Genomic DNA, 112327 nt, shown 5'->3' on the forward strand with positions numbered 1-112327 from the left:
AACTCCGGTGACATCAACGCGCGCGATCCGCTGGTCGAGATGGCCAAGAAGTTCGGCCTCGGTACCCCGACCGGGATCGATCTGCCCGGTGAGGTGAGCGGCCGGATCGCGGACCGCAAGTGGAAGAAGCAGTACTACGACTCGCAGAAGGACTACTACTGCAAGCTCGCCGCCAGCCCTCCGGCCGGTACGTCGGCGTTCCTCAAGCAGTTCTCTCGCGAATTCTGCGTCGACGGTTACCGGTACCGCGCCGGTGACGCGGTGAACTTCTCGATCGGCCAGGGCGATACGACGATCACGCCGCTGCAGTTGGCGGTCGTCTACTCGGCCCTGTCGAACGGCGGCACGTTGTACGAGCCACGTGTCGTCGAGTCGTGGCGAGGCGCCAACGGCAAGAACCACGTGATCAAGCCGTCCGTGAAGGCCAAGCTGCCGGTCTCGGCGAACAACCTGCGCTATATCGACAAGGGGCTCAAGGAAACCGCCCGCAGCGGTACCGCGGCGTGGAAGTTCGCGGGGTTCCCGCTCGACACGATCCCGATCCGGGCCAAGACCGGTACCGCCGAGGTCTTCGGCAAACAGACCACGTCGTGGATGGCGTCGTACACCGATCGCTATGCCGTGGTGATGATGCTGAGCCAGGCCGGAACCGGTTCGGGTGCCGGTGGTGAAGCGGTCCGCAAGATCTACGAGACGCTGTACGACATCAAGCCCGCACCCCCGGCCACCGATCCCAAGAAGCCCCAGTAATGGCGACGCTGAGCCCGATCCGGACCAGGCCGCGCGCCGACCGGCGATCGACCGTCTGGCAAGTGGACTGGATCCTCGTGCTGGGCGTGGTCGCACTGTCGGCAATCGGCGCGCTGCTGATCTGGTCCGCGACCCACAACCGCGAGTCGCTGACCGAAGGCAACCCGCACTTCTTCCTGCTCCGGCACGCGATGAACTTCGCCATCGGCCTGATCCTCGCGGTCGGCGCCGCGGTCACCGATCCGCGCCGGCTCCGGCTGCTCGCCCCGGTCCTGTACGCCGCCGCGATCGTGGGACTGATCCTTGTCCTGGTGCCCGGAGTGGGCGCGGTCATCAACGGCTCGCGGTCCTGGATCCAGCTGCCGTGGATGTCGATCCAGCCCAGCGAGTTCGCGAAGCTCGCGGTGATCGTCGGGATGTCGCTGCTGATCGCGGAGAAGGGTGAGACCGACCGGAACGAGACAGCCCGCACGATCGACGTCGCCCAAGCGATCGCCGTCGCCGCGATCCCGGTGCTGCTGGTGATGCTGCAGCCCGACCTGGGCACGGTGATGGTGCTCGGCTCGATCGTGTTCGGGATCATCGCGGTCTCCGGCGTCCCGAAACGCTGGATGCTCGGTCTCGTCACGGCCGGCGTGGTGATCGCGGCACTCGCGATCAAGCTGCAGATCTTGAAGACGTACCAGCTCGATCGCTTCACCTCGTTCGCGAATCCCGAGGGTGACCTGCAAGGCACCGGCTACAACGTGAACCAGGCGCGGATCGCGATCGGCAACGGTGGGGTGTTCGGCCAAGGCCTGTTCCACGGCGGCCAGACGCAGAACGCGTTCGTTCCCGAGCAGCACACCGACTTCGTCTTCACCGTGGCCGGTGAGGAGCTCGGCCTGATCGGCGCCGGCGCGATCATCGTGCTGTTCGCGCTGATCCTGTTCCGCGGGTTGCGGATCGCGATCAACGCCCGCGACGCGTTCGGCCGCTTGGTCGCCACCGGGGTGGTGTGCTGGTTCGCCTTCCAGGCCTTCGAGAACATCGGGATGACGCTCGGAATCATGCCGGTCACCGGGTTGCCGCTGCCATTCGTCTCCTACGGCGGTTCGTCGATGTTCGCCGGTCTGCTCGCGGTCGGGCTGCTGCAGAACATCCACCTGCGCTCGCACAGTTTCTGATCCGGTACGCTGCTGCCTGCTCGGCCCCCGCCCACGGGACACTAGGAATTCCATGACCAGGTTCGTGTCGTCCTCCCTCGCGCTCGCCGCTGCTCTCACGTTCACGCTGACCGCGTGTGGTGGGGGCGACGACAAGGGCTCCGCCCCTCCGACCCCGGCTCCGTCGGTACCTTCGACGCCGACCTCCACGCCGCCCGAGGCCGTCCACGCGACGACCGACCCGGCGACCGGACTGGTCGTGCGCACCGAAGCGGACCTGACCAAGGCGCTGCTCGAGCTGTCCGACCTACCGGCCGGGTTCTCCCGGGAGGACGAGGAACCGGATGACGGCTCGAAGCCGTTCTCGACCCCGAGCAGCCGCTGCAAGACCCTGGTCAAATACCTGAACGCCACCGAGGCGCCGGGCTCGAAGGCCACTGTCAGCCGCTCGTTCTCCGGCGGTCAGGAAGGGCCCTACATCGACTTCGGCTTCGACGCCCTGGGCTCGGTCGAGAAGGTCGCGAGCCTGCGCGAGAAGTACGCCGACGCGGTCGCGTCCTGCCCGAAGATCAGCCTGCGCGCCGAGGGCGAGGGCAGCACGACGATGCAGGTCGACGAGCTCACCGCCCCGAAGTACGGCACCGAGCCGTTCGCGTTCCGGCTGATGGGTGTCAGCGGTCCCAAGCGTGGTCTCGAGTTCACCGCCCTGATCACCGGCGTGAACGACGTGGTCCTGTCGGTCAGCGTGCTGGCCGGTGACGAGACCGTGCTGGAGGCCGCCGCCGAGGCTGCCGCGACCAAGGCGCAGGCGGTGCTCAAACCGGCCACGTGACCCAGGTCACCGGCCCCGCTGTCACGCCGTACCGGGTTGCCTTGTCAAACAGGTATGGAACAACGCAGCGACATGATGAAGGCCATGCCGGCCGGTGTGAAGGCCGTGTACGGCGTCGAGACCTACGTACAGAGCGTTCTGGACCACACGCTGCTGCACCTGATCAAGGTGCGCGCCTCGTTGCTCAACGGCTGTGGTTTCTGCATGGACATGCACACCAAGGACGCGCTCAAGGAAGGCGAGACCACGCAGCGCCTGTTCGGGCTGGCGGCCTGGCGCGAGGTCCCGTTCTACGACGAGACCGAGCGGGCCGCGCTCGCCCTGACCGACGCGGTCACCAAGCTGGGTGACCACGGTGTCCCGGACGACGTCTGGGCCGACGCGGTCAAGCACTTCGGTGAAGAGGGCACGCTGAACGTGATCCTTGCCATCGGCACCATCAACCTCTGGAACCGCCTCGCGATCACCACCCACGCACAGCCTGCCGTCAGCGCCTGACGAGCCGCGCCGTCACCCGGGGCTCAGGGAGTGGCGGCGCCGGTCAGTCCCGGCGCGGGATCCATTGGCCGATGCCGTGCCGGGACTCGACCATCAGTTTGCGGCGGACGTTCTCCAGGTGCTTCTCGACCGTCCGCACCGAACAGACTCGGCGACGCGCGATCTGCGCATCGCTGAGTCCCTCAGCCGCCAGCCGCGCAACGTCTTGCTCGGTGGCCGTCAGGCCGGCCCAAGCGCTCGTCTCGTCGACAACGTCAAGAGCAGGATCGCCAGGATCCTCAGATGCGGCGAGCGCGGCGATGTCGTCGTACGTGAGTGCATGGGCGGCCCTGAAGGTCTCCTCGAAAACCGCAGGGCCCAGTACGCCGATGGCAACCCGCTCAGCCTCGAGATTCGCATCGCGGAATGGCGGCAGCACGGAGATGGCGACCCGATACCGCTCGCGGAGCCGGGCCGCGCCGCCGAGCGCTCTGGCGACTCGGATCGCAGTAGCCCGATCAGGTGTCGCGCTTTGCTTGATGGTCGCTGTTGCGGCCCAGGCGACCAGGTGCGTGAGGTACATCAAGCCCCAGTGATCGCCTGGTTCCTTCTTGGGTCGGGGGATCGGCGGCAGGCTGTTCGGGTCGCCATGCCAGATGACGGCGAGGCCGCAGACCAGGAGTGCCCACGCGAACGCCCACTCCGCACCGGCAGCCGTGGTGTCGGCGGCGTACCGGCCGGTGAGTTCCTGAGCCTCCTCGGCCGTCCCGTACCAGTCGGCCGCCATCCCGGCGAACAGGAGCGCCATCGCGCGCTCGCCTTGGTACCGCGGCCCGGCTTTCTCGAAAGCGGTCACCGAATCACGCAGTACGGCGATCGACTCTGCTTTGCCTTCTGCGAAGAATGCGTAGAGCCCTTCGAGTAGTGCGACCAGCCCGGCCGCTACGTCGTCGTCCGGGACCGGCCCGGTCCGGCTGAGCTCGAGCATCTCGTCCGCGGTGTCGAGATCGCCCTGGGCGAGTGCGGTCACTCCTGCCAGCGTTACGGCCCACAGTCGCAGCGCTGGGGTTCCAGCAGCCGGCAGACCGTTGCGGAGCCACTCGATCGTCTCGCCGGAGTTTCCCACGTAGAACTGCAGCCGCAGCCTGGCCAGGTTCACGGCGAGCTCCAGCCCGGCCCGACCTTCGCCCGGCGTCACCGCGCTCCAGGCGATGGCAGCGCGGAGGTTGGGCAGGTCTGTGTGAGCCCGCTGCAGATAGCTCACCTCGCGAGCGCTGTACCAGCCCGCTGCGGCTTCGCGAGTCAGGACGCGAAAGTACTCGCGGTGCCGACGACACTGCGCGGCGGGATCGGCCAGCTGCGCATAGCCGTACTGACGCAACGTCTCGAGCATGCGGTAGCGCGTCGTACCGTCGCTGCGGTCGGCCGTCACGATCGACTTGCCGACCAGCTCGGTGAGGACCTGCAGTACGTCGTCCGTCGGGAGATCGGCGTCTGAGCCCACGGCCTCTGCAGCGGCCAGGTCCCAGCCGCTCTCGAAGACCGACAGCCGGGCCCAGAGTGCGCGCTCGGTCTCGCTGCACAGCCTGTAGCTCCACTCCACGGCCGCACGGATGCTGTGGTGCATCGGATGCGCACCATGGCGCGGGCCGCCGGTCAGCAACCGGAAGCGGTCGCCGTCCAGCCGACCGAGGATCTCGCTGACCGACTGACTGCGGAGCCCGGCCGCGGCCAGCTCGATCGCCAGCGGCAGCCCATCGAGCCGGCTGCACAACTGCGCGGCCGCATCGTCCTCGGCGGCCTGGATGACGACGCCAACCGCCTGCGCACGCTCCTTGAACAGCTCCAGCGCCTCAGCTCGCCACAGCGGCGGTACATCGAAGAGCTCCTCGCCCGCACACCCCAGCCCCTCACGACTGGTGGCCAGGATCTGCACGCTCCCACCGGCCCCGAGCACCGCACTGACCAGCGCACCCACCGCAGCCACCACGTGCTCGCAGTTGTCGAGCACCAGCACCACGGGCCCGCCGCGCTCCAGCTCGGCCAGGTGGTCCAGGATCATCAGCCGGGCCGAGTGCTCCGTCACGATCTCGACCCCGAGCGCCTCCGCCACGGCCCGCTCAACCGCCGCCTCGTCAGCACCATCCGGTACGCCGGTCAGCGTGCACCAGCGGACCTGAGCCTTCCGCCCGGTCCGGCCTAGCGCTCGCACCAGCCGCCCGGCCAGGCGGGTCTTGCCCACACCACCCGGCCCCACCAGCGTCAGCAGCCGAGCGCCTTCCAGCCGGATCAGCCCGGCCCGGATCACCTCCGCGCGCCCCACGAACGAGGTGAGCTCAACCGGCGTACTGGTCGGATCGTTCGAGGCCCCCACCCGTCGGTTGTACACGCCACGCGGGTCAGAACTACGTACTGCGACTACGTAGTACTACGGTCGACGAATACCGGTCTGTACCGGCATTCTTGACGTCAGCGGCCAACGAGAGGGAGCCACACGTGCGGTGCACCGAACGCCCAGTCAGTCACCCGACCTCGGCTGACTCTGCCCGCACGCCCACCGCGCCGCCCTCCGACCAGCCCCGCCAGGCACCACAGGTCAGCACTCCCGCCCCAGACGAACGAGGCCTGATCGTGGCCTGCGCCTGGTAATAGCTGAAGAGTGTGAGCCCAGCTCGCGATGCCGTGGCGGCCACGCGACCGAGGGCTCGCGGCCAGTGGTGTCCGGGTCGGGCGCCTGACGAGGGGAGCCGGTGGCGCGGGCGTCGGCACGCCCGCCCCACCGGCAGGCCGCCGCACTGGCCTGCTTCCTGCGGCCGACCGGTGTCGACAGCTGTACCTGGTGAGGCGTTGCAACAACCTGCAGATTTGTCCGGCGAGTGATCCGGCCGCCCGTCGCGAACCCGGGGCGGGATAGGCTCAGGCAACCGCCTCGATCGACAGACCGCCCCGCCTGTCTGTAGGCGGTTTTGATGTGGATCGAGTGAGGAGAGAAGTAGCTGTGAGGCGACGTACGCGGGCGACCAGCAAGACCATGCTGGGGGCACTGCTGCGATTTCTGGCCGACGTAGACGTTCGTGTCCGGAAAGTGCAATGACAATCTGCCGGTGAATACTGGGTCGCATGCGACTCAACTATGTGGAGACAGGTCCCTCGGAAGCACCTGTGGTGCTGATGGGCTCGTCACTCGGTGCGGCGCACACGATGTGGGCGCCGCAACTCGAGTCCTTGTCCGGGCGGTTCCGGGTGATCACGTTCGACCATCGGGGACACGGCGGCTCCGACGCGCCGAAGGGCCCGTACACGATCGACGACCTCGGCGGCGACGTGGTCGAGTTGCTCGACACGCTGGAGATCGAACAGGCGTCGTACGTCGGGATCTCGCTCGGCGGCGCGGTCGGCCTCTGGCTGGCGCAGAACGCGCCTGACCGGTTCCACCGATTTGCCCTGTTCTGCCCGCCGTCCAACCTGGCCGCGAATCCGCAGCCGTGGCTCGACCGCGCCGCCCAGGTCCGGGCCGAGGGCACCCAGGCGATCACCGAGCCGACGCTCGGCCGCTGGTTCCTCCCGGAGTTCACCGACATCGACCCGGTGCGCCAGATGCTCCTCAATACCTCCGACGAGGGGTACGCCGCCTGCTGCGAGGCGCTCGCCGACCTGAACCTGGTCCCGCGACTCGGCGAGATCAGCGCCCCGGTCCTCCTCGTCACCACCGACTCCGACACCTCTGTCCCGCCGGAGACCGTCGTACCGCTGGCCGGCCAGATCCCCGGCGCCCACCTCGAGGTCATCGAGAACGCCGCCCACCTGGTCACCTACTCCCACCCGGACGTCGTCAACCCCCTCCTCCTGACCCATCTCAGCTAGTTCGATTCAGAAGTAAGGCGGTCCCGGGGCTAATCTGGTAGGTGCTTCGTCCTCGACCGGAAGTGCCTGATGACTGTCGAATCGCTGTTCCCGCGCCTGGAGGCGCTGCTGCCGAGCGTGCAGAAGCCGATCCAGTACGTCGGAGGTGAGCTCAACTCGGTCAGTAAGGACTGGGACGCGGCGAGTGTGCGCTGGGCGCTGATGTACCCGGACGCGTACGAGGTCGGACTGCCGAACCAGGGCGTTCAGATCCTGTACGAAGTGCTGAACGAGCGTGAGCACCTGCTCGCCGAGCGGACGTACTCGGTCTGGCCGGACATGGAAGCGGTGATGCGGGAGCACCAGATCCCGCAGTTCACGCTGGACAGCCACCGGCCGGTGCGGGCCTTCGACGTCTTCGGGCTGTCGTTCTCGACCGAGCTCGGGTACACGAACATGCTGACCGCGCTCGACCTGGCCGGCATCCCGCTGTACGCCGTGGACCGGACCGACGCGGACCCGATCGTGCTCGCGGGTGGGCACGCGGCGTTCAACCCGGAGCCGATCGCGGACTTCATCGACGCGGCGGTGCTCGGGGACGGCGAGGAGATCGTGCTGGCCATCTCGGAGGTGATCCGGGAGTGGAAGGACGAGGGCAGCCCGGGTGGCCGCGACGAGGTGCTGCTGCGGCTGGCGAAGTCCGGTGGCGTCTACATCCCGAAGTTCTTCAGCGTCGACTACCTGCCGGACGGGCGGATCCAGCGCGTCGTACCGAACCGGACCGGCGTACCGTTCCGGACCGCGAAGCACACGGTGATGGACCTGGACGCGTGGCCGTACCCGAAGAAGCCGCTGGTGCCGCTGGCCGAGACCGTGCACGAGCGGTTCTCGGTGGAGATATTCCGCGGCTGCACGCGCGGCTGCCGGTTCTGCCAGGCCGGGATGATCACCCGGCCGGTGCGTGAGCGCAGCATCACGACGATCGGGGACATGGTCGAGAACGGGCTGAAGAAGACCGGTTTCGAGGAAGTTGGGCTGCTTAGTCTCTCGTCGGCCGACCACAGTGAGATCGCCGAGGTGGCGAAGGGACTGGGCGACCGGTACGAGGGCGGCAACGTGTCGCTGTCGTTGCCCTCGACAAGGGTCGACGCCTTCAACATCACGCTGGCCAACGAGTTCTCCCGGAATGGCCGGCGCAGCGGTCTGACGTTCGCCCCCGAGGGCGGGTCGGACCGGATGCGCAAGGTGATCAACAAGATGGTCTCCGAGGAAGACCTGATCCGCACGGTCGCGGCGGCGTACAGCCACGGCTGGCGGCAGGTGAAGCTGTACTTCATGTGCGGTCTGCCGACCGAGACCGACGAGGACGTCTTGGCGATCGCCGACCTGGCCAAGCGGGTGATCGCGACGGGTCGCGAGGTGTCCGGGCGCAACGACGTGCGCTGCACGGTGTCGATCGGTGGTTTCGTACCGAAGCCGCACACGCCGTTCCAGTGGGCGTCGCAGCTCGGGGTCGAGGAGACCGACGCCCGGCTGGCGAAGCTGAACGCGGCGATTCGCTCCGACAAGAAGTATGCGAAGGCGATCGGCTTCCGGTACCACGACGGCAAGCCCGGGATCATCGAAGGTCTGCTGTCTCGCGGCGACCGCCGCGTCGGCCGGATCATCGAGGCCGTGTGGCGCGACGGCGGCCGGTTCGATGGGTGGAGCGAGCACTTCTCGTACGAGCGCTGGATCTCCAGCACCGAGAAGGCACTGGCGGACGAGCCGGTCGATCTGGCTTGGTACACGACGCGAGAGCGCGAGTACGCCGAAGTCCTGCCCTGGGATCACCTGGATTCGGGGCTGGACCGCGACTGGCTGTGGGAGGACTGGCAGGACGCGCTCGAGGAGGACGGCGCGATCGAGGTCGAGGACTGCCGCTGGACCCCGTGCTTCGACTGCGGCGTCTGCCCGCAGATGAACACCGAGATCCAGATCGGCCCCACCGGCAAAAAACTCCTCCCCCTCTCCGTCGTCTAACCCCGCCCCGCCCCCGGCCCCCGCCCCGCCCCCGGCCCTCGCCTCGCCCCCCGGCCCTCGCCTCGCCCCGCCCCGCCTTCGCCTCGCCCCCGCCTTGCCTCGCCGAAATTTGACCGGATATCCCGTCAATGTGCTGGTTCTCCCCTCAAAATATGAGGGGAGAAGGGTGAAGCTCCGCGGATATCCCCTGAAATGTTTCTCGGGGGGATGGTGGGTGGGGTGGTCGGGTTAGGGGGTGAGCAGCAGGCTGATTGTGCGGTTGCGGGCTTGGCCGGGGAACAGTGGCCGGGCTTGATCGCCTGATGCGAGGGTGAGGCGGGTCAGCTCGAGGTCACCCGCTCGTGCGAGTTGTTGCGCGGCCACGCGCGCCCGGGCGAGCGCCGTACCGGAGCCGCCGGTTGTTTCACCACCCGGTACGGCGACCGATTGGCCGACGACTGTGATCCCGGGGACCCGCTGGAGCTTCGGGGCCAGCCGGGTCAGCAACTCCACACCGCCGTCGGCGAAGGTGGTCCCGGAGGTGAACAGACCGCGGTCGAACACCACCCGCACGGCACCGGGTTCCCGCCGTACTGTCACCCCAGGCATTGCCACGGTTGCAGCGATCGCATCCAGCCGGGCCGCAGCAGCCTTCTCGGCAGCAATCCGCCGATTCAGCTCATCCAGTTGCTCGGTGGGCGTCACCGTGACAGTCCGCGGTGCGACCGACGGCTCCACCCGAGGTCCCGCCACCACAGGCTCAGGCCGACTAACCGCCAACGCGGTTCCGGTGGTGATTCCGCCAATCACGAGGATCGCGACGGCGGCCGCCGCGACGGGGCGTACTACTGGGCGCTGCCGAACCCGCCCAGCCAGCACCTTCTGCGCCAGCGCGCGCCCGTCAAGCACCTGCTGCGCGAGGGGATGCCCGGCCAGCGCCTGATGCGCCGAGGCACGCCCGTCGGGCAGTTGCTCCAGGACATGCCCGGCCGAGGCCCCCACCTCCACCCCCGTCCCGGGGTGAAGGTGGGGTGATTGGTGTCCCGCAGTGGCGGAGGGGCTGAGCGCACCCGGGGTGTTGGTGGGGTCGGGCGTGCCCGCGGTGTTGGTAGGGCTTAGCGTCCCCGGGGTGTTGGTGGGGCTGAGCTCGGCCGCGGTTTCGGCTGGGTCCAGCGTGGCCCAGGTGGTGTCGGCTTCTTGCCAGTGGCCGAGTTGGGCTAGTACGCGGGCGCGTAGGTCGACGGCTTCGGCGGACTGGAGGTTGGTCAGCAGTTGGAGGGCTTGGGGGAGGTTGCCTTGGCGGGCGGTGTGGGCTGCTGTGGCTACTGCTAGCTGTTCGGGGTTCATGAGCGGACCAGGCCTACGACTGTGTTCTGCTGGGACTGGGGGAGGAGGCGGACGAGTTGCTGGCAGATGACCATCAGGCCGGCTTCGTCGCCTCGGGCTGCTGCGGAGCGGCCGGCGGCGATGAGGCGGCGGGCTTCGGCGGCGGGGCGCATGGAGGAGGTGTCCAGGGCTAGTTGGTTGAAGAGGCGGATGACGAAGCCGGGTTGGCGTCGTTCGAGACCGATCAGGAATGAGACGACCTGTTCGGTTTCGCGTTCGATCGATCGGATGTCCTTTCGATCGATCGCGTCCTGGGCTCGGGTGCGGAGGTCGGCTAGTTCGGCGCGGTCGGTGGGGCGGCCGACTCGCTCGACGAGTTCTTCGGCTTCGGCGAGGACTTCGCGGAGTTCGCGTTCCTTGGCTGGGCGTTGGGCGGCCTCGTCGATGTCGTCCAGTTGCGCCTGCACCTCGCGCAACCGCTCCTCTGCGGTCACGGCCGCGCCGGCATCAGCAGACGCCGCGCGCACCTGTTCGCGGGCGGTCGCGAGCGTTCCCTCCTCATGCAATCGCGCCAACCGCTGCTCGACCTCCGGACTCGTCGCGGCTGTCCGTTGCGCGTCGGCGATCCGCCGCTCTACCTCGGCCAATTCGTCAGCCAGTACGTCGGCATCCGGCGTCAGCACGTCATCGAGATCGATCTCCGCCTCGAACTGAGCCTGGATCAGCGGTACGTCGGCCACCACCGTCACCAGGTTCGATTCGTCCACCTCGAAGGTGACCTCGACCTCGGTTCCGGCGGGCAGGTCGATCCGGATGTCGACCGGCCGGATCTGCAGCATCCCGACCTGCCGGTTCCGATCGGCCCGCGCCCGTTCGCCTTGCACCACAGGAATCCGAACCATCGCTGAAGGGTCGGACCGGTTGAACGCATGGGACGTCCGGAAGATCTCCCGCACCCGCGTCGGCACCGCCGTCCCCTTCCGCACCAGCGGCGAGAACTTCTGATCCGCCAAAGCGATCCCGAGCGAATGCGTCAACCGCGCACCGCCGAACTCCACCTCCCGATGCGTGATCCCGAACGAACCACCCGCCAACGGCAGTGGCGCCCCATTCCCGTCGTACAGCTCGGTGGTGAACCGCGAAGTCCGGTGCTCATCGAGCTCGACCTCGGTGGCGAACGCGCCGACGCGGTTCACCGTGACTCGCCCGGTCCGGAACGGCGGCCGGCCCTCGGGGTTCGCGATCACCACGCTGTGTCCCGACCAGTCGACCTCACCCGACGGCCCGCTCAACCGCCCGGCGACGGTCGGCCGAGTCGTCGTCGACGAAGGCTCGTAGGCGAGCTCCACGCCGTACTCACCGACTGCCCGCACCACCGACTCCGACGCCGGCCGCCGCATCGTCCCCGCGAAGATCGCCGCACCCCGAGCCACCACAGTGGTCGGATCGATCCGCGTGTCCAGCTCGATCTGCAGTCCATGAGCCGGATCGCTCAACAGCTCGCGGAGCCCCGGCGCCAACGTCGCCCCGCCAACCAACAACAGCCGATCGATCTTCGAGGCCCCCAGCCCGCTCTCGACCAACGCCTCCCGGCACAGGTTGACCGCTCGCGCCCAGTACGGCATCGCTACCGAGTCCAGCGCCTCCTTGGTCAGCGTGAACTCGAACGTCTCCTCCGACCCATCGACCACCAGCTCGAGCAGGAGATCGGTCCGATCACGACCGGACAGCTGGATCTTCGCCTGCTCGGCGGCTTGCTTCAGCCGGCCGAAGTTCCCCCGCCAGATCGGGTTGTCCCGACGGAAGTCCTTCAGCCCGAGATCACGCGCAGCGGCCGGAGCGAGCAATCGCTCAACGACTGCCCAATCGATCAGCTTGCCGCCCAAATATGGATCACCTGCGTGATTGAGCACCCGCAGATCGCCGTCCCGCTTGCTCACCACGGCCGCGTCGAACGTGCCGCCGCCGAAGTCGAACACCATCCAGTACGCGCGTTCGTCCGCATCGTCGAAGCCGTACGCGAACGCGGCCGCGGTCGGCTCCTGCAGCAGTGGCACCGATCCGGTGAACCCGGCCAGTCGCGCGGCCTCCAGCGTCGCCTTGTTCTGGTTCAGCGCGAACGCCGCCGGAACCGTGATCACCACCGACTCCGGCGCAGCACCGGCGTACCGGGCGGCGTCGGCGCGCAGCGTCTTCAGCACCTCGGCCGACAGTTGTGGCGCGCTCAGCGTCACCCCGGCCTTCCCGAACGTCCGGCTCGCGTCCGCCAGCCCCATCTCGAGTTTGAACTCGATCGCGACGTTCTCCGGATCCGTCTCGGCCCGGTGCCGCGCCCGGCGGCCGACCCAGACCGTGTCCGCCTTCGGCAGCCAGACCGCGGACGGCGTGATGTCGGACTGGTCGTCGTTGTTCTTCAGGATCCGTACGTCGTCGTCACCGGCGACCGCCAGCGCGCTGTTCGTGGTCCCCAGGTCGATCCCGAAATCGATCGTGTCACGCATAGCCTTCGCCCACCTTGGTCGATTGATCAGCGGTTGGTCGAGCGACGATCACTTCGCCGCGCTGGATCTGCTGGTCGTGGTAGTAGACCGACGGGCGCACGGTCTCGACGATCGTCTCCTCGGTCACGCCCGGATCGTCTTGGTACACGAGGACATCGAGCGCCCGGCCCGCGTTGAACGCCGTACCGTCGTGTTCCTGTACGACGAGCCCGGCCGCGGCCAGCGCCTCCGCGCAGGTGCGCAGGTAGCGGCCGGTCTGCCGGTTCTCGGCCGAGCGCCCGGCCTGGGTCAGCTTCCGCTGCGCCCGCCAGAGACTCGTCGCCGCCTCGGCCAGAGACCTGGTGTCTTCTTCCGGAGCCTCCGAAGGTGATCGATCGAGCGAAGATGATCGATCGAGCAAGGTGATCAACTCGGTCAGCTCCCGGCACTGCTCCTCGCTGAACATCGGTTCCGCGATCCGGATCTCGCGATGCTGCAACCACTGCCGGAACCAGGCCCTCACCAGATCACTCCTCTTCGCCACCGCGCCACGTCCAGCCAGTACTGCAAACGCAGCTCCGGCGACAGCACGAACGCCTCTTCCATCAACTCCACCGCTCGCTCCAACGCCCCGGCTCCCGCCGCTTCCACTGCACCCGAAGCCAGCTCCTGCGCGCGTTCGGACGGTGACTTCGTCGTACGACGCCATGCCGTCAACTGCTCGGTCAGCTCCACCGCGGACGCGGTCCGATCGCGGGGAACCGGTGCGAGCGCGGCAAGCAGGATTCGATCCAGCTCCTCGTCGATCCGCGGATCGAACTCACTCGGTGGATGCAGCGGACGCGTGTATCGGGTCTGCGACCAGGTGGTGAGATCGGTGCCGTCGTCGTACGGGAGCAGGCCGGTCAGCAGCAGATATCCGATCACACCGATCGACCACACATCGGACGCGGTCGAGTAGCCGAAGTCCCGCAGTACTTCCGGCGCCATGAACACATACGTGCCCTGCGCACTGGCCAGCAGCGTGACTGGGTTAGCGCCCCGCGCCAGACCGAAATCGGAGATCCGGATCCGCAACCGCTCCTCGTCGTACCCGTACATGACATTGGCGAGCGTCAGGTCGCGATGCAGGATTGGCGGTGTGCGGTCGTGCGCCGCGGCCAGGCCGGAGGCGAGCTGCTCGATCACCTGTACGGCGAGCTCGATCGGAAGCGACGGGCGGTACGCATCGGCCAACTGCTGCAGTGTGCCGCCGGAGACGTACTCCATGGTGAAGTACCCGCGCTGACCCTCGCAGGTCAGGACGACGCCGGCATCGAAGAGCCGAACGATGTTGGGATGCCCGAGCGTCGACAGCAGCCGCGCCTCTTCCAGCAGCTCATCGGTTCCTTCGAGTGAAGTCACCTCACGGAACACCTTCATCGCCTGCAGCCCGAGGTGCTCGTGCCGCACCCGGTACACCTCGCCGAACGCACCCGCCCCGAGCCGCCGGTCCACGACCAGCGCTTCCCCCACCCGATCCCCGGGCGCCAGCAACGCCGTCACGAGAAGGCCTTGATCAGGAGGAAGATTCCGAGGGCAACGAGGACGAGGATGCCGATGGCGCAACCACACCCTTCGGCGTCCCATTGCTGCGGCGCGTTCTGCCGGTGGGCAGCGTTCTGCGCGCGGAAGCTGCCTTGGCTCTTGAGTTGCTGAGCCGCTGCGCGGTTGGCGGCGATCTTGCCGCGCGTCTCGTCGCTGCCCGCGTACCCCTCGGCTTCGTCGAACAGGAACGTGATGCGCGGGTCGTGCACCCAGCCGTCGTTCGCGATGCCGACGGCGCCGTTGTGGTAGACCAGCGCGATGTCATCGCGCAGTGTCAGCGTCCGCTGGTGTTCTTCGGACGGCAGGAACACCTGCAACCGACGGAACATCGGCAGCACGCTCCGGCCCAGCTCGTTGATCACCGAGTCCACCTGATGTGGACCCTGCTGCAGTCTGCGCAGCAGTGCGACGGTGGCGTCCTCGGCTCGCTCGTACTGCGTTCGCATCGCTTCGAGAAGCCGGCGCTGCCGTGAATCACCGCCGACCGGCCAGCGCTCGAGGATCTTCGCCACTTGAGCGGGGTAATCGCTGGTGGTCGCCAGGTCGAGCAGGGGACCGGTCAGAGTCGCAGGTAACTCGCCACGGATCTGGTCGATCGCACCGGCCGCCAGTTGCCAGTCGTCGAGGGTGAGGACGCGATCGCGCAGATGCTGCCAGAACTGTGGGTGCGCCATCGCCTCGGTCCACCGCACCCCGGCGGCATTCCACCAGTTCAAGAGACCGATCCGGTGGTCGGGCGACGGATCGGGCGGCCGGATGAGCAGCTCGATGGCATACGCGTGCGCGTAGACCGCCTCGTCATGCGCTTGGTGCACAGGGACATCGCAACCACAGTCGCCGTTCGGCCGGCCCCACTCGCCGAACACCTCGTCGACGAGTCGCCGCCGCGGATCACCGAGCAGTCGGTCGAACGCGAGCCGCAGTTCGTCCGGATCTGTCGATCCGCTGGTCTCCAGGTCGGCTCCGGCCTCCAGTACGGCGGTCACATGCTGCTGGCGACGTCGCGTCGTACGGCGGTCCACTCCGGTCGACAGACCGGTGATGTGGAAGGCGTTGCGCTGGTACAGATCGCGGTTGGCGATCTCGCGCAGCGCGGTCACAACGGCATCGGTCACTCGAGAATCGTCGCGACCGGCGACCGTCCGTGGTGGTGGTTGACCTCAAGCTGACACGGGGCCCGCGGGACAACGGGCCCCGGCCAACGTCAGCTGCAGCCCTGGTTCACGTCCGGGGTCGTCTCGGTCTGGTCCTGCCAGAAGGCGACGGCCTTCCAGTAGCCGCAGTCGGTGCCCGGCCCGAACCAGGCGCCACCACCGGAGTACGCCATCGTCTCGTCGAACTTGGTGAACGGCCCGCTCGCGCTGTCCGCCCGGTGCAGTTCGACCCTGACCTCGGTGACGCTGGTCGAACATCCGTCCAGCGAGACGCCGACGTACAGCATGTTGGCGCTCGAGTAGACGCCCTTCCCGATGTGCAGGTCGCAGGCCTGCGTGCCGGCGGTGCTCGCCTGTGCCGGCACCGCGATCCCCGCGACCGCCGCCGCCGTCGCGGCGGCCATGACCAGAAGCTTCTTCATCCCCAGTCCCTCCGGTTATCAAGTAACAGAAGATCAGCAGATTAGGTCATTTGGTAACAGAGGTCGAGCCTTTCGACGCGGTCGGAATGATCTGCAGGTTGTCGAAGACCGCAGTACCGGTCTTGCCGTTGCCGCCGTTCGCCGCCGTCATGAAGAAGCCGACGTCCTGGGTCGGCTTCGTGCCGGGCGCGGCGACGACACCGACGTGGGTCCAGTTCACGCCGTCGGACGAGCAGTCGCCGGTGAACCCGGCCGGCCCGCGGTGCAGCCGGATCCACGCCGGCGCAACGATCCCAGGCGCCGTACGGACGGTGTCGAAGCGGCCGTCGCCGTTCTCGTCGGAGCTGAGCACACAGCCATTGGCCGGAGTGACCGCCAGGTTGACGACGCCGAAGTTGTCCGGGCCGATCGCGTTGCGAACCAGCAGCCCGGCCCGCGCCCACGGTCCGGTGTCGTCCTGCCGGACCACCTTGGCGGACACCAGGTTCTCGTGCCGCAGTGCCGCTTGCCGGTAGACCATCCCGAACTCCTCGGTCTGCAGCCAGAGGTCGGACCCACCACCGGTGATCGCGACCTGACTACCACGCTGCGCGAAGGTCGAGTAGTTCGACGAGAACGTCCGGTACGACGCGTCTGGTGCCGCCCCGGTCACCAGACCGGCCCCACCGGTCACAGTCCCGGTCTTGCTGCCATAGGTAACGGAAGCGGTCACACCGACGAGCCCAGTCAGTGCTGCGGGGTCAGGTGCGGTCACTCGCCAGCGTGCGGTGAACGTCTCGTCCGGCGCCAGTTCATCGACCGACACCGCAGTCAGCGGTTCGGCGTGCACACCAGCCGGTGTCTGCACGGAGAGGTCAACACCGGCGCTGGCGGCGAAGCCGTTCGTGTTGCGCAGTACGGCGGTAAGTGTGCTGGAGCCGTTAGGAGCAACGGTGACCGGGTCAGCAGTGACGTCGAGCCTGGCCAGCCCAGAGTTCTCGGCGAGAAGCGAGTACAGCTCGGAGGCGACGGTGTACGTGTCGCCGACCGGACTGGTCGGGAGAACGTTGCGCTGGCGCGACCACTGCTCACCGTTGGCGTACCAGTCGATCGGCTGCGCCAGCTTGCCCTGCTGCAGCGCAGTCTCCAGACCAGTCAGGAACAGACGCCACCGGGGCAGGTAGAAGTCACCAATCAGACCGCCCAGCAGCCGCCGCGTGTAGTTGCCCAGGTGCGCTTCAGTCGGCCGCTCGCCCCACGTGGTCATCAGAGTGCGCGTGTCGTACTCCAGTACGGCGGCCTCCGCGTCGTTGGCGGCCATAGCGCGGGCATCGGCGACTAGCGTGCCGAACAGCGTGTCCTGATGAGTCGCGAGCAGCTTCTCCAGCCGACCCAGCAGATCGAGCCACTGAGCGTTCAGCCGCCGCAGACTCGCCAGGTCCTTGGCACGGTACGCCGCCGCGATCTGTGGCAGCAGGTCGCGACTGTGGTTGTCCAGGACCTGCCGACCGACATCAACCAGGTCGTACCGGTACGCACTGCTCGCCCGAGCTGCCGGTGCGACCTGCAGCAAGTCGGCGAACGCCTGGTCGAAGGTCGCGACCGGGTAGTTCAGGGGATCGGTGCGGATCTCGAGCTGGGGCCGGTGGGCCAGGTACCCGGTGCCTTCCTTGGCCGTCCAGAAGCTCGGCGTGCTGTACGCCGTCTCGCTCAGCCGCTTCCAGGCCGCCTGGGCGTGCACGTCGTCAACGCCGTACCGCGCACGTGCGTACGAGGCGAACCACTCGTCCAGATCGACCGGACCGTCCTGCCATGGCAGCTCCATGAAGAACTCGAGCGCAACAGGGTTGTTCTCGATCGCCTCCGGCATCAGCGCGATCCCGTTCAACCGACTGCCATTCTTCGTCCGCCACTCGTGGAACTTGGTGTTCCAGGTACCGAGCGCCGCGCTCATGTTGGTGTGACCGCCGAAGTTCCAGATCGTTCCGAACGCGTACGGCGTCTCCTGGAAGTCGGCCTCGCGGTTCGTGATCTCGTCGCCCTCGCTCATGCCGTCCAGCACCAGCATCTTGCCGCGGTCGACCGCGGACAGAGTCTCGGGCAGCGGGTTCCCGATCCAGCCCAGGATCGCCCACTGCGCGTCCGGATGGGCCTCGTTCAGAGCGACCTGAACCGCGCGCGAGGCCGCACCGACCGGGACCGGGCCGGCCGTTCCCCCCTCGTGCAACAGGTCCATCTTGTAGAGGCCCGTTTCGCCGAAGAGCTCATTCTGTACGTCGTAGAAGGTCGACGCGACCTCCCTGAACACGGAAGTCGTCGGGTCGAGCCAGTCCGGCCGCTCAAGTCCGTCCACCCACGTTCCTTGCGGCACCGTCCGGACACCGCCGTTGCGGGCGGAGAAGTCGGGCGGGACCGTTCCGAAGTACCCAGGGAAGACCGGCGTGATGCCGAGTGAGCGCATCCGGTCGGCGACCTGGCGACCCAGTGCGACCCGGCGGTCGAGCAGTTCGGTCGAGATGGGTGAGTTGAAGCAGCACATGTTCTGCATCAGCCACCACGGCTGGTGCGCCGGCTGCGGAATCCAGTCCCGGATCTCGAGATCGGAGTACCCGAAGCGCTGGAACGTCTCGCGGTACACGGCGTCCTGACCGACGTACAGCAAGGCTTCGTTGACGCCGTTGAGCGCAAGGACATCGAGGTGCCGCTCCCACTCCTGCCAGGACTGGTACGGACCGGTGTAGCCCTCGTTGGTGTCGTTCAGAGCGAAGCGGTGCTCGACTGTCGACGTCCGCTCGATGGGAGCCGTGGGCAACGGAAGCGTCGCGGGGAGCTGACTGCCCATGATCGAGACGTCGGCGTGGGCGACCTCTTTGAGGTACCGGTTGAAGCCGGTGAGCAGAGCGGGCGAGCTGTTGGCGCTGACCTCGATGCGCCCATCTGCGGCGTCCACGTGGAACCACTCAGCGTCTTCGTCCGGCTGCAGACGCAGCGAGACCTGATCGGCACGCGCCTTGCCGACGACCCGTTCGAGCAACGCCCGTACGGCGGGTGGTCCGTCGTCCGCCGCCTGTGCCGGCTGGGTGGTGAGGGCGGTCGTCAGCAGAGCGGCCACCACGAGCAGGGCGGCGAACGGGCGTCTCATGCGGTCGATTGTCAGCGCCGGTGTGACCCGTGGGTATCGTTTCGATCAGGCTTGTAGCGAAGCAGTACGGATAGACCAACGGCAGCTTACGGTTGGGTATGCGCAGAGAGACGTCGGTCCCGTTCGAGACCCGCGGTCACCGCGGGCTGATCTCGGTGCGTGTCATTCCGAACGACGACCCCTGGGCCTCCGGTCACCAGCTCGTCGTCCCCGACCTGGACGCCGAGGCCTTCCGCGGCTTCCCGATCTGTACGGCGGCGCTGCGGTACCACGGGCAAGGCGTCCAGGCGATCATGGGCTGGATCCAGGTGGTCACCAACGGCGGTTCGGCCACGGTCGACCTGGTGCCGAACCTGTCGAGCGTCGACCCCTTCTCCAGCTACGGCTATCTGCCGACCTTCTTCGACGCGCCGGCCAACCCCGACCACCCGGATGGGACCTGGCGGGCCGACACCTTTCTGGTCGTCGTACCGGATGTCATCCGCTCGCGCGTGGTGGAGCCGATCGCGGCGTTCTCCTGGGGCTACGAGCTCTACTCAGGGCGGCCCGAGTTGCTCGACGTCGGCGCCTTGCCGGCAAAGGGCTGGGCGGGGCATCGCGAGCTGCTGGAGGCCGGTCATCCGGCCTGGACCTTCGTCTAGCTGACGAAGATGTCGATGCGGTTCGGCCCCCAGGCAACGATCGAGCCGGCCGGGCGCGGACGGATCGTGACGGGCTCCAGCCAGCCGGCGAGCGCGGCCGTGTTCATCCGGAGGATCTCTGCGGCGAGCGGCCAGTGGAGGAAGTTGAGGGTGTCGTTCGCGGAGTGGATGTGACTGTTCGCGCTGTCGCTGCCTTCGATGGTGAGGACCGCGGGGATCCCGGCGTTGATGAACGGCACGTGATCGCTCGCGAACGGGTTCAGCGAGGTCTCCACGGTGAGACCCGTGTACGTCGCGGCTGCGGTCGCGAGGTCGTCGACCAGGCTCGACGAGAGCTGGTGGCCTTCCAGCAGGACAGTCGGGTTGGCGCTGTTCTTGCTGGCGATCATGTCCAGATTGAGCACCGCGCGGATCCGGGCCCGCTCGGCCGGCGGCAGCGCGGCGACGTACTGCTTGCTGCCGTAAAGCCCTTCCTCCTCACCGCCGAAGAGGATCAACCTGATGTCGTGCTGCCAGTTCCGGGTCGCGAGCACGCGGCCGAGTTCGAGTACGCCGGCCGACCCGCTCGCGTTGTCGTCAGCACCAGGCGCGGGTGCGCTCGCGCCGCCGGCCAGGTTGATCGAATCAAGGTGAGCGGTCACCAGTACGACGCCGCCACCGGAGCCGGCGCGGTCGCCGATCAGGTTCTGCGACGGCTTCGTGCCGACGGTGATCGGCTGCCGCCGCGTTTGGTAGCCGAGGGCAACCATTCGCTGCTCGGCATAGTCCACTGCCGCGACGAACGACGTACTGTGCGAGTGCCGCGTCGGCAGACTCGCAAACCACGTGACATCGGCCTGGTACGACGCCGGTGTCAACTCCGCGAGGAGTCCCGCAACCGCCGGATCGACCCGCGACTCAAAGGGACCGGCGACTGCGACGACGGAACCAGGCTGCAGGGTCTCGACCCGCCAGCAGTGGTTCGATCGCCGCCGCGGCTTGTCCGCCGCCGAGATCACCAGATGCCGCCCACGATCGAGCACCGGCTTCACGTCCGGGAACGCATCCTGAAAACTCCGTCCCACCTGGGTTACCAGCAACAAGCCGGGCGCCGTCCGTGAACCCCGGCCGACGTGTTCACCCCACACGACACTCCGCTCGCCGAACCGCGCCACCTGCACGTCATGCCGCAGTACGCCGCCATGCTTCGGCCCCTGCTCGTCCGTTGGCGCCAGGTCGGCGGTGGGGATGACGCGGTATCGAACGGGCATGACTATTCCTCCCAGCGGATTTCCAGGCGATCAGGCGTTGCGGTGATGATGCGGCCGTTGGTGACGCGGCCGTCGGCGGTCCAGCGGCCGGCCGGACGTTCCTCCGGGGCGTCGCCGCGGCCGATGGCGACCTCGAGCAGGGTGCCGTCCGGGCGGAACTGCACCCCCCGCCGGCCGCGGGCCGGCGGGAAGGCGTAGTCGTCGCGCCGGTAGACGGTGACTCCGTCGTGGTCCTCCTCGAAGGAGTGCGTCCACCGGCCGGGCAGATGCGTGGTCAGCTCAGCACCACCTGTCCGAGTGCGGGCTCCTTCGGCATCGTCGACGGGATGGTGACCTTGAAGTCCGAGATCGTGCCGCCGAGTGCTTCGTAGCCGTCGATGGACGGTCCCCAGGCGGTTCCGTTCCACCACTTGTGGTAGAGCTGTTTGTCCGTGCCGGTGACGAACACGTCCAGCCGGTTCGGACCCCACGAGACCACGCGCGGCTCGTCGGTGCAGATGCCGCCCTGGTACTCCCAGCCGGACCAGGTCGAGCCGTCCCACCACTGGTGGTACAGCGCCGAATCCGTGCCGAGCACGAAGACGTCGAGCCGGTTCGCGTCCCACGAGACGACGGTCGGCGCCGTCGTACAGATGCCGCCGAGCGATTCCCAACCCGACCACGCCGTTCCGTCGAAGTACTTGTGGTACAAGGCGGAATCGGTCCCGATGACGAACAGGTCAAGCCGGTTCGGGCCCCAGGCAACAGCCCGTGGTGGCGAAGCGCAGACGCCACCAAGGGACTCCCAACCCGACCACGCCGTACCGTCCCACCACTGGTGGTACGTCGCGTTGTCGGTACCGAGCACGAACACGTCCAACCGGTTGGGGCCCCAGGCAACTACCTCGGGCGGGCTCATGCAGATCCCACCGAGGTATTCGTAGCCGTCGACCGACGGTCCCCAGGCGGTCCCGTCCCACCACTTGTGATAGAGCGCACGGTCGGTCCCGAGTACGAACGCGTCCAGCCGGTTCGGTCCCCAGGTCGCCAGTCGCGGTGGGCTCATGCAGACGCCGCCGAGGTACTCCCAGCCGGACCAGCCGGCACCGGCGTACCACTGGTGATAGAGCGCGTGATCCGTCCCCAGGACGAACGCGTCGAGCCGGTTCGGCGCCCAGGACGCAACCTCGGGCGCGCTCATGCAGATGCCACCCAGCGATTCGTAGCCGGTGACGGACGGTCCCCACGCGGCCCCGTCCCACCACTTGTGATACATCGCCGAGTCGGTCCCGAGCACGAACGTGTCGAGCCGGTCCGAGCCCCACGACACCACCGAGCCGGCCGGTTCCGGCATCCCTGATCCAGGGCCGGGCACGGGCACGGGCAGCGTCGTCCGGACCGTGTCCAGGCAGGCCTCCATCCGCGCGGCCTGGTCATGGGTGAACATCACCATGCCGCGGTCGTCGGTGTAGTCCATGTAGTTGACGAACAGGTCGCCGTTCGGCCCGTTGCTGCAGGACAGCTTCGGGAACGTCGGTACGCCGAAGTTCGGCCCACCGGCGTTCGGGGTGTCGGCGCATTCGTCGGTGCCGCTGCAACCGGTGCCGTCATCGCCCCAGATGTGGAACAGGTTGAGGTAGTGGCCGATCTCGTGGGTCGTCGTCCGGCCGAGGTCGAACGGCGCCGCCGCCGTACCGTTGGTGCCGAACCCGGAGTGCAGGATCACCACGCCGTCGGTGTTAGCCGGCCCACCCGGGAACTGTGCGTACCCGAGCAGCCCGCCACCGAGCTGGCCGACCCAGATGTTCAGGTAGCGGTCGGTCGGCCACGGGTCGATGCCGCCGGTCGCTGTCGCCTTGATCCGATCGTCCGTCGAGAACGACGAGCTGGTCGTCGGGGTCCGGGTGATCCCGTTGGTCGGGTTGCCGGCCGGGTCCTCGGTCGCCAGGAAGAACTCGATCCGGGAGTCCGCGACCAGCGGCGTGAACGGCGCCGGCACGAACCCGATATCGCCGTTGGTGGCCCGGAAGTCGTGGTTGAGGACGTCGATCTGGCTCTCGATCTGGGCCTGCGAGATGTTCTGCGCAGCCGTCTTGTACACCACATGCACCACACACGGGATCCGCACGACACCGCTGAACCGTTGCTGGCGGGCCACGTACTGCGTTGTCGCGTTCTCCAGTGCCGACCGCGCGGCGGCGTACTCGGGTGAGGTGGTCAGCAACCGCCGGTGCACGTCCATCACACCGCACTGCCGCCGTGCCGGATACTCCGTGCTGCTCATACCAGCGCCGTCCGACGTACCACCGCCACTCATCTTCGGGCTCCCGCCCGCCGCACTACTCATCGCGTCACCACCAGGTGCCGCGTTCATTCCCGCAGCGCCCCCGGTCGCGCTGCTCATCCCCGTGCCCGGCGTGCCGTTCGCCGACGCTCTCCCGTTGGCCTTCCTCGGCATGTCCTTCCCCCTAACGCGAGGGCACGTGAAGCAGGCCGGCCTGCGCCGAACCGTTGAGTAAACACCCCCAGCACACCCCACAGCCGAGAACGGATCGTCCCGCTCTCTCCCGCCGAACAGTCGGCCCCCAAGTCACTGCTCTGCTTTCACCATCCTCCGATCACGTCGCGCACACAACCCCTTACGAGACTAGGAATTCCCAGTTCGTCCGCTGCGCGACCGGACGAAAGCCGAGCTTGTTGTTGACCGCGATCATCGGTGTGTTCTCCGGTGCGTTCCAGGTGTGCAGTACGGCGGGTCGCGCGACACCTTCTTGCAAAGCGCGAAGATTCGGCGCCTTCACCGCAAGCCCAAGTCCGTTGCCACGATGGGATCGCCGGACATACGTGTCGTACTGACTCAACCGGTTCGGTGTCTCCGGCGTACCGCCCATCTGCGTGTACGCCGCGAGTTCGCCGCTGGCGACGTGTACGGCGGCTGTGGCATACGTGAACCGTCCTTGAGCAATGCGCCGCGCTTCCGCATCGCGAATCAGCTCGGGCGTCCAGTGCACGATTTCCGTTGTCCGTTCACCGGCCGGAACATCCTCACTCATTCCGGTCTGCAGATCAGCGAATTGTTTGATCCATTCGTCCGGTGTGTGCTCACGCCATTGCACAATCTCGTACCCGGCAACGGGTTTCTCCGCAATGACGATCGGAAGTTCGAGCACTTGATGCAATTCCGCATGCTTGCGAACAAAGCCGTTCGCCCGAGCGAACGCCGTACCGGCGCTGTCACCTGACACCGGATCACCAGTCAGGTCCGAGCCGCTCAGCACGCGGCGACCTGCTGCGCGAGCCCGCTGTACGGCGACCTCCAGCAACCGCGATCCGACGCCGCGTCGGCGGTGATCGGCCGCGACCGCGATCTCCACGTCGACCGTGTCCGTGGTCCCCACCAACCACCAGTCGAACCAGGCAACCCCGACCCACTTGCCGTCGACCACCGCACCGATTCCGTCGGCCCGCAGGTCGGCATGGCCCCTCGCCATCAGCACTCGGGCTTCCTCGAGCCCCATCCCCACGGGGAACTCCAGTTCCTGCCGGACGCCGTACTTCACCTCGTAGAACCGCCGGAACGTCTCGACATCCCGGCCGTCCACCGCCACGATCTCCATCAGTTGTCCGCCTTGAAGTCGTCGAGGAGTCCGTTGATGTAGGGGTGTTCGCCGGGCGTGGGATCGGGGCGTCGGGTGCGGTAGTAGGGGATGGCGATCATCGACAGCGAGAGGGCCCAACCGCGGGCGCGCGTCCAGGTGGTCTGGTCCACCTCCAGCGCTTCGCGGAACGCCCGGCGGGCGTCGCCCTCGAACAGCCACCACGCAGGCATCACATCGGCAGCCGGGTCGGCGGCGCGCGCCGTACCCCAGTCGATCACCGCGGAGAGCTTGCCGTTGGCAACCAGAATGTTGCCCTCCATGAGGTCGCCGTGGACCCAGACCGGCGGGCCGGTGTAGGTGTCCGCGGCCAGCGAGGCATCCCAGGCGGCGAGAACCAGCTCGGTGTCGAACTCGTCGCGCAGTTGGTCAAGCGCTTCGCGGAACATTGCGTCGCGAGGCTTCAACGGCGTACCGCGACTGAAGGGGTCGTCGCTGGGCGGGACCGGTGCACCGGTGGTGTCGATCTTTTGCAGTGCGCGAACGAAGGCGGCCAGGTCTTGCGCGGTCGTGATCGGGTCGGCGAGCCGGTCCAGGTCGAGGGGTTCGCCTTCGAGCCAGCGATAGACGCCCCATGTGAAGGGATAACCGGCACCCGGTACGCCGATCGCCAGCGGCTCGGGGACCGCGAGCGGGAGGTGCGGTGCCAGCCGCGGGAGCCAGCTCACGTCCTTCTCCGCCTGCCCCTGCATCCGCTCGGTCCGGGGGAGTCGAGCCACCAGGTCGGTGCCGACCCGGAAAGCCACATGATCCGTGCCCGACGACGCGACCACCTCGACCTGCGCGCCGGCCCACTGCGGAAACTGCTCGGCGAGGAGCCGCTCCACCAGCGGCTCGTCGATCTCGACTTCGTCATCATGCAGCTTCGCGACCATAGTCCGGGAGCCTCACACCGGGCCTGCCACCGGTCAATCGACTTTCCGTGGTCGAGGTCTAGGTTGGGTCGCATGCGAGCCATCACTGTCCGGGACCGCGAGACCGTCGAGCTGACCCTGACCGACGTCCCGTACCCCCACTCAGCCGAGAACGACGTCATCGTCGAGGTCCACGCCGCAGGCTTCACCCGCGGCGAACTCACCTGGCCCGGCACCTGGACAGACCGCGCCGGCCGCGACCGAACGCCTAGTATCCCCGGCCACGAGGTGTCGGGGGTGGTCGCCGAACTCGGCTACGGAACCACAGGTCTGACAGTCGGTCAGCGAGTCTTCGGTCTGACGGACTGGACCCGCGACGGTTCACTAGCCGACTACGCAGCCGTCGAAGCCCGCAACCTCGCGCCCCTCCCCGCCGACATCGACCACGTAACCGCCGCCGCCCTCCCCATCTCCGGCCTAACCGCCTGGCAAGCCCTCTTCGACCACGCCCACCTGGAAGCCGGCCAGACCGTCCTGATCCACGGCGTCGGCGGCGCCGTCGGCTCCATCGCCGCCCAGCTGGCCCACGAGGCAGGCGCCTATGTAATCGGCACCGGCCGCACAAACCCCCAGTCCGCTGCCGTCGATAAGTTCGTCACGCTGGAAGGCGACAACCTGGAACGGGTCGGCCAGGTCGACGTCGTGCTCGACGTCCTCGGCGGGGAGATCCGCGACCGCTCCACTGCCCTGGTCCGCCCCGGCGGCACCCTGGTCACCATCCCCGACCCACCCACGATCCAGCCGCAGGGCGCCCGCGCCGTCTTCTTCGTCGTCGAGCCGAATCGCACCCAGCTGACACAACTAGCCGACCGCCTCCGCCACGGCATTGTGAAACCCCTGGTCACGAAGGTCCGCCCCCTGACCGAGACCGCAGAAGCCTTCACCGACCGAGGCCGAACCATCATCCACCTGAAACCCTGACCCGGACCTCCACCACCCGCCAACCCAGTGATCACCGGATCCCCCACGCCTGAGCCCACCCCACGAACCTCACTCACACGGTGCCCCGGGTCCGCCCGACCCCCAATGCCAGCTAAGGCTCGCCTCTGCGGTGTCGGAGGCTGCGTTGATCGGTAACTTCGGGGCGCTATTCGCGAAAAAAGTACCGTCCAACGCATCACCGCGCTGCACGCATGAAGAGGCGGCGCGGTTTGGTGAGGTGCGAGGTGGCTTGGCGCAGCGAGGCGCGGTCTGGTGAGGTGCGGGGTGGCACGGCGCGGCTTGGTGAGGTGCGGGGTGGCGCGGCGCGGCTTGGTGAGGTGCGGGGTGGTTTGGTGGGGCGCAATTTGGCGCGGCGCGGTTGGTTGATGAGGCCCGGGGTGGCTTGGTGAGGTGCGGGGTGGTGAGGCGCGGCGCAATTTGGCGCGGCGCGGGTGGTTGGTGAGGCCGGGGTGGTTGGTGAGGTGCGGGGTGGTCCAGCTACCAGCAGGCAGTCGGGCCCGGAGGGCTTCACGGGCAGCGGCCAGTGCCTCTTCCCGCACCGCAACCACAGCCCGGCAACCCCAAGCGACGTGGAGCCGCGGTCACCGACCGCACCATCACCCCAGCCACCGCGGCGCCCAGCCACCCTGTCTTTTTAGTCGGCCGGGAGCGGCGATCAGCCACAGCGCACGCCCCCGGCCGAGTCCTTTCGGACCTGTACCCCGGACTCGACCACCAAAGGCGGCCGACAAAGCAAGAGGGCGGGCCAAGCGGGTGGCTGGGCCAGATGGCGAGGCCCGGCGACCGCGGCTCCACGCCGTCTAGGGCTGACGGGCTGTGGCCGAGGTGCGTGAGGCTCGGGCTCTTAGTCGGAGGATCTTCGGGTCCAGGCGCCGATTTCGTTCCGACCAACGCGCCAGACACCCCCCCGACGACCCGAGAACGCGGGCCGGCAATCACCTTGAGACTCCACCAACCATCGACACCCCACCGAAATGGTCGAACCGTGCTCAAGGTCGCCCCGACCAGCTCACCTTGAGCACCCCTCAACCACCGTCCGATCGCGCACATGGTTGACCCGTGCACAACGTCGTACCGGCTCGTGGAGAGCGCCCTTAACAAACCGGCCTTGCCGGACCTCCCAACATCCATCCGACGCGCACCGCCCGCACCCTCGTTACCCACCGCCTGCCCGTACCTGCGCGTCGCCCACGGGAGCGGCGGCGGTTGCGAATGAAAGTTCGGCGGAAGGCTGTCAAAGGGAAGCGGCGGTAGCCGCGTGAAGGGGGGGGCGCAGGGGCGAAGCACGCGACGTAGGAGCGCGCGTGTCCCGCAGCGAGGGTGCTCACCACCTCCCCCGACCGACGGTCAACCAGCGGCCGGAAGAACTAGTGGTGCGGTCGCAGAGCTCGGTTTGCGGCGGGTTCGGCGATCTCGGCGCGGAACGGGTGGGCCGGATAGACACCCAGCAGGCGGACCTCGACCGAGAAGAAGGCCAGTTCCTCCATCGCCAGCGCGACGTTCGGGTCTTCCGGGTGACCTTCGATGTCGGCGTAGAACTGGGTGGCGAAGAACATGCCGCCGAGCTGGTACGACTCCAGCTTGGTCATGTTCACGCTGTTGGTAGCAAACCCACCAAGAGCCTTATACAGAGCCGCCGACACGTTCCGTACCCGGTACACGAAGCTCGTCACGATCGGCCCCGACCCGACCGGCGGTACGACGGGTTCGCGCGCCAGCACGAGGAATCGGGTCGTGTTGTGGTGCTCGTCCTCGACATCCGAGGCCAACGTCTCGAGCCCGTACAACCCAGCCGCAGCACGCGGCGACAACGCGGCCACCGACGGATCGGCAAGCTCAGCTACCTCACGCGCCGACCCCGCGGTGTCATCGGCAACGACAGTCGACCACCCGTGCTCACGGATGATCTTGCGACATTGCCCGAGCGCGTGCACGTGGCTGCGTACAGTCCGGATCTGGTCGATCGTCGTACCGGGCACGGCGAGCAGCTGGAAGTGGATCGGCAGGAAGTACTCGCCGATGATGTGCAGCCCGGACTCCGGGAGCAGGTGATGGATGTCGGCGACCCGGCCGGCGATCGAGTTGTCGATGGGGATCATCGCCAGCCCGGCGCGGCCGCTGCTCACCGCCTCGAGGGCGTCCTCGAACGTCGTACAGGGCAGTTGCTCGCGGTCCGGAAACATGTCGGAGCACGCCATCGCCGAGTTGGCTCCGGGTTCACCTTGGTACGCGATCGGTCCGTCCACGGTACCCAGACTAGACCCGGGCCATCTCAAACCTCGGATCAGGTGTCCGTCTTGCGGACCTTCTTGGGAGCGCCGGTGGTCGCCCGGCCCTCGAGGGCCTTGGCCTTGGTGGCGTACATGTCGAGGTACTCCTGGCCGGACAGTTCCATGATCTTGTACATGATCTCGTCGGTGACGGCGCGCAGGATGAGCCGATCGCTCTCCATCCCCTCGTACCGCGAGAAGTCCAGCGGCTCACCGAATTTGACCGTCGGGGAGGCGAACGACGCCACCACCTTGCCGGGCGGCGCGACCACGTCGGTGCCGATCACCCCGCACGGGATCACCGGGACCTTCGCCTCGAGCGCCAGCCGGGCGACGCCGGTCCGGCCCTTGTACAGGCGGCCGTCGTGCGAGCGGGTGCCTTCGGGGTAGATGCCGAACAGGTCGCCGCGCTCGAGCACCTTCATCCCGGCCCGCATCGCGCCCTCGGACGCCGAACCGCCGGAGCGGTCGATCGGCACCTGGCCGGTGCCCTTGAAGAACCCGCGTTGGAAGCGGCCCTTGATGCCGGCCCCGGTGAAGTAGTCGGACTTTGCGACGAACGTCACCCGGCGCCGCAGCGCGAGCGGCATGAAGATCCAGTCCGCGTACGAGAGGTGGTTGCTGGCGATGATCGCCGCACCCTCGGTCGGGACGTTCTCGATGCCTTCCACGATCGGCCGGAAGAGCCGTTTGACCGGCGGGCCGACCAGGACGTTCCGGAGCACCCAGTAGATGCCCTTGCCGTCACCGTCCGCCGCCGCGTCCACCACCGGATCCACCCTGCGGTCGGGCCGTGGCGACTGCGCCGGTTCCGTCATCGATGTCCTCTCCTCACTGTTCCCCGAACCCACATGATGCCGTACGACGGCCCGCGACGGGAGCAAAGACCGGGGTGGTGGGGCGGGGAAGGAATCAAATTCAGCCACGCGGCAGGATCTGTCGCACGAGCGCGGACGTTCGTAAGCTGCTCACGGCAGTGTCCGCCCGGGCCAGGGGAGTGGGAATGCGCACCAGAGCGTTGGCAGCCGTCGGCGGGGTTCTTGCGGCGGTTTTGGTAGGCGGTACGACGGCTAGCGCCGAACCCGAGGCAGCTCCGGAGGCCAAGGTGGTCCCGCTCCAGGTGACCGGCCCGGCGGCGTCCCGGTTCAACCTGATCGTGATGGGTGACGGCTACACCGCCACCGATCTGCCGAAGTTCCGTGAGCAGGTCGACAAGCACCTGAACGTGCTCTGGAGCATCGAACCGTTCAAGTCGTACCGCAACTACGTCAACGTGTACGCCGTCGAGATCGCCTCACCGCAAAGTGGCGTCGACTGCGATCCGAACCTCACCTCGCCCAAGGTGGACACCCCGCTCAACATGGGCTTCTGGGGCGGCTGCAACCCGAACAGCGTCCAGCGCCTGCTGACCGTCAGTTCGACCGCGGCGATCTCGTACGCCGACCTGGTCCCCGGTACCACGACGAGCAACCGCCAGATTCTTGCCATCGGCAACAGCGACACGTACGGCGGAGCCGGCGGCACGTATGCGACGGCATCCGGCGGCAATGCGTTGTCCGCCCTGATCACCCCGCACGAACTCGGTCACTCGCTCGGCGGCCTGCAGGACGAGTACGACTACTACGCTCGCGGCGACCGCGGAGCGCCGTACGAGGGTTCGGAGCCGTCGTCGATCCACCACTCGCTGCTGACCGAGCAGCAGATGCGGGACCAGCAGCAGAAGTGGTTCCGCTGGCTGGGGGAGCCGTCGGAATCCGGCGGCACGATCGGGCGCTACGAGGGCGGCATGTACTCCGGCTCCGGCGTCTGGCGGCCGAGTCGGCACTCGATGATGAAGACGCTGGGCTACTACTTCGACCAGATCTCGCGGGAGCGGATGACGCAGCGGATCTCGTCTCGTGCGAACCTGTTCCAGACCAGTACCCCAACTGGTCAGGTGGCCGCGGACCAGGTCGTCTGGCTGCAGACCTTGCACCCGAGCAGTCACGAGCTCGACGTCACCTGGACCCTCGACAGCCAGACCCTGGCGACCGGCAACCGGCGGGCGATCGACCTGGCCACGCTCGACCTCGTACCCGGTCTGCACACGCTCACCGCCAAGATCGTCGACCCCACCGAGTTCGTCCGCGATCCCGCCGTACGGCCGACCGCGTCCCGGACCTGGACGGTCAACACCACCCTGACTGCGCAGTACACGACCGAACAGGCGACGACCACCCCGGTCGCCTTCACCGGATCCACCGCCACGGATCACCCGGTGAACGCGGAAGAGGTCGTGTACGCCGAGACCACGCAGTCGGACACCGATCAGCCCGCGATCGCCTGGAAGCTGGACGGGCAGCCGGCCGACAACCCCGGCAACGACCGTGACTTCGACCTCGGCGAGCTCGGTCTGACCGGCCGCCATACCCTCACTGCGACCGCCGGTTCGGAGACCCTGACCTGGGAGGTCGACGGGGTCGAACCGAAGGTCACCTCGACGATGTCCAAGCCGCTTGTCACGGTCCAGAAGCCGACCGGGCCGGAGTACATCTACAACGACGCCTTCACGATGAAGTTGGCCGCGAACGACGACAGCACGGGCTACGTCGTACCGGAGTTCCGCGTCGACGGCGACGGCTGGTTCAACTACTTCGGCTGGCCGACCGACGCGTTCGCGCCGTTCAAGTTCACCGCCGAAGGGACCGCGATCGACCAACTCGTCTACGGCAAACTCGGCGTACCGCGGGTGGTCCCGTGGGACGACGTCCCGCCGGGCTACGGGCGGCACCAGGTCGAGTACCGCGCCATCGATGCCTCCGGCAACATCGGTACGGCGCGCCGGTTCGCGGTCACGTTGTTGCGCCCGGCCCCGACCTGTACGACGACGATCACCGGGACCCACAACGGCCCACTGGCCTTGCGATCCGGGGTCACCTGCTTGACCGGGGCAACCGTCAATGGCCCGATCCAGATCGCCGCCGGTGCCTCGCTGGTCGCCACCGATGCCCGAATCTCCGGCCCGGTCAACGCCTCCAAGGCAGCTGACGTCCACCTCCTCCGTACGTCGGTGCGCGGACCAGTCTCGTTGTCCGGAACCACCCGCAGCGCGGCCCTTGTCGGCAGCACGATCAGCGGCCCGGTCTCGGTCGGTACGGCGACCACCGGCGAGCCGGTCGCGCTGGCCGGCAACACGATCAACGGTCCGCTGTCCTGCGCCGGCAACACCGTCGCCCCGACCAACTTGGAAGCCCCGAACCAGGTGTCCGGGCCCCGATCCGGTCAGTGCGCCGGCCTCTGAGCCACCCAGACATCAACCTGAGTTTTCGCGACATGTCGGTGACAGGTCCGCTGCCATAACTTTCTCAGTACGGCGGGACGAAGCCCGCCGTACTGGGAGGAGCAACATGAACGGACTGCGGGTGGCGGCGCTGATGGCGGCCACGATCACGACCGGAATGATGGCCGGGGTCTACTGGGCGTACGGGATGGCCTTCATGCCCGGGCTGGCCAAGGTCGACGACAAAACCTTCGTCGGAGCGTTCCAGGCGGCCGACCGGGCGATCATCAACCCGGTCTTCCTCGGCATCGGCTTTGTCGGGACCCTGCTGTTCACCGCGCTGGCCGGCCTGGTCAGCCTCAAGGAGAAGGCGCTCCCGTGGATCGCGGCCGCCTTCGTCCTCTACCTGATCACGATGATCCTCACGATCGCGGTCAACGTCCCCCTGAACGACGCCCTCAAGGCAGCCGGCGATCCGAACACGATCGACGTCACGGCCGCCCGAGAAGCCTTCAACGAGGCCCGCTGGCGCACCTTCAACAACGTCCGCATCGTCCTCGACCTGGCCGCCTTCACCCTCCTCGCCTGGGCCCTCTACCTCACCGGCAAATCGGCCGCCCAGCCGGGGTAAGCGCTTCCCGAGGTGGTGGGCATCCTCCGAAGAACAGGACGTATACGCCGATCCGGCGCCGAAACCGGCCGCGCTGAGCGTGGCGGAGGCAGCCAGTGGGGCTATACGTCCTGTCGATCGGCGGATGGCTGACACAATGCGGGGGTGGCACCTGTTCAAGCTCCGCCGTCGCAGCAGCTCCCCGCGGTCCAGAAACTCCGGATCCGGTTCGCCAAGCGGGGGCGGCTGCGATTCACCTCACACCGCGACTTCCAGCGGGCGTTCGAGCGCGCCGTCCGGCGCGCCGAGCTCCCGGTGGCCTTCTCGCACGGTTTCAGCCCGCACCCGAAGATCTCGTACGCCGGGGCCGCGCCCACCGGGGCCGCCTCCGAGGCCGAGTACTTGGAGATCTCGCTCACACATGAGCGGGACGCCGAGCAGGTCCGGGCCGCGCTGGACGAGGCCCTCCCGCCAGGGCTGGACGTCCTCGAGGTGGTAGTCGCCGGACCGGGTGCGCTGGCCGAGCGGCTGGAGGTCAGTGAGTGGCGGATCGCGTTGCCGGGGGTGGATCCGGAGCCGGCCGCGGCGGCGGTCGAGGCGTTCCTCGCCCGGACCGAAATCACGGTCGAGCGCATGACCAAACGGGGGCTTCGCTCGTTCGACTGTCGGGACGCCGTTCTCCGACTCACCGTCGGTGATGAACCGGGGTCGGTTGAGACATGTGCGATACTGCAAGTGGTGTTACGGCACGGAACCCCGGCCGTGAGACCCGACGACGTTCTCGCCGGCTTGCTCGATGTAGCGACGCTCGCGGTGACGGGCCCGGCTCTTCTGACCAGGCTCGCCCAGGGCCCGCTGATCGCGGCGACCGGCACAGTGGACGATCCGCTCGCTCGTGACCGCGACGCCACCCAGGCGACCGCGACCGGCCAGGCAGATCCCCACCAGACGCATACCGCGGAGGGCGACGCCGCCGCTCCCTCTGTGCCCTGAAGTACCGGCGGAGCGGATCCAGCAGGCTTCCGTCGCCCCGGCTCAACGGCCAGGAGCGGCGAACCGTGACCGCCAGGCAGCAGCACCGGACCCGTGACAGGGGTGGCCGGAGGCGCCGCCGGGCTTGAGGAGACCGCACCACATGCTCGACAACGAGCCGACCACCGAGGCAGCTGAGGTTGCCGGTACCCGTTCCACCGCCAAGAAGACGGTGAAGAAGACCGCGGCGAAGAAGGCCGCCACCACGCGCAAGCGGGTGGCCAAGTCCGCCGAGGTTCCGACCCAGTCCGACGACGTGGCCGCCGACCCGGCCCCGCGGACCGCGAAGAAGGCCGTCGCCAAGAAGGCCGCCGCGAAGAAGGCCCCGGCCAAGAAGGCCGCCGCCGAAACCCCGGTCAAGCGCACCGCCACCAAGCGCGCCGCCAAGAAGACCGCCGAGCCCGTCGCCGACGAGACCCCGGCCAAGAAGACCCCCGCGCGCAAGCGCACCACCAAGAAGGCCGCCACCACCCTGGTAGCCACCGACACCCCCCTCACCGACGGCCCCGTAGCCGACGCCGAGCAGACCGGTACGCCGGACGCCGCGCCGGCCCGCCGTACCCGCTCCCGCCGTGGCGCCGCGCAGACCGCCGATGCCGCCGCGACTGCCGACGCAGCCACGGGCACCTCGGCCGAGGCTGCGACCGCCCCCGCCCGCCCGACCACCTTCACCGGCAGCTCCCACGTCGTGGCCCGCTCGGCCGACACCACCGCCGACACGGCAGGCACCGCCGCAGGCGACTCCGACACCGCAGCGGAATCCGGCTCCGGCCGCACCGCCACCAAGCGCACTTCGCGGCGCCGCGGCGCTCAGCCCACCGCTGACGCGCCCGCCGCATCCGAGGCGGCCCCGCTGTTCCCGACGGCCGAGGACACCGCGGCCGCGGACGACGCACCCGCCGACGAGACCAGCACCGGCACGCGCCGCACCCGTCGGCGGGCTCCGGCTGCTGCTGCCGTGCTGTTCCAGGCCCCCACGGTGCCGAGCACCGCGCCGGCCGGGCAGACGAAGACCGCGCCGGCCGGACAGGCGCGTACCGCGTCGGCCGGGCAGGCGCAGGCGGAGACTCCGGCGCAGGCTGGGGCGACTAGCCCGGTTGAGGCGACCGAGCCGGCTCCGACTACCCGTTCGCGGAGCCGTCGCGGCGCCAAGAACACCCAGACCGAGGTCGCAGAGGTCGCGGCCGAGCCGATCGTCGAGGCCGCTGAGCCGGGTGACGACGAGCAGCCGACCACGTCGCGTCGTCGGCGGAGTCGTCGTGGGCAGGCGCGCGAGGAAGTTGTCGAGCCCGTCGAGGAGCTCGAGGACGACGAAGAGGCCGAGGACGAGACGGCCGAGGCTGACGAGACCGACGCCGACCAGACTGACGACGTACAGGCTGAGGATGGCGACGAGGACGAGTCCGGTGAGGGCACCCGCCGCCGGCGTCGCCGTCGTGGTGGTCGTCGTCGCCGCAAGACCGGTGACGCTGACGACAGCGCCGACGAGCAGGACGAGAACGAGCAGGAGTCCGACGACGCGGAAGCTTCGGCTGACGACGAGCAGGATGGTTCTGCTGACGACGGTGAGGACGGCGGCAGCTCGTCGCGGCGCCGCCGGCGTCGCCGTCGCCGTAAGGGCGAAGAGGGCACCAGCGCGGCCGACGACCCGGACGAGACCGTCGTGCGGGTGCGTGAGCCGCGGAGCAAGAACACGGCCAACGAGGTCACCGCGATCGAGGGTTCGACCCGGCTGGAGGCGAAGAAGCAGCGCCGCCGTGAGGGTCGCGCCGCCGGTCGCCGCCGCGCGCCGATCGTGACCGAGGCCGAGTTCCTGGCCCGGCGTGAGTCGGTCGAGCGGACGATGGTGATCCGGTCCCGTGAGGACCTGACCCAGATCGCGGTCTCCGAGGACAACGTCCTGGTCGAGCACTACGTCGCTCAGGCCGAGCACACCTCGCTGATCGGCAACGTGTACCTCGGTCGCGTGCAGAACGTGCTGCCCAGCATGGAGGCAGCCTTCATCGACATCGGCAAGGGCCGCAACGCGGTTCTGTACGCCGGTGAGGTCGACTGGGCCACGCTCGGCGGGGCCAACGGTCCGCGCAAGATCGAGCAGGTGCTGAAGTCCGGTCAGTCGGTCCTGGTCCAGGTGACCAAGGACCCGATCGGTCACAAGGGCGCCCGGCTGACCAACCAGATCAGCCTGCCCGGCCGGTACGTCGTCTATGTCCCGCGCGGCGGCAACGGCGGTATCAGCCGCAAGCTCCCCGACACCGAGCGGAACCGGCTCAAGACGATCCTGAAGGACATCGTCCCCGACGAGGCCGGCGTGATCGTCCGGACCGCGGCCGAGGGCGCGTCCGAGGAGGAGCTGACCGCGGATGTCAGCCGCCTGCAGGCGGTCTGGGCCGAGATCGACAAGAAGTCGAAGAACGGCCAGGCCCCGCAGATGCTGTCGGCCGAGCCCGACCTGCTGATCCGCGTGGTGCGTGACCTGTTCACCGAGGACTTCACGAAGCTGGTCATCTCCGGCGGGGATGCAGTCGACGAGGTGCGCGAGTACGTCGCCGGCGTCGCGCCGCATCTGGCCGACCGGGTCGAGAAGTGGACCGGAGACAGTGATGTCTTCGCGAACTTCCGCATCGACGAGCAGATCAAGAAGGCGCTGGACCGCAAGGTCTGGCTGCCCTCGGGTGGTTCGCTGATCATCGACCGGACCGAGGCGATGACCGTCGTCGACGTCAACACCGGCAAGTTCACCGGCTCCGGGGGCAACCTCGAGGAGACGGTCACCAAGAACAACCTGGAGGCGGCCGAGGAGATCGTCCGCCAGCTCCGGCTGCGCGACATCGGCGGCATCATCGTGATCGACTTCATCGACATGGTGCTGGAGTCGAACCGGGATCTGGTCCTGCGTCGCCTGGTCGAGTGCCTGGGCCGCGACCGGACCAAGCACCAGGTCGCCGAGGTCACCTCGCTCGGCCTGGTCCAGATGACCCGGAAGCGGATCGGTACCGGTCTGCTCGAGGCGTTCAGCGAGAACTGCGACCACTGCGGTGGCCGCGGCCTGATCCTGCACGACGAGCCGAAGGAGTCCCGCCGTCGCGACGGTGGCCGGGGCAACGCGGGCGGTGGCAACGGTGGCGGCAACGGCCCGGAGCAGAGCAAGCCGGCTGCCCAGGCCGACGAGACCGGCCGGAAGAGCTCCCGTCGTCGTCGCGGCAAGGGCCGCTCCGACGAGGAGGGCGCCGAGGCGGAGACCGCTCAGCAGCACGCGGACGCCGCTCAGCGACTGGCCCAGATCGCCGCCGCATCCGCCAAGAAGGACGCCGAGGAGCCGACCAACGGAACCCCGGAGCCGACCGGCTACCCGGTGACTGCCCAGGCGGACGAGCCCGTGAGCCCGGAAGCGACCGGGTTCCCGACGGCCGACGTACCGGCGGACGAGGCGGAAGCCGCGCAGAACGGCACCAAGAGCACGCGACGCCGGCGCAGCAGCCGGAGCCGCGGTAAGGCGGCCAGCGAGACTCCGGAGACGCCTGCGGAGTTGGTCTCGGCCGGTCAGTAACCCGATTTCCAGGATGCTGCGACCTCGTAGTATCCTGGACCTTCGGTGCGCTCCAGGCGCGCCGACTTGTGTGTTGTGAGTGTGTTACTGGGGCACTGCCCACGGTGACGGACCAGCACACTTCGTACAGAACTTCCGATCCAGCAGAGAGTGAGATCCACGGTGTACGCGATCGTGCGCAGTGGCGGCACCCAGCAGAAGGTCGCCGTCGGCGATGTCATCGAGATCGACAGCCTTACGGACAAGGCGGGCGACACCGTCGTCCTGCCGGCAGTCCTGGTCGTCGATGGCGACACCGTGACGACCGATGCGGCGGCGCTGGCCAAGGTTGCCGTGTCGGCTGAGGTTCTCGGCCGCACCAAGGGCCCCAAGATCCACATCCTGAAGTACAAGAACAAGACCGGTTACCGCAAGCGCCAGGGGCACCGTCAGCACTACACCCAGGTCAAGGTCACCGCGATCGACGCGAAGAAGTGAGCTGATTAGAAAATGGCACACAAAAAGGGAGCGGCCTCGACCCGCAACGGTCGTGACTCCAACGCGCAGCGCCTCGGCGTGAAGCGGTACGGCGGCCAGCTGGTCAACGCCGGCGAGATCATCGTTCGGCAGCGCGGCACGCACTTCCACCCGGGCAACCTGGTGGGCCGCGGCGGCGACGACACGCTGTTCGCGCTCGCCGAGGGCAAGGTGGAGTTCGGCACCCGGCGCGGTCGCCGCGTCGTCAACATCGTCCCGGCCCCGGCGGAGTAACACCGCCACCCGGGTTTTGTCACAGCTCTTTCAGGAGGGCGGGTCGCGGAATACCGCGGACCCGCCCTTTTGCTGTCTTAAGCACTACCTACAGGAAGTTGAGAAGCACCGATGGCAATCCCCAGCTTTGTCGACCGCGTGACGGTGCATGTCACCGCGGGCCGCGGCGGACACGGATGTGCCTCGGTGCACCGGGAGAAGTTCAAGCCCCTCGGCGGTCCGGACGGCGGCAACGGTGGTGACGGCGGCAGCGTGATCCTGCGTGTCGACCCCGACACCACCACGCTCGTCGACTACCACCGCTCCAGCCACCGCACCGCGACGAACGGTGCCCAGGGCAAGGGTGACCACCAGGCCGGCAGCAACGGCGACAGCGTCGTACTGCCCGTCCCGGATGGCACAGTCATCAGTACGGCGGATGGCGAGGTGCTCGCCGATCTCGTCGGGCCCGGCGCCGAATTCGTTGCAGCGCAAGGCGGCAAGGGTGGTCTCGGCAACGCGGCCCTGGCCAGCAGCTCCCGCAAGGCGCCTGGTTTCGCCCTGCTCGGTGAGGACGGCGAGGAGCGTCAGCTCGTCCTCGAGCTCAAGGTCGTCGCGGACATCGGCCTCGTCGGTTTCCCGAGTGCGGGCAAGTCGTCGCTGATCGCGTCGATCAGCCGCGCCCGGCCGAAGATCGCCGACTACCCCTTCACCACCCTGATTCCGAACCTCGGGGTCGTCGTCGCGGGCGAGACCACCTTCACGGTGGCCGACGTACCGGGTCTGATCGAGGGGGCCAGCGAGGGTCGTGGGCTCGGGCACGACTTCCTGCGGCACGTCGAGCGGTGTGCGGCACTCGTGCATGTGATCGACTGCGCGACGTACGAGCCGGGCCGGGACCCGCTCAGCGACCTCGACACGATCGAGGCCGAGCTGACCGCGCACGGCGGGCTCGAGGACCGGCCGCGACTCGTTGCCCTGAACAAGATCGACGTACCGGATGCGCGCGAGATCGCGGAGATGGTGCAGGCCGAGCTGGAGGAGCGCGGGCTGCGGGTGTTCCCGATCTCGACCGCTTCGCACGAAGGCCTGGAGGCCTTGAAGTTCGCGATGGCCGAGATCGTCGTCAAGCGTCGCGCGGAGCAGGAGAAGCCCGACAACACCCGGATCATCATCCGGCCGCAGGTGCAGGGCGGGCCCGAGTTCAAGGTCAAGAAGCTGCCGGAGGACGGCGGCTGGCTGGTCCAGGGTGACAAGCCCGAGCGCTGGGTCAAGCAGACCGACTTCACGAACCCGGAGGCCGTCGGGTACCTGGCCGACCGGCTGAACCGGCTCGGCGTCGAGAAGACGCTGCTGGAGAAGGGCGCGATGGCCGGCGACGGGGTCGTCATCGGCGACGGCCCGAACGCGGTCATGTTCGACTTCGCTCCCGACGTCCAGGCCGGTGCCGAGCTGCTGTCCCGGCGTGGCGAGGACCAGCGGCTGGAGGAGGACCGGCCCGCGGCGCAGCGGCGCCGGCGCAAGGACGAGGAGTATCACGCGCTCCGATCGGGCGAGGCCAAGTCCGACCTGTCGGAGTACGGGCACGGCTGGGTCGAGGACGAGGTCGACCTGTCCCCGGCCGAGGCCAAGCGAGCTGCGGAGAAGGCGGAGAAGCTGGCGCGCAAGGAAGCACGCGAGCTCGCTCTGCAGAAGGAACTCGACCAGAACGGTTGAACCTGATGGACCTACGCGCGGAGGCCGTCGCGGCCACGCGAATCGTCGTGAAGGTCGGCTCGTCGTCGCTGACGCAGCGCGGCCGGATCGACCTGGACCGGCTCCGGCCGCTCGTCGACGCCATCGCGGCGCGCCGGGCGACCGGGACCGAGGTCGTACTCGTCTCGTCCGGGGCGATCGCGGCCGGGCTGGCGCCGATGGGGTTGCGTTCGCGACCGCGTGACCTGGCGACGCAGCAGGCGGCGGCCTCGGTCGGGCAGGGCGAGCTGATGGCTCGCTACAGCGACGCGTTCGCCGCGCACAACCTGCGCGTCGGCCAGGTGCTGCTGACCGTCGACGACGTGACCCGGCGCAGCCACTACCGCAACGCGTACCGGACATTCGCCCGCCTGCTGGAGCTGGGCGTCGTACCGATCGTGAACGAGAACGACACGGTCGCCACCACCGAGATCCGCTTCGGCGACAACGACCGCCTGGCCGCGCTCACCAGCCACCTCGTGCACGCCGACCTGTTGCTGCTGCTGTCCGACGTCGACGGCCTGTACGACGGCGATCCGCGCAAACCCGGTACGACGATGGTCACCGAGGTCCGCGGTGCCGCCGACCTCGAGCCGCTCGCGATTGGCAAGAGCGGCTCGTCCGGTGTCGGTACCGGCGGCATGCAGACGAAGGTGGAGGCGGCCGCGATCGCCACCGAGGCCGGGATCCCCGTCGTACTGACGTCGGCAGCGTTGGTTGCGGATGCCTTGCAGGGCAAGCGAGTCGGCACGCTCTTCCACCCGACCGGCCGCCGCCAGAAGACCCGCCTCCTCTGGCTAGCCCACGCCACGTCAGGCGTCGGAATCCTGCACCTCGACGAGGGCGCCGTCCAAGCCGTCACCGCCCGCCGCAAATCCCTCCTACCGGCCGGCATCACCGCCGTCGAAGGCACCTTCGCCGCCGGCGACCCGGTCGATCTCGTGTCACCCACCGGCGTGGTGGTGGCCCGCGGCCTGGTCAACTTCGACGCCGCCGAGCTCCCTGGTCTTCTAGGCCGCACCACCCACGACCTGGCCCGCGAACTAGGCGCGGCGTACGAACGCGAAGTCGTCCACCGCGATGACATGGTGCTGCTGTGAAGAAGGTCGCCTGGGGCCTACTAGGTGCCTGGATCATCCACGACCTGGAAGAACTAGCCACCATGCCGGGCTGGTCGCAGCAGCCTGGTCTACCCAAAGTCGTTCGTACGTCGAAGGCCGAGGCGGCGACGGCGATCGGGCTGACTGGATTGGCGATGGCTGCGGCGTCGGCTGCTGGTGCTGCCAGTGGTGGGCGGAGCAAGTTCTTCCAGGCTTCGCTGCTGGGCTTCGGGCTGCACGCGGGCACGCATATCGCTCAGTCGGTCGCGCTCCGGCGCTACACGCCCGGTCTGGTGACGACGCCGCTCGTGGTCATTCCGTACTCCGTCTGGGCCTGGCGACGGTTGAAGCGGTCCGGGGTGCCGATCGCGCCGTCGGATCCGCGGCTGAATCTCGCGCTGGCGGCGGTGGTCCCGTTGTCTCACGCGATCGCACGGTTGCCGCGGTTGCGCCGGCGCAGCCTACGATGAACACGTGAGCGAGATCATCGAACTGGCCCGGCGGGCACGGGAGGCGTCGTACGCGTTGGCGGAAGCCTCGCGGGCGACCAAGGATGCGGCACTGCACGCGATGGCGGCGGCGCTGCGGTCGCATACTGACGAGATCGTCGCGGCGAACGCGGTCGATGTCGCGGCAGCACGCGAGGCCGGTACGCCGGAGTCCACGGTCGACCGGTTGGCGCTCGATGCCGGTCGTGTCGACGGGATGGCTGCGGGGCTGGAGCAGTTGGCCGGGCTGACCGATCCAGTCGGTGAGGTGGTGCGCGGATACACGCTGCCGAACGGGCTCGAGTTGCGCCAGGTCCGCGTCCCCTTCGGCGTCGTCGGGATCATCTACGAGGCCCGGCCGAACGTGACGGCCGACGCCGCCGGCATCTGCCTGAAGTCGGGTAACGCGGTGCTGCTGCGCGGTTCCTCGTCCGCAGCCGCGTCCAATGTCGCGATCATCGACGTACTGCGGGATGCCGCGACATCCGTGGGGTTGCCGGCCGACGTGGTGCAGGGCGTTCCGACCGATCGAGCCGCGGTCAAGGAGCTCATGCAGGCGCGCGGGCTGGTCGACGTACTGATTCCGCGCGGTGGTGCCGGTCTGATCCAGACCGTGGTCAGCGAGTCGACCGTGCCGGTGATCGAGACGGGCGTCGGCAACTGCCACGTGTACGTCGACGCCGACGCGGATCTCGGCCTCGCGCTGGAGATCCTGCTGAACTCGAAGACCCAGCGCCCGAGCGTCTGCAACGCCGCCGAGTCGCTGCTGGTGCACGCGTCGGTGGCTGACGACTTCTTGGCGCTCGCCCTTCCCGCGTTGGCAGCTGCAGGTGTGACAGTCCACGGCGATCCGACGGTGGTTGCTGCGGGCAACGACATTGTCGCGGCGACGGACGAGGACTACGGGACCGAGTACAACTCACTCGACCTGTCGGCCGCGGTGGTCGATTCGCTGGAGAGCGCCGTACAGCACATCCGCCGCTACAGTTCCGGGCACACCGACGCGATCATCACCCGCTCGCAGTCGGCCGCCCGCCGCTTCGTACAGGCGGTCGACTCGGCGGCAGTCGTGGTCAACGCCAGCACCCGGTTCACCGACGGCGGCGAGTTCGGCTTCGGCGCCGAGATCGGCATCTCCACCCAGAAGCTGCACGCCCGAGGCCCGATGGGCCTCCCCGAGATGACCTCGACCAAGTACGTCGTCACCGGCGAAGGTCAAACCCGAAACTGATCCACCCGCACGACAGGCGGCTCGGCGCTCAACACCGCCAGAGCCGCCAGATGGCCGGCGTCGACCTCTGTCGGCCCGCCGACCGCGACGTCCACGAGCTGCGCCGGCCCGACCCGATCGTCCCACCTCACCACAGCTGCTACTCGATCGGGCCCGCTCACCACCACACTCTGCAGCCCGGCAATCCCTTCCCCGGTCGCCTTGAGCAGTGCCTCCTTGCGCGTCCAATACGTGGCGAACGCTCTCGGCTTGTCGTGCGCCCGAGCCAACTCAGCCAACTCGTCGGGCGCGAGACTCATCCGCGCGACCCCGTCAACGTCCTGAGCAGCATCGATCCGCTCCACGTCGAGCCCGACCGGCGCCGTACCGATCGCCAACCCGACCCACTCCCCGGAATGCGTGACCGACAACTCAACCCCCTCGGCCCGCACCTTCCCGTGCGGCTTCCCGCAATCCCGACAAGTCCGATCCAGTACGACGTTTGCCGGGGGCAACGACATCCGGGCCCCGAGCAACCGTCGTACCATCGTCACCCCCAGCAGGAACCGCGCCTTGTCTGCATCCCGCAAATAGCGCGCATACCGCTCCCGCTCAACCGAGTTCAGATCCGCGAGGAACTCGGGACGGGCCTGATCGACCCGCGCCCACCACACCTCGACCTCGTTCACGCGGTCGCCAGCGCCCACTCGACCGCCTCCGCAATATCCGTCACCGGGTACTTCACCGCATTGACCACCCGATCCGCGCCGACCACGAGCACGACCCGCTTGAGCCGCTCATACCCACCCGCGCGGAACGTCGGCAACCGCAACGCCGCCGCCAACTCCAGCTCCACATCCGACAGCAGTACTTGCGGAATCTCCTCGGCCGCCGCAAACGCCTGCTGCTCATCCCTGCGCTGCGTACTGACGCCACGAACCGAGATCCGCCGAGCCAGGAACTCGTCGTACTTCGCCGCGAACAACCGGTTCTCCAGCGTGCAGCCCGCCGTACCCGCGATATCCATCCACCCCTCCGGCAACGGCGTCGGCCGGCCAGTCGCCGGGTAGCCGAACAGTACGGTCGAGCGCGCCTCACCATCGACCACGTCGACCGTCGTACCGGCTGTTGACGGCAGCACGACGGCTGGCACCCGTCGCCCCACCAGCTCATGCACACGCTGGGCCGGCGCCTCGTCGACCGTGTTCGTCCCGGTCAACTCACCATCGCCGAGCACCCATCGATCACCCCAGTCCTGCAGCGCGACCAGCACCGGCAGCAGCGCCCGCCCGCGCGGAGTCAGCCCGTACGCGTAGCGCGTCGGCCGCTCCTGGTACGCCGTCCGCTCGACCACGCCCGAGTCGAGCAGCCCACCGAGCCGCTCGGTCAGCACCTTCCGGGAGATCCGCAGCGACTCCGCCAGTTGGTCGAACCGGTCCAGCCCGCGCGCGAGGTCGCGCACGATCAGCAACTCCCAGCCGTCGCCGATCACGCCGAGGGACTGCGCGATCGCACAGTCCGGCTCGGGCGAGAAGGTACTCCGTCGCACGATCGCCCCCCAATCCGGTTGCCACCACGCTAGCGGCCGTCGTAAGTTCCTCTAAGGAACTCACTCTAGCTCGCGGGGGAACCATGTACTGGCGCCGGATCGCCGAACTGCCCACCTGGATGCGTGCCGTGATGCTCGGCCAGTTGGTCAGCGCGGCAGGGGCGCTGGCCTGGCTGTACCTGACCCTCTATCTCGTCCAGGACCGCGGGATGTCGGCACAGCAGGCCGGGTTCGCAGCGGCGGCGTACGGCGTGGGTCTGGTCGGCGGCAATCTCTTTGGCGGGTGGATCGGCGATCGCTTCGGCCTGCGGACCGCGGCCGTGGCCAGCCAGCTGACCTGGGCGATCACCTGCGCCGCGATGCCGCTCGCGCCGAACGCCTGGCTGGCGGCTCTCGGCGCGCTGGCCGGTCTGTGCGGGGGAGCGACCCGGCCGAATCTCAGCGCGCTGGTCGCGATCTCGCTGCCCGCCGAGCGCCGCCGGGAGGGGATCGCGCTGTCGCGGACCGCGAGCAACGCCGGGTTCATCATCGGACCGCCGTTGGGCGGGCTGGCGGCGGCGTACGACTTCTCTTTGGTCTTCGTGTTCGACGCCGTGACCAGCCTCGTGCTCGCGCTCGTCATCTGGCGGTGGGTGCCGACTGCACGACGCGTGCATCAGGCCGCGCCGATGCGGGGTTCGCTGGATCGCTCGCTGCTGATCCTGCTCGCGATGATCGTCGTGGTCGACACCGCCTGCCGGCAGATCTACGTGACCATGCCCCTACTGCTCCGAGACGCCGGTTCGCCGCCGGTCGCGTACGGCGTACTGATCGCAGTGAACTCGGTCTTGATCGTCTGCCTCGAGGCTCCGCTCGCGATTCGGCTGCGCAGTCACCATGCCCTCCGCGTCATCGCGGCCGGGAGCGCGCTGGTCGGCGTCGGCCTCGCGGTCCTCGGCGTTTGGCCGGCGCTGATGGGCGCGGTGCTCGCGATCATCGTCATCACTGCGGGGGAGATGCTCTACAAACCAACCGCGACCGCGCATGTCGCGGATCTCGCGCCCGAGGGCATGGTCGGGCGCTACTCCAGTCTGTACGCCGCTGCGTCGGTCAGCGGGATGTTCCTCGCCCCGGCTCTTGGCGGCGTCGCGTATGACCACGTGCCGCGGCTGCTCTTCCCGGTCGCGGGCGGACTCGCGATCGCGGCGGCCGCCGTACTGGCTCTCACTCGTCCGGCAGCGGCGCGGGACGCCCTTCCCAGCGAGTCGACAGTACGACGGTCGTCCGGGTCCTGACCACGCCGTTCACGCGGCGCAGCGAGCCGACCACGGCCTCCAGCTGGCTGACATCCGCGACACGGATCTTCACCACCAGCTCCTGGTCGCCCGCCACGAACCAGCAGTCCTCGACCGCGGCGATCTCGCGAACCTGGTCGACGATGTCGTCGGTCTCCACGTCGTCGCGCTGGAACAGCCCGATCAGCGCGCTGGTGCCGAGCCCGACCTGGGCGGGCGCGACGATCGCGCGGTAGCCGAGAAGTACGCCGCGTTCCTCCAGGCGCCGTACCCGCTCCTGGACGCTCGGACCGGACAGCCCGACCACGCGGCCGAGCTCCGCCCAGCTCGAGCGGCCGTTCAGCCTCAGTGCCTCGATCAGTTGCCGATCGATCGCGTCCATATCGGGTGAACCTCCTGTTCACTGCAGATTCGTAGGCATGTGACCTGATCTGCCTTTAATTCGTTTGTCCGCGCTGTCAGATTGTCGTACAATTTGAGGTGTCGGGCCAGTCCGCCCGACCTCCGTCGTACAACCCGTGAAGGAATCATGATCACCCCCGACGTCGCCCGTGCCCACATCGACGAGATGCACCGTGTCGCCGCGCAGTACCAGCGCGCTGCCGCCGTGCCCTCGCTCTGGCGCCGGCTGCTGACCCGTCACATCCGCCACAGCTGATCGACCCCTCGCGCGACCGGATGGCCGACAGTGCCACCGGTCGCGCTCGTGCGTCCGGCCACGAGATAGGCTCTGTCCATGCTCAAGCTTGTCGTGCCGCAGCTCGCGGCCCTCGAGGAGGCCTCCGAGGCCGCCCACATCTCGCCGTGGTGGTACGGCGGGTTCGCGCTCTTCGTCCTGGTCCTGCTGCTGCTCGTCACGGTGATCATGGGCAAGGGCCGGCCGCACAGCTGATATGACTGCCGTCGAGCGGGTCCGCCGACTGGGCGTGATGGGTGGGACGTTCGACCCGATCCACCACGGCCACCTGGTGGCCGCCAGCGAGGTGCAGGCGTACTTCGATCTGGACGAGGTCATCTTCGTTCCGACCGGCCAGCCGTGGCAGAAGTCCGACCGGGACGTCTCGGAGGCCGAGGACCGGTACCTGATGACGGTGATCGCCACCGCCTCGAACCCGAGGTTCTCGGTCAGCCGGGTCGACATCGACCGGCCAGGGCCGACGTACACGATCGACACCCTGCGCGACCTGTCGGCGCTCTATCCCGACGCCGAGCTGTTCTTCATCACCGGTGCCGACGCGCTGGCCCAGATCCTCACCTGGCGCGACGTCGACGAGATGTTCAAACTCGCGCAGTTCGTCGGCTGTACCAGGCCCGGGACCGAGAGTCTCGAGCTGCCGCTCGACAAGCTGCCGATGGACCGGATCACCCTGCTGGAAGTCCCGGCGCTGGCGATCTCGTCGACCGAATGCCGCGCCCGGGTCGCCAAGGGCAACCCGACCTGGTACCTCGTCCCGGACGGCATCGTCCAGTACATCGCCAAGCGCGAGCTCTACACCAACCGTTAGGAACGTGTTTTCAGATGTCAGCCAGTGAACGCGCCATCGAGCTGCTCACCGCGGCCGCCGAAGCGGCCCACGACAAGAAGGCCGAGAACGTCCTCGCCTTCGACGTCTCCGAACAGCTCGCCATCACCGACGCCTTCCTGGTCGCCTCCGCCTCCAACGACCGGCAGGTGCGGGCCATCGTCGACGCCGTCGAGGAGAAGCTCCGGGTCGACTTCGACGCCAAACCGGTACGCCGCGAAGGCGCCCGCGAAGGCCGCTGGGTGCTGCTCGACTACCTCGAGATCGTGATCCACGTCCAGCACGACGAGGAGCGCAGCTTCTACTCCCTCGAACGCCTCTGGCGCGACTGCCCGATCATCAAGCTCCCGTCCGCCGTACCGGGCACAGGCTCGGCCTCGGGCCCGGCCGAATGACCGCTGGGCGACTGATCGTCTGGCGGCACGGCCGGACCGAGTGGAACCTGCAGGACAAGATCCAGGGCCAGGCCGACATCCCCCTCGACGAGGTGGGCATCGGCCAGGCCCGAGCCGCCGCCGCCCGCCTAGCCGCCCTGGCCCCCACCCGCCTGTTCTCCAGCGACCTTCAACGAGCCGCAGCCACAGCAGGCGAGCTGGCCCTCCTCACCGGCCTCAAAATCGAGTACGACGAGGCCCTCCGCGAGATCGACGTAGACGACTGGGCCGGCCTCACCCAGGCCGAACTGGCCGCCCGCAACCCCGAAGCCGCCGCCCGCATCAAATCCGGCGCCCCCCAACGCCGCGGCACCGCCGGCGAAACCGTAGAAGAAGTAGCCACCCGCTTCGCCGAAGCCCTCACCCGCATAGCCCTCCAAGGCTCGCCCGAGGACACCACCGTCATCGCCACCCACGGCATGGCCGCCCGAGTAGGCATCTGCAACTTCCTCAACATCCCAGCCCCCCACTGGCCCGCCTTCGGCGCCCTCTCCAACTGCAACTGGGTCTCCCTGCTCCCCAACCGCACCACCGGCTGGCGCATAGAAGAATGGAACGCCGGCTCCCTCCCCGAACCAGTAATGTCCGACGACCCCCAACGCTAAGGACACCGCCTCCGGCGGCGACAGCACATTTGGTCGCCTCCGGCGACAGCCCGTGTCCGCCGCCTGCACTCCCGCCCCCCGCCGGGCTGACCGTCAGCAGCATCTCCGCCACCCTCCAGCGCAAGCCCAACACCCCTGGTGACCCTGTCATTTACCTCACCACCCTCAGCCCGACCCTCGATTTTTCTTCTCCGCCCCCCATCCGCTAAACTTCCGGAGTCGCAAGGAACTACACCGCGGGGCTTTGGCGCAGTTGGTAGCGCGCTTCCATGGCATGGAAGAGGTCAGGGGTTCGAATCCCCTAAGCTCCACCATAAGGGTCGTTCTCGAACCCGGGACCAAATCAAGGTCACCAGTGGTAACTAGAACATCACTCAGGGTATTCAGATCGGCCGCCTCGCTCGCAAGAGCAGGGCGGCCGGTTTTTTGTGTGGCGAGAGCTGGGACTTCGGCGCTCTGCTGGTGGCGAGCGTTCGCTGAGATCACATCTGCGAAGAGTGGGTTGAGCACTGCGTGATCTACGAGCTCTCGTCCGATGTAGAGCATCTCGAAGAACGCGTCGTTGATGCGGCGTCGGGTCAGGTCGCTCGCTCGGGTGTACATGCCTTGGGGGTCTTCGAGGAGATGAAGCACTGCAGACAGCAGCGCGGTTGCCTGCTTGATGATGCTCTCGTTGGACTGCCGGTCTTGCTCTAGCTGGATTCGCTCGACGGCGAGCTTCTGGAGCCGATCTCGCAACTTCGTGGATGGCAGGTCGCCGTCGGCTACCAGATCGATGAGGCGTTCCTCTTGCTGGTCGATCTCTCGAAGCCGCCTGTTAGCGCGGTCGCGGCGCGTGATTGTGTCGCGTCGGTCGAAGGCGAGAGTCTCGTGTGCCTGTGCGTTCACCGTTGCTGCGAAATCGCGCGATATCTTAACCGTTGCGTAGTAGCTCACGATGGCCCCCTCGACGCGAAACGCCGGCAGGTGTGGAAGCTCGCAGACGCCGAGCTGACGACCACGGCAGATGAAGTAGCCATATGTGCCGCCACGGCCTGTGGCCTCGGTGTACATCAGCCGGAAGTCGCGGCCTGCTTCGTAGCACTCTTGGCAGCGCAGCTTGCCGCGGAGGTAGTGATTGAGGCTTCGATCGCGTGATCCGGGTTTGGCGCGCATCTCCAGAATGACTTGAACAGCGGAGAAGACTGCTGGCTCAACGATGGCTTCGTGGCGGCCCGGAAGCTGTTTGCCGTCGTAGGTGACTAGTCCCAAGTAGTAGGGGTTGCCCAAGATCTTGCGGAGCTGGTCGTCTGACACGGGCTTGGCAGGTCGTTTGCGTGACGGCCGCGTGGTGAGTCCGCGTTCCGTCATCTCGGCTTGCAATCGCGATATTGAGTACTCACCAGTTGCAAACAGGATGAAGGCGGTCTCGATCAGAGGCGCACGGACCTCATCGACAGCGATGGTGCGGATCGTTCGGCCCTCGAAGTCCTCGGTGACGTTGAGGTAGCCGAGTGGGGCGGGACCGACGGTTCCACCGTGCTTGATCTTCTGCCCCATCTTGTAGCTGATGTCAGCGCCGCTCTGCTCTGACTGGTACTGGTCGACGGCGTGCATGATCGTCTCGATCATGGCGCTCTCGGGGCTCTCCCCGAGATCGAGCGTGGTCGAGGCAACGCGAGTCCCGTACTTGCGCAACGTGCGCTTGGTGATTCCGGCATCAACAGCGTTCCGGAACGCTCGGGAGAAGGTGTACACGATGACGTAGTCGATGTCGCCCTGCTCCTTGAGCCAGGTCAGCATCTCTTGAAACACCGGTCGCTTATCGACAGAGGTGTTGTGAAATCGATCATTATCGTTGCACGCGTGCAACGGTCAGCGGACCGACACTCGGAACCATCAGCACTCGATGCGTGACGGTCCCCTCGGCGCTACAGCTGGCGGTCCCTGAACCAGGACGGGCCGAGAGTGACGCGGACGCCATCGAGACCCACTGACGTTGTGGGATCCTCGGCATCTATCTGCCGGACGGGTTCCCATGGATCCCGCGGTTCATCTGAAACCTCGGATACCTCGGCATCCGGATGATGCAGCTCGTTTGCCATTTCGGCCCGGCCGAACAGCTCACCAACCTCCTCGATCAGCTGAGAACCAGCTACCTCTACCTGGGCAGGAGCGACGAACCCGGTGCGGGGGATATCTGCAAGAGCCCGAACGATCGGCTCCGGGAGTCCGAGCTTCGCGTCGAGTCCGGGCAGGTTCGTAACTACTTCGGCGTCAGACCTCTCGGACTCAGAGATACCTGCCTCGAACATAGCGGCGACGAGTGGGCGGTAGTAGCCAACAAGCAATGTCGAAGGCTGTATGTCGTCTATCTGACTGTTCGACTTCGGTGGGTCTTCTAGATATGCTTCCCATCGACCCCGACTCCCGAAATACGCAAGTGAAGCAACGCAAACATTGGATTTGGGCCCAACCACCGCAGGCATGAGTCGGGCTTGATCTTTGGCTTTGTCGATTATGTTGTCAAACCATCCGCCGCTGCGCCCTTTAGCTTCTACGGAAATGCTGAACTGTCGGCTAAACGCATCGTAGCCAACGAGGTCCGGGCGAGATGTGCGCGTAGGCGCTCCAAGCAGCTGCAGGACCGAATCAAGGTGAATCAGGTGCGGAACGCCGAGCAGTAATTCGCAGGAAATCTTCGCTTGCGTCATGCCGAGGAAGTAGCTCACGGCTGTTTTTTCGCTCGGATCGAGAAACTTGTACGCGGGTGCTTTATACCAGTGGCCGGATGTCTCCTGAAGGCTTGCTTGCACCATAGCGCCTCGCCAGAGGAGCTCAATAAGCGGTCGCGGATGTCCGCCCATCGCGATGGGGGTCGCGCCGACAGACATTGCTGCCCTCACGAGGCGCGACATAGAGACCGGGAGTGTCCCGCTCGCCGGCCCGTTCAAGCTCGTGAACTTGTTCGCCTCATAAGGCAAGTCAGCCATCCGATGATCTTGCCAGTAGGAGGCGACGATCGCCAGCCCGGGCTCGCGCTGTCGACAGTCTCGCTAAGACCGCGCATCATGTCGTGAATATCTTGTTGTCACGGGTGTGTGCACCGAGTGATGATGTTGCGATGCCCGCGGTGGTCGCGGCTGATCAATGAAGTAGGAATGCAATGCTGCCTGAGTTACGGGCCTACTCGGACCCCTACGATGCGCTGCGAGAACAACTTGAGCAGCTGCAGGGCCTCATCAAGATCGTGCCGCCGCTGATTGAGGCCGATCGTGAGCGACGTTGGGCCGAGATTGGGCAACGGCCTGGCGATCCCGATGCCGACATGATCGACATCTATGAGACAGAGTCGGGCCCGGAGGAGGGTTTTGGTCACGCCCCTTATGACCGAACCTTGTATTCGACAGCGGTCGTAACCGCGTGGGAGTGCTTCCATGTATACCTAGCCCATCTGCTCGAACGGCGATGCCTGAGGTATAACCTCAGCGACCACCCGGTTCTTGCTGCGCTTGTGGACGCCGAGCGGAAGAGCTGGGACCGCCAGTTCTCGCTCCTCGTGAAGCGTTTTGGTGAGTTCGGTGGCGTCAAGTTCCATGAACTCGGCCCGACGTGGGGAGATGTCCTGCATGCTCAGGAACTCAGAAACGCGCTAGTTCACAATCTGGGCTACTATACGGCGAATTACTTAAAACGTCCCGATGCGCGGTGGCCCTCCGAAGATGATTCGCTATTCGCAGTTCCGACGACCCAAGAGGAGCTCATCAACCGCGAGTCGATCTCCTTGGATAGGGATTTCGCAAGCCGGGTTGTCGCGAGTCTACTGGCGGCAGCGCGTGTTATCGGAGAGAGACTGTCTACGTCTGAAACGGACGATTGAGGCCGTCTCGCTAAGCAGCGAGGCTCGCGAGGTTTCCGATAAGCCCGAGAATAATCCCGCCGAAAATCGATCCGACAGCGAGATTCTGGCGCCACCGCTTGACTTCGACCAAGCTCTCAACCGTGCCGATCGTCCGCATGATCTGGGCCGGAGTGAATCCGTATCGGCTGATCATTGGATCAAGGCGGAAGCGTAGATCACTGGCCATCGCTGACTCTTCTTGCTCGATACCTGCTCGGTAGCTGTCCCAGCGTCGTCGACTGTCCCGCACGTCGTAGACGATCAGGCCGACCGCCGCTAGCTCAAGAGCGGCGGCGCAGGCGTATAGCAGTACAAGTAGGAGGGTCACGGCTTCTCAGTTCTCGGAGGGCTACGGGCAAACTCTTAGATGCGTTCTGCCAGCTGTCGGTTCCTTGCGGAAGCTACGACGCCAACGTGGGTCGTAGCGCGGGCTCAGTGGATGTTGGGCCCGCCTGCCTCTTCGACTTCGTCGAGCACACTGATCGCCTTCTCGGCATCGTGCGCATCGGCGGAGTCGACATCGGGAAACGGTCCGGATGCTTCCTCGTCAGCGAGGTGTGGATACTTCTCAAGCAGGAACCGCCGCCGGTACGCAAGGTCGGCGGCATCAACGATCGCCTCTAACGTGGCCCAGTTGAGAGTGCCGCCGACGATGATCCCGACTGCGGGGACCACCTTTCCGAGCCCTTGCTTTGTAAGGCGGATACCGAACGCCTTTGCAAACTGCGTGGAGACTTTCGCGACGAGTGACTCGCTCAGCACCTCCCACGACTTGCCACGGACGAGAGCTTGGGTGAGCCGCGAGATGTCTGACATCGCGGCAGTCTTAGCCGTGGCGGACGTCGCAGTGCCGGCGTTGACAACTGACATCACGAAGAGCTTCTCGGCAGGCACTTCGGGGTCGTAGCCATAGAGCAGCGAGACGTGGCCCACAGAACGAGACGCAAGGCCGAGAACGAATGCAGCGTCGCCAGTGAAGGCGCCGGCAATGGCCGCCCCCGAAGGCGCGGCTGCAGCGCCGCCGGACGCCGCGACGACAATCTCGCCGCCGGAGATCACAAGACCTGCACCTGCTCCCGAAAGTGCCGCGGCAGCCGGGTAGTACCAGCTTGCTCCGCGTCCCCGGACGGCGTCGATCTGCTCCAGATCGAGGCGGCGCAGATCCAGAAGTGACTCGACGTGGTGCCCGCGCTTCTTGTGCATCGCCACCACCCGTTTGGGCGAGAGTCCAACCCGCGAGATCCGTCCCAGCGTCCGCCGTGCAGACCCTAAAGCAGTGCCGCTCCAGTCGGGGAGGGCCTCTGCGGCTATGCGAGCCCCGGTCCCGACTATTTGAGTGCTCTTGGCGGCGACTTCCTGCCCACGCGAAACGGCTGACTGGGCCCGTGGATGGTTCTCGAGGTACTCCGTGGCACGCTTGCCGAGACCGGCGGCGCGGCTGGCCATTTGCTCGCCGATGTTCCTCGTCCCTCGTGACAGTGGGCGGCCTTTGAACCGCTGGATGTCACGCCATGCCGCGAGCTCGTAGTCCGAGGGGTCCGCCATCCCCTCAGAGTAGTCCTGACGGTTGCATAGGCGAGCCATCAGTAGATCTAGGTCGGCGTTGCTCCGGTCGCTTTCGCTTGACCACCTCGACAACAGCCTTAACGCGCGAAGTCGTCCGACCGGACTGGGGTGATGTCGCCGGTCCTCGGATACGCGAAAGGCCTAGGGCCGCCCGTGTGAGTCCCGCATTCGCACGCCGTGGCGTTTTAGTGCCTTATGGATGGTCGAGTGGTCGCGGCCGAGCCGGTTGCCGACCTCGAGTAATGACGATCCGCTGTTGTAGAGCGCTATCGCTCGTCTCAGCTCTGCTTCAGTCATCCGCGGATAGCGAACCTTGACGCCCGCCTCACGGAGGATCTTGATGACGCTTCGCTTACTCAGGCTGAAGAGTGCCCCGATCGACGCCGACGATCCGCCAGCCTCATACTCGGCCACGATTTGGGCCATCGTCTCGGCATCGAGTCGTTCGTCCAGCTTGTGCACTCGTGAAGGCTGCGCGGGCTCGATCGGTCTTGCCTCGTCCATGTCAAGTGCGATGGACTGCGCAAGCTTCTGGAGCCTGTCCAGCAGGAGGGGCTGGTTCGAGTAACGCCGCATAACCTCCACAAAATATTGAGGCCGGTCACCTGAGGGTGACCGGCCTTTTCGCTTGTACTGTCGAGCGGCTGCCCAATGAACGCAGGAGTCCTCGATTGACTGTCAGAACCCTCTGCATCGTCGTCTGTGGTGCGCCGCTGGCCGCACGTACGGGTGACGGCGTCCAAGCTGCTCGCACTAATGGCTGGGATCCGTACGTCATCCCCACTGACGCAGCCCTTCCGTGGCTCGACGGACAGGACCTGTTCGATGCGTCGATGGTCACGGGCAACCGCGCTCCAGGACAGGCGAAGCGCACACCGCCGGCCGACGCCGTGGTCGTTGTCCCGACAACCTTCAACACCCTCAACGCATGGGCAAACGGCAACGCCTACTCGTACCCAGTCACCGTCCTGTGCGTGGCTGCGGAGGTTCCCTGGCGCGACGAAGATCTGCTTGCGCGGTGCCTGATCGGTCTTCCCGCAACACCTCGCGGGCCCCTCAGTGTTCGGTGCTGAAGAACCGTAGCAACAGCGGGCCGACGGTCTGTGGGTCGACGACGTGATCCGGCCCCTCGAGGGTCTCCCGTTGAGCGTGGGGTAATTGGTCTGCAAGCTCGTCGGCTGCGCGGTCGAAGAAGTCCGAGGGCAGGCCTGCCATATAGGGGACCGTGATCGGCCCTCCGGTGGTGACCAGGACCGGTTGGGTGACCGTTGCCAGTCGATCGGCCGGCAATTGGTAGCGGTTGTGGAAGACGCTGTCGTGGACCAGCGTGGGCGCGAGGGCGACCGAATCCGCCCAATGCGACGTCTGCTTGCCTGCCGCTTTCCTGGCCGCGATGTTGTCGTCGGAAGCGCCGGACAGGCGCATGAACAGTTCGAGAACCTCCTCGTCTCGCCCGGCGTCGAAGGCGCGTCGGGTGTCTGCGATGTACTCCTCGAATTGCGGGCGTATGTCGTCCCCGACCGCGTAGGGCACCTCCCACACGGCGATCGTGTCGATGGCTGACCCGGCCGCGGCCGCTTCCAGCGCCAGCGCGCCACCAGAGGACGCCCCGAACAGGTGTGTCGAGCCGCCCGCCTCCGCGATCAACGCATCCAGGTCCTCGATCTCCCTCTCCACGGCGTACGGCTCGGTGAAGCCGCTCGCGCCGCGTCCCCGACGGGCATAGTTGTAGACCGTGAAGTGCTCGGCGAGAGCCGGCACCAAGGGAGCGTTCTCCACCCCGTCGTCGAGTGCTCCGCCCACCAGAATGACGGCCGGACCGCTTCCCTTCCGGTCGTAGGCGATGGTGGTGCCATCGTTTGATGTCACGCGAAAGGCCATCTCGTTCATCTCACATCTCCGTTCGAGAGGTTTGTCTCAGCGCCTGAGCAGCGTGCCGACGACGGACTCGGTGCGCGACCACCGCGTCCTTGCGATCACGGCCGCCACGACGAGTAAGGCGAGCGGCAGCCAAGGGCTCTGCTCGAGCACGAACTGATCGGTGATGACAGCACCGGTCAGCAATGCCGCCAACCCGAGACTGGCGAGGCCCGCCAGAGCCGGGATCAGAAGTCCAGCCCCTCCCGCGACCTCCAGCGCTCCGACCAGGTACCGGAGCCACTGGCCGGCCCCGATGTCGGCGAACATGTCCACCATGACCGGGTCGCCGGCGAGCTTCGAGATTCCGCCGCCGGCGATGATCGCCGCCAGCACGACTTGCAGAATCCAGACCCCGATGCTGCTCGCCCGCCCGGGCGTGTGCGCAACGGTTTCCGAGTTGTTCTTGGGGATGGTGCTCATTCGGCTCTCCTTGTCGTGTCCGGGCCTGGTACCGGTGATGGCGTTGGCCGAGTGGGCCGGGTTGTCGGAGTTGATTTCGACCAAGTGCTCGCGGTAGCGGCAGCTACTTCTTGTTGCGGTAGAGGACCATGGTGATGGGACCGAAGACCGCGACGAGAAGTACGGACGAGACGAGCACCCAGCCGATTTCTCCGGCGGGCACCGAGCCGTGCATCAGGCCGCGTACCACGGTCGCCAGGTGGGTGATCGGGTTGACCTCGACGACCGCCTGCATCCAGCTGGGCATCGTCTTCGGGTCCACGAAGATGTTGCTCGCGAACGTCAGCGGGAACATCACCATCATGCTGACCCCCGCCACCGAGTTCGGCGTGCGCAGGATCAGGCTGAGCATCGTCCACAGCCACGACAGGCAGAACGAGAACACCAGCAGCAGTGCCACCGACAGCAGCACCCCGACGGCGCCGCCCTCTGGCCGGAACCCGAGGACCAGGCCGAGCGCGATCACGATCGCCGACCCGATCGAGTAGCGCATCACATCGCCGAGCAGGGCGCCGACCAGCGGCGACGGTCGCCACACCGGAAGTGACCTGAACCTGTCGAACACCCCCTTCTGGATGTCGGTGTTCAGCGTTATGCCGGTGTTCATGGTGATCATGACGTTCGCCTGCACCAGGATCCCGGGCAGTAGGAACTGCAGGTACTCCTGAGTCGACCCGGCGAGCGCGCCACCGAACAGGTAGGTGAACATCAGTGTGAACATGATCGGGAACATGGTCACGTCGACGAGCTGCTCCGGGACGTGTTTGATCTTCAGCAGAGCGCGCCAGCCGAATGTCAACGAGGTGCGCACCGGGCCGGGGCGTGCCGGCCGCTCACCGGCCAACAGCACGCTGCGCAGCGCGTCCTCGGTGACCGGCGCCGACGCCTGTTCTGCGGACGTGGCGGTCATGCGGCATCCTCCTCGGGTGTCTCCTCGGCGGCGTGTCCGGTCAGGGTGAGGAAGACCTCGTCCAGGCTCGGCTGACCGAGCGCGAACTCGGTGACGTCGATGCCGCTGCGGGACAACTCGGCCAGGGAACGGGCGACCCGCTCGGGGTCGGAGATCCGCGCGGACAGCGCGGCCGGGTCGGCGGAGAGCTCGATCGGCACGTCGAGAGCGGCGGCGAGGACCCGTTCGGCCTCGGCCCGCTGCTCGGGGCCACGGAGGCGTACGTGCAGCGAGCCGGCGCCGACCGATGCCTTGAGCTCGCCGCTGGAGCCCTCGGCGATGACCTTGCCGTGGTCGATCACCGCTATCCGGTCGGCCAGCTGGTCGGCCTCGTCGAGGTACTGCGTGGTCAGCACCACGGTCGTGCCTTCGGCGACCAAACCCCTGACGATCTCCCACACCTGATTCCTGCTGCGCGGGTCGAGCCCGGTGGTCGGCTCGTCGAGGAAGATCAGTTCGGGGGTGACGACCAGGCTCGCCGCGATGTCGATGCGCCTGCGCATCCCGCCGGAGTACTTCTTCACCTGCCGGTCGGCTGCCTCGGCAAGACCGAACGCGTCGAGCAGGTCGGCCGCTCGCTGCTTGGCCCGCGGGCGCGAGTAGCCGAGCAGCCTGGCGAGCAGCAACAGGTTCTCCACCCCGGTGAGGTCCTCGTCGACCGACGCGAACTGCCCGGTAAGGCCCACCCTGCTCCGCACCGCCCGGGCGTCACGCACGACGTCGTAACCGAGCACTTGCGCCTCTCCGGCGTCGGGGCGCAGGAGCGTGGCCAGCATGCGGATCGTGGTGGTCTTGCCCGCCCCGTTCGGACCGAGCACGCCGTACACGCCCCCGGCGCTCACGGCCAGGTCCACACCGGCGACCGCGTGGGTCTTGCCGAAGCTCTTCTTCAACCCTCTCGTCTCGATCGCGAACTCTCCCATAGGTTCGATTCCTTCTCTCGGTGTTGCGAACGGATTGGTTGAGCTAGTCAAATTTGACTACTTGACCAGAATGCACGAGGAGGAACATCTAGTCAAGTTTGATTAGAAGCGCATCTTGAGGGGATCGGGGACCGTTCGCCACGAACCCAGATCATCGGCCATGGTGTAGGCGCCCTCAGACAGTCGCTTGCTCAGGCTCTTCGCCCACTCCAGTTCGGTGCGTGCCTGCCCCGCCCACAGTTCGGCCTGATCGCGGACGTGCTCGGGGGCGTCCCTATTGGGGTGCTCCCGCCACTTGGCCTGCACTACGAGCTCCGCTTCCAGGCGCCCGATCCGCTCGTTAACCTGCGCGATGGCATCTGTCCTGGTCAACATGGGCAACATCGCGATGGATGCATTGAGCATGTCCGGGTCATGGGTGCGCCGCAGACCGTCGCGGACCAGTTCGACGATCTCCTCGCGGCCCCGTGCCGTCGCCCGGTACAGGATGCGCTCCGGCCCGGAGTTGCCCGGCTCGGCGTGTTCGGTGAGGAGGCCATCAGTCGCCGCCTTCTTCAGCGCGTGATAAACCGAGCCGGGCTTGATCTTGGCCCAACTCTCCGCACCCCAGCTCTGCAGTTCGGACCGCACCTGGTAGCCATGCGCGCCGCCGGAGAGGAGCACGATACCGAGTACCAGGAGCTTCGTCGCCGACGTGCGCCCACCTCCGCTCGACCCTCTCGTCCCGATCGCGAGGTTTCCCATGGGTTCGATTCCTTCTCTCGGTGTTGCGAACGGATTGGTTGAGACTAGTCCAGTTTGACTACTTGACCAGAATGCACGAGGAGGAACATCTAGTCAAGTTTGATTAGAAGCGCATCTTGAGGGGATCTCTGCGCTACGCCTTCGACGCGTAACAATGCCGTTCTGCCCGCGGGCGTCGTACGAAGTGCTAGACGCTCTTGCTGGTGGCGACGTCTACGCTGGGTGCTCGGTCAGCTTGAGCAGGCTTGAGAAGTTGTGAGGACCTTGTCGACGGCGTGTTGTGCGTAGTTTGCGAGTGCCGGGTTGGTGTCGTTGAAGTGCTGCAGCACGATCAGGGCTTGGGACAGCACGCGGCCGCGGCCGCGGAGCCAGGTTGCGTCGTCGACGTCCAGCGTGGCGCGGAAGTCGTTGTGGACGGTGGCGGGCAGCAGGTACCAGACGGGAAACAGGTCGCATGCCGGATCGCCGACACCGCACGTCTCGAAGTCGAGTACTGCGGTCAGCCGGCCGGCCGCTGAGACGAGCAGGTTGCCTGGTGTCAGGTCCGAGTGGACCCACACCTCGCGCCCGTCGTACGGCGCCGCGAGCGACTCCTCCCATGACGCTAGCGCGGCGCGAGTGTCTATCAGGCCGTCTAGTTCGTGGATTGCCTCCCGGGTTGGGGAGTCCATCGACACCATTGGAGATCTTGTACGGCGCTCGCCCAGGTACGCCGGTGGCCGGTCCGGCAAGTCGATCTGTCGGAACGCTTGGATGAACGCCGCGAGGTCCGTTGCCAGACCGCGCGGATCCACCAGCGCGTCGGGGGAGGGGTGCGTACCGGCGAGCCAGCCGTGGACGGACCACTCGCCCGAGTAGGCATCGGTGGGTGTGCCGATTGCCTCGACAGAAGGGATGGTCACAGGTAGGAACGGCGCGAGTGTTGCGAGTTTCGCCTGCTCTCGGTGCACTATGCCGTTGATTGAGGGGCGGAGCGGCAGCCGTACGGAGAGGTCAGAACCGAGGCGGTAGATCGCGTTCACCAATCCACCGGAGTCGATCGGCTCCAGTGGCAGCGCGGCCCACTGCGGGAACTGCGCGGCCACCAGTTCACGGACGAGCGGGGTGTCGATGTCGGCCTGGTCGGCGTAGACCTTGCGGTAACTCACAAGGTCATCCGATCGATCGGACCCGTCTGTCGTCAACCGAGTATCGAGATGCTGCCGGGCGGTGGATCTTCGCGACGGCGATGGCCTTCGCTACCGGCCGGTCTTTTGTTTGCAGCGGCTGGGTCGACGTAGGGGATTGTTTGGGGGCCTTCTGGTAGGACGCAGAGGCGGGCGTTGGGGCCGGCTGTGGCGAGGGCGTTGGCTACGGTCGCGGTGATGTCTTTGGTTTGTTGCAGGTGTGCGGTTGCTAGGTCGGCGTCGGTTAGGTGTGAGGTGTGCATGACTACGTGGCAGTCGGCCTGGATGCGGGCCTGGATCTGGACCTGCCACTGGTCGGGGACGGTCACTGTTCGGGCGGAGATCTCGGCGAACAGGGCAGCTGGTGAGTCGGCCGAAGCCAGGACCTCGCGGTAGGAGCCGTGGTCGGGGAAGCCGTCGCGGCACTCGGCTGCGCAGACGATGGTGCCGCCGGGCTTGGTCACCTGGTAGGCAGCCGACATGCCCTTTACGGCCTGGTAGAGGTTCTGGTCGAGCGGGTAGCCGGAGTTCGTAGTTACGACCACGTCGTACAGGTGGGGCACCGGTTGCATCGCGACTGCGCGGGCGGTGTGGACCGCCGCGGCGTGCATTGGCAGTAGGTCCCCGCCGAAGGCGGCGACGACTTCCTTGTCCTGGTTGAGGACTACGTCGAAACCGAAGCTCACGCCGGTGGCTGCCGCGATGGCTCGTACGTCGTCGTGCACCGGGTTGCCCTCGATGATTCCCCAGGCCGCCTGGGGGTGGCCGATGCGGCGGGCGTCATGGAGTACAAGCACGGTTTCCAGGGCGGCGAGGCCGGGCGCGACCAGTTTGGGGCCGCCGGAGAAGCCGGCGAAGAAGTGCGGTTCGACGAAACCGGTGGTGATGCGGACGTCCGCGGCGACCCATTCGCTGTTGAGCCAGACCGGTACGCCGGAACCCAGTGAGCCCAGCCAGGTCAGGCTGTCGCGATCGCGGGCGTCGTGGTTGACGATGCGTACCGTGTCGACGACCTCGTCGCCGAACATCGCCCGCAACTCGGCTTCAGAATTGCCGCGATGGGTGCCGGTGGCAACCAGTACGACGACGTCGTCGAGGTCGATCAGGCCGTCGAGCTCTTCCAGGATTGCAGGGATCATCAGGTGCCGGGGCTGCGGCCGGGTTCCGTCGCAGGCAGAGATGGCGACCGTCTGACCACGCTGCACACGTTCCCGCAGCGGCGGACCCGCGACCGGCGTACGTAGCGCCCGGCGAAGAAGTTCTCGCGGCGACTCGGTCGCCTGGTGGTGGGTCGGTGTGACCACGGTGGTGACTGCCGGGTCGACGGCTAGGTCCAGCCCGGTCTCGCCGTACGCGAGTCGCACGATGCTCATCAGCGGTCCAGGCGGCCGGGGTTCGACGATCCGTCGCGACGCACGAGCCAGGCCTCAGTGATGTGGGCAGTCATGGCGTCGGCCGCGCCGCGAGGGTCGTGCGCCGCGATCCGCTCGTAGATCCGGCGGTGTCCCTGGTTGGAGGCCACGCACAGCGCGCGTTCTCGTCTGCCCATGTAGCTGGCGGTGTTGCCGACCTGGCTCTCCAACGCCCGTACGACGCCACGCGCGATGCGGTTGCCGGACGCCTGCATGATCGTGTCGTGGAAGGCCTGGTCCTGGTCGCGATACGCGACGGGGTCGTCCACGAGCTCGTCCATCAGGTCAACGAGGGTGCGCATCCGGTCGATGCTCTCCTGGTCGGCGGTCCGGGCCGCGACCAGCGCCATATCGGATTCCAGCAACCGGCGGGTGACGACCAGGTCGTCGAGGACGGTCAGGCTGTCGTCCTCGGCGATGACTGCGCCGAGGACGAGTTGGTCGAGCATGTTCCACTGCGACGGCGGGGTGACCACCGTCCCCGCGCCCTGGCGCACCTGGACCAGGCCCTTCTCCTGGAGGACCTTCACCGCCTCGCGGATGACGGTCCGGCTGACCGCGAAGGCCTCGCACAGCGCGGGCTCGGGCGGCAACGACGTACCGGAGGGGTGAACTCCGCGGACGATGCGTTGCACGAGCTCGGCGGTGACCGCGCTCGCGAGATTGGCGGGCCGGCGCGGCCACGCCGCGGCGGGCGCGCTCGCGGTCGGTTGCTGGCCTGAAGCCGTCATCTTTCCTCCGGTGCCGAGCGGTGAGCGTCGGCCCGAGTGTACTGCACTTGAGCCGTTGACGTCATACGTCATACGAATTATGTTTACGCCACCTCGCGGGCCGGACGCCCGTCACTCGTCGGAAGAAGTGAGCACGACATGAAGCAGCGCACACTCTGGTCCGCCGTCCTGGCCCTGGGCCTGGCGTTGACCGCCGGTTGCGGCAGTGCCGCGGGACCGGATTCCCCGTCCACCGCCGACGCCGGCAAGCTCGTCGTCTGGGACTGGAAGTCCGGCGACGCGAAGGCGGCCGGCTACGTGGCGAAGGCCAAGGCCGATTTCGCCAAGAAACACCCCGGTGTCACGGTCGAGTTCGTGGCCCAGCCGTACGACCAGTACTACACACTGCTCGGGGCGGCGATCCAGGCCGGCAAGGGACCCGACGTCATCCTCTTCAACGGCGGCGGCCAGATCCGCGACCGCGCCGACGCGCTCACCCCGCTGGACGACTATGTCGCCGAGGACAAGGAGCGGCTGGCCGGGTGGGGCGCGTTCACCAAGTCGGACAAGATCTACGCGGCGCCGGTCACGCTGCAAGGCCACCCCTTCTACTACAACAAGTCGCTGTACGAGAAGGCCGGCCTGAACCCGGACGCCCCGGCCCGGACCTGGGCCGAGTTCACCGCCAACTGCGGTGTGATCAAGGCGAAGACCGGCGCGAACTGCTTCGCGCTCGGCAACAAGGAAGGCTTCGGCATCCAGTTCTTCCTGTCTGCGATGGGATCGGCGACGCTGACACCGCAGGAGTACGACGACTGGATCGCCGGCAAGCGGAACTGGTCGGCACCGGACGTGAAGCGGATCTTCGAGCTCTGGAAGCAGACCAACGACGCCGGCCTGAACAACCCCGGCGCCAACTCCACCGCGATGTTCAACGACGCGTTCGCGGTCTTCCAGTCCGGTAAGGCAGCCAACGTCATCGGCCTGATGTCCGACATCGGGCACTGGAAGGACTTCGGCGAGTTCCTCGGCGCGGACAAGGTCGGCGTTATGCAGGCGCCGCTGGTCAACCCCGCGGCCAAGCCGAGCCTCCCGTACGACGGCGGTATCGGCTACGCGGTCGCCAAGTGGACCAAGGACCCGAAGGTGGCCGCGGATCTGGTCCGTTCGCTGACCTCGACCGATGCCCTGAAGGCCTTCTACGACGACGGCGGCGCGATCGCGTCGGACACCACGCTCGACGTCTCCACCGGCGGCCCGGCCGTCGCGACGATCGTCTCCGAGGTCAAGACCGGCAAGCCCGCTCTGCACGTCGCACTCTCCTCGAAGACGCTCGAGCTGATGGGCCGACTTTCCCAGCAGTTGCTCAGCGGCTCGATCACCGTGGACAAGGCCGTGCAGCAACTGGCCGCCTCCGACAAGACGAGCTGATCTGCGTGACTCCACAGTCCTTGTCCTCGGCTGTCCCGGCTCCGGCCGGGCCGGCCGAGGAGGCAACGCCGGTACGGCGGTCGCGTCCAGCCGGACCGTCGTCCCGGCGCGGGTCACGGGCCGAACGCCTCGCGCCGTACGTGCTGCTCGCACCGGCGGTGCTGATCATCCTCGGGCTGCGGCTGTGGCCGCTGCTGCTCGGGGTCAACTTCCGCCCCGGCGCTGTTGTCGGTCGGCGTGCTCAACGCCTTGTTCTGCTGGAACGACGTACTGATCTCGCTGCTGATGATGCCGTCCGCGGAGCACCGCACGCTGATGGTCGGCGTCACCGCGTTGCGCGGCCAGTACTCCGATGACATTCCGACGTTCGCATCCGGCGTACTGATCGCGGCGATCCCCGTGCTGGTCGTCTATCTCTTCCTGCAACGCCAGATCGCCGACGGTGTCACCGCCGGCTCGACGAAGGGCTGACATGCGCATCACTGGCTACCGGACCTTCACCACGGTCCACGACTGGGGCCGGCCGGTCGGCGACGCCAACGGCCTGTACGCCGATGGCGTCGTACCGGTCCCGATCGTTGCCATCGACACCGATGAAGGCATCACCGGCATCGGGCTCGGACCCCATGTGGAGCTCGAGAACATCTTCGCCGCCATCGAGGGCGAGGATCCGCGCAGCGTCACCGCCCTCTACGACCGGATGCTGCGTCGTACGTTCAAGGCAGGTCACGCTGGCGCGCTGTTCGGCACCATTGGTGCACTGGACACCGCACTGTGGGACATCAAGGCGCAGGCAGCCGGGGAGCCGCTGTGGCGCCTGCTCGGTGGCCGTGACCGCCGCGTGCCTGCGTACGCTTCCGGGCTGGACATCGCCCTGGACGACGACAAACTCGTCGCGCTGTATCGGACCTACGCCGACCATGGACTGCGCGTCGCGAAGCTCAAAGGCGGCCTAGACATCGAACGCGACCGGCACCGCCTCGCCCTCGTTCGGGACGTCCTTACCGACGCCGGTCACGGGGCACGGCCAGGCCTGATGCTCGATGTCAACGAGACCTGGACGCGCAAGCAAGCGGTCCGCCACGTCAGCGAGCTCGAGCGAACCCTAGACCTGACCTGGATCGAGGAGCCGGTACGGCGCTGGGACGCCGAAGGGCACGCGATCGTCGGCCGGGGAATCCGCGCGTCGGTTGCCAGCGGGGAGAATCTCACCGGGCTCGAGCAGTTCCGCCCGCTGCTCGCGGCGGGCGCTGTCGACATTGTCCAGACGGCCGCGGTCTGGGGTGTCACGCACTTCCTGCGGGTCTCGGCCCTTGCGCACGCACACGACCTGCCGGTCAGCCCGATCGGCACGACACCGGTCGGACTGCTGCACGCCGCGACTTCGGTACCCAACCACTTAGTTAGTGAACTACAGGACCTCCGGCCACCAGTCGGCGTCGTACTCGACCTGCGCGTCGAGGATGGTGCCTACGTCCTCGGCGACAGCCCCGGCCTGGGTATCCGCCTCGATGAGAAGGCGATCGCCGCAGCTCGCCATCGAATCCCCGATCCGACGTCAGCCGGCTCCCACCTCCGCCCGGAACGCGCCGGCCGCCGCCTGCTCCCGAGCGACCCGGGCGAGGAATCGAACAACGCCCCGCTCAACGCCTGAATTGAGGAGATCGATATGGAACGCCAGCAGCGCTACGGGATCCTGACCCGGCTACGCCCGGACAAACGAGAGGAGTACCTCCGGCTGCACTCGGACGTCTGGCCCTCCGTCGAGCGGATGCTGCTCGACGCCAACATCCGCAACTTCACGATCTTCCTGCACGACGACCTACTCTTCGGCTACTACGAATACACCGGCACCGACCACGAGGCCGACCAGGCCCGCATCGCCGCCGACCCCGAAACCCAACGCTGGTGGACCCTCACCGACCCCTGCCAAGAACCGATGACCGCCGACTCCCCGTGGGCTCCGATGCAGGAGGTCTGGCACCTGACAAGCCAGGTCACGCAGGATCGGTGAACGAGACCGGCTTGCCGGCGGCGCGTGCATAGGCGATCTCGCGGCTTGTGGACTCGCCGACGTACCCGCCGGGGTTGACGATCAGGACGCGGTCGGCCAGGTCGATCTTGCGCAGGTGAAGGGCATCCAACGCAGCCTTCTGCTCGTCGGTGATCACCTCGTTGGCTTCGCCCGGCGCGACGACGATGACGCCTGCAAAGGTCAAGTCGCGGTTCGCTGCGCGCATCTCGTCCACGAAGCGGGTAGACCCGCAGATACACACAATCTCAGGTCGATCAGGCACAGTTCAGTTTACGCACCGCGACAGACAAGGTGGTTGATCGCTTGTTCCTGCTGCAGATGTCGGGGGTTCCGGGGTCAGGGAAGACCACGTTGGCGAAGGAGATCGCTCGGACGGTTGGGGCGGTTCGGCTTGATCATGACGTGGTGAAGACTGGGTTGCTGGAGGCCGGAATCGCGGTGGAGCAGAGCGGACCGGCGTCGTACGAGGTGTTGTATGCCTTGGCTCGGGATGCTCTTGGGGATGGCAGTTGTGTGATCGTCGACAGTCCTTGTTTTTGGCCCAGGATTCTCGACGAGGGTCAGACAATGGCCAGAGAACATGGGGCGGCATACAAGTACATCGAATGCAGGACGGGGGACCTGGCGCTCGTTGACTCCAGGCTTCGTAGCAGGAAGCGGTTGCGTAGTCAGCGGCTGAGTATTGACCAGCCGCCGGTCGATCTCCAGGCGACGCCGGGTGAGGCGGAGAGGTTCGCTCGCGCGGCGGAGGGCATGCAGCGGCCGGCGTCTGACTACCTTGTTCTCGACACCAGCGCGCCGATCTCGGAGTACCTGCCTACGGCACTGGCATATCTCAGGGCGTTGGAGTGTTGAGGCAGCCTCCGATGAAGTAGAGGAGGGCGAAGGTGAAATCGCCGCCGTCGGGGTGTTCAATGAGCTCGGCGCCGTTGTTCGTCAGGGTGTAGGCCTTCTGGCGGAGTCCGTCGGCATAGTCTCGCCAGGCCATGGCGGGCGCGAAACGGCTTTTCGCGGTACTGGCGATCGCGTTGAGGAGGATGTCGGTTGTCATGTCGTCCGGGTTGCGGATCTGGTCGGTGTAGGACAGTTCGACGGCGCCGGCGGTGAGTTGGTCCGTGACGGCCTCTCGCTCGTTCTCCCGCAGGTAGTACCTCCAGGCGAGCTCGCAGGCTGTTTCCTGCAGGACATCGCGGCCGAAGTCCCGCAGGGCGTCTCTGGTTTCGTCGGTCAGCAACTGGCGTCGCGTGGAGTTGATGAGTGCCGGTATCTCCTGGGCGGCAACCACCCGCTTCGTCGCCATCGAGGCCGCCACCGCGTCGACCTTGTTGTAGAACGTGATCTGCACCTGGACCCGGGCCGCGGCGGCGCGGATCTCGGCCTGCAGCTCTGGCGATACCTTGTTGATCTGTTCCGGTGGCGGCAGTTCGTTGATCGTCTGGGTCAGGGACTTCTTCTGGTTCCGGAAGACGTCGTCGCCGCCTTTGAAGGTGCCCTTGAGCGGATCGTCCAGCTGACTGGCCTTGCCGATCCAGCCTTTCACTATGGATGCCTCGGCTGGAGTGGGCTTGACGCACGCCTGGAGCGGAAGCACCGCCAGTGTGGCGGCAACGAAAAGTGACGTGGCTGAAAACATCATGACCCCCCTGAGACGCTCCCCTTATCCGGAGAGTGATCCTCGGTACGGCGGTCGTCCAGATGTGGCGCGGTGTCCGGGGCAGATTGTTACGTTGCGCTACATCCGGGCTCTCAGTACGTCGAATTCGGCGCCGGGGGTGTTGGGGTCGAAGCCGTGTTCGATGAGCCAGCGGGCGGCGGAGAGGCTGCGCAGCGACCACCAGGCTCGGATGACTTCGTGGTCGACGTCTTGGCCGTAGCCGGCGAGGAGGTGGGGGAGGCGGTCTTCGTGGCCGAGGGTGAGGGTGGCCAGGTCGAAGAGGGGGTCGTCCTGGCCGGCTTCGGACCAGTCGATGATGCCGGTGACAGCCTCGCTCGAGGTGAAGACGTGGGTGATCTGCAGGTCGCCGTGGGTGAAGGCGGGGGTGTACGGGCGGAGCGCGGCTTCGGCGATCTCTCGGTTGCGCTCGATCACGTTCGAGGGGAGTACGGCGTTCCTGGTCAGCCACTCGCATTCGGTATCGAGGCGGGTCCGGATGTCGTCGAGGCGGCGACCGGGCCAGGGCGGTAGCGGCGCCTCGTGGAGTTGACGAATGACGGCACCCGCCGCGGCCCAGGCGGCCGGCGAGGCGGGGGAGGGCTTGCCGAGAACGCCGAGCGCGGTACCGCGGACAGCTGCCAGCGCAAGTGCAGGTGGGTTGTGCCAAAGGACCTCTGGAGTCGGGACAGGCGCCAGCGCCATCGCCTCGACCTCAACCGCCAGGTTGGCTGGGTTCGCATCCACCTTCAGGAAGACGTCGCCCACGCGGAGCGTCGTACGCTCGCTGTGGGCGACGACGATTGTGACCTCATCCACGCCGGCCAGTATTGCGGGAATGGCCACGCGGTGCAGGCAATTTCCTCCGACCGACAGGACCACCCTGTCGGATTCGATGGGTGCGGTTCGTTGCAGGGGTGAGAGGTGGTCGGGTGGCCGCCGGATTGGGAGTGCTGGGATGACTTACTACTTGATCTCGTTCGACCGGGGCGCGATGGATCACATTCCTGAGGAGGACTTCCCGCAGGTGGGCAAGGAGTCGCATGCGGTTTGTCGGGAGGCGAAGGATGCGGGGGTGCTGGTGTTCGCCGGTGGGGTTCACTACGACACCGACGAACCGTTGCTCGCCGCGGATCCCGCGGTGGTCGGGACCGACGGGGTGATCACCGACGGCCCTTATCCGGAGAGCAAGGAACTCATCGGTGGCGTGACGATTGTCGACGTACCGACTCGGGAAGAGGCTCTGCGGTGGGCCGCCAAGATTGCGGTGGCTTGTCGGTGTGCACAGGATGTCCGCAGGTTCATGGACGACCCTGAGCGGGTTTGACGCACGGAGCTGGCACCCTGTCGGTATGGCGAAACCTCGGATCTATGCGACGAGCTTTGCGAGTGTCTACCCCCTGTACGTCGCCAAGGCGGAGCGCAAGGGGCGGACCAGCGCGGAGGTGGACGAGGTCATCTGCTGGCTGACGGGGTACACCCAGGCGGGGCTGGCGGCGCAACTGCAGAAGGAGGTCGATTTCGAGACCTTCCTCGCGGAGGCGCCGCGCCCCAACCCGGATCGCGCCCTGGTCAAGGGCGTGGTCTGCGGCGTCCGGGTCGAGGAGATCGAGGAACCGACGATGCGCGAGATCCGCTACCTCGACAAGCTCGTCGACGAGCTGGCCCGCGGCAAGGCAATGGCGAGGATCCTGCGCAGCAGCTGACCGCTGTCAATATCTTCCGCGCGATTTCTTCCGGGGGATAAGACCCTGGGGATACGCCAGCGCCAGAAATAGCGTTCTGGACATGAGAATCCTCGCGCTAGTGATGGCAATGATCGGTACTGCGGCCCCAACGCCCCAGCTAGCAAGTGACACAGCGGCAATCCACGCAGCCGGTGTCACCGGAGTGCAGGCCCGCGCGGTCGGCGTACGAACCGAGGTCGCCACCGCAGGTGTCGCGAGCCTGCACTCCAAGCGTCCGGTCCCGTCGAACGGATACTTCCGAATCGCGAGCACCGGCAAGACCTTCAAGGCCGTCGTAGTCCTGCAGCTCGTCGCGGAGGGACGGCTCTCGCTCGACGACACGGTCGAGCGATGGTTGCCCGGGCTGATCCAGGGCAACGGCAACAACGGCCGCAAGATCACCATCCGCCAACTGCTCCAGCACACGCACGGCCTACAAGACGACTTCCCCGACTTCGCCACCGAAGCAGACTTCTACCGCCACCGCTTCGACCGCTACACCTCGGCCGACCTCGTCGCGCGCACCCTCCGCCACGAGCCACGGACCGACACGGGATGGCGCTACTCCAACATCGGCTACGTCCTGCTCGGCATGATCATCAAAGAAGCGACCGGCCACGACTGGTACGACGAACTCCGCCAGCGCGTGATCCGCCCACTCGGCCTGCACCACACGCGGCCCGATCTCAGCCCACAACTCCCGACCCCACATGCACAGTCGTACCAGCCGTTCGAGAAGAACCGCCTGATCGACGTCACCGAACAGGTCATCAACGACCTCGACGGCTCGCTCGTGTCCACGACCGCGGACCTCAACGAGTTCTTCCGGGCCCTGTTCGACGGCCGCCTCCTCAAGCCCGCTCAGCTGACCGAGATGACCACCAACCTCAGCAACCTTGACCCCCAGGTCGCCGAGCTCATGCCCGACAGCAAATACGGCCTCGGCATCTTCAAGCGCCCGCTCCCGTGCGGCGGCGAGTACTGGGGACACGGCGGCGGCGACGGCGGCTTCATCACCGAGACTGGCGTGACGACCGACGGACGCCGGAGCGCGGTCGTCTCGATGTCGAGCGTCCTCGGCCGCGAATGGGCCGACGCCCTGCGCCAGCAAAAGCTGGCCGACCAACTGATCGGCAACGCGCTCTGCGATGCCAGGCGCTGAGATGCAGTGCCAGCACTGAATGCGTCCGGTGCCAGGGCCCTACAAGTCCCCGGTGCCACGGTCTTCCCGTGACTCAAGAACAGGGAGATCTCATGTACGACGTAGCGATAGTCGGTGCCGGACCAGTCGGGCTGTACCTGGCGTGCGAACTCGGCCTGCGGGGATTGTCAGTCGTGGTGCTCGAACGCGAGCCCGAGGCCGGTTCGGTCTGGCGCGCAGCCCCGCTGGGCATGCGCGGGCTGATGGCCGCCTCGCTGGCCGGGTTCTACCGACGCGGGATGCTGGAAGACCTCTTGAAAGTCGACGAACTGGAAGACCAGCCAAAGACCTTGCAAGGCGTCGGCCACTTCGCAGGCATCATGATCGACCCGGCCAAGATCGACGTCACCGGAATGCCGTACCGCTTGCCGACGCAAGCCCCGGACGCCGTGATGACCGACCTCGCCCACGTAGAGCAGGTCCTCGAGAACCGCGCGACCAAGTACGGCGTCGAGGTCCGTCGCGGCCAACCCGTCACCGACCTGACCCAGTACGACGACCACGTCACCCTCCGGACCGGGATCAGCGAGTACGCCGCGCGCTGGGTCGTCGGCGCCGACGGCGGCCGGAGCGCAGTCCGGAAGCTGGCCGGATTCGAGTTCGTCGGAACCGAACCCACCTTCACCGGTTACACCTTCCAGGCCGAGGTCGACGACCCGACGAAGCTCAACCAAGGCTTCACCACCACCCCGAACGGCCTCTACGTGATGCTGTCGAAGACCCCCGGTCACATCGGCGTGATGGACTTCGACGGCGGTGCTTACGACCGGACACAGGAGCCGACGAAGGACCACCTGCAGGAGGTACTGCGCCGGGTGTCGGCCACCGACGTGACCATCACCGAACTCCGGATGGCGTCGACGTACACGGACCGCGCGATGCAGGCGACGACGTACCGGAAGGGCCGGGTTCTGCTGGCCGGCGACGCCGCGCACATCCACTCGCCGCTGGGCGGGCAGGGCCTCAACAGCGGTCTCGGTGACGCGATGAACCTTGGCTGGAAGCTCGCCGCGACCATCCAGGGCCACGCGCCCGACGGACTGCTCGACACCTACACCACCGAGCGCCACCCGATCGGCGAGTGGGTCCTCGACTGGACCCGCGCGCAGGTGACCGTCCTGAAGCCCGGTCCGCACGGTCGAGCCATGCAAGGCGTCATGCGCGACCTCCTCGACACCCCCGACGGCGCGCAGTACATCTACAGCAAGATCTCCGGCATGGCGAACCGCTACGACCTCGGCAGCGAGCACCCGTTGGTCGGCCGGATCGCTCCGGAGTTCCGCCTTGAGGACGGCACCCGTCTCGCCGACCTGATGCAGGACGGACACGGCGTCCTCCTCGACTTCACCGGGGGTCTCGCCGACCTGGAGCTGAACAGCAACTACCGGTACGCCGCCGGCCGGGCGAACGACGATCTCGGACTGGCCGCCGTACTGGTCCGGCCGGATGGCGTGGTCGCTTGGGCCGGCGATGCCGATCGCAACGCCTTCGACGCGGCCGCGAAGCGGTGGTTCGCATGACGATCACGCTCAAGCCGGGCAGCACCGTGATGTTCACCGGCGATTCGGTCACCGACTCCCACCGTCTCGAAGATCCGGACGGCCTCGGCACGGGCTACCCGCTGCGCGTCGCGGGGGAGTGGGGACTGCGGCACCCGGATCGGCCGGTGACCTGGCTGAACACCGGCTGGCGCGGAGACAAGGTGATGGACCTCGAGGCCCGCTGGCAGGACGACGTACTGGCCGCTGAGCCCGATGTCGTATCGATCATGATCGGAGGCAATGACGCCGCCTGGTGGTCGTTCGATCCCGAGAATGGTCGAGTGATCACGGCCGCGGAGTACCGCGCGGGCTACGAGCGCCTGCTGACCCCACTCGCCGAGGCCGGCACGCAGCTGATCCTGATCGAATCGTTCATGCTGCCGATCCGGGGCACGCTCGAGCACGGGGACTTGCGGATCGACGAGGCGCTCCGCAAACAGTGGCGTGCAGACCTGGACCCGAAGCTCGAGGTCGTCAACGAGCTGGCCCGGGAGTACGGCGCGGAGCTGCTGGCCGCTGATCGAATGTTCACCGAACTCTGCAAGCTCGCCGAGCCGGAGCACTGGGCCGACGACGGGGTCCACCCCACCCCGGCCGGCCACGCTGCCTTGGCCGAGGCCTGGCTCCAGCTAGTCGACTGACGGCAGCTGGCAGGTGTGTCAGCGCCGTGTCAGGGCGGTGTCTGACCACTTGCCGATGCTCAATGCATGAGAGAAACGGCGATTGCAGTCTCGGGACTGCGCAAGGCATTCAAGGACAAGATCGTCCTGGACGGCATCGACCTGGACGTTCCCGCGGGCACGGTCTTCTCGCTGCTCGGCCCGAACGGGGCCGGCAAGACGACGACTGTGAACGTGCTGACCACGCTGCTGGGTGCCGACGCCGGCACGGTGAAGGTCGCCGGGTACGACGTCGCCACCGACGCGAAGGCGGTTCGGAAGGCGATCGGGGTGACCGGTCAGTTCGCGGCCGTCGACGAGTTGCTCACCGGCCAGGAGAACCTCGAGCTGATGGTCGACCTGAGCCCCGGAACCGACCGGAAGGTCGTCGCCGAGCTGCTCAAGCGGTTCGACCTCACCGACTCCGCGCAGAAGCCGGCATCGACGTACTCGGGTGGTATGCGGCGCAAGCTCGACCTCGCGATGACGCTGGTCGGCAGCCCGCGGATCATCTTCCTGGACGAGCCGACGACCGGTCTCGACCCGCGCAGCCGGCGGACGATGTGGACGATCATCCGGGAGCTGGTCGCCGATGGCGTGACCATCTTCCTCACCACCCAGTACCTCGACGAGGCCGATCAGCTCGCGGACCAGGTCGCCGTACTGGACCAGGGCAAGTTGGTTGCCCAAGGCACCCCGGACGAGCTCAAGCGGCAGATCCCCGGCACCCACGTCCGGCTTCGGTTCGCCGATGTCGAGCAGCTCGCCGCAGCCGCGCAGTTGTTCGCCGACGCCACCCGCGACGACGACTCCCTGACCCTGCGCGTCCCCAGCGACGCCGGAACCAGCTCGCTAAGAGACCTGCTCAACCGGCTCGACGAATACGCACTCAGCGCCGAGGAGTTCTCGGTGCACACCCCTGATCTCGACGACGTCTTCCTCGCCCTGACGGGCCACTCCACGGAGGTTTCCGCATCATGAACCCGACCCTCACCATGGTGCGCCGCGACGTCAAGCACCTCGTCCGCAACCCCACCAGCATCTTCAACGCGGTCCTGATGCCGGTCGTGATGATGTTCATGTTCGTCTACCTGCTCGGCGACGCCTTCAACGTCGGCGTCGACTACGTCGACTACGCAACGCCGGGCATGATTCTGATGGCCGTCTGCTACGGCCTCGGCGGTACGGCGATCGCCGCGAACTCCGATATGACCAAGGGCATCATCAACCGCTTCAAGGTGATGGACGTGCCGCGGTCCTCGGTCCTGACCGGCAAGGTCGTCTCCAGCGTGCTGATCAACCTGATCGCGATCGTCGCGCTGCTCGGAGTCGCCTTCGCACTCGGTTTCCGCCCGTCGGCCGGTCTCACCGACTGGCTCGCCGTACTCGGGATCGTCCTGCTGCTCGCCATCGCGGTCGGCTGGTTCACGGTCGCGCTCGGCCTGTCGGCGAAATCGCCGGAGACGGCCGGAATGGCCGCCGTACCGCTGGTCATGCTGCCGTTCTTCAGCAGCGCGATCGTTCCGGCCGACAAGATGGGTCCGGGCGTCCGGCAGTTCGCGGAGTACCAGCCCTTCACGCCGATCATCGAGACGCTGCGCGGATTCCTCAACGGCGGGGCGCAGACCTCCGACGTACTCCAGGCCCTCGCCTGGTGTGCCGGGATCGCGATCGTCGGCTACTTCTGGGCGGCGTCCACCTTCACGAAGCGAGCGTGACCGCGACCAGCTGGTTCCAGTCCGCTTGCGCACCTTCCGCAGCCGCCTCGGCGTACTCCACGTCACCGAGGCGGTTGCGCGTTTCCTGCTCGATCCGGGTCAGATCCGGGTTCGAGCGATCCGGCAGTCCGCGCAACGCAGTACTTGCCGCCAGCAACCGTACGGCGTCGTCGTACCGATCCCGCCGTATGGCGTAGCCCGCGACCCCGATGAGCACACTGGCGATCCCGCTGGGGTGGCCGGTCTGGGCCGCGGATTCGGCGGCTGCCGCCCAGTGCTTCCGGGCCTCGTCGAGATCCGCCGCGGCGGCCCCGCGCAGACTGTGCGTGTGGGTCTGAATGTTCGGTTGGTCCGCTTGCTCGCCGAGAAGTTCAGCGACCGCGTCCAGTTGTGCCAGCACCTCGGCGGATTCTCCTCGCCAGCTGGCGACCGTCGCCTTCGAGAGGGCCAGGTTGGCCAGCGCGCCCGGCCAGTTCACCCGCTCCGCCAGCCGCTGGGCCTCGGCCATCGAGGCCGCGCTGCGCTCCGCGTCACCCATCAGCCAGTAGAGCTCGCCCTGCCGGGACCGCATCCGGACGACGTCGTCGGTGCCCGCGATCTCGGTGATCACCGCGATCGCATGCTCGTAGTGCGCACACGCGGCGGCGAACTCACCTCGCATGGCGATCCGATCGGCCAGCTCGGAAAGCGCGAACGTGATCCCGAATCGTTCGCCGATCGTCTCGAACGCGGCAACCGCTGCCTCGAGATAGGTGTCCGCCTCATATCCGCCGTGTCCGAGGATGACGCGCATCTTGCCGAGCTGCAGCTGGGCCAAGGCGCGCACCCACGGGTCTTTGCTGTCCAGCAACGGTTCCCAGGCCGGCAGGAAATCAGTCGGCGACTGCAGCATGCGTTCCAGCGGTTCGATCAGCTGCAGCATCGGATTGACGAACTGAGTGCGCCGACTGAGCCGGTCGACTTCGTGGATCCACTCGCGGGCCAGGTGTTCGTCGCCCGGCCCGGAGTTGAGGAACATGATGAACAGGGCATAGACCATCGCCCGGATCTCGTCGTCCACCTCGCCCGGAGTGTCGATGGCCGCCTTGATCAGGTCGTTGCCCTCGGCCTTGTGCCCGCTCAGCCACCAGTACCAGCCGGCGACCGAGGCGAACCGCATGGCCGCCGCAGCCTCACCGGCCCGGATCGCGCCGCGCATGGCCGCGCTCAGGTTGTCGTGTTCGGCGTCGAGCACCGCCAGCCATTCCAGCTGCTCGGCGCGGCGAAGATGCGGGTCGGCGGTCTCGGCCAGCTCGGTGAAGTAGGTCAGGTGCGCGTGCCGGGCCAGTTCCACCTCATCCGCCTCGGCGAGGCGTTGAGCGGCGTACTCCTTGATCATGCCGAGCATTCGGTACCGCGGTGCCTTGTTGCTGTCAGCAACCACTAGTGATTTCTCGGTCAGGGCGGTCAGCAGCTCAAGTGCGTCCGGGGTGCCGCAGATCTGTTCGGCAGCGGCCAGGCTCGCGCCGCCCGCGAAGACCGAGAGCCTCCGCAAGACGAGCCGCTCATCGTCGCTCAGCAGTTGCCAGCTCCAGTCGATGACGGCACGCAACGTGCGCTGCCGGGGGAGCGCCGTACGGCTGCCGCCGGTCAGCAGGCGGAACACATCGTCGAGCCGATCCGCGAGCTGGTCGAGAGACATCGTGCGCAACCGCGCCGCGGCAAGCTCGATCGCCAGCGGCATCCCGTCCAGCGCCCGGCAGACCCGCGCCATCGTCGCGAGGGTGTGCGCGTCGGTCCCAAGATCCATCCGTACGGCGCTCGCCCGATCGCGCAGCAGTTGGACAGCCGGCGACGACTCGGCGTCGGCGTCCGACTCCGGCAGGCTCAGCGGGATGACGCGCCACAGCGCCTCACCGGTGATGCCGAGCGGCTCGCGACTGGTCGCGAGAATGCGGAGCTGCGGACATTGCCCGAGTACACGCTCGGCGAACCGCGCGGCCGAGTCGATCACGTGCTCGCAGTTGTCCAGGATCAACAGAGCGTCCCGCTCGCGGAAGGCGGCGATCACCCGCTCGGTGGGATCCACGTCCGACGCGTCACCGAGTAGTCCGTCCCGCAGACCGAGGGTGGCGATCGCGGTCTGGGCGACATCCGCCTCGGTACCGATCGGCGCGAGTTCCACGAACCACACGCCGTCCGGCAGTACGTCGGTCAACGTGCGACCGACCTCCGTGGACAACCGCGTCTTCCCGGCACCGCCCGGTCCGATCAGCGTGGTGAGCCGGTGGGTGGCGACGAGTTCGCGCACTTCGGCGATATCGGCCGCCTTGCCGATGTAGCTGGTGAGCTCCGCGCGCAGGTTCGTTTCGCGGTTCGGCTCATCGCGCCGTACCGACTCGCCGCGCAGCAGCGCCACGTGCAGCGCGGAGAGCTCCGGCGAGGGATCGACGCCGAGCGTGTCGACGAGAGCATCTCGGGTGCGCTGGTAGACGAGCAATGCCTCGGAGTCACGCCCACTTGCGGCCAACGCCTGCATCAGCGCACCGACGAGCCGCTCCCGAACCGGGTGCGCCGCGACGAGATCGGTCAGCTCCGTGACCAACTGGGCACCTCGGCCGCGCGCGATCTCGGCGTCGAACCAGTCCTCGGCCGCGGTCAGCCGCAACCCCTCCAACCGCGTGACGGCCGCGTCGAACGCCGTACTGTCCTGCAGCCCGACGTCCTGGAGAGGGGCACCTCGCCATAGATCCAGCGCCTCGCGTAACCGCCCCTGCCCGACCAGCCGCTCGAACCGGACCGCGTCCACCGCATCCGGCTCGACCACGAGCCGGTAGCCGTCCGGCGTACCGTCGACGGCAACGACCTTCCGCAAGCGCGAAACCAGCCGCTGCAGGGCATTGGCAGCCTCCGCCGGCGGCTGCTCGCCCCAAACCCAGTCGACCAGCCGCGCCTTCGGAACTACCTGCCCCGCGTCTAGCGCCAGCGCAACCAGCACGCCTCGCAGCCGCGCGCCCGGTACGTCCACGAGGACGCCATCATCCCCACGAACCTCGAACGGCCCCAGCATCGCGATCTGCACCCCGCAGATCTTGCCATGTCGCTTGATGGTCAGGATGTGCAGTGGAGGGTGGCGGCCGCCCAGTCGGCGTGGTCGTGGGCGTTGCCGTTGCTGGCGGTGCCGACTTTCAGGCGGAGCGTGGTGGCGTTGGTGGTGTCGACGGTGATGGGGGTTGCCGGGTCGGCGCCGGTCAGGGTCGGGCTGGTGTAGCGGCTGGTGCCGTCGGTGAGGACCTCGAACTGCACGCTGCCGGCGTCACCGACCTCGTCATCCACGCCGATGTCGGCGGTGAACGACGTACAGTGACCGCCCAGATACAGCTCGACCGTCGATTCGGCGTGCACGCCGAGCCCAGACGGGTACGTCGTACCGCCGATCGTGATCGGGAGTCCGTCGGAGTCACCTTGTTCGCCGTTGCTGCGGTTGCGTTCGACCGGTCCCCAGCCGTTCTGTTGAGAGACGAAGTCCAGTGTGCTGACTGCGACGGTTCCGCGTGGCGGCTCGGGCGCCCCGACGAGTTGGGCCGACACGTGGCGCACCCCTGCTGCCTGAGCGGAGACCTCAGCAGTCAGCGGCCGCACACCTCTTGGTGAGCCGACTCCACGAGTGACCTGTACGACGGTGGTGGCCGACTGACCGGGGGCGATCGTGCCGAGGGTGACTGCGCCGGGCTGGACGGTCCAGCCGTCGGAGGCGCGCAGGGTCGCGGAGACGGCGGACAGGTTGTCGCGGCACGGATTGGTGACCGTGAGGACCGCAGTGATGGTTTCGCCGGCCTCAACGTTCTGCTTACTCGGTACCAGGGTCGCATCCGGCGTGCACACCACCTGGTCGTGCGGCTGCCCGTTGGCCCGCACCTCCGCTTGGCTGAGTGGTCGGAGCAGTACCGAGTAGGCGAACTCGCGGTCGCCTTCGACCTGGTACTGCGGCAGCGGTTCGTGGAAGGTCTCGCTCACTCCGGTGACCGCGTGGCTGACGTGCAGCGTCGTACCGTCCTGGTTGCGTTGCAAGGCGTGCGGATAGAGCGCGCGGTCGGCGTCGTCGTACTGGTCGACTGCGACGTTCAGGTCGCCGGCCACGAGCAGACCGCCGGTTTTGCCGTCGGTGAGGGTCGCCCAGCGCACATCGCTGTGGTTGCCCTGGTCCTGCGGCTGCACGTACGGGAAGTACTGGTCGGCCACGGTGGACGAGTAGACACCGATCGGTGTCGCGTCCTTGCGGTCGCTGTAGTTCTCGACCGGGCCGCGGCCGTAGTACGTGAACTGCTTGAGGGTGTCCGGAACCTTCAGCGAGAGACCGATGCGGGGCAGGTACGGAACCGCCCGCGCCTTGCCCTGCGGGTCCGCGCGATGCGACACCCGCACCTCGCCGTTTCCGCTGACGGTGTGGACCATTGTCTGCTGGAACGAGGAGTCCCTCACGCCTGGCGCTGCCGCCGTACTGCGGGCCGTGACGGTGACTGCGTCTGTCGTCTGATCGACCGTGAAGTCGGACACCGTGGTCGTCAGGCGATCCAGTCCGGCGTTGCGCCAGCTGCCGCCTTCGCCCCACATCTCGTTGTACAGCGGCGCACGCCAGGCGTCGAGCTTGGGCCCGCGACTCAGCAGCTCGCGCCCGCGAACCTTCATCGAGGTCAGCGTGCCGGCGGTCCTGTTGAAGATGTAGCTGAAGTCGCGACCCGACACGACCGTGTCCGATCCGCTCTGGCGAACGGCGAGCTTCCCACTCGGCTCCGGCGAGGTGACGCCGCGGATCTGCTTACCGCCAACCGCGAACTGGCCGAGCGACACCACATGCCCGGCCGGCGCCCAGCTTGTGGCCTTCAACAGCACAGCCTGTACGTCGAGCCACCGCTCAAGGCCGTCCGGATTGGCGGGCAGCTTCGGCAACTGCAGCGTCTTCGTCGTCCCCGCTGCGACATCCAGCGGCTGCCGCCCACTCGCGATGGTGCGTTTCGCCTCCCGCACCGACCACCGCAGCTGCAGGTCCGCGGTGCCGGTGAACGCACGCTCGTTGGTCACCGTCACACGACCGTCGCCAGGCGCTTTTGTGAAGCGAATCGGCGAGTGCACCAGCGCGAGCTCACGCGTCTCGGGCTGCAGCGTCCGATCGGGATTGACCAGACCATCCACGCCGCCCGGCCCAGCGCCGTACGTCAGGTAACGCCCCTTCGTCTCGACCTCGTCGAAGTCCAGAGCCAGTACGGCGGTCGTCTTCGGATCGGCGGCGAGTTCGGCGTCGGTCAACGCCCGGTGGTAGATCCGCACGTTGTCGAAGGTGCCGTGGGAAGGTCGCGTCGTCGGATTCTCTTGCGGCTCCGGGTTCCGGCCGATGTTGAGCGGGTCGGAGGAACCGGCGACCGTGCCGGTCCAATCGGTCCGCCCGACCTCTTTGCCGTCGAGTAGCAGTCGCAGCGTGTGCCCGTCGAACGTACCGCTCACGCGATGCCAGTTGCCGCTCCAGTCGGCCGGTACGGCGGATTGCACGGTGTGCCAGCCGCCATCGCCGTACACGAAGAACTCCAGCGTGTTCTGGTCGGCCATCTTCAAGGCGTACTGCCGGTTGCCCTTGGCAATCATGGTGAAATCACCGGTCCAGCTGTCGGGCTTCACCCACACGTCGAGGGTCAGACCGGTCGACACCTCGTCGAACCTGCGGTCGCGGTACACCTCGATCCAATCGTCGAGGCCGGACAGGTACAGGCCCTTGCCCTGCTTACCTTCGACCTGCTCAGGAAGGCCGGTGAACCACGCCACGATGTTGTTGCCGGAGGCATCGGGTGTGATCTTGAGCGGCTGGTAGATGTTCTGCTCGGCCCAGTCCCAGATGAATCCGCCTTGGACCTGGGGATAGCGCCGGACGACGTTCCAGAACTCGTTGAAGTTGCCGAAACCGTTGCCGCTGGCATGGGCGTACTCGCCCATGATGATCGGCTTCTCGGTCGTCTTCGCCATCGCCTCCAACCCGTCCGGCGACGGGTAACGCGGACCCCAGACGTGCGCGAACGGCGCATCACCGTCGGGACCGTTCGACTGGTGATACAGCGGACGGCTCGGGTCGTTGGCAGTGGCCCACTCGGCCATCGAGTAGTGCGCCTTACCCAGCCCGGCCTCGTTCCCGGTGTCCCACATGAACACGCTCGGATGGTTCTTGTCCCGTTCGACCATCCCGATGAAGCGGTCCAGGAACGCCTTCTGCCACTCGGGTTTCTCGGCCAAGCAGTTGTTCGGGCAGCCGTCGTGATGGTGGGTCTCGATCTCCATCTCGTCGGCGATCCAGATACCCCGGGTGTCGGCCAGTTCGAAGAAATACGGGTCGCTGGGATAGTGCGACGTACGGACTGCATTGATGTTGAGCTGCTTCATCAGCGCGACGTCCTCGAGCATCCGCGCGGTGGTGGCGTGCCGGCCGGTATTCGGATCGGTCTCGGCGCGGTTGGTGCCCTTGATCAGAATCCGCTTGCCGTTCACCAGGAGCTGCTTGTTCTTGATCTCGATGGTGCGGAATCCGGTCGGCTGGCTGGTCGTATGCGTGACGCGGCCGGTCGGATCGATGAGCTCGACGATGACGCGGTAGACATTTGGCGTCTCGTCACTCCACTTGGCGGGATTGCTGACCGGCGCGCTCAGCTGGATCTTGCCGTTGACGATCGTGTTCCCAGTCGTGGCCGTGACCTTGCGGCCGGCCGGGTCGTACAGCGTGGCCCGGACCGAGTACCCGGCCGACTGGCCGGCGAGCTCGATCTCAGCGTTCAGCACGGCGTCGCCGTACTGGGCGTCGAGCTTGGGCTTGAGGATGACGTCCTGGACGCGGACCTCAGGTGTTGAATACATCCACACCGACCGGAAGATCCCCGCGAACCGCCACTGGTCGTAGTCCTCCAGGTGCGATCCTGCGGACCACCGATGCACCTGCAGCGCAACGGTGTTGCGACCGGCCTTCAGCAGGGGAGTGACGTCGAACTCGGCGGGCAGATACCCGCCCTGGTCGTAGCCCGCGTACTTGCCGTTGACCCACACGAAGTAGGCGCTAGTGACACCCTCGAACCTCAAGAACGTCTCGCGATCACGCCAGTTCTTCGGCACGTCGAACTCACGCACGTACGCCGCGGTCGGGTTGACGTCATGCGGCACCTTCGGCGGATTGTCCGGCCACATCTCGGTCGGGATGTTCCGGAAGATCGGATGATCCAGCCCATCGGTCTGCCAGGTGTGCGGTACGTCGACCTCACGCCAACCGCTGGTGTCGTACCCATCCGCGTGGAAGCCCGCCGGCACGTCCTCCGGCCGGTCGGCCATCTGGATCCGCCACTTGCCATCGAGCGACCGAGCCCACGGCGTCTCCTTCCCGGCTCGCACCGCCGCCGCAGCATCGGCGTACGGCCTCAGCTCCGCATGCGGCGCTTGCTGCCCCTCGCCGACAATCTCCGGATTCTCCAGGTACTGGTAGACATCCGGCGGTGGCTCAGCTGCTGTTGCCGGCAGCATGGCAAGCAGTGGGAGAGCGGCGATTGTCCACAGGGCGGCACGGCGCAGCGACATGGTTGACCTCAAGACATGGGCGGATGAATCGGGTCAGATCACTCAGAATCGAACACTATTCCACCGGATTACTCAAGATCCGAAGGCCTATGCGGAGGTGGAAGTGCCGGCCTGCGCTGAGGTGGCTGACAAAGGCGCGCTGCAGGGTCGTGTCCTGCGGGACCCGAGCCAGGTCCTCGGCCGTCAGTGCACCCGGCGGCGGGTTGAGCTGGAGCGCCAGCCGCATCAGCTCGTGATCACCCTCGTACGGCGTACTGGGCGGAAGCAGCGGCAGAATCGTGAACCGGCGTTGAAAGGTGAGGATGTTGGAGTCCTCGGGGAGGTATTCGGCCAACTGCGGATCGAGCAGCCAGGAGGGGCAGACCAAACCGAAGAGCGGCTCATCGGGATACCACTGCGGGAAGAGCCGCACGGCCGCGGCAATCGACTGCTCAGAAACGGTCGCGTCGAGTGGTCCGGTCGGTGGCACATGCACCATCAGCAGATGCCCTGCGACCCCATCACCAAGCCCGAGCTGCGTCCGAGTGAACGAATGCCGCCCGATCTCGAAGTCCGCACCCCGAAACCGAAGCGGCGGCCCCCACAACGGCATCAGCCCCACACCGGCTCGCCCGTAGATCTCCCGATGGCTCCCCATCACCCCACCCAACGCGCCAACCGTTGCCTTGGTCACCGTTTCCGGAACCCCGCGCCGAGCATGCACCTCGAGCAACCGCGGCAGGCTGGCCAGCAGCGCCCAAGCCCAGGCCCACATCCCAACCTCCGTTGACGATCCAGGCACCACCGGCCAAGCCTGATGCCCGGTAGCCGGCAGCGGCTTCTCCAGATCCCGCTCCAACCCACCCGCCAGCGCCGCCGTCAGCGCCCACCACTCCGGCTCCGCCTCCGGGTCCGGCCGAGCCGCCAACATCTCCCGCCGATCCCGCTCCGCAACCCCGCAGTACTCAAGCAGTTCCGCAGCGTTCTCCGGCATCTCCAGGCCATTCGCCGCCGTCATCCCCGCGAATCGCACGCACCCCTCAGCCGAGAACCCCAGCCGCTCCGCCGCCTCACCCGCATCCATCATCCGCATTCCCCGACCCCAACACACGGGCCGCCCCAAAAGCACGACTCCTGTGGGCTAGCTCACACCGTGAGCCCAAAACAACCAAGGCCCCGTGCACTTCGAGAACCCGGTCGTTTCATAGAACCCAGCGACCTCCTCGTCGACCGCCGACACGAAAACCACCTCAACCCCCAACCCCACAAGCCATCCACGACACTCGTCCAGCAGAGCCCGTCCAACGCCCGTGCCACGACTCGCCGCGTCGACAACCGCTTCCTCGATCGTCCCGTAAGCGCCGTACCCGTAGTCCACAAACGTCACCACCCCAACCCCGACCACCACGTCCCCGTCACTCGCCAGGAACGTCCGCGCCTCCTGCCGAACCCGCGGCAGCGACATCTCAGCCGGCAGATCGGGATGCAGCTGCCGCAGCACTCGATGGATCTCCGCCCGATCCGTCGACGTGGCTGGGCGGACGCTGATGCTCATCCGGCAACTTCTCGGACCGCGGCGATTACCAGGTCAGGCCGGTCGAGGTGCAGGTAATGGCCCGAGTCGGGGACCACGGTGTTTGTGCCCGGCAGCTCGTCCAGAAGGGCCAGCACGCGAGTGGTCATGAACTCGGGCCGTCCCTTGGTGGCGGTCAACAGCCGGACGGGGATCTCCGGCCAGACAGCCTTGGTACGTCGCTCAGCCAGCTCACCCAGATGCTCAAGAATCATCGGCACCTCAGCAAGCTGAACCGCCTGCTGCTCGGCCGTCTCGACATAAGACAGACACGCATCGACGAGCAGCCGCTCAATCTCCGGCGCCGTCTCGGCGGCCCGGGCAGTCGTCTGTGCCTGTTCGTTTGCGTTCGCGAGCAGCTCGGCCCTCCGCACCTCGTCACCTGGGAGCTCCGGCGCCGGCGTCCAAAACGCTTCGTGCGAAGGATCAAGCAGAACCAAACCATCCACCAGATCCGGCCGATCCCAAGCAGCAAGCTGCGCAAGCAACCCACCCCAGCTGTGCCCCACAACCACCCGAGGCCCCGGACCAGCCGCCTCCAACACCGCAACCAAATCCTGCAACTGCAGTTCCACAGACAGCGGCGCCGCATCACTACCGCCATACCCAGCCCGGTCATACGCCACAACCCGATGATCAGCAGCCAACCCCTTGATCACCGCAGCAAACCCCACCACCGGCGACATAGCCCCCGCCTCAAGCAGAACCGCAGGCCCGCCACGCCCAACCTCAACTAGCCCAAGCCCCCGCTCCCCACGCTCAACCCTCGTCCGCTCAACCGAACCACCCAGCAAAGCCCCCAACGCCCCAGCAACACCAGATGTGGTCATCCCCCATGAACCCCCGCCTACCACCGACCGGTCAACCGACTTAACCCACACCCACCTGCACGAGAACAGGACATACCCACCTACGCACACCCGTCCCCACGCCTGCCCGCCCCCCGAACCAACCCCAATCCACCCACCACCTCCTGTCCGTAACGTCACCCACCCCCGCAGGCCATCCGCATCGCCCTGCAACACCTTGAGCCGCCCCGGCGTGTCTGGAGATTTCATTCGTTGGAAGGATGAAGTCCATGGCACGTCCGTCGTCGTATTCGCCCGAGATCCGTGAGCGCGCGGTCCGGATGGTTGTTGAGTCCAAGGCCGACTACGGCTCAGAGTTCGAGGCGATCAGGTCAGTCGCGTCGAAGCTGGGTATCGGCTCGGCCGAGACGCTGCGCAAGTGGGTGCGCCGGGCCGAGGTTGATGCCGGCCAGCGGCCCGGGGTTACCAGCGAGGAGTCGGAGCAGCTGAAGGCGCTGAAGCGGGAGAACGCCGAGCTGCGCCGGGCGAACGAGATCTTGAAGTCGGCAGCGACTTTCTTCGCGGCGGAGCTCGACCGCCCACACAAGTGATCATTACTTTCATCAACGATCACAAGGACCGTTTCGGGGTCGAGCCGATCTGCCGAGTGCTGTCAGAGCATGGCTGCAAGATCGCCCCATCCACCTACTACGACAACCGGAATCGTCAACCCAGTAAGAAGACACTGCGCGATGCCGAGTTGATCTCGGTGATCGAGAAGGCCCGCAAAGTCCGGTTCGTGCGGCTGTTTGGGGCCGCCAAACTCTGGCTGCATCTGCGGACCTCGGGTCACGACGTGGCTCGCTGCACGGTGGAACGGTTGATGAACCAGATGGGCATCAGCGGCGTGATCCGGGGCAAGGCGCCGCGGACCACCATCGCTGACCAGGCCGCAAACCGGCCGCCCGACCTGGTCGATCGCCGGTTCGCCGCCTCGGCCCCGAACCGGCTGTGGGTGGCCGACTTCACCTACGTGGCGACCCGATCCGGCACGGTCTACGTCGCGCACATCGTGGACGTGTTCTCCCGCCGGATCATCGGCTGGAAAGCAGCCACCACGATGACCACACCCCTGGTTCTGGACACCCTCGAGATGGCGATGTGGGCCCGCCGAACCGAAGGAGTCGCCGACCTGACCGGACTGGTCCACCACAACGACGCCGGCACCCAATACACCTCGATCGCCTTCACCCAGGCACTGCTCGACGCTGGCATCGACGCCTCGGTCGGATCCGTGGGCGACGCCTACGACAATGCCCTGGCCGAGACCCACATGGGCCTGTTCAAGTCTGAACTGATCAACCCTTACGGACCCTGGCAAGGCCTCCACGACGTCGAAGCAGCCACCTGGACTGGGTCGACTGGTTCAACACCGCCCGGCCCCACGGATCGATCCAAGACCTGACACCGATCCAAGCCGAACAAACTCACTACACTCACCGAACCCGCCTCGCCGAGGCCAGCTAACACCTAACGAAGCCTCCGGACTCGCCCGGGGCGGCTCACCTGCGCGTCGAACCCGGTCGCATCCACGGAGCCGGTATCTCGGGTATCTGCCTGGGGCGTCCGGGTGTGGGGCCGTCAGTTCGGTCGGGGTGTGGTTACGAGGCCTCGTTCGTAGGCGGCTATTACTAGTTGAGCCCGGTCGCGGGCTTGGAGTTTGGCGAGGAGGTTGCCGATGTGGGTCTTGGCTGTGCCCATCGAGATCGTCAGCGTGTGGGTGATCTCCTGGTTGGACAGGCCGCGGCCGATCAGGGTGAGGACTTCTGTCTCGCGCTCGGTGAGGAGTGCAGAGGTTGCCTTGGGCATCGATCGGCCTAGGTAGTGCTCGATCAAGCGGGTCAGGATGCTGGGGGCGAAGAGCGATTCGCCGGTGTGCGTCCGCCGCACGGCGTCGACCAATCGATCGGGTTCGGCATCCTTCAGCAAGAAGCCGCTGGCCCCGGCCTGTAGAGCGGCGTGAACGTACTCGTCCAGCTCAAACATGCTCAGTACGACAACCCGTGTCCCAGGCAGTTCGCTGGTGATGCGCCGGGTCGCCTCGATCCCGTCTCCGCCGGGCATCCGGATGTCCATCAGTACGACGTCCGGTCGTAACTCGGCGGTCTTCGTGACCGCGTCCTCGCCGGTCCCGGCCTCGCCGACCACCTCAAGATCACTTGCCCCGTCGACAATCAACCGCAGGCTGTGCCGAATCATCGGCTGGTCATCGACAACCAGCACCCGTACGGCGCTCACCGGCGATCGGGCAATCGTGCGATGACCTGGTAGCCCGGGCCGCGTCGTGGGCCTGCCTCCAAGGTCCCGTCCAGGGCGCCCACCCGCTCCCGCAGGCCGGCTAGCCCGGCACCAGCACCCGGGTGCGGAACCCAGTCTGGCCCGGGTCCGTCATCCGTGACCGTGATCAGGATCGTGTCGGCCTCTCGTCGTACGGCGACCTCGGCGGACGTCGGCCCGGCATGCCGGGCGGTGTTGGCGAGGGCCTCGCGGACGATCGCGCACACCGTCAACTGAACCCCACCCGATACCTCGCCGACGCCACCGACCGTCCGCTGATCCCCGCCCGACACCTCACCGACGTCCTCGACCGTCGGCTGATCCCCGCCCGACGCATCGCCCACCTCGGCGACCTTGCCGATCTCGCTAACCTCACTCGACCCCTCCCCGGCCTCGCCGATGGCGAGCTTCACACGGACCCCGCTGGTGCGGGCGACCTCGATGATTTGTGGTAGGTCGGCCAGGGTGTCGGCTGGGCGTAGGGACGTGTCGTCTTCGGGGGAGCGTAGGACGGCGAGCATTCGGCGGAGTTCGGTGGTTGCCTGGCGGCCGGTGTGCTCGATGTCTGTTAGGGCGGCGATGCGTTCGGCGTCGCCGGCTGGGCCGGTTAGCGTGCGTGCGGCGGCGGCGCGGACGGTGACTAGGCCGAGGCCGTGCGAGGCGAGGTCGTGCAGGTCGCGGGCGATTCGCAATCGCTCGGCCTGGATCGCTCGCTCGGCGGCCCACGCGGTCAGTTCTTCCTCGTACTGGCGTCGCCTGCGGCGGGTGGACAGCAGGGCCCAGACGACGACCGCGGCCGCACAGCTCACCAGCACGAGAGTGACGGCAATCGCGGCTGCCTGCGGGCTGGCCCCGACACCGGCGAGGACGAGCACCAGAAAACCCAGTACGGCAAGCGCAATCGGCCAGGCGCGGGAACGCAGTACGGGCCGATCGCTGGCTTCCACCTGGCCAGTCTAGATATCCAAAGGCCCCTCGCACATCGGACCTAGGTCTGACAGACCTCAGACCGAGCAGGTCCGGACCCGAGCCCGATCCGGACCTCGTCGACGACGGCTGGGATGGGCGCATGATCACGATCGACCAAGTCGTCAAACGCCGCCGGTCCCGCACGATCCTCGATCACGTCGGCTTCGAGGCTCGCCCCGGCCGGGTGACCGCGTTCCTCGGCCCGAACGGCGCCGGCAAGTCCTCCACCCTGCGGATCCTGCTCGGCATCGACCACGCCGACAGCGGCAGCGCCCTGTTCAACGGGCACCCGTACCGAACACTGTCCGACCCGCTCAACACCGTCGGATCGATGCTCGAAGGCTCAGGCGCACACCGTTCCCGCACAGCCCGGAACCACCTCGCCTGGATCGCCCGGAGCAACGGGATCCCGCTGCGCCGGATCGACGAGGTGCTGGACGAGGTCGGTCTGGCGGGAGACGCCAAGGTCCGCGTGGCGAAGTACTCGCTGGGGATGGGCCAGCGTCTGGGGATCGCGGCCGCGCTGCTCGGCGAACCCGAGATGCTCGTGCTCGACGAACCGGTCAACGGCCTCGACCCCGAGGGCATCCGCTGGATCCGCGGACTGCTACGCGGCCGAGCCGAGGCGGGCGGCACGGTACTGCTCTCCAGCCACCTGATGACCGAAGTCGCCGACGTCGCCGACGATCTTGTGGTGATCGCAGGCGGCCGGATCGTGACGACCGGGACCGTCACCGACGTGACAGCCGGGTACGCCGACCTCGAGGAAGCCTTCTTCGCGCTCACCGGGGCGACCCGATGAACGCGCTCAGAGCCGAGCTACGCAAGGCATCCACGCTCCCCGCGGTCCGGGCCGGTCTCGCCGTCACGCTCTTCGGATCCATTGCGATCACGGCGCTCAACGCAGGTCACGCGACCGGGTCGGCGTTCGACACGGCGTTCGCGAGTATGCCGTTGGGGACGGTCGGCGCGGTCGTGATCGGGGTCGTTGCCTTCAGCAGCGAATACACCGCGAACAACGCAGACGCCGGCGGTGGTCGTCAGATCATCACGACTCTGACGGTGACGCCACGGCGGGTGCAGGTCCTCGCAACCAAGATCGTCGCGATCGTCCTGCTCATCGTCGCCTCCGCCGTGGTGACTCTGCCGGTCACAACTGGAGTCGCCCACCTGCTCGTCGACACCACCGCGCCCGCGACCAACATCGTTGGGCGATCCGCCGGCGGAACTCTCTACTGGGTGCTCAGCGGACTCCTCGGCTTCGCGATCACGATCATCCTCCGGAACGGCGTCATCCCGCTCATCGTGCTGATCGTGAACAGTTCGCTGGCCTCGGTATCGCTCCTGCTGTCGAAGCTCACGCCGCTCGCCCACTACCTCCCGGACATGGCCGGCCGGCGACTCTTCGGTGGCGTCAGAACAGTCGAAGGCGGACTCGACGCCGTACCGGGTGGGTTGGTGATGACGGCCTGGGCGGTGCTGTTCTGCATCGCCGCCGGGTTCGTGTTCATCCGCCGGGACGCGTGAACGTCATCCGAGCGGAGCTGGCCAAACTCCGCACCCTCCCAATCACCACCTTCACGATCACCGGCACGATCGCAGTCGCACTCCTGATCGCGATCGCGCTGGAGCGATCCGGCGAACCCGTCGACGTGGTGCCGTACGTCCAAGCAGGGTTCGTGCTCCTGGGGATTATCCCGGTCGCGCACGAGTACGCCGGCCGCCAATTCGGTACGACGCTCCTCGCCGTACCGGCCCGTGGTCAGCTGCTCATCGGCAAGACCGTGGCAACCCTCATCACCCTTGCGCTCACCGCGATCGCAACAGCCCTGGCGCAGGAGGATCGGCCAGTGGGAGCGGCGGCGTACCTCACGCTGATCGGGCTACTCGCGTACGCCGTCGCACTGCTCGTCCGGCACCTCGTCCCTGCGTTGGTCGGCATGCTCTGCCTGGTCCTGATCGTGTCGCCGTTGCTGGCCGCGGTCACCGAACACGCCCGCTGGCTCCCCGACCGCGCGGCGGCCGAGCTCTACCGCCCAACCGACTCGGTCCTCACCGCGACCACCGGCACGCTGGTCGCCGGCGCGTGGATCACGGTTCTCGCCGCCGTGGCCATCCGCCGCTTCCACCGCCGCGACGGATGACCCGGTACCTCAGACGTTGCGGCGGCTGCTGCCCTCGAAACCCCAGCTGAGGATGCGTTCTGGGTGGATGCGGATGATCTCGCGGCTGAAGCCCGGCATCGGGGGAGTCACGTCCTCGATGGCCTCGGCGCGGCCGCGGATCTCGATTCCGCGCACCTCCCAGCCCTGCTCGGTGTTCAGGTCGTCGATCACGAGCGACACCTGCGGATCGGCCTGGACGTTGTGGAACTTCCGGCTGGCACCGAGGCCGTGCCCGCCGATGTCGATGTGGTCGTCGCCGACGAAGTACCCGACCGGATTGTTCTGAACTGTGCCGTCGGGGACCTTCGTGGCCAGCCGTCCCAGCTTCTGCCCGCTCAGGAAGTCGAGCTCACCGCTACTGAAGATGCTCATCCGGCGATCGTGCAACCTGAACCCGAGTTGAGGTCAAGCGTGCTCCTAGGGTTATCCCATGAGCAGACAAGACGACCTGATCGCCGACGGCGAGCCCGAGGAGGAGTTTCAGCCGGGGATCGCGGAGATCCTTCCGCGCAAGCGGGTGTCGGGCGGTGCGCTGATCCGCGATCGGGACGGCCGGATCCTGTTCATCGAGCCGACGTACAAGCCGCTGCTGGACATCCCCGGCGGGATCGCCGAGCCCGACGAATCGCCGTACGACGCCTGTCAGCGGGAGGTGCTCGAGGAGGTCGGACTCGATCTGACCATCGGTCCGATGCTGGTCGCCGACTGGGATCCGGCTCGCGGTGTTTGGCACGACGCCCTGGCCTTCGTCTTCGACGGCGGTGTACTCACCGGCGACGAGCAACTCGTCCTGCAGCCGACCGAGGTACGCACCGCCGTCTTCCTCACCCTCGACGAAGCCGCACCCCAGCTGCGCCCCTCCATGCACCGCCGCCTCACCCTCGCCCTACACGCCCTCGAAACAGGGATCCCCCAGTACTCCGACTTCGGTCGGCGTCGGTAACGACATGTAGTAGGTGTCTACGTAGACCGCCCGGCACGCTCAGGGGATGAGCGGCCGGGCGGCTTTTCGGGACTACTACGTGTTCTTGGCTACAAGGGGTCAGCCGAACTTGAGGCGGACGATGACGTTGTCGAGGGTGTTCGGGCTGCCGCCGTTCTTGTCGTTGTTGGTGGAGGTGACCCAGAGGCCGCCGTCTGGGGTTTTGGTGACACTGCGGAGGCGGCCCCAGCGACCGGAGAAGACGGCTTGCGGGGTGCCTACGCCGGTGCCGGCGGAGTTGATCTGGGTGACCCACAACTGCTGACCGGTGACACCGGCGATGTAGATCCAGTCGTTGACGATCTCCAGGCCGCTGGGTCCGGCCTGTGACGTGGACCAGGTGCGCTTCGGCGCGATGTAGCCGCTGCAGTCGCCGATGGTTCCTTCACAGGCGGGCCAGCCGTAGTTGCCGCCCTTCTGGATCAGGTTGAGTTCGTCCTGGCTGCTGTCGCCGAACTCGGACGCCCACAGTTGACCGCGCGAGTCCCATGCGATGCCCTGCGGGTTGCGGTGGCCGCGGCTCCAGACGTAGCGGGCGTTACCGCCGCTGCTGAAGAACGGGTTGTCGCTGGGCGGGGTCCCGTCGGCGTTCATCCGCAGGATCTTGCCGTTCAGCGAACCGTTGTTCTGCGCGTTGCCGGTGTTCTGCGCATCGCCGACCGACGCGTACAACTTGCCGTCCGGACCGAACGCGATCCGGCCGCCGTTGTGGTACCGGTTCTTCGACAGCCCGGTCAGCACCGGCGACGATGTCGTGCCCAGTACGCCGTTCTCGTACTTCATCCGCACGACCCGGTTGTCGCCCGAAGCCGTGTGGTAGAAGTACACCCAGTGGTCGGTCTCGAAGTTCGGCGAGATCGCGATACCGAGCAGACCGCCTTCACCGGTGGTCGTCACCGCGCCCGGCACCTTGCCGAGAGTGGTCTTCTGGCCGGTCGCCGTTACCCGCACGACCTCGAACCGGTCCCGTTCGGTCACCAGCGCCGACCCGTCCGGCAGGAACGCGACACTCCAGCCGAGGTCGACCTTCGCGATATCCCGGTCGTACGCCGGAATGCCGCCGGTGCCCGTGGTCGACGTACGGACGGTCAGTGCGTTGCTCGCCGGCGACACGTTGTTGTTGGGGTCACGGGCCTTCACGGTGAACGTGTAGCTGGTGTTCGGGGTCAGCCCGGTCACGGTCGTCGTCAACGAACCGGTCGAGGCGACCTTGGTCGTGCCCTGGTAGACGTCGTACCCGGCGATGCTGCCGCTGTCGTCGGTGGACGCGTTCCAGGCGAGGGAGGCGCTGTTCGAGGTCACCGCCGTCGAGCGCAGGTTGCCCGGCGCCGTCGGCGGCTGGGTGTCGTTGCTCGGCGGAGTGGTGAAGGCGACCACGTTGCTCTGCTGCGAAGCGTTGCCTGCGGCATCGAATGCGCCGACAGAGATGTCGTACGCCGTATTGGCGGTCAAGGTGTCCACTGTCGCCGTCAACGTGTTGCCGTCGACGACCTTGAGGACGTTGCCGCCACGGTTGATCTCGTACCGGGTGACCGCGACGTTGTCGCTGGCCGCGGACCAGGTGAAGGTGGCCGCGTTCGACTTGATGTTGCTGACCACCAGGTTGCTCGGTGGGGTCGGCGGGGTGGTGTCGTCGCTGACCGGGTTGACGGTGAGCTTGTCCGCGTTCGGTCCGCCGTCTGCGGTCGTGGCGCGGGCGCGGATCTTGTTGCTGCCGGCGGCGAGTTGGAGGCGGACGGTCTTGGTTGCCCAAGTCGTCCACGCGCCGGTACCGGGGTAGGTGATTCCGACGGCGCCGGAGACGCCGTTGACGGTCCAGTCGAGCGGCCGGGTGGCCGTCGTGCCGTTGGCGAAGCGGAGCGTCACGTCGGCCGGACCGGCGGGTGCCGTGACGGTCCATTCGACGTAGCTGCCGACGAGGTTGTCGTAGTTGACGAAGCCGGTGCCGGTGTAGCCGGCGTGATTCGACTCGACCACTCCTTGGGAGATGGTCGCGGTCTCCGCCTGGTAATCAGTCGGGGCCGCAGTGGCGGTGGGAGGTGCGGAGGTCAGGGCGAGCGCGGTGGCCAGTACGGCCGCGCCCGAGACGAACCTGCGCCGGAGCGTGCGTGGTGTCATCGGAGGTCTCCTGGTGTTCCGGGGCGGTAGGAGCTGCAGGGGAACCACATATCATTAGGAAAGTTTCCTAACGATATTGGGCATGACACCACCAGTGAGCAACTGGTGTCAACGGGTGACGCCTGCCCTCCGAAGATGATTGCATGGGTGGGCATGCGCTTTCCCCGTGAGCGAGCGCAGCGAGTGAACAAAAGGCGCAGTCGGCGGAAAGCCCCCGTGGAACCGGGTGAGCGGTTCCACGGGGGCTGGGTGGGGTGACTAGCTGGCTAGGCCGAGTGGCGCCGGGCGGTAGAGCGTGTGACCCGATGTCTCGTCGACGACGGCGACCCGGACGGCCTCCGGGCTGGCGTCGACATGCGGTACGGCGAATACGGCGGTGGCCGGGCGACCGTCGTACCGGGCGGTGTAGCTGACGAACCGCCAGTCCGCCTCGTCCCAGTAGTCGCGGATGTCGGACCGCAGGAGTCCGGTCACCGCGCGATGGGCGGGGCTGAGGAGGAGCAGGCGTTGGGTGGCAGCGAGCGGTACGGCGTTGCTCGCGGTCCCGGCGAGTGGGTGACTGAGCTGGATGCGCAGTCTCCGGAGCGGGAGTAGCCAGTAGCGGTCAAGCTCGGGCGACAGTACGACGAATGCTGCCGCCTCCGCGATCAGGACGAGTGCCGCCGGTCCGGCCGACCACCATCCTTGGGGTGCCGTCAGCGCGGCTGCTGCTGTTGCTGTCAGCAACAATGCGCGGCCGATCGACCGCGCTCCCACGGGTTTGGCCGCCGTACCGGCGCAGCCGCAGGACGCCTCGGGGACGACGAGTTTGGCGTAGATGAGGTAGGCCGTGAAGCCCACGCCGAGTGCGGTTGCCGCCAGCACTTCTGGAGTCCAGGCGGGCGGACTCAGCAGTGCCAGGGCGAGGACCGCTTCGATGGCGCCGACGGTGCGATAGGCGGGCTTGGCCCGTTTCTCGCCGACGAGCTTCGGGAGTGCGGTCTTGGTTGCCTCCTCCGGTCGGGACAACTTCCCGTACGACGTCCAGAGGAGGAGTAGTCCGATCAGCAGCGGCTGGGCGGCCGCCACCTGCTGTGCGAACATCGCGGTCCCCGTTCAGTTCGCCGCGTAGATCGTCGCGAGGTCGATCTCGTTGGTCCCCGGCCGCCAGGCGCCGATCACCTGGACATGCCGGCCGACCTTCAGCATGGACAGGTCCGAGACCGCGGGTGTCCCGTTGTAGACGGCCGCCGTAATTCCTTGCTGGACATGGCCGACGACCTTCTGGCCGTGGTGGTCCAGGTTCAGACCGGTCCGGCCGATCGAGTTGATCATCACGTCCAGGTTGACGATGTTGATCCAGACCGACTCGGCTGCGAGTACGCCGTTCGGCAGCTTCACGCCACGTGCGTACAGACCGTCGCCGATCCTGGCCTGGTCGATCGTGGTCGGCTGAAGTTTCCAGACGCTCGTCACTCCGGTCAGCTGGATCTTGTGCAGCCGGCCGTCAGATCCCTGTACCTGCAGGAGATCCTGGTTGCGGCCGGTGATCAGACCTTCCGCGAAGTTGGGATCCGGAGCACCCGGATCCGGTACCTGCGCCGACGCCGCGAACGCAGCCTCCGGCGCCAGCGATCCCATCGCACTGGCCGCAACCAACCCGGTCGCGCCGAGTGCAGCACGCGTGAGCAGGGCACGCCGATCCATCGTCGATGTCATCTCAGCTCACCTCATCCCACATCGATGCCGGCCGGAATCAACCCGGCACTCAGACTGGCGATCCGCGTGAACGCCGCCGGAGTCAGATCCATCACCCGGTTCGACGCACAAGTCCCTCCGCAGCAAGCCCGCTCACCACAGAACGACCGAGTCCGCGGCCCACAGTCCGCGATCGACGTCACCACCCGCGCGCCGTTGCACAGGTTGGTCGTCGCATGCCGGAACCCGCACGTCCGCCGGGAAACCCCGGTGACCCCGCAGTTGTCCGGCCTGGTGATCGCATAGCAAGCGTCCGACGTATTCGTCCACGCATGCTGGAAGTTCCCCGAATGACACGTCCCGCAAGCACCGGTCCCGGTACTCGCACAAGGTCCCCATGCGTTCCCGCAACAGAACCACGACGCTTCGCCGACAAGTCCGTACATCACATCCATGACGTTCCTCCAGGTCTAGGGGCGGTAAGACCTCAGAACTTCTTTGTACTCCTCAGAGCAGAAATCTCCCAGACCTCGACAGAAACGGAAACTTTTTGCCTAACGAGACCCACCCGACCCGGAAAAGCTGTGGGGTGGGTGTTGAACCCTCGGTGTGTCGAGGGGGCGGTAGACCTGCTCGCCGCCGAACTCGTCAGCCGCGATACCACTCCCCGGAGGTTCGGGTGGTTGGAGCGGTTGCCTTGGGCTACTAATCCGGTGGTGGCTGAGGTGTTGGTGCGGTTGGCGAGGGTTCGGGCTGGGTAGCGGGTGCTGGATCCGTTCTGTGGGTCGGGGGCGTTGCTGGTCGCGGCGAGTCGGCAGGCGGACGGCGTATGGGTGGTGAGATCGCGCGGGTGCTCACCGCGGAGGGGCGTGCGGTGTTGCTGGCCGAGGACGGGCGGGTGTTGCGGTTCAACGGGGCTACGCCGACGGCGTTCGTGGTGATGCCGACGCGGCGGGGGTAGCGCGGGCGACTGTATGCGGTATACGCTCCTGTATCGGTATCGGATACAGTTGGTGTGTTTGTGGAGGGGAGTATTCCGTAACGGCAGTGTCGTCATCACGGGAGGCCTGGGCGGCCGAACCGGTGCTGCCGGCCTGGAGTGATCCAGGCGGAAGAGACCTCCGGACCACGTACTTCGTCACGCGTCCGGAGGATCGCTCATGGTTTCTGTCATGCCCCCGCTTGTCTGGGTGCTCACGATTGTCGGGTTGCTCGCGATCGTCGCCTTCGATCTGATCGTGATCGCGCGGCGGAATCACACCGTGACGATCAAGGACGCGACCCGGTGGGTGCTGGTCTATGTCGGGCTGGCCGCGTTGTTCGCGGTTGGGTTGTTCCTGTTCAGTGGTGGGAAGACCGGCGGGGAGTTCGTCGCCGGGTACATCACCGAGTACAGCCTGAGTGTCGACAACCTCTTCGTCTTCGTGATCATCATGGCGCGGTTCAGTGTGCCGGCGATGGCTCAGGACAAGGTGCTGTACATCGGCATCGTGGTGTCGATGGTGCTGCGGGCGGTCTTCATCCTGGCCGGTGCGGCGGCGATCTCGGCGGCCAGTTGGGTGTTCTACATCTTCGGCGCGTTCCTGGTCTACACCGCGATCAAGCTGGCGATCGAAGGCGAGAACGACGAGGCCGACTTCCAAGAGAACGCCGTACTGCGGGGCATGCGCAAGATCCTCCCGCTCGGTCACGACTACGACGGCGCCAAGCTGGCGACTCGGGACCAGCAGACCGGCAAGCGGCTGCTGACCCCGCTGGTGATCGTGATCTCCGCGATCGGGATGGCGAACGTGATCTTCGCGCTCGACTCGATCCCGGCGATCTTCGGGCTCACCCAGGACGCCTACATCGTGCTGACTGCGAACGCGTTCGCGCTGATGGGGCTGCGCCAGCTGTACTTCCTGATCGGCGGACTGCTGGAGCGGATCGTCTACCTGAACGTCGGCCTGTCGGTCATCCTCGCGTTCATCGGCGTGAAGCTGATCGTCGAGGCGCTGCACGGTTCGCACATCGACGACATCGGAGCGATCCACCTCCCGCACATCGGCATCATCACGTCGCTCAGCTTCATCGCGGCGACTCTGTTCGTCACCACGGTCGCCAGCCTGATCAAGTCGTCGCTGGACGCCCGCCGCGTCCCGGTGAAGATCAAGATCGACGAGTAGGCGGACCGCCCCCACTCACCAACTCCCGCCGGAGGGTCCGGGCCACGCTCGCGTGAGCGTGAGAATGCCCCGCCGGGCGAGGTTGGTGAGTGGCACAGGTCCGGCCTAGACGCGGGCCGGTGTCCGGAGCCGGGCGTAGAGCGCTGGGATCGGGGCCAGCAGTAGACCCGAGGCGACCAAGGCCGTGCGGAGGCCGGCTCGGCCGGCGAGGGCGCCGAGCGGGGGACCGCCGGCGACCTGGCCGATCGCGTTTGCCTGGGAGACGAACGAGATGACGGTCGCCCGCGAGCGGGACTCGACGTTGCGGTTCAGCCAGGCGGACTCGATCGGCCAGGACAACGCGTCCGCGATACTCCGCAACCACATCGCGGCGAGTGCCAACCACAGGTTGCCGAGCAAGGCGAACGCCAGCACGCCGACGACCTGCAACAGCGCGAGCAACGCCAGTACGCCGTTCGGGTGGGTAGCCGTCAGGCGTTCGGGCGACAGCTTGTGCAGGATGAGTGAGCTGATCAGCGTCAGCAGCGTGCCGACCAGTCCGAGCATTGTGAACCACAACGCCGGATCCGACGTCCCGAACACCGTCGGGAACTCGAAGCTGAGGATCTTCACCTGCCACAACCGGTCGAACGCCTCACTCGACAACCCGGCGATCAGGCTGATCAGTACGAGCGTGCGGACGACCGGCCGCTTCCGCGCGACCGCGAGACCGTGCTTGAACGTGTCGGCCATGTGCTTGAACGTCTCCCGCTCACCGACCGGCGTCCGCTGGAAGTTCACCTCTCGCATGAACATCCCGAGCAGGACGGCGAGCACGATCATCCCGACGCCGGACAGCTTGATCGGCAGCGACAAATCGAGCAGCCCGAGCGCGCCGGCCGAGACGGTCCCGAGGATCGTCCCGCCAAGCCCGAACTGCTGCGTTCGAACCAGTACGGCGGCCACCTGGTCAGCGCCGATCTCGTCGGCCAGCCAGGCCTGATCGGCGCCCGAGGTGAACGTGTACCCGACACCCCAGAGCACTTGCGCACCGAGGATCGCGACGAATGTCGGCGACAACCCCTGAAGCAGGAATCCGCAGCCGATCAGCGCGACCCCGATGACGACTGACAACCGCCGGCTGTACAGGTCGGCGACGATGCCGGTCGGGATCTCGAACAGGAAGCAGGCGAGCTCGAGCGTGGTCCCGACGAGCACGAGTTGCAGCGGACTGAGGCCCGCCTCGCGGACGTAGTACACGGCGCTGAGCGTGAAGCACAATGCAGCGCAGAACGACCAGACGGTCTTGTAGGTGCGATAGGTCCGGACCGGATCGGCCGAACGATAACTAGTACCCATAAAACGTTTGCTCCTGAAAGCGTGCATGACGAAGCGCGGCCCGGGAGTGGGTCGAACGCGGCGTGACGCACAACGGCCTAGGGCGTGTCTCTTGAGTCCCCGCCTACTGCGCTGCACTCAGCACGGCACCTCGCCGCACTGGAGGAAAGGCCACGATGGAAAAACATCGAGGCCTCCCCTCCAGCACACCGAGCTACCGCACCGAGCACATTCTCGCTACGGCGCGGACCCAAGAGACACACCCAACGGCGGTGGTGCGCTTTCAGGAGCGGGCTTGCATGGGATGAGAGTAGAGGGATTCCCGGCGCGTCCGCCTCCGATTTACCGGGCCGTGCACTCCGAACCGGAGTAGTATCGAAAGTGCCTGGCCCGGCCGTTCCCCCGTGATGGTCGGGTCAGGTCTTTTGTTAGAAAGTCTTCCGGTAGCGGGGCTGTCGTTCGACGATCCGATACCCGAGCGACTCGTACAGAGCCACGCTCCCGGTCGGGTTCTCCGCCAGCGTCCACAGCGATGCCGTCCGTACGCCGTGCTCCCACAACTGCGCGTGATTCGCGTGTAGCAGCGCGGATGCCAGCCCCCGACGCCGGTACGCCGGCCGCACGCCGACCCACGGTGTGTCATCCCTTCCGCTGACCACCCAACCAGCGAGCTTGTCGCCAACCCACGCCAAGGTCCACAACCGGTAGTCCGGGTAGTCGTCGGCAATGTCCTGCTCGAATTCCTCGAAGCTGTCCTGGACATACCCGAGCGAGTTGCCCCCGAACACCTCCGCGTTCGCCTCGAAAACCGCCCGATGATCCGCAGCCGACGCCGCCCGCACCTCAACCCCCTCAGGCAGCCGTACGTCGCCCGGTTCCGCAAGCTCAACGGTCATCCGCACCCGCGTGAACACCACCCGATACCCGGCCCCCCGCACCAACGCCACGTCGCGCTCCGACACCGGGTTCACCCCGAACACCGGCGTACCGACGCTGTCGCCCGCCGCGTGCTCCCGAGCCCGTTCCTCAAGCCAGGCAAGGATCGTCCGCCCATACCCAAGCCCTTGATGAGCCGATTCAACCGACCCCAGCAACAAGTACAGCCGCGTCCCGTCCGCCTCGTCCCACCACGTCATCCGCGCAGTGCCAACCTCAACCCCACCCACCAACACCACACCATCCGAAAATTCCACCCACCCACTGTCCCAGCCCCTGGCACGATGATCGAATGCTTTCGCCGACGCTGATCTCGTCCACGTTCGACCTCGACATCAACCGGATCGAACCCACCCGCGCGGGCGACGAAAGCTCGCCAGGCAACGGCAACTGGCACGTGTGGACCGGTGCCGGCGATCACCACATCCTGCGGCGGCACCACGTGCTGCACACCGAGGACAGCCTGGCGTACGAGACGAAGGTCCTCGACCATCTCACCGATCGCGGCTGGTGCGTACCGCAGCGCATCGCCAGGCCAATCCAGTACGACGGTCGCCTGTGGTCGGTGACCCGATTCGTCCCAGGCGGACCGCATTCGGAGGAGACCGCGGATCAGCGGACCGAACGGGGGAGCGTGCTCGCGCGACTGCACGATGATCTCCGCGGGCTCGACTTCGGTACCCGGCCCACGTTCTACGAGGCCTGCGATCTGGACGGGATGGGCGGCTTCCAAGACTGGGACGCCGGCGTCGAGGCGCTGCAGAGCGTGCGACCGGACCTGGCCGACCGTTCCGAGGAACTGATGGATCGCGCGAAGAGGCTGGTCGTCGAGCACAGGCTGCGCGAGTTGCCGAAGACGATCGTGCACGGAGACTTCGCCGAGTGGAACCTGCACTTCGCAGACGACGGCCGATTGGGCGGCGTGATCGACTTCGACCTGTGCCACCCCGACAGCCGGGCATGGGAGTTCACCATCGCCCGCGTCTACCGGTCGCCTGAGTTGGTCACCGGATATCAGCGCACTTCCGCGCTTCCGCTGTCCGACAGTGAGCTCGCTGCGTTCGGGCCGTTGCAGGTTGTGTTCAGGGCGTTGTCGGTGATGGCTGCGCTCTGGGACGGCCGGCAGCGGGGGAGCTTCGACGAGGTCTATCTCGAGCGGCAGCTGAGCCTCGGCCAAGTCTTGACATAAGGGCTGAAGGCGCGGTTGACTGCGAGATAGTTCACAGAGGTAATAAAATCTGGTGCGGTCCGGTGTCGGTGGCTCAGAGCGACCCCGGGCGGTATGCGCGGTGCCCGGGTCCGATGGAATTTCGCCATCGGGCCATCTGGCGTTTTCTATGGTAGTTGCCTGAGGCAACGCGAATTTTCCCTTGTCTGCAAGGGATTCGGCGGATTCGGTCAAGGTCGGGTATCGACAGCGCCGGGGACTCTTCCAACCACGGGCGTTCTGTGTCATCCTCCCGGTGAGTGAGGTCCGAGATCCTATCGGATATCGGTTTCACTCCGATCGGTGACGGAAAGGATGCGGAGTGAGTGCAACGTACGAGGTGCGGGGTAATGAGTCGGCGGCGGCGCCGCCCGCGTCGGCTCCGGCGAAGGCGGTGACACGGACTGCGGTGCCCCGGCCGAGCAGGGCGACGCAGGCGAAACGCAGTCTGCGCCGGCACTGGCAGCTCTATCTGCTGGTGCTTGTGCCGCTCGCGTACTTCGTGATCTTCAAGTACATCCCGATCAGCAACGCGGTGATCGCGTTCAAGAACTACAGCCCAGTGAAGGGTCCGTGGGGCAGTGACTGGGTCGGGCTGAAGAACTTCCAGCTGTTCTTCGACAACCCCGTGTTCTGGACCCTGGTGAAGAACACGTTCCTGCTCGCGGCCTACACCGTGCTGGCCAGCTTCCCGATCCCGATCATCCTGGCGATCGCGCTGAACGAGATCCGCAACGGGCGGTTCAAGAAGCTCGTGCAGTTGGTGACGTACGCGCCGTACTTCATCTCCACCGTGGTCGTGGTGTCGATGACGATCCTGGTGCTGTCGCCGCGGCTCGGGTTCGTGAACGACGCGATCGGGTTGTTCGGCGTACCGGCGGTCGACTTCCTCGGCAACCCGGACTACTTCCGGCACATCTACGTCTGGTCGGACGTCTGGCAGACGACGGGGTACTCGGCCGTCATCTACCTGGCTGCGCTGGCCGGGATCGATCCCGCGCTGCACGAGTCGGCCCGGATCGATGGCGCCAGCCGACTGCAGCGGATCTGGAACGTCGATCTGCCCGGCATCATGCCGACCGCGGTCATCATCCTGGTGCTCGGCGTCGGCAACATCATGTCGATCGGGTTCGAGAAGGCCTTCCTGCTGCAGAACCCGCTGAACCAGGCCCAGTCCGAGATCATCGCGACCTACGTCTACAAGACCGGCCTGCTGAACGCCGACTTCTCGATGGCGACCGCCGTCGGCCTCTTCAACTCCGTCATCAATCTCGTCCTGCTGGTCGTCGTGAACTTCGTCGCCAAGCGGATCACCGGGAACGGACTCTGGTCATGACGATTACGATGCAAGGCTTCCGCCGTACGGCGAAGCAGCCGGAGAGCTCGCACCGGACCGCGATCGAGGAGACCCGGACCGACAAGATCTTCCTGGTCGGTGTCCGGATCATGCTCTGGGTGGCGCTGATCGTGGTCGCCGTGCCGCTGATCTACATCGTTGCGAACTCCTTCAGCAGCGCCTCCGCGGTGAGCGCCGGCCGGGTCCTGTTGTGGCCAGTCGAGCCCAGCCTGAAGGCGTACAAGACGGCGTTCGCCGACCCGGCGATCATGCAGGGCTACCTGAACTCGTTCATCTACGCGATCGGCGGCACGCTGATCAGCGTCACGCTGACGATCGCGATCGCCTATCCGCTGTCCCGCCGGACCTTCTTCGGCCGCAACGTGATCATGAGTCTGCTGGTCTTCACCATGCTGTTCTCCGGCGGCCTCATCCCGACTTACCTGGTGGTCCAGGACCTCGGCATGCTGAACACCCGCTGGGCGATGGTGATCCCGAGTGCGATCGGGGTCTGGCAGGTGATCATCGCGCGGACGTTCTTCCGCTCGACCATCCCGGACGAGCTCTACGAGGCGGCCACCATCGACGGCGCCAGCGACCTGCGGTTCCTCTGGTCGATCGTGCTCCCGCTGTCCAAACCGGTGATCGCGGTGATCGCGCTGATGTACGCGATCTTCCAGTGGAACAGCTACTTCGACGCCCTCATCTATCTCAAGGACCCCGGTCTGTACCCGCTGCAGATCATCCTCCGGAACGTGCTGATCCTGAACCAGGCCACCTCCGGCTCCACCACCCAGAACCTGGCCCAGCAGCTCGACCAGCAGCAACTGGCCAACGTCCTCAAGTACGCGCTCATCGTCATCTCGAGCCTGCCCGTACTGGTCATCTACCCCTTTGTTGCCCGCCACTTCACCAAGGGCGTGATGGTCGGCGCGGTCAAGGGCTGACAGTGCTTTCCCGAGCACGGCCCTTCTCAGAAAGGAACACAGCAATGCGCGTATCACTGCGCAAACTGTCCGCGCTCGCCGCGGCCGGCTTGCTCGCCACCCTGGCGGCCTGCAGTTCGGACAAGACCGACAGTGCGGCGAACGAGACGTCGGCCGACGGCAAGACGATCATCGACGTCTTCAGTCCGGCGGACTCGACGACGAACATGGACACGAACCAGGTCACCAAGGTGATGAGTGACAAGTTCAAGATCCAGTTCCGCTGGCAGACCACGACCCTCGACGCCGGGCCGGCCAAGGAGAAGCGGCAGATCTCGCTGGCCAGCGGGGACTACCCGGACCTGTTCTTCCTGATCCCCTGGGTGGACGGCTTCACCCAGGCCGACGTACTCAAACTCGGTCAGCAGGGGGTTGCCCTCCCGCTGGAGAACCTGATCAAGGAGAACGCCCCGAACATCCAGAAGTTCCTGGACGAGAACAAGGACTACAAGCAGGAGTCGACCGCGCCGGACGGGCACATCTACGCGCTGCCGCAGTGGGCGGACTGCTACCACTGCAGCCGGCCGGACAAGCTGTGGATCAACTCGGCCTGGCTGAAGAAGCTCAACCTGCCGATGCCGAAGACCACCGAGGATCTGCGCAAGGTGCTCCAGGCCTTCAAGACCCAGGACCCGAACGGGAACGGCAAGGCCGACGAGGTCCCGATGACCGCCGACATCCAGGACGGCGCGCTGATCCCGTACCTGATGGGCGCGTACGCCTACGACCCGGTCGGCGCCAACAACGGCGTCCGTTCACTGCTCACCCTGAACGGCGACAAGGTCGTCACGCCGGTCACCAGCCCGGAGTGGAAGGAAGGCCTGAAGTACATCGCCTCCCTCTACAAGGAAGGGCTGATCGACCAGGCCGCGTTCACCCAGAACGCGCAGGCGTTGCAGGCCCTGGGCAACGACCCGAAGGCGGTCCGGATCGGCTCGGCGCCGATGCTGCACCCCTACATCTTCGTCCAGTCCGACTCCAAGGACGGCCGGGACAAGCAGTACGACGCCGCGCCGCCGCTGACCGGTCCGGCCGGGAAGAGCTACACCGGCTACCAGTACCTGACCTCGACCAACTACACCTTCATGCTGACCAACAAGGCCAGCAAGGAGGCCCAGGTCGCGGCGATCAAGATGCTCGACTACATCTTCTCCGACGAGGGCCAGATGATCGGCGGGATGGGCCCCGAGGGGATCGGCTGGACCAAGCCGGGCCCCGGTGACATCGCGCTCGACAAGGACACCAAGCCGCTCTACAAGCCGAAGTCGGACACGCCGAAGAACCTCAGCTGGGGCGCGCTCACGCAGTACCACAACGTGCTGGCGTACCGGAACGCCCAGGTCGTCCCGCTCGACATCTACTCCGGTGCCGGCTACGAGCGGCGGCTGTTCCAGGCCACCAAGCTGTACGAGGGTCACGAGGACAAGTCGCTGCTGTACCCGCAGGCCGTGGTCTGGCCCGACCCGAACCTGGCCGGCGAGACGGCGACCCTGCAGACCAACCTGCAGAACTACGTGAACCAGAACCAGTTGGCGTTCGTCACCGGGTCGAAGAACATCGACGCCGAGTGGGACACCTACGTGAAGGGTCTGGAGAGCACGGGCATGCCGCGCTACCTCGAGATCAACCAGCAGGCCTACGACAAGTACAAGTCCGGGAGCAAGTAACACCCATGTCCCACGAACTGTGGTTCCGTACCCCCGCGCCGGACTGGTTCGAGGCGTTGCCGGTCGGCAACGGGCACCTCGGAGCGAAGGTGTTCGGCCGGGTCGGTGCGGAGCGGATCGCCCTGAACCTCGACGACGTGTGGTCCGGCGACGGGCCGCGCGAGCTGACGGTGACGGGCGGTCCGGAGGCACTGGCCGACGTACGGCGGTTGTTGCTGGCCGACGGTGATCAGTTGGCGGCGACCGAGCGGACCCGCGATCTGCAGGGCCCGCTGGTCGAGTCGTACCAACCGCTTGCCGACCTGCTGATCCAGACGGTCGGGGAGCCGGACGACTATCGCCGGAGCCTCGATCTGCGGACCGGCGTGGTCGGGGTCGACTACACAGTGGATGGGACGCGGTTCCGGCGCGAGACCTACGTGTCCGCGCCGGACCAGGTACTGGTCTGGACGATCACGGCCGACCAGGCCGGGGCGATCGATCTGGACCTCGGCCTGTCGAGTCAGCATCCGATCACTGCACTAGTTGCCGATGGCATCTATGGTGTCGTCGGTCATGCGCCGTCGGAGCTGACGATCGAGTATCGCGAGAGCCCGGATCCGATCCAGTACCGCGACGGTCACGGGATCGGGTTCGGGATCGCGCTGAAGGTCCATCACGAGGGCGGCACGGTGCTGCTGTCCGATGACGGCATCAGTGTCAGGGGTGCGACCAGTGTGACGGTGTTGCTGGCTGCGGCGAGCACGTTCGAAGAGTGGTCGGTTCCGCCCGGTCGCGATCCGCACACCGCGTTGCTCGCGGCAACCGACGTACTGGCTGCTGTTGAGCTGGACCAGGTGCGTGAGCGGCACATCGAGGATCACCAGCGGTTGTATCAAAGGGCTGAGCTTCAGCTGGACAACGACGATCGGGTCGCGCTCACGTTCAACCTCGGCCGCTACCTGCTGATCGCGTCCTCGCGACCGGGGACGCAAGCGGCCAACCTACAAGGCATCTGGAACGAGGACCGCCGGCCGATGTGGGCCAGCGACTGGACCAACAACATCAACACCCAGATGAACTACTGGCCCGCCGACGTCACCGGACTCAGTGAATGCTTCGAGCCGCTCATCGACAACCTGGAGGTCCTGGCTGCCTCCGGTGCGAACACAGCAAGGATTTTGTACGACGCTCCCGGCTGGGTCTCGCATCACAACTCCGATATCTGGGCGGCGACCTGGCCGGTCGGCGAAGGCGGTGACGATCCCGTCTGGGCGATGTGCGCGACCTGCGGTGTCTGGCTGAGCGCGCACCTGATGGAGCACTACCGCTTCGGCCAGGATCTCGACGTACTGCGGAATCGGTCCTACCCGCTGATCGCCGGTGCCGCGGAGTTCGTGCTCGCGATGCTGGTCGAGGACGCCGACGGCCGACTGCAGTTCGTCCCGTCGACCGCGCCCGAACACCACTTCATCCTTCCGTCCGGCGAGAAGGCATCCGTCGACCTGACTTCGACGTACGACGTCTGGGTGATCCGCGAGCTGTTCGCCAACCTCGCCGAGGCGGAGACCGCACTCGGGCTGAGCTCCGAGCTCAGCGCACGTGCACAAGCAGCGCGCGAGCGGTTGCCGGAGATCGGGATCACGTCGGACGGCCGACTGAACGAATGGCCGACCGATTGGACGCCGTCTGAGATCAACCACCGCCACCAATCGCACCTCTACGGGCTGCACCCGGGGGCCGAGATCGACCCGACCCGTACGCCGGAATGGGCGGAAGCAGCGCGGAGATCGCTGACCGTCCGAACCGATGGGGCGACGAACGGCGGTTGGACGGCGGCCTGGTTGGTGGCGTTGTGGGCGCGGTTGTTCGAGGGGGAGAAGGCTTATGAGGTCATCCAGGACTACCTGGCTCGGCTGGTGTCGGACAACCTGTTGCACCGCGACGGCGACATCTTCCAGATCGACGCGAACTTCGGCATGACCGGCTGTATCCCCGAGCTGCTGATCCAGAGCCACACCGACGTGATCCGCCTGCTGCCGGCGCTGCCGAAAGCCTGGCGGGACGGTTCGTTCCGCGGTCTGCGGGCGCGCGGGGGACTGGTGTTCGACGTCACGTGGCGCGACGGCGTACTGACTGAAGCCTCGGTGGTTGCCGCGCGCACCGGAGTGCACCGGATCGGCCTGCCGGACAAGGAGATCGAGGTCGAACTGCCCGCCGGTCGATCGGTGGACCTGGTGAGGTGAGCCTTACCAAACTTGTTGTAGTCTCAACGTCCGTGAAGAAACCTCTCGGAATCATCGTCGCGGTCGCTGTCCTCGCGCTGGCCGGTTGTGGTGGTGGCGACACGAAGAGTGCCAACACCGGGGCCGGGGACAAGGAAGTGGCGACCGGCGGGCGGCTGTTCAAGACCGCCGACGCGGAGACCGCCAAGCTCGGCTCGGACGCGCAGCCGGGGGTCTTCCCGCGGACCGTCAAGCACGCGCTCGGTGAGGCCAAGCTGGACAAGAAGCCGAGCCGGGTCGTGGTGCTGGACAGCGGCGAGCTGGACGACGTGCTCGCGCTCGGCATCACGCCGGTCGGGATGGCGACGAACACCGGGCAGAACGGCGTTCCGTCGTACCTGGCGGACAAGGCGCAGGGGATCAAAACGGTCGGCGGGGTCAGCGAGCTGAACCTTGAGGCGATCGCGGCCCTGAAGCCGGACCTGATCCTGGGCAGCAAGCTGCGCGCCGCCACGCTGTACGACAAGCTGAACGCGATCGCGCCGACGGTGATGAGCATCCGGCCAGGGTTCCCCTGGAAGGAGAACTTCCTGCTGGTCGCGGACGCGGTCGGCGAGGAGGACAAGGCCACCCAGGTCCTGAACGACTACCAGAAGCGCGCCGACGAGGTGAAGGGCAAGGTCCAGGGCTCGCCGACGATCTCGCTGGTCCGGTTCCGTCCGGCCGAGATCCGGCTGTACGGCAACCTGTCGTTCATCGGCGTGATCCTGAAGGACATCGGGCTGCCGCGGCCGAAGGTGCAGGACGTCCAGGACCTGGCGGTCGAGGTCTCCGAGGAGAACATCGGTCAGGCCGACGGCGACTGGATCTTCTACTCCAGCTTCGGCCCGATCACCGGCACCAAGGAGTCACAGGTTGTCAACGGCAACCTCTGGAAAGCACTCCCGGCGGTGAAGGCGGGGCACGCCAAGCGCGTGAACGACGAGGTCTGGTTCCTCGGCCTCGGCCCCATCGGCGCCATGGACACCCTCACCGACCTGGAGAACTTCCTCAGCGGTCAGAGCTGACCGGTAGCAACCCGCGGTCGGCGAAGACCTTCTTGGCCACGCCGACCGCGTTCAGGGCCCGCGGGAAACCGGCGTACCCGGCCGTGTGGATGAAGGTCTCGACGATCTCGGCCGGTGTGAGCCCGACGTTGAGGGACGTTTTCACGTGCACCTCGAGTTGTGGCTCGCAGCCGCCGAGCGCGGCCAGGATGCCGAGGGTGATCAGCTGCCGCTGCTTCGGGTTGAGTCCAGGTCGGGCATAGATGTCACCGAAGCCGAAGGCGACGATGTGATGAGCGAGGGCGGGCGCGATATCGGCCAGGTTCTCCATCACGGCCGGGGCCGACCCGCCGTCGACCTCGGTCAGTACGGCGAGACCTCGCTCGTACCGCGCCTTCTCCTCGGGACTGTTGATGTCTGTCATACCTCCGAACCTAGCGTCATCGGATCGGCTGCCAGTCGTCGAAGGCGGTTCCTCCGGCCGTGGACTGGACGCGGTGGAGGATGCGGCCGTCGGGCTGGCGGATGACCAGGTCCAGGCGGTTGTCGGCGCCGCGTTGGACGACCGGGTCGTCGGCGGCCGCGCCCGCCAGGTTGTCCCAGCCGCCGAACGCGCCGTTCTCGGTGTCTTGGCGGGTCCACCAGACGCTTCCGTCGGCGGCGCGGGCGAACATGGCCAGGCGGCCACCTGCTTGCTCGGCCAGGACCGGATCGTTCGCGGGGGCGGAGCCGAGGCTGGTCCAAGCGCTCCAACCTGCGCCCGACTGGATGGAGCGGTAGACGACGGACTGCGTACCTTCCCAGCGGCGCGCGACCAGCACTAGACGTCCGTCGGCTTGCTTGGCCACGGCTGGTCCGCCATCGAAGGATGGCGAGCTTTCCACGACCTGCCAGCCTGACCACGAGCTGCCGACCTGCTGGTTGAACCAGATCTGACCACCGGCTTCTTTCGCCGCCTTGGCGAACAGCACCAGCGATCCGTCCTGGTTGGTGCCGATCACGGGTTGGCCAGCCGGGCTGGCGCCGAGGTCCTGCCAAGTACCGGCGAAGGCTCCGTTGGGCGCCTGCTGGGTGTTCACGTAGACCCGGGAACCCGGTGCTTCGTTGCGCCGGGTGACGACGACCAGCCGTCCATCTGCGGTCTTCGCGGCCACCGGGTCACCGGCGCTGGCTGAGCCCGGCAGCTGGGACCAGCCGGGGTGACCGCCGTTCGGCTGAGCCTGCAGGTTCCACCAGATCGATCCGTCGTTGGCCCGGGAGAACAACGCGACCCGGCCATCGGGCTGCCGTGCCGCGATCGGTCGGCCCGCCGGGCTCGCGCCGAACTTGGTCCACGACCCGCCCTCGGTCGAGCTCCAGACATTCGCCTCGCACCGGTTCGCGGTGTGTCCCAGGACGGACAACCGACCGTCCTCCTGCGCGATCAGCTCCGGCCTGGTTCCGCTGGTGAACGACAGCGGCGCCTGCGCATGCGCGAGCCGGTACGCCCAGTAGTTGCCGCCGGGAGGTTCGGTGGCGAAGTACACGTCCAGCTCGGAGCCGTCCGCGATCATCCCGTACGCGTTCCGCACGATGCCGGAGTTGTGGTTGTACTTGTAGCCGCTGTGGCATTCGGTCAGCCGTCCGACCGTGCTCCACGTACCGGTTCCCGACCAGATCGCGGAACCGGCGATCCGGTTGATCTCGACATCCGGCTGGACCCGCTCGTTACCGGAGCCGGTGTCGCGGGACACCAGGAACTCGTCGCGCGCCGGGTCGTACACGAACGACGCGTTGTGGAACCACGGCCCGCCGCCGGGTTCCGGGGTGAGTCCGGCCGTCGGGAGTGCGACCCGCGGGCCGATCTTCGGGTTGTTGGCGTCGCTGAGGTCGACCTCGCGCCGCATCAGGCCCACGCCGCTGTAGAACACGAGCAGCTTGCCGGCGCCGTCGACCGAGGTCACGCTCGGCTGGCCGACACCCCAGGCACCGGGCTCGAACGGGCCGTCGGTGGATCCGTCGAGCAGCGCGTTCCGGCTGAGCTTCCACGGTCCTTGCGGCTGGTCGGCGAAAGCCACACCGACGACGTTGATGTCGTCCGCCTGGGGATACTTGGTGGTGTCCGGGAAGCCCAGGACGAACATCGCCCAGGGGTACGTGTGACCGTCGTACCGGAACGAACCGCGCACGACCTCGGGATCGCAGATATGGCTCGAGGCCCAGAACGGCGTGTCGGCTGCCTGCGGGTTGAGCGGGAACTGGACCGGTCCCCACGCGTACGTGCCGTCGGCGCGACGGGTGCCGTAGTTCATGCCGACGTGGTCCAAGGTCTGACCGGGAACCCGGTTGGCGCAGGTGTAGACCATGCGCTCCGTCGGCGAGAGCTGCACGATCGAGGGCGCGTACATGTAGAACGGTCCGTTGCCGGGCGGGACCGGTACGCCGGCATTCGGAGCGGTCTGCGGATTCCAGGTACCGGCGGGCTCGGCCGCGTGAGCCGGGAGGGCTGGGAGGGCGAACTGGCCGGCCAGCACGAGGGCAGCCGCGAGAATTCGGGCGAGACGCATGGGCACATCGTGCGAGGAGCGATCCGTGGCTGCCACCGTTTCGATGCTGGGCGAATCGCGCTAAAACGTGGAGCTCAGTCCGGTACGCGGCCTCGGTCGCTGACCGGGACGGTCGGCGCATACCGCGCGACGGCTGCGACCAGGTCGTCGTACGGCATGGCACGTCCGATGACCTCGTGCGAGCCGGGCCACGGCCGGGACGGGCCCCACGCCTTCGAGCTGCGGGGGAGCGCTTCGGCTTCGTGCAGCAGTACGACGAGGAAGGGTTCCCACTCGTCGTCCTCGCTGCTCCCCAACGGCCGCTCGATCCGGCAGATGCCGCGGACCTCGTCCCACCGGACCGTGCGCGGTTGCGCGCCACCGAGATGCACCCCGACGGCGTCGATCGAGAGCAGGACGTCGTCCTCGTCGACCTCCTGCCGCTCTTCCAGTGCCGTGATCGCGCCGATCAACAGCAGGAATGGCATCCCGAGCGCGAAGATCAGCGGGCTCCCGCCCCAGGACAGCCAGATCGTCTCCAGCCCGTCGCGCGCCGAGTTGCCCTGCGCGCGCGAGATCGCGATGGCCAGTAGCGTGATCAGCACCTCGGCACCGACCAGCAGCGCGCAGAAGAGCAACATCGTCTTGGTGGTGCCCAGCCCATGTCGTTTCACGACAAACGGCTCCACACTTTGGTCAGGCGGCATACCTCGCATTGTCAGCGTTATCCACCCAACGCACCAGCGCTCTCACGGATGTCTAAGACCGTGGGCGGCAGTTCCCCGCCTACTGCGCGGCACTCGGCACGGCACCTCGCCGCACGTGGGCAAAGCGCACGATGCTCCGCATCGCACCCTTCGCCCCCGCACACCGATGCACCGCACCGAGCACCTGCTCGCTACGGCGCGGAACTACCGCCCACGGTCTAATCACTTCGGCCAGAACGGTCGTCCGCAAGGATGAAATCCCCGTACAGAAGCCTCCGCGGACTTTGGCAGAGCCGGAGAGTCCGCAACAATCGCATCATGTCCAACAGCACCGCCACCCTCGCGCCCAAACGGCCGCCACAACGGGCCGATGCCCGTCGTGCGCGGAAGAACGGCAAGTGGCGTCGTGGCTGGTTCATAGCGGTGCTGGCGATTCTGACCGCGCTGCCGCTGCTCTTCCACCGCTGGGTGCCGAACACCTTCGGCAACATGGGCAGTCTGCTGGACACGTTCCTGCCGTGGGTGGGCGTCGCCGTACCGATCCTTGCTGTTGCCGCGCTGGTACGGCGTTCTGCGATCGCCGGCGTGGCTTTGCTGCTGCCGACCGTGGTGTGGGGCGGGATGTTCGGCAACCAGCTGATTCCTCAGTCAACCGGTGGTGCCTACGACCTGCGGGTGCTGTCGCACAACGTGGATGCGGCCAACCCGGACCCGAAGCGCACAGCGCAGGATCTGCTGACGGCCGATGCGGATATCGTCGCGCTCGAGGAGCTGACGGCGGCGGATCTCAAGGTCTACAAGGCTGCGTTCGCGAAGAAGTACCCGTATCAGGTGACGCGGGACACGGTCGCGCTCTGGTCGAAGTACCCGGTCGAGGAGAGTGAGTCGGTCGACGTCGGGTTCGCGTGGACCCGGGCGCTGCGGGCTGAGGTCGATACCCCGGAGGGCAAGGTTGCGGTGTACGTCGCGCACCTGGCCTCGGTGCGGATCGGTACCAGCGGATTCACTTCCGACCAGCGTAACAAGACGATTCGAGCTCTCGGCCGGCAGATCGCCGAGGAGAAGCTGGCCGGCGTGATCGTGATGGGCGACTTCAACGGTACGGCGACCGACCGCAGCCTGGCGCCGTTGACGGCCGGTCTGCGCTCGGCGCAGGGCGCGGCCGGGCACGGGTTCGGATTCACCTGGCCGTCGAGTTTCCCGATGGCGCGGATCGACCACATCCTGGTTCGCGGTGTCGAGCCGACCAAGGCGTGGGTGATGGCGCCGACCGGCAGTGACCACCGCCCGGTCGTTGCCGAGCTAAAGATCTGACGCGAGCCCTTGGCGGTAGGCGTACCGGACCGCCTCCGCGCGGTGCCGGGCGCCGATCTTCGCGAACGTGTTGTTGATATGCGTCTTCACAGTCGCTTCACTGATGAAGAGCTGCTGCGCGATCTCGGAGTTGCTGAGCCCACGCGCAATCAGCCGCAGCACCTCAGTCTCCCTCGCTGTCAGCCCGTCCGTGGTAGGCGGCTCAGGAGCCAGCCCAGCCACCAGCTTTCGGGTTACCTCGGGGTCGAAGGTCGACTGGCCGGCGGCGGTTGATCTCAGCGCGGCGCCGATCTCTACACGACCGGCGTCCTTGGTGAGATAGCCGCGTGCCCCAGCCCGCAACGCGGTCGCGATTGACGCATCATCGGCGTACGTCGTCAGCACCAGTACGGCGACGTCGGGGAAGTCGGCGGTGATTCGCGCAGTCGCGTCCACCCCGTCGAGAACCGGCATCCGCAGATCCATCAGGACGACATCAACGTTGCCCCGAGCAACAAGGTCCACGGCCTCAGCCCCATTAGCCGCGGCCCCGGTCACCTCGATCCCATCAATCAGTTCCAGCAGCGCAACCAGCCCCTCCCGCACCACCTGCTGATCGTCGGCCACGAGGACGCGGATGGTCTCATTCATTCGGCGCCTCCGCGATCACGAGCCAGTCGTCCCCGTCCGGACCTGCTGTCAGCGTGCCACCGACGAGGGCCAGCCGCTCGCGCATCCCCACCAACCCAAACCCATCACCAGCAGTAGGCCCGAGGTTCCGAACTACCAGTCGCACAGCATCGCCATACACAAGCTTGATATCGACGGGTTGGCCGGGTGCGTGCTTGGCGGCGTTCGTCAGGGCTTCTCGTGCTGTGTTCAGGAGGGCGACGGTGGTGGTGGAGGCGAGCTTGGCGGGTGTGCCTTCGACTGTCAGTTGGACCGGTACGGCGTGATCCGCCTCGTGTTGTTCGGCTAGTGCGCGTATCGCCTCGGGTAGCTCTGGTACGTCGTCTGCTCGGAGCGCGGCTACCGCGTTGCGGGCCTCGTTCAGGCCTTGGACCGCGAGCCGCCGGGAACGTCGTACTCGCTCGAGCGCCCCGTCGACATCACGGCGTTCGTCGAGCAGCGCCTCGGCGACCTCGAGTTGCACGGACAAAGCACCGAGCGAGTGGGCGAGTACGTCGTGC

The 112327-nt window shown here is 67.0% G+C and carries 104 protein-coding genes, 1 tRNA gene, 2 pseudogenes and 1 other annotated feature (2 of these 108 only partly in view); of the genes and pseudogenes, 55 read left to right on the plus strand and 52 right to left on the minus strand.

Going from position 1 to position 112327, the window contains the following annotated elements; genetic code table 11:
- The 4 genes in view from mrdA to ACFTSF_RS27090 are tightly spaced (at most 54 nt apart) and all read left to right on the plus strand, a layout consistent with a single transcriptional unit that may run on beyond the window.
- Window positions 1-750, plus strand: partial view of a penicillin-binding protein 2 gene (mrdA, locus tag ACFTSF_RS27075; RefSeq protein WP_380156665.1) — the 3' portion only. 1305 nt of this gene lie to the left of the window's left edge; the window shows 750 of its 2055 coding nt (coding positions 1306-2055); its start codon lies beyond the left edge, outside the window; the stop codon is at window positions 748-750.
- Window positions 750-1916, plus strand: a complete 1167-nt coding sequence (rodA, locus tag ACFTSF_RS27080; protein WP_344149036.1) for a rod shape-determining protein RodA — start codon at window positions 750-752, stop codon at window positions 1914-1916. The genes mrdA and rodA overlap by 1 nt, the downstream gene beginning before the upstream one ends.
- Before the next feature lie 52 nt (window positions 1917-1968).
- Entirely contained in the window at window positions 1969-2727 is a 759-nt protein-coding gene (locus tag ACFTSF_RS27085; RefSeq protein WP_380156667.1) for a hypothetical protein, read from the plus strand.
- Window positions 2728-2781: 54 nt separating this feature from the next.
- Window positions 2782-3225: a carboxymuconolactone decarboxylase family protein gene (locus ACFTSF_RS27090; protein ID WP_344149042.1), complete on the plus strand. Its 444-nt coding sequence runs from the start codon at window positions 2782-2784 to the stop codon at window positions 3223-3225.
- Between the two features lie 43 nt (window positions 3226-3268).
- Here the strand turns inward: ACFTSF_RS27090 and ACFTSF_RS27095 are convergent, their stop codons facing one another.
- The gene (locus ACFTSF_RS27095; protein ID WP_380156669.1) at window positions 3269-5578 is read right to left on the minus strand and encodes an ATP-binding protein; all 2310 of its coding nucleotides are present in this window, start codon (window positions 5576-5578) and stop codon (window positions 3269-3271) included.
- A 746-nt stretch (window positions 5579-6324) separates the two neighbouring features.
- On the opposite strand from ACFTSF_RS27095, the gene pcaD reads away from it, so the two are divergent.
- Together pcaD and ACFTSF_RS27105 are read left to right on the plus strand one after the other, a co-directional pair.
- The gene (gene pcaD, locus ACFTSF_RS27100; RefSeq protein WP_380156671.1) at window positions 6325-7068 is read left to right on the plus strand and encodes a 3-oxoadipate enol-lactonase; all 744 of its coding nucleotides are present in this window, start codon (window positions 6325-6327) and stop codon (window positions 7066-7068) included.
- Window positions 7069-7137: 69 nt separating this feature from the next.
- A complete protein-coding gene (locus ACFTSF_RS27105; RefSeq protein ID WP_380156673.1) occupies window positions 7138-9069 on the plus strand; it encodes a TIGR03960 family B12-binding radical SAM protein in 1932 nt (643 codons plus the stop codon).
- A gap of 228 nt (window positions 9070-9297) precedes the next feature.
- Here the strand turns inward: ACFTSF_RS27105 and ACFTSF_RS27110 are convergent, their stop codons facing one another.
- The 7 genes from ACFTSF_RS27110 to ACFTSF_RS27140 all read right to left on the minus strand — a co-directional run bounded on the left by ACFTSF_RS27110 (window position 9298) and on the right by ACFTSF_RS27140 (window position 19138).
- A complete protein-coding gene (locus ACFTSF_RS27110; protein WP_380156675.1) occupies window positions 9298-10395 on the minus strand; it encodes a hypothetical protein in 1098 nt (365 codons plus the stop codon).
- Window positions 10392-12875 carry an Hsp70 family protein gene (locus ACFTSF_RS27115; RefSeq protein WP_380156676.1) on the minus strand — a complete coding sequence of 828 codons (2484 nt, stop codon included), beginning with the start codon at window positions 12873-12875 and terminating at the stop codon, window positions 10392-10394. Before ACFTSF_RS27115 ends, ACFTSF_RS27110 begins: the two co-directional genes overlap by 4 nt.
- Window positions 12868-13377 carry a hypothetical protein gene (locus tag ACFTSF_RS27120; protein WP_380156678.1) on the minus strand — a complete coding sequence of 170 codons (510 nt, stop codon included), beginning with the start codon at window positions 13375-13377 and terminating at the stop codon, window positions 12868-12870. The genes ACFTSF_RS27115 and ACFTSF_RS27120 overlap by 8 nt, the downstream gene beginning before the upstream one ends.
- Complete coding sequence (locus tag ACFTSF_RS27125; protein WP_380156680.1) at window positions 13374-14399, minus strand: serine/threonine-protein kinase; 1026 nt, start codon at window positions 14397-14399, stop codon at window positions 13374-13376. Before ACFTSF_RS27125 ends, ACFTSF_RS27120 begins: the two co-directional genes overlap by 4 nt.
- Window positions 14396-15556 (minus strand): hypothetical protein, encoded by a 1161-nt coding sequence (locus ACFTSF_RS27130; RefSeq protein ID WP_380156682.1) that lies wholly within the window; start codon window positions 15554-15556, stop codon window positions 14396-14398. The genes ACFTSF_RS27125 and ACFTSF_RS27130 overlap by 4 nt, the downstream gene beginning before the upstream one ends.
- Window positions 15557-15645: 89 nt before the next feature.
- A complete protein-coding gene (locus ACFTSF_RS27135) occupies window positions 15646-16017 on the minus strand; it encodes a hypothetical protein (RefSeq protein WP_380156684.1) in 372 nt (123 codons plus the stop codon).
- A gap of 46 nt (window positions 16018-16063) precedes the next feature.
- Window positions 16064-19138, minus strand: a complete 3075-nt coding sequence (locus ACFTSF_RS27140) for an alpha-N-acetylglucosaminidase TIM-barrel domain-containing protein (protein WP_380156686.1) — start codon at window positions 19136-19138, stop codon at window positions 16064-16066.
- Window positions 19139-19236: 98 nt separating this feature from the next.
- Here ACFTSF_RS27140 and ACFTSF_RS27145 point away from each other — a divergent pair, with 98 nt between their 5' ends.
- Window positions 19237-19779 carry a hypothetical protein gene (locus ACFTSF_RS27145; RefSeq protein ID WP_380156688.1) on the plus strand — a complete coding sequence of 181 codons (543 nt, stop codon included), beginning with the start codon at window positions 19237-19239 and terminating at the stop codon, window positions 19777-19779.
- Here ACFTSF_RS27145 and ACFTSF_RS27150 read toward each other — a convergent pair.
- The 3 genes from ACFTSF_RS27150 to ACFTSF_RS27160 all read right to left on the minus strand — a co-directional run bounded on the left by ACFTSF_RS27150 (window position 19776) and on the right by ACFTSF_RS27160 (window position 23292).
- Window positions 19776-21029: a M28 family metallopeptidase gene (locus ACFTSF_RS27150; RefSeq protein ID WP_380156690.1), complete on the minus strand. Its 1254-nt coding sequence runs from the start codon at window positions 21027-21029 to the stop codon at window positions 19776-19778. The genes ACFTSF_RS27145 and ACFTSF_RS27150 overlap by 4 nt on opposite strands.
- 2 nt (window positions 21030-21031) lie before the next feature.
- Window positions 21032-21193, minus strand: coding sequence for a hypothetical protein (locus ACFTSF_RS27155; protein ID WP_344149080.1), 162 nt, complete (start codon window positions 21191-21193; stop codon window positions 21032-21034).
- A gap of 110 nt (window positions 21194-21303) precedes the next feature.
- The gene (locus ACFTSF_RS27160) at window positions 21304-23292 is read right to left on the minus strand and encodes a M43 family zinc metalloprotease (protein ID WP_344149082.1); all 1989 of its coding nucleotides are present in this window, start codon (window positions 23290-23292) and stop codon (window positions 21304-21306) included.
- On the opposite strand from ACFTSF_RS27160, the gene ACFTSF_RS27165 reads away from it, so the two are divergent.
- On the plus strand, window positions 23282-23527 hold the full coding sequence (locus tag ACFTSF_RS27165) for a hypothetical protein (protein ID WP_380156692.1): 246 nt from the start codon (window positions 23282-23284) through the stop codon (window positions 23525-23527). The genes ACFTSF_RS27160 and ACFTSF_RS27165 overlap by 11 nt on opposite strands.
- Window positions 23528-23647: 120 nt before the next feature.
- Here ACFTSF_RS27165 and ACFTSF_RS27170 read toward each other — a convergent pair whose 3' ends face one another.
- Complete coding sequence (locus ACFTSF_RS27170) at window positions 23648-24625, minus strand: GNAT family N-acetyltransferase (RefSeq protein ID WP_380156694.1); 978 nt, start codon at window positions 24623-24625, stop codon at window positions 23648-23650.
- Window positions 24625-25539 carry an aminoglycoside phosphotransferase family protein gene (locus ACFTSF_RS27175; RefSeq protein ID WP_380156696.1) on the minus strand — a complete coding sequence of 305 codons (915 nt, stop codon included), beginning with the start codon at window positions 25537-25539 and terminating at the stop codon, window positions 24625-24627. Before ACFTSF_RS27175 ends, ACFTSF_RS27170 begins: the two co-directional genes overlap by 1 nt.
- Before the next feature lie 72 nt (window positions 25540-25611).
- Between ACFTSF_RS27175 and ACFTSF_RS27180 the strand changes: the two genes are divergently transcribed.
- Window positions 25612-26499, plus strand: a complete 888-nt coding sequence (locus ACFTSF_RS27180) for an NADP-dependent oxidoreductase (protein WP_380156698.1) — start codon at window positions 25612-25614, stop codon at window positions 26497-26499.
- Between the two features lie 1388 nt (window positions 26500-27887).
- Here ACFTSF_RS27180 and ACFTSF_RS27185 read toward each other — a convergent pair.
- Window positions 27888-28766, minus strand: coding sequence for a prephenate dehydratase (locus ACFTSF_RS27185; RefSeq protein WP_380156700.1), 879 nt, complete (start codon window positions 28764-28766; stop codon window positions 27888-27890).
- A gap of 38 nt (window positions 28767-28804) precedes the next feature.
- Window positions 28805-29608: a lysophospholipid acyltransferase family protein gene (locus ACFTSF_RS27190; protein ID WP_380156702.1), complete on the minus strand. Its 804-nt coding sequence runs from the start codon at window positions 29606-29608 to the stop codon at window positions 28805-28807.
- A gap of 185 nt (window positions 29609-29793) precedes the next feature.
- Here ACFTSF_RS27190 and ACFTSF_RS27195 point away from each other — a divergent pair, with 185 nt between their 5' ends.
- From ACFTSF_RS27195 to ACFTSF_RS27240, 10 genes are all read left to right on the plus strand, one after another.
- Window positions 29794-32070: a M64 family metallopeptidase gene (locus ACFTSF_RS27195; protein WP_380156704.1), complete on the plus strand. Its 2277-nt coding sequence runs from the start codon at window positions 29794-29796 to the stop codon at window positions 32068-32070.
- Between the two features lie 106 nt (window positions 32071-32176).
- The gene (locus ACFTSF_RS27200) at window positions 32177-32680 is read left to right on the plus strand and encodes a DUF1772 domain-containing protein (protein WP_380156706.1); all 504 of its coding nucleotides are present in this window, start codon (window positions 32177-32179) and stop codon (window positions 32678-32680) included.
- Window positions 32681-32824: 144 nt separating this feature from the next.
- Window positions 32825-33652, plus strand: coding sequence for a TIGR03936 family radical SAM-associated protein (locus ACFTSF_RS27205; RefSeq protein WP_344149102.1), 828 nt, complete (start codon window positions 32825-32827; stop codon window positions 33650-33652).
- A 142-nt stretch (window positions 33653-33794) separates the two neighbouring features.
- A complete protein-coding gene (locus ACFTSF_RS27210) occupies window positions 33795-37241 on the plus strand; it encodes an Rne/Rng family ribonuclease (protein ID WP_380156708.1) in 3447 nt (1148 codons plus the stop codon).
- Window positions 37242-37403: 162 nt separating this feature from the next.
- Entirely contained in the window at window positions 37404-37718 is a 315-nt protein-coding gene (rplU, locus tag ACFTSF_RS27215) for a 50S ribosomal protein L21 (RefSeq protein ID WP_132405183.1), read from the plus strand.
- 12 nt (window positions 37719-37730) lie between these two features.
- A complete protein-coding gene (gene rpmA, locus ACFTSF_RS27220) occupies window positions 37731-37991 on the plus strand; it encodes a 50S ribosomal protein L27 (RefSeq protein ID WP_132405181.1) in 261 nt (86 codons plus the stop codon).
- A 111-nt stretch (window positions 37992-38102) separates the two neighbouring features.
- On the plus strand, window positions 38103-39686 hold the full coding sequence (gene obgE, locus ACFTSF_RS27225; RefSeq protein ID WP_380156711.1) for a GTPase ObgE: 1584 nt from the start codon (window positions 38103-38105) through the stop codon (window positions 39684-39686).
- 5 nt (window positions 39687-39691) lie between these two features.
- Window positions 39692-40804: a glutamate 5-kinase gene (proB, locus tag ACFTSF_RS27230; protein ID WP_344149111.1), complete on the plus strand. Its 1113-nt coding sequence runs from the start codon at window positions 39692-39694 to the stop codon at window positions 40802-40804.
- Window positions 40801-41274 (plus strand): HXXEE domain-containing protein, encoded by a 474-nt coding sequence (locus ACFTSF_RS27235; protein ID WP_380156713.1) that lies wholly within the window; start codon window positions 40801-40803, stop codon window positions 41272-41274. The genes proB and ACFTSF_RS27235 overlap by 4 nt, the downstream gene beginning before the upstream one ends.
- 4 nt (window positions 41275-41278) lie before the next feature.
- Entirely contained in the window at window positions 41279-42523 is a 1245-nt protein-coding gene (locus tag ACFTSF_RS27240) for a glutamate-5-semialdehyde dehydrogenase (RefSeq protein ID WP_380156715.1), read from the plus strand.
- On the opposite strand, the gene ACFTSF_RS27245 is transcribed toward ACFTSF_RS27240, so the two are convergent.
- A complete protein-coding gene (locus ACFTSF_RS27245) occupies window positions 42508-43191 on the minus strand; it encodes a 4'-phosphopantetheinyl transferase family protein (RefSeq protein WP_380156717.1) in 684 nt (227 codons plus the stop codon). The genes ACFTSF_RS27240 and ACFTSF_RS27245 overlap by 16 nt on opposite strands.
- Window positions 43188-44051 (minus strand): winged helix-turn-helix transcriptional regulator, encoded by an 864-nt coding sequence (locus ACFTSF_RS27250; protein ID WP_380156718.1) that lies wholly within the window; start codon window positions 44049-44051, stop codon window positions 43188-43190. The genes ACFTSF_RS27245 and ACFTSF_RS27250 overlap by 4 nt, the downstream gene beginning before the upstream one ends.
- 83 nt (window positions 44052-44134) lie before the next feature.
- Between ACFTSF_RS27250 and ACFTSF_RS27255 the strand changes: the two genes are divergently transcribed.
- Window positions 44135-45325, plus strand: coding sequence for an MFS transporter (locus ACFTSF_RS27255; RefSeq protein WP_380156720.1), 1191 nt, complete (start codon window positions 44135-44137; stop codon window positions 45323-45325).
- Here ACFTSF_RS27255 and ACFTSF_RS27260 read toward each other — a convergent pair.
- Window positions 45255-45707 (minus strand): Lrp/AsnC family transcriptional regulator, encoded by a 453-nt coding sequence (locus ACFTSF_RS27260; protein ID WP_344149123.1) that lies wholly within the window; start codon window positions 45705-45707, stop codon window positions 45255-45257. The two genes, ACFTSF_RS27255 and ACFTSF_RS27260, sit on opposite strands and share 71 nt — an antisense overlap.
- 147 nt (window positions 45708-45854) lie before the next feature.
- Between ACFTSF_RS27260 and ACFTSF_RS27265 the strand changes: the two genes are divergently transcribed.
- The 6 genes from ACFTSF_RS27265 to ACFTSF_RS27290 all read left to right on the plus strand — a co-directional run bounded on the left by ACFTSF_RS27265 (window position 45855) and on the right by ACFTSF_RS27290 (window position 48201).
- Entirely contained in the window at window positions 45855-45983 is a 129-nt protein-coding gene (locus ACFTSF_RS27265) for a hypothetical protein (protein WP_272948569.1), read from the plus strand.
- Between the two features lie 78 nt (window positions 45984-46061).
- Window positions 46062-46217: a hypothetical protein gene (locus tag ACFTSF_RS27270; RefSeq protein WP_344149127.1), complete on the plus strand. Its 156-nt coding sequence runs from the start codon at window positions 46062-46064 to the stop codon at window positions 46215-46217.
- Window positions 46218-46254: 37 nt separating this feature from the next.
- Window positions 46255-46830, plus strand: a complete 576-nt coding sequence (gene nadD / locus ACFTSF_RS27275; protein WP_380156884.1) for a nicotinate-nucleotide adenylyltransferase — start codon at window positions 46255-46257, stop codon at window positions 46828-46830.
- 14 nt (window positions 46831-46844) lie between these two features.
- Window positions 46845-47243 carry a ribosome silencing factor gene (gene rsfS / locus ACFTSF_RS27280; RefSeq protein WP_344149131.1) on the plus strand — a complete coding sequence of 133 codons (399 nt, stop codon included), beginning with the start codon at window positions 46845-46847 and terminating at the stop codon, window positions 47241-47243.
- Complete coding sequence (locus ACFTSF_RS27285) at window positions 47240-47887, plus strand: histidine phosphatase family protein (RefSeq protein WP_380156723.1); 648 nt, start codon at window positions 47240-47242, stop codon at window positions 47885-47887. Before rsfS ends, ACFTSF_RS27285 begins: the two co-directional genes overlap by 4 nt.
- A gap of 238 nt (window positions 47888-48125) precedes the next feature.
- Window positions 48126-48201 (plus strand) — tRNA-Ala (locus ACFTSF_RS27290).
- Window positions 48202-49054: 853 nt separating this feature from the next.
- Here the strand turns inward: ACFTSF_RS27290 and ACFTSF_RS27295 are convergent.
- Window positions 49055-49669: pseudogene (locus tag ACFTSF_RS27295) on the minus strand (recombinase family protein); the annotation flags it as partial.
- A gap of 128 nt (window positions 49670-49797) precedes the next feature.
- Window positions 49798-50859, minus strand: a complete 1062-nt coding sequence (locus tag ACFTSF_RS27300) for a hypothetical protein (protein ID WP_380156725.1) — start codon at window positions 50857-50859, stop codon at window positions 49798-49800.
- Between the two features lie 173 nt (window positions 50860-51032).
- Between ACFTSF_RS27300 and ACFTSF_RS27305 the strand changes: the two genes are divergently transcribed.
- Window positions 51033-51746: a hypothetical protein gene (locus tag ACFTSF_RS27305; protein WP_380156727.1), complete on the plus strand. Its 714-nt coding sequence runs from the start codon at window positions 51033-51035 to the stop codon at window positions 51744-51746.
- A 10-nt stretch (window positions 51747-51756) separates the two neighbouring features.
- On the opposite strand, the gene ACFTSF_RS27310 is transcribed toward ACFTSF_RS27305, so the two are convergent.
- From ACFTSF_RS27310 to ACFTSF_RS27320, 3 genes are all read right to left on the minus strand, one after another.
- Window positions 51757-52095 (minus strand): hypothetical protein, encoded by a 339-nt coding sequence (locus ACFTSF_RS27310; protein ID WP_380156729.1) that lies wholly within the window; start codon window positions 52093-52095, stop codon window positions 51757-51759.
- A 104-nt stretch (window positions 52096-52199) separates the two neighbouring features.
- Window positions 52200-53312 (minus strand): EcsC family protein, encoded by a 1113-nt coding sequence (locus ACFTSF_RS27315; RefSeq protein ID WP_380156731.1) that lies wholly within the window; start codon window positions 53310-53312, stop codon window positions 52200-52202.
- Window positions 53313-53474: 162 nt separating this feature from the next.
- Window positions 53475-53909, minus strand: coding sequence for a helix-turn-helix domain-containing protein (locus ACFTSF_RS27320; protein ID WP_380156733.1), 435 nt, complete (start codon window positions 53907-53909; stop codon window positions 53475-53477).
- A gap of 95 nt (window positions 53910-54004) precedes the next feature.
- Here ACFTSF_RS27320 and ACFTSF_RS27325 point away from each other — a divergent pair, with 95 nt between their 5' ends.
- Window positions 54005-54406 (plus strand): flavoprotein, encoded by a 402-nt coding sequence (locus ACFTSF_RS27325; RefSeq protein WP_380156735.1) that lies wholly within the window; start codon window positions 54005-54007, stop codon window positions 54404-54406.
- Here ACFTSF_RS27325 and ACFTSF_RS27330 read toward each other — a convergent pair.
- The 8 genes from ACFTSF_RS27330 to ACFTSF_RS27365 form a co-directional block, all read right to left on the minus strand.
- Window positions 54390-55223 carry an alpha/beta fold hydrolase gene (locus tag ACFTSF_RS27330; protein WP_380156737.1) on the minus strand — a complete coding sequence of 278 codons (834 nt, stop codon included), beginning with the start codon at window positions 55221-55223 and terminating at the stop codon, window positions 54390-54392. The genes ACFTSF_RS27325 and ACFTSF_RS27330 overlap by 17 nt on opposite strands.
- Window positions 55224-55250: 27 nt before the next feature.
- A complete protein-coding gene (locus ACFTSF_RS27335) occupies window positions 55251-55673 on the minus strand; it encodes a DoxX family protein (protein ID WP_380156739.1) in 423 nt (140 codons plus the stop codon).
- Window positions 55674-55776: 103 nt separating this feature from the next.
- Entirely contained in the window at window positions 55777-56622 is an 846-nt protein-coding gene (locus ACFTSF_RS27340; protein WP_380156741.1) for an ABC transporter permease, read from the minus strand.
- On the minus strand, window positions 56619-57584 hold the full coding sequence (locus ACFTSF_RS27345; RefSeq protein ID WP_380156743.1) for an ATP-binding cassette domain-containing protein: 966 nt from the start codon (window positions 57582-57584) through the stop codon (window positions 56619-56621). Before ACFTSF_RS27345 ends, ACFTSF_RS27340 begins: the two co-directional genes overlap by 4 nt.
- A gap of 102 nt (window positions 57585-57686) precedes the next feature.
- The gene (locus tag ACFTSF_RS27350) at window positions 57687-58328 is read right to left on the minus strand and encodes a PadR family transcriptional regulator (RefSeq protein ID WP_380156744.1); all 642 of its coding nucleotides are present in this window, start codon (window positions 58326-58328) and stop codon (window positions 57687-57689) included.
- Between the two features lie 230 nt (window positions 58329-58558).
- Window positions 58559-59476 (minus strand): aminoglycoside phosphotransferase family protein, encoded by a 918-nt coding sequence (locus tag ACFTSF_RS27355; protein WP_380156746.1) that lies wholly within the window; start codon window positions 59474-59476, stop codon window positions 58559-58561.
- A 32-nt stretch (window positions 59477-59508) separates the two neighbouring features.
- Window positions 59509-60867: a nickel-dependent lactate racemase gene (gene larA, locus ACFTSF_RS27360; protein WP_380156748.1), complete on the minus strand. Its 1359-nt coding sequence runs from the start codon at window positions 60865-60867 to the stop codon at window positions 59509-59511.
- Complete coding sequence (locus ACFTSF_RS27365; RefSeq protein WP_380156750.1) at window positions 60867-61637, minus strand: FadR/GntR family transcriptional regulator; 771 nt, start codon at window positions 61635-61637, stop codon at window positions 60867-60869. The genes larA and ACFTSF_RS27365 overlap by 1 nt, the downstream gene beginning before the upstream one ends.
- Window positions 61638-61775: 138 nt before the next feature.
- On the opposite strand from ACFTSF_RS27365, the gene ACFTSF_RS27370 reads away from it, so the two are divergent.
- The 4 genes from ACFTSF_RS27370 (at window position 61776) to ACFTSF_RS27385 (ending at window position 65061) form a co-directional block, all read left to right on the plus strand.
- On the plus strand, window positions 61776-63047 hold the full coding sequence (locus ACFTSF_RS27370; RefSeq protein ID WP_380156752.1) for an ABC transporter substrate-binding protein: 1272 nt from the start codon (window positions 61776-61778) through the stop codon (window positions 63045-63047).
- A 237-nt stretch (window positions 63048-63284) separates the two neighbouring features.
- On the plus strand, window positions 63285-63518 hold the full coding sequence (locus tag ACFTSF_RS27375; protein ID WP_380156754.1) for a hypothetical protein: 234 nt from the start codon (window positions 63285-63287) through the stop codon (window positions 63516-63518).
- Window position 63519: 1 nt separating this feature from the next.
- Entirely contained in the window at window positions 63520-64701 is a 1182-nt protein-coding gene (locus ACFTSF_RS27380) for a mandelate racemase/muconate lactonizing enzyme family protein (protein WP_380156756.1), read from the plus strand.
- Window positions 64702-64716: 15 nt separating this feature from the next.
- Window positions 64717-65061, plus strand: coding sequence for an L-rhamnose mutarotase (locus ACFTSF_RS27385; RefSeq protein ID WP_380156757.1), 345 nt, complete (start codon window positions 64717-64719; stop codon window positions 65059-65061).
- Here the strand turns inward: ACFTSF_RS27385 and ACFTSF_RS27390 are convergent.
- Complete coding sequence (locus ACFTSF_RS27390; protein ID WP_380156759.1) at window positions 65045-65287, minus strand: hypothetical protein; 243 nt, start codon at window positions 65285-65287, stop codon at window positions 65045-65047. The genes ACFTSF_RS27385 and ACFTSF_RS27390 overlap by 17 nt on opposite strands.
- A 98-nt stretch (window positions 65288-65385) precedes the next feature.
- Between ACFTSF_RS27390 and ACFTSF_RS27395 the strand changes: the two genes are divergently transcribed.
- On the plus strand, window positions 65386-65937 hold the full coding sequence (locus tag ACFTSF_RS27395) for an AAA family ATPase (RefSeq protein ID WP_380156760.1): 552 nt from the start codon (window positions 65386-65388) through the stop codon (window positions 65935-65937).
- Here ACFTSF_RS27395 and ACFTSF_RS27400 read toward each other — a convergent pair.
- Together ACFTSF_RS27400 and ACFTSF_RS27405 are read right to left on the minus strand one after the other, a co-directional pair.
- On the minus strand, window positions 65918-66622 hold the full coding sequence (locus tag ACFTSF_RS27400) for a hypothetical protein (protein WP_380156762.1): 705 nt from the start codon (window positions 66620-66622) through the stop codon (window positions 65918-65920). The genes ACFTSF_RS27395 and ACFTSF_RS27400 overlap by 20 nt on opposite strands.
- A gap of 192 nt (window positions 66623-66814) precedes the next feature.
- Entirely contained in the window at window positions 66815-67552 is a 738-nt protein-coding gene (locus ACFTSF_RS27405) for a phosphotransferase family protein (protein WP_380156764.1), read from the minus strand.
- Between the two features lie 139 nt (window positions 67553-67691).
- On the opposite strand from ACFTSF_RS27405, the gene ACFTSF_RS27410 reads away from it, so the two are divergent.
- The 7 genes from ACFTSF_RS27410 to ACFTSF_RS27440 all read left to right on the plus strand — a co-directional run bounded on the left by ACFTSF_RS27410 (window position 67692) and on the right by ACFTSF_RS27440 (window position 73579).
- A complete protein-coding gene (locus ACFTSF_RS27410) occupies window positions 67692-68060 on the plus strand; it encodes a YciI family protein (protein ID WP_344149167.1) in 369 nt (122 codons plus the stop codon).
- A 25-nt stretch (window positions 68061-68085) separates the two neighbouring features.
- Window positions 68086-68439, plus strand: a complete 354-nt coding sequence (locus ACFTSF_RS27415; RefSeq protein WP_380156766.1) for a DUF2200 domain-containing protein — start codon at window positions 68086-68088, stop codon at window positions 68437-68439.
- A gap of 82 nt (window positions 68440-68521) precedes the next feature.
- Window positions 68522-69622 carry a serine hydrolase domain-containing protein gene (locus ACFTSF_RS27420; RefSeq protein ID WP_380156768.1) on the plus strand — a complete coding sequence of 367 codons (1101 nt, stop codon included), beginning with the start codon at window positions 68522-68524 and terminating at the stop codon, window positions 69620-69622.
- 92 nt (window positions 69623-69714) lie between these two features.
- Window positions 69715-71181 carry an FAD-dependent oxidoreductase gene (locus ACFTSF_RS27425; RefSeq protein WP_380156770.1) on the plus strand — a complete coding sequence of 489 codons (1467 nt, stop codon included), beginning with the start codon at window positions 69715-69717 and terminating at the stop codon, window positions 71179-71181.
- Window positions 71178-71843 (plus strand): SGNH/GDSL hydrolase family protein, encoded by a 666-nt coding sequence (locus ACFTSF_RS27430; protein ID WP_380156772.1) that lies wholly within the window; start codon window positions 71178-71180, stop codon window positions 71841-71843. The genes ACFTSF_RS27425 and ACFTSF_RS27430 overlap by 4 nt, the downstream gene beginning before the upstream one ends.
- A 66-nt stretch (window positions 71844-71909) precedes the next feature.
- Window positions 71910-72842 (plus strand): ATP-binding cassette domain-containing protein, encoded by a 933-nt coding sequence (locus ACFTSF_RS27435; protein ID WP_380156773.1) that lies wholly within the window; start codon window positions 71910-71912, stop codon window positions 72840-72842.
- The gene (locus ACFTSF_RS27440; RefSeq protein ID WP_380156775.1) at window positions 72839-73579 is read left to right on the plus strand and encodes an ABC transporter permease; all 741 of its coding nucleotides are present in this window, start codon (window positions 72839-72841) and stop codon (window positions 73577-73579) included. The genes ACFTSF_RS27435 and ACFTSF_RS27440 overlap by 4 nt, the downstream gene beginning before the upstream one ends.
- On the opposite strand, the gene ACFTSF_RS27445 is transcribed toward ACFTSF_RS27440, so the two are convergent.
- The 5 genes from ACFTSF_RS27445 to ACFTSF_RS27465 are packed head-to-tail and all read right to left on the minus strand — an operon-like array spanning window position 73563 to window position 83398.
- The gene (locus ACFTSF_RS27445) at window positions 73563-76640 is read right to left on the minus strand and encodes a BTAD domain-containing putative transcriptional regulator (RefSeq protein ID WP_380156776.1); all 3078 of its coding nucleotides are present in this window, start codon (window positions 76638-76640) and stop codon (window positions 73563-73565) included. The genes ACFTSF_RS27440 and ACFTSF_RS27445 overlap by 17 nt on opposite strands.
- Window positions 76641-76669: 29 nt before the next feature.
- A complete protein-coding gene (locus ACFTSF_RS27450) occupies window positions 76670-81160 on the minus strand; it encodes a glycoside hydrolase family 2 TIM barrel-domain containing protein (RefSeq protein WP_380156778.1) in 4491 nt (1496 codons plus the stop codon).
- Between the two features lie 55 nt (window positions 81161-81215).
- Window positions 81216-82226: an acyltransferase domain-containing protein gene (locus ACFTSF_RS27455; protein ID WP_380156779.1), complete on the minus strand. Its 1011-nt coding sequence runs from the start codon at window positions 82224-82226 to the stop codon at window positions 81216-81218.
- Between the two features lie 54 nt (window positions 82227-82280).
- Entirely contained in the window at window positions 82281-82694 is a 414-nt protein-coding gene (locus ACFTSF_RS27460) for a GNAT family N-acetyltransferase (RefSeq protein WP_380156781.1), read from the minus strand.
- Window positions 82691-83398: an alpha/beta fold hydrolase gene (locus ACFTSF_RS27465; protein WP_380156783.1), complete on the minus strand. Its 708-nt coding sequence runs from the start codon at window positions 83396-83398 to the stop codon at window positions 82691-82693. The genes ACFTSF_RS27460 and ACFTSF_RS27465 overlap by 4 nt, the downstream gene beginning before the upstream one ends.
- Window positions 83399-83790: 392 nt before the next feature.
- Here ACFTSF_RS27465 and ACFTSF_RS27470 point away from each other — a divergent pair.
- Window positions 83791-85027: pseudogene (locus tag ACFTSF_RS27470) on the plus strand (IS3 family transposase).
- Window positions 84069-84200, plus strand: a sequence feature (AL1L pseudoknot). It overlaps the preceding pseudogene by 132 nt.
- A gap of 114 nt (window positions 85028-85141) precedes the next feature.
- On the opposite strand, the gene ACFTSF_RS27475 reads toward ACFTSF_RS27470, so the two are convergent.
- Complete coding sequence (locus ACFTSF_RS27475; RefSeq protein WP_380156785.1) at window positions 85142-85798, minus strand: response regulator; 657 nt, start codon at window positions 85796-85798, stop codon at window positions 85142-85144.
- Window positions 85795-86784 (minus strand): sensor histidine kinase, encoded by a 990-nt coding sequence (locus tag ACFTSF_RS27480; RefSeq protein WP_380156787.1) that lies wholly within the window; start codon window positions 86782-86784, stop codon window positions 85795-85797. The genes ACFTSF_RS27475 and ACFTSF_RS27480 overlap by 4 nt, the downstream gene beginning before the upstream one ends.
- Window positions 86785-86906: 122 nt before the next feature.
- Between ACFTSF_RS27480 and ACFTSF_RS27485 the strand changes: the two genes are divergently transcribed.
- The 3 genes from ACFTSF_RS27485 to ACFTSF_RS27495 are packed head-to-tail and all read left to right on the plus strand — an operon-like array spanning window position 86907 to window position 88950.
- Window positions 86907-87608, plus strand: coding sequence for an ABC transporter ATP-binding protein (locus ACFTSF_RS27485; RefSeq protein ID WP_380156789.1), 702 nt, complete (start codon window positions 86907-86909; stop codon window positions 87606-87608).
- The gene (locus ACFTSF_RS27490; protein WP_380156791.1) at window positions 87605-88333 is read left to right on the plus strand and encodes a hypothetical protein; all 729 of its coding nucleotides are present in this window, start codon (window positions 87605-87607) and stop codon (window positions 88331-88333) included. The genes ACFTSF_RS27485 and ACFTSF_RS27490 overlap by 4 nt, the downstream gene beginning before the upstream one ends.
- Complete coding sequence (locus ACFTSF_RS27495) at window positions 88330-88950, plus strand: hypothetical protein (RefSeq protein WP_380156793.1); 621 nt, start codon at window positions 88330-88332, stop codon at window positions 88948-88950. The genes ACFTSF_RS27490 and ACFTSF_RS27495 overlap by 4 nt, the downstream gene beginning before the upstream one ends.
- A 9-nt stretch (window positions 88951-88959) precedes the next feature.
- Here the strand turns inward: ACFTSF_RS27495 and ACFTSF_RS27500 are convergent, their stop codons facing one another.
- Complete coding sequence (locus tag ACFTSF_RS27500; protein ID WP_380156795.1) at window positions 88960-89343, minus strand: PPOX class F420-dependent oxidoreductase; 384 nt, start codon at window positions 89341-89343, stop codon at window positions 88960-88962.
- Between the two features lie 58 nt (window positions 89344-89401).
- Between ACFTSF_RS27500 and ACFTSF_RS27505 the strand changes: the two genes are divergently transcribed.
- Window positions 89402-89914: an NUDIX domain-containing protein gene (locus ACFTSF_RS27505; RefSeq protein WP_380156797.1), complete on the plus strand. Its 513-nt coding sequence runs from the start codon at window positions 89402-89404 to the stop codon at window positions 89912-89914.
- A gap of 99 nt (window positions 89915-90013) precedes the next feature.
- Here ACFTSF_RS27505 and ACFTSF_RS27510 read toward each other — a convergent pair whose 3' ends face one another.
- From ACFTSF_RS27510 to ACFTSF_RS27520, 3 genes are all read right to left on the minus strand, one after another.
- The gene (locus tag ACFTSF_RS27510; RefSeq protein WP_380156799.1) at window positions 90014-92071 is read right to left on the minus strand and encodes a PQQ-dependent sugar dehydrogenase; all 2058 of its coding nucleotides are present in this window, start codon (window positions 92069-92071) and stop codon (window positions 90014-90016) included.
- A gap of 258 nt (window positions 92072-92329) precedes the next feature.
- Entirely contained in the window at window positions 92330-93154 is an 825-nt protein-coding gene (locus tag ACFTSF_RS27515; RefSeq protein ID WP_380156801.1) for a MauE/DoxX family redox-associated membrane protein, read from the minus strand.
- Between the two features lie 12 nt (window positions 93155-93166).
- Window positions 93167-93769, minus strand: a complete 603-nt coding sequence (locus tag ACFTSF_RS27520; RefSeq protein ID WP_344149203.1) for a cell wall protein — start codon at window positions 93767-93769, stop codon at window positions 93167-93169.
- Window positions 93770-93793: 24 nt separating this feature from the next.
- Here ACFTSF_RS27520 and ACFTSF_RS27525 point away from each other — a divergent pair, with 24 nt between their 5' ends.
- The 3 genes from ACFTSF_RS27525 to ACFTSF_RS27535 all read left to right on the plus strand — a co-directional run bounded on the left by ACFTSF_RS27525 (window position 93794) and on the right by ACFTSF_RS27535 (window position 95913).
- The gene (locus ACFTSF_RS27525; RefSeq protein ID WP_380156803.1) at window positions 93794-94054 is read left to right on the plus strand and encodes a hypothetical protein; all 261 of its coding nucleotides are present in this window, start codon (window positions 93794-93796) and stop codon (window positions 94052-94054) included.
- Between the two features lie 523 nt (window positions 94055-94577).
- Complete coding sequence (locus ACFTSF_RS27530) at window positions 94578-94709, plus strand: hypothetical protein (protein ID WP_380156804.1); 132 nt, start codon at window positions 94578-94580, stop codon at window positions 94707-94709.
- Window positions 94710-94920: 211 nt separating this feature from the next.
- Window positions 94921-95913 carry a TerC/Alx family metal homeostasis membrane protein gene (locus ACFTSF_RS27535; RefSeq protein WP_380156806.1) on the plus strand — a complete coding sequence of 331 codons (993 nt, stop codon included), beginning with the start codon at window positions 94921-94923 and terminating at the stop codon, window positions 95911-95913.
- A 105-nt stretch (window positions 95914-96018) separates the two neighbouring features.
- Here ACFTSF_RS27535 and ACFTSF_RS27540 read toward each other — a convergent pair whose 3' ends face one another.
- Both ACFTSF_RS27540 and ACFTSF_RS27545 read right to left on the minus strand, forming a co-directional pair.
- Window positions 96019-97251, minus strand: a complete 1233-nt coding sequence (locus tag ACFTSF_RS27540; protein WP_380156808.1) for an MFS transporter — start codon at window positions 97249-97251, stop codon at window positions 96019-96021.
- A gap of 407 nt (window positions 97252-97658) precedes the next feature.
- Entirely contained in the window at window positions 97659-98423 is a 765-nt protein-coding gene (locus tag ACFTSF_RS27545) for a GNAT family N-acetyltransferase (protein ID WP_380156810.1), read from the minus strand.
- A 35-nt stretch (window positions 98424-98458) separates the two neighbouring features.
- Between ACFTSF_RS27545 and ACFTSF_RS27550 the strand changes: the two genes are divergently transcribed.
- The 6 genes from ACFTSF_RS27550 to ACFTSF_RS27575 all read left to right on the plus strand — a co-directional run bounded on the left by ACFTSF_RS27550 (window position 98459) and on the right by ACFTSF_RS27575 (window position 106633).
- Window positions 98459-99355: a phosphotransferase enzyme family protein gene (locus tag ACFTSF_RS27550; protein ID WP_380156812.1), complete on the plus strand. Its 897-nt coding sequence runs from the start codon at window positions 98459-98461 to the stop codon at window positions 99353-99355.
- Between the two features lie 340 nt (window positions 99356-99695).
- Entirely contained in the window at window positions 99696-100709 is a 1014-nt protein-coding gene (locus ACFTSF_RS27555; protein ID WP_344149213.1) for an ABC transporter permease subunit, read from the plus strand.
- Entirely contained in the window at window positions 100706-101656 is a 951-nt protein-coding gene (locus tag ACFTSF_RS27560) for a carbohydrate ABC transporter permease (RefSeq protein ID WP_380156813.1), read from the plus strand. The genes ACFTSF_RS27555 and ACFTSF_RS27560 overlap by 4 nt, the downstream gene beginning before the upstream one ends.
- Before the next feature lie 44 nt (window positions 101657-101700).
- On the plus strand, window positions 101701-103362 hold the full coding sequence (locus tag ACFTSF_RS27565) for an ABC transporter substrate-binding protein (RefSeq protein WP_344149217.1): 1662 nt from the start codon (window positions 101701-101703) through the stop codon (window positions 103360-103362).
- 5 nt (window positions 103363-103367) lie between these two features.
- Window positions 103368-105587 (plus strand): glycoside hydrolase N-terminal domain-containing protein, encoded by a 2220-nt coding sequence (locus ACFTSF_RS27570; protein WP_380156815.1) that lies wholly within the window; start codon window positions 103368-103370, stop codon window positions 105585-105587.
- A 32-nt stretch (window positions 105588-105619) separates the two neighbouring features.
- Complete coding sequence (locus tag ACFTSF_RS27575) at window positions 105620-106633, plus strand: iron-siderophore ABC transporter substrate-binding protein (protein WP_344149221.1); 1014 nt, start codon at window positions 105620-105622, stop codon at window positions 106631-106633.
- Here the strand turns inward: ACFTSF_RS27575 and ACFTSF_RS27580 are convergent.
- The 3 genes from ACFTSF_RS27580 to ACFTSF_RS27590 form a co-directional block, all read right to left on the minus strand.
- Window positions 106617-107036: a carboxymuconolactone decarboxylase family protein gene (locus ACFTSF_RS27580; protein WP_380156817.1), complete on the minus strand. Its 420-nt coding sequence runs from the start codon at window positions 107034-107036 to the stop codon at window positions 106617-106619. The genes ACFTSF_RS27575 and ACFTSF_RS27580 overlap by 17 nt on opposite strands.
- Before the next feature lie 16 nt (window positions 107037-107052).
- Window positions 107053-109158: a hypothetical protein gene (locus ACFTSF_RS27585; protein ID WP_380156819.1), complete on the minus strand. Its 2106-nt coding sequence runs from the start codon at window positions 109156-109158 to the stop codon at window positions 107053-107055.
- 74 nt (window positions 109159-109232) lie between these two features.
- Window positions 109233-109811 carry a hypothetical protein gene (locus tag ACFTSF_RS27590; protein ID WP_380156820.1) on the minus strand — a complete coding sequence of 193 codons (579 nt, stop codon included), beginning with the start codon at window positions 109809-109811 and terminating at the stop codon, window positions 109233-109235.
- 351 nt (window positions 109812-110162) lie between these two features.
- Here ACFTSF_RS27590 and ACFTSF_RS27595 point away from each other — a divergent pair, with 351 nt between their 5' ends.
- Window positions 110163-111158: an endonuclease/exonuclease/phosphatase family protein gene (locus ACFTSF_RS27595; RefSeq protein WP_380156821.1), complete on the plus strand. Its 996-nt coding sequence runs from the start codon at window positions 110163-110165 to the stop codon at window positions 111156-111158.
- Here ACFTSF_RS27595 and ACFTSF_RS27600 read toward each other — a convergent pair.
- Together ACFTSF_RS27600 and ACFTSF_RS27605 are read right to left on the minus strand one after the other, a co-directional pair.
- Window positions 111147-111788: a response regulator gene (locus ACFTSF_RS27600; RefSeq protein WP_380156823.1), complete on the minus strand. Its 642-nt coding sequence runs from the start codon at window positions 111786-111788 to the stop codon at window positions 111147-111149. The two genes, ACFTSF_RS27595 and ACFTSF_RS27600, sit on opposite strands and share 12 nt — an antisense overlap.
- Window positions 111781-112327: the 3' end of a sensor histidine kinase gene (locus tag ACFTSF_RS27605; protein ID WP_380156825.1), read on the minus strand. It continues 584 nt past the right edge of the window; the window shows 547 of its 1131 coding nt (coding positions 585-1131); its start codon lies off the right edge, out of view; it ends in the stop codon at window positions 111781-111783. The genes ACFTSF_RS27600 and ACFTSF_RS27605 overlap by 8 nt, the downstream gene beginning before the upstream one ends.

This window comes from Kribbella sp. NPDC056951 (genome assembly GCF_042674205.1).
GTDB classification, from domain to species: domain Bacteria; phylum Actinomycetota; class Actinomycetes; order Propionibacteriales; family Kribbellaceae; genus Kribbella; species Kribbella yunnanensis.

What these genes read in the sequence shown, in the direction of transcription:
- ACFTSF_RS27365 (WP_380156750.1), bottom strand. Translation starts at nt 61,637, where the DNA reads ATGACGGCTTCAGGCCAGCAACCGACCGCGAGCGCGCCCGCCGCGGCG.
- ACFTSF_RS27530 (WP_380156804.1), top strand. Translation starts at nt 94,578, where the DNA reads ATGGGTGGTGAGATCGCGCGGGTGCTCACCGCGGAGGGGCGTGCGGTG.
- ACFTSF_RS27135 (WP_380156684.1), bottom strand. Translation starts at nt 16,017, where the DNA reads ATGAAGAAGCTTCTGGTCATGGCCGCCGCGACGGCGGCGGCGGTCGCG.
- rsfS (WP_344149131.1), top strand. Translation starts at nt 46,845, where the DNA reads ATGTCAGCCAGTGAACGCGCCATCGAGCTGCTCACCGCGGCCGCCGAA.
- ACFTSF_RS27320 (WP_380156733.1), bottom strand. Translation starts at nt 53,909, where the DNA reads ATGCGGCGTTACTCGAACCAGCCCCTCCTGCTGGACAGGCTCCAGAAG.
- ACFTSF_RS27595 (WP_380156821.1), top strand. Translation starts at nt 110,163, where the DNA reads ATGTCCAACAGCACCGCCACCCTCGCGCCCAAACGGCCGCCACAACGG.
- ACFTSF_RS27460 (WP_380156781.1), bottom strand. Translation starts at nt 82,694, where the DNA reads ATGAGCATCAGCGTCCGCCCAGCCACGTCGACGGATCGGGCGGAGATC.
- ACFTSF_RS27510 (WP_380156799.1), bottom strand. Translation starts at nt 92,071, where the DNA reads ATGACACCACGCACGCTCCGGCGCAGGTTCGTCTCGGGCGCGGCCGTA.
- ACFTSF_RS27315 (WP_380156731.1), bottom strand. Translation starts at nt 53,312, where the DNA reads ATGGCGGACCCCTCGGACTACGAGCTCGCGGCATGGCGTGACATCCAG.
- rodA (WP_344149036.1), top strand. Translation starts at nt 750, where the DNA reads ATGGCGACGCTGAGCCCGATCCGGACCAGGCCGCGCGCCGACCGGCGA.
- ACFTSF_RS27580 (WP_380156817.1), bottom strand. Translation starts at nt 107,036, where the DNA reads ATGACAGACATCAACAGTCCCGAGGAGAAGGCGCGGTACGAGCGAGGT.
- ACFTSF_RS27110 (WP_380156675.1), bottom strand. Translation starts at nt 10,395, where the DNA reads ATGAACCCCGAACAGCTAGCAGTAGCCACAGCAGCCCACACCGCCCGC.
- ACFTSF_RS27465 (WP_380156783.1), bottom strand. Translation starts at nt 83,398, where the DNA reads ATGTCGCCGGTGGTGGGGTTTGCTGCGGTGATCAAGGGGTTGGCTGCT.
- ACFTSF_RS27260 (WP_344149123.1), bottom strand. Translation starts at nt 45,707, where the DNA reads ATGGACGCGATCGATCGGCAACTGATCGAGGCACTGAGGCTGAACGGC.
- ACFTSF_RS27585 (WP_380156819.1), bottom strand. Translation starts at nt 109,158, where the DNA reads ATGCGTCTCGCCCGAATTCTCGCGGCTGCCCTCGTGCTGGCCGGCCAG.
- ACFTSF_RS27200 (WP_380156706.1), top strand. Translation starts at nt 32,177, where the DNA reads ATGAACGGACTGCGGGTGGCGGCGCTGATGGCGGCCACGATCACGACC.
- ACFTSF_RS27390 (WP_380156759.1), bottom strand. Translation starts at nt 65,287, where the DNA reads ATGCGCGCAGCGAACCGCGACTTGACCTTTGCAGGCGTCATCGTCGTC.
- ACFTSF_RS27380 (WP_380156756.1), top strand. Translation starts at nt 63,520, where the DNA reads ATGCGCATCACTGGCTACCGGACCTTCACCACGGTCCACGACTGGGGC.
- ACFTSF_RS27385 (WP_380156757.1), top strand. Translation starts at nt 64,717, where the DNA reads ATGGAACGCCAGCAGCGCTACGGGATCCTGACCCGGCTACGCCCGGAC.
- ACFTSF_RS27350 (WP_380156744.1), bottom strand. Translation starts at nt 58,328, where the DNA reads ATGGGAAACCTCGCGATCGGGACGAGAGGGTCGAGCGGAGGTGGGCGC.
- nadD (WP_380156884.1), top strand. Translation starts at nt 46,255, where the DNA reads ATGGGTGGGACGTTCGACCCGATCCACCACGGCCACCTGGTGGCCGCC.
- proB (WP_344149111.1), top strand. Translation starts at nt 39,692, where the DNA reads ATGGACCTACGCGCGGAGGCCGTCGCGGCCACGCGAATCGTCGTGAAG.
- rpmA (WP_132405181.1), top strand. Translation starts at nt 37,731, where the DNA reads ATGGCACACAAAAAGGGAGCGGCCTCGACCCGCAACGGTCGTGACTCC.
- ACFTSF_RS27440 (WP_380156775.1), top strand. Translation starts at nt 72,839, where the DNA reads ATGAACCCGACCCTCACCATGGTGCGCCGCGACGTCAAGCACCTCGTC.
- ACFTSF_RS27560 (WP_380156813.1), top strand. Translation starts at nt 100,706, where the DNA reads ATGACGATTACGATGCAAGGCTTCCGCCGTACGGCGAAGCAGCCGGAG.
- ACFTSF_RS27145 (WP_380156688.1), top strand. Translation starts at nt 19,237, where the DNA reads ATGCGCAGAGAGACGTCGGTCCCGTTCGAGACCCGCGGTCACCGCGGG.
- ACFTSF_RS27570 (WP_380156815.1), top strand. Translation starts at nt 103,368, where the DNA reads ATGTCCCACGAACTGTGGTTCCGTACCCCCGCGCCGGACTGGTTCGAG.
- ACFTSF_RS27115 (WP_380156676.1), bottom strand. Translation starts at nt 12,875, where the DNA reads ATGCGTGACACGATCGATTTCGGGATCGACCTGGGGACCACGAACAGC.
- ACFTSF_RS27140 (WP_380156686.1), bottom strand. Translation starts at nt 19,138, where the DNA reads ATGAGACGCCCGTTCGCCGCCCTGCTCGTGGTGGCCGCTCTGCTGACG.
- ACFTSF_RS27370 (WP_380156752.1), top strand. Translation starts at nt 61,776, where the DNA reads ATGAAGCAGCGCACACTCTGGTCCGCCGTCCTGGCCCTGGGCCTGGCG.
- ACFTSF_RS27195 (WP_380156704.1), top strand. Translation starts at nt 29,794, where the DNA reads ATGCGCACCAGAGCGTTGGCAGCCGTCGGCGGGGTTCTTGCGGCGGTT.
- ACFTSF_RS27150 (WP_380156690.1), bottom strand. Translation starts at nt 21,029, where the DNA reads ATGCCCGTTCGATACCGCGTCATCCCCACCGCCGACCTGGCGCCAACG.
- ACFTSF_RS27265 (WP_272948569.1), top strand. Translation starts at nt 45,855, where the DNA reads ATGATCACCCCCGACGTCGCCCGTGCCCACATCGACGAGATGCACCGT.
- ACFTSF_RS27270 (WP_344149127.1), top strand. Translation starts at nt 46,062, where the DNA reads ATGCTCAAGCTTGTCGTGCCGCAGCTCGCGGCCCTCGAGGAGGCCTCC.
- ACFTSF_RS27330 (WP_380156737.1), bottom strand. Translation starts at nt 55,223, where the DNA reads ATGAACGAGATGGCCTTTCGCGTGACATCAAACGATGGCACCACCATC.
- ACFTSF_RS27525 (WP_380156803.1), top strand. Translation starts at nt 93,794, where the DNA reads ATGCCGGCCGGAATCAACCCGGCACTCAGACTGGCGATCCGCGTGAAC.
- ACFTSF_RS27170 (WP_380156694.1), bottom strand. Translation starts at nt 24,625, where the DNA reads ATGGAGATCGTGGCGGTGGACGGCCGGGATGTCGAGACGTTCCGGCGG.
- ACFTSF_RS27500 (WP_380156795.1), bottom strand. Translation starts at nt 89,343, where the DNA reads ATGAGCATCTTCAGTAGCGGTGAGCTCGACTTCCTGAGCGGGCAGAAG.
- ACFTSF_RS27160 (WP_344149082.1), bottom strand. Translation starts at nt 23,292, where the DNA reads ATGAGCAGCACGGAGTATCCGGCACGGCGGCAGTGCGGTGTGATGGAC.
- ACFTSF_RS27305 (WP_380156727.1), top strand. Translation starts at nt 51,033, where the DNA reads ATGCTGCCTGAGTTACGGGCCTACTCGGACCCCTACGATGCGCTGCGA.
- ACFTSF_RS27600 (WP_380156823.1), bottom strand. Translation starts at nt 111,788, where the DNA reads ATGAATGAGACCATCCGCGTCCTCGTGGCCGACGATCAGCAGGTGGTG.
- ACFTSF_RS27340 (WP_380156741.1), bottom strand. Translation starts at nt 56,622, where the DNA reads ATGACCGCCACGTCCGCAGAACAGGCGTCGGCGCCGGTCACCGAGGAC.
- ACFTSF_RS27085 (WP_380156667.1), top strand. Translation starts at nt 1,969, where the DNA reads ATGACCAGGTTCGTGTCGTCCTCCCTCGCGCTCGCCGCTGCTCTCACG.
- ACFTSF_RS27190 (WP_380156702.1), bottom strand. Translation starts at nt 29,608, where the DNA reads ATGACGGAACCGGCGCAGTCGCCACGGCCCGACCGCAGGGTGGATCCG.
- ACFTSF_RS27090 (WP_344149042.1), top strand. Translation starts at nt 2,782, where the DNA reads ATGGAACAACGCAGCGACATGATGAAGGCCATGCCGGCCGGTGTGAAG.
- ACFTSF_RS27180 (WP_380156698.1), top strand. Translation starts at nt 25,612, where the DNA reads ATGCGAGCCATCACTGTCCGGGACCGCGAGACCGTCGAGCTGACCCTG.
- ACFTSF_RS27300 (WP_380156725.1), bottom strand. Translation starts at nt 50,859, where the DNA reads ATGGCTGACTTGCCTTATGAGGCGAACAAGTTCACGAGCTTGAACGGG.
- ACFTSF_RS27535 (WP_380156806.1), top strand. Translation starts at nt 94,921, where the DNA reads ATGCCCCCGCTTGTCTGGGTGCTCACGATTGTCGGGTTGCTCGCGATC.
- larA (WP_380156748.1), bottom strand. Translation starts at nt 60,867, where the DNA reads ATGAGCATCGTGCGACTCGCGTACGGCGAGACCGGGCTGGACCTAGCC.
- ACFTSF_RS27490 (WP_380156791.1), top strand. Translation starts at nt 87,605, where the DNA reads ATGAACGCGCTCAGAGCCGAGCTACGCAAGGCATCCACGCTCCCCGCG.
- ACFTSF_RS27485 (WP_380156789.1), top strand. Translation starts at nt 86,907, where the DNA reads ATGATCACGATCGACCAAGTCGTCAAACGCCGCCGGTCCCGCACGATC.
- ACFTSF_RS27335 (WP_380156739.1), bottom strand. Translation starts at nt 55,673, where the DNA reads ATGAGCACCATCCCCAAGAACAACTCGGAAACCGTTGCGCACACGCCC.
- ACFTSF_RS27420 (WP_380156768.1), top strand. Translation starts at nt 68,522, where the DNA reads ATGAGAATCCTCGCGCTAGTGATGGCAATGATCGGTACTGCGGCCCCA.
- ACFTSF_RS27210 (WP_380156708.1), top strand. Translation starts at nt 33,795, where the DNA reads ATGCTCGACAACGAGCCGACCACCGAGGCAGCTGAGGTTGCCGGTACC.
- ACFTSF_RS27255 (WP_380156720.1), top strand. Translation starts at nt 44,135, where the DNA reads ATGTACTGGCGCCGGATCGCCGAACTGCCCACCTGGATGCGTGCCGTG.
- ACFTSF_RS27435 (WP_380156773.1), top strand. Translation starts at nt 71,910, where the DNA reads ATGAGAGAAACGGCGATTGCAGTCTCGGGACTGCGCAAGGCATTCAAG.
- ACFTSF_RS27285 (WP_380156723.1), top strand. Translation starts at nt 47,240, where the DNA reads ATGACCGCTGGGCGACTGATCGTCTGGCGGCACGGCCGGACCGAGTGG.
- ACFTSF_RS27175 (WP_380156696.1), bottom strand. Translation starts at nt 25,539, where the DNA reads ATGGTCGCGAAGCTGCATGATGACGAAGTCGAGATCGACGAGCCGCTG.
- ACFTSF_RS27550 (WP_380156812.1), top strand. Translation starts at nt 98,459, where the DNA reads ATGCTTTCGCCGACGCTGATCTCGTCCACGTTCGACCTCGACATCAAC.
- ACFTSF_RS27425 (WP_380156770.1), top strand. Translation starts at nt 69,715, where the DNA reads ATGTACGACGTAGCGATAGTCGGTGCCGGACCAGTCGGGCTGTACCTG.
- ACFTSF_RS27345 (WP_380156743.1), bottom strand. Translation starts at nt 57,584, where the DNA reads ATGGGAGAGTTCGCGATCGAGACGAGAGGGTTGAAGAAGAGCTTCGGC.
- ACFTSF_RS27515 (WP_380156801.1), bottom strand. Translation starts at nt 93,154, where the DNA reads ATGTTCGCACAGCAGGTGGCGGCCGCCCAGCCGCTGCTGATCGGACTA.
- ACFTSF_RS27450 (WP_380156778.1), bottom strand. Translation starts at nt 81,160, where the DNA reads ATGTCGCTGCGCCGTGCCGCCCTGTGGACAATCGCCGCTCTCCCACTG.
- ACFTSF_RS27455 (WP_380156779.1), bottom strand. Translation starts at nt 82,226, where the DNA reads ATGATGGATGCGGGTGAGGCGGCGGAGCGGCTGGGGTTCTCGGCTGAG.
- ACFTSF_RS27505 (WP_380156797.1), top strand. Translation starts at nt 89,402, where the DNA reads ATGAGCAGACAAGACGACCTGATCGCCGACGGCGAGCCCGAGGAGGAG.
- ACFTSF_RS27540 (WP_380156808.1), bottom strand. Translation starts at nt 97,251, where the DNA reads ATGGGTACTAGTTATCGTTCGGCCGATCCGGTCCGGACCTATCGCACC.
- ACFTSF_RS27105 (WP_380156673.1), top strand. Translation starts at nt 7,138, where the DNA reads ATGACTGTCGAATCGCTGTTCCCGCGCCTGGAGGCGCTGCTGCCGAGC.
- ACFTSF_RS27520 (WP_344149203.1), bottom strand. Translation starts at nt 93,769, where the DNA reads ATGACATCGACGATGGATCGGCGTGCCCTGCTCACGCGTGCTGCACTC.
- pcaD (WP_380156671.1), top strand. Translation starts at nt 6,325, where the DNA reads ATGCGACTCAACTATGTGGAGACAGGTCCCTCGGAAGCACCTGTGGTG.
- obgE (WP_380156711.1), top strand. Translation starts at nt 38,103, where the DNA reads ATGGCAATCCCCAGCTTTGTCGACCGCGTGACGGTGCATGTCACCGCG.
- ACFTSF_RS27415 (WP_380156766.1), top strand. Translation starts at nt 68,086, where the DNA reads ATGGCGAAACCTCGGATCTATGCGACGAGCTTTGCGAGTGTCTACCCC.
- ACFTSF_RS27430 (WP_380156772.1), top strand. Translation starts at nt 71,178, where the DNA reads ATGACGATCACGCTCAAGCCGGGCAGCACCGTGATGTTCACCGGCGAT.
- ACFTSF_RS27410 (WP_344149167.1), top strand. Translation starts at nt 67,692, where the DNA reads ATGACTTACTACTTGATCTCGTTCGACCGGGGCGCGATGGATCACATT.
- ACFTSF_RS27565 (WP_344149217.1), top strand. Translation starts at nt 101,701, where the DNA reads ATGCGCGTATCACTGCGCAAACTGTCCGCGCTCGCCGCGGCCGGCTTG.